This window comes from Streptomyces sp. NPDC058326 (assembly GCF_042879855.1).
Lineage (GTDB): Bacteria > Actinomycetota > Actinomycetes > Streptomycetales > Streptomycetaceae > Streptomyces.
The window spans coordinates 168,255-283,597 of sequence record NZ_JBHVZO010000009.1; the positions used below are offsets into that span (position 1 = coordinate 168,255).

The following is a 115,343-nucleotide window of genomic DNA, read 5'->3' on the forward strand; positions in this document are numbered from 1 at the left end:
GTCGACGCCCTCCTCGGCGTCGCCTTGTAGTACCGGTGGAACCCGTCGTGCGGGTGGTACTCGCACTCCCCGTCAGTTCCGGCCAAGTCCCCCGGGGTCAAGGCCGAGTCGTGATGAGCTGCGAGTGCCAGTAACCCTCGTACGAAAGGGCACTCCGTGGAGCACTTCCTCGCACGCAGAGGATTCCTGGGAGCCGCCGTCGCCCTCGGCGCGGCGGCTCTCACCGGCCCCCTCACCACGGGAACGGCGCAGGCGGCCGCACCCGCTGGACGGTGGCCCACCGCGTTAGCACTCGCCACCGGCTTCCAGCCGGAGGGCATCGCCATCGGCCACAGCCCGTACGCCTACCTGGGCTCGCTCCGGAACGGCGCCGTCTACCGGGCCTCGCTGGCCACAGGCGAGGGCCGGATCGTCCACCAGGGGCTCGGCGACGGTCACTCCACCGTCGGCCTCAAGATCGACCGGGCCGAACGGCGCCTCTTCCTCTCCGGCGGCTGGAGCCGGGAGATCCGCGTCGTCGACGCCCGATCCGGCGCGCTGCTGCGCCACTTCACCGGGCTGGGCGCCGCCACCACCATGGTCAACGACGTCGTCCTCACCCCCGGCGCCGCCTGGTTCACCGACTCCTTCCAGCCGCAGCTCTACCGCCTCCCCCTCGACCGCACGGGCGCGCCCGGCGACGAGGTGACCACCGTCCCCCTCCGCGGCGACTGGACGCAGGGCACCGACTTCACCGCCAACGGCATCGAGAGGACCCCCGACGGGCGGGCGCTGCTCGTGGTCAACTGCGCCCATGACGGCGGCTCCCTGATGCGGGTCGACCCGGGCACCGGTGTCGCCCGCACGGTCGACCTCGGGGACCTGCGGATCCCGGACGGGGACGGACTGCTCCTCCTCGGCCGAGAGTTGTACATCGTGCAGCAGTACACCAACCAGATCGACGTGGTCCGGCTCGACGCGACCGGATCGCGGGGCACCGCCATCGCCCGGATCACCGACCCCCAGCGGTTCCGCGTCCCGACCACCGCGGCGGCCTGGGGCGACCGGATCTACCTGCCCAACGCCCGGTTCCGCCTGGATCCGGACCCCACCGCCGTCCCCTACGACGTGGTGTCCGTGCCCCGGGTCTGATCTCGCCGGCCACGGGCTCGAAGGGCCCCGGAAAGCCGTACGGGAGGGGCGGCAGCGCCACCCCTCCCGTACCCCTCACTCCTCGGCGTCGCCGTCCGTGTCCCCGGCGGGCGGCTCGGGCTCCACGCCCGTCTCGGCGCCGGACTCCGGCCCCGCCTCCGCGGCCGGGCCCGGGGCCTCGCCCGCGTCCGCCCCGGGAGCCGGCGGGTCGGTGCCCGGTACCGCCTCCGGTCCCGGCTGCTCCGGCTTCGGCGGCCTGGTACGGCCGCTTCCCGCGTCCCGCAGGAACGGGGAGTCGCCGCCCTCCGTCGCCACGCCGGGACCGGGCCCGGTGCCCGGCTCACGCCGCCGCAGATACCGCTCGAACTCGCGGGCGATCGCCTCGCCCGAGGCCTCCGGCAGCTCCGCAGTGTCCCGGGCCTCCTCGAGCGTCTGCACGTACTCGGCCACCTCGCTGTCCTCGGCGGCCAGCTGGTCCACGCCCAGCTGCCAGGCACGCGCGTCCTCGGGCAGCTCGCCCAGCGGGATGCGCAGGCCGATCAGGTCCTCAAGACGGTTGAGGAGCGCGAGCGTCGCCTTCGGGTTGGGCGGCTGCGACACGTAGTGCGGCACCGCCGCCCACAGGCTCACCGCCGGTACCCCCGCGTGCGTGCACGCCTCCTGGAGGATGCCCACGATGCCCGTCGGTCCCTCGTACCGCGTCTCCTCCAGGTCCATCGTGCGCGCCAGATCCGGATCGGACGTCACCCCGCTGACGGGGACCGGCCGGGTGTGCGGGGTGTCCCCGAGCAGCGCGCCCAGGATCACGACCATCTCCACGCCCAGCTCGTGCGCGAAGGCGAGGATCTCGTTGCAGAAGGAGCGCCAGCGCATCGACGGCTCGATCCCGCGCACGAGCACCAGGTCACGGGGCTTCTCGCCGCCGACCCGGACCACGGAGAGCCGTGTCGTCGGCCAGGTGATCTTCCGTACGCCATTGTCCAGGAAGACCGTGGGCCTGTTGACCTGGAAGTCGTAGTAGTCCTCGGCGTCGAGCGCCGCGAACACCTCGCCCTTCCATTCCCGGTCCAGGTGGGCGACCGCGGTGGAGGCGGCGTCGCCGGCGTCGTTCCAGCCCTCGAACGCGGCCACCATGACCGGGTCGATCAGCTCGGGTACCCCCTCGAGCTCGATCACCCAGCGCCTCCTTTTCGAAGTTCCTGTCGTACGGACCAACCTTACGGCTTTCCCCAGGTCCGTCCGCAGCCCCCGGACATCCCCGAAAACCCGTGCGGCCTTGATCGACTACCCAGGAACCGGCCCCCGCACACGGCACGCGCGAGGGGCGGTCCCTCCAGGAGGAACCGCCCCTCGACCCGGGGGAGTTACTTCCCGAGCATCGACTCGACCCCGGCACGGATCTCGTCCGTCGCCAGACCGCGGATGGTCAGCGTCGTGCGGCGGCGCAGCACGTCGTCCGCCGTCTCGGCCCACTCGTGGTCACGGGCGTAGGCGACCTGCGCCCAGATCTCCGGCGCGTCCGGGTGGATGCGGCGGGCGAGCTCGGGGTTCTCGTTCGCCATCCGGGCGATGTCGAAGGAGAGCGAGCCGTAGTGCGTCGCCAGGTGCTTGGCGGTGTCGGCGGCCATCCGGGGCCCGGGCGCCGGACCGTCGACGAGCAGCCGGTGCGCGACCGCGTTCGGGTTGGCGATACCGGGCAGCGGCAGCCGCTTCGGCAGCGTCGACACCGACTCGTAGTCCTCGCCCAGCGGGTGCCCGGGGAGCTGCTCCAGCTTCCTCATCACCGTACGGCCGATGTGACGGAAGGTCGTCCACTTGCCGCCGGCCACCGACAGCATGCCGCCGCGGCCCTCGGTGACGACCGTCTCGCGCTTGGCCTTGGAGGTGTCGCCGGGACCGCCCGGGAGCACCCGGAGGCCCGCGAAGGAGTAGGTGATGAGGTCGCGCGACAGCTGCTGGTCGCGGATGGAGAAGGCGGCCTCGTCCAGGATCTGGGCGGTGTCCTTCTCGGTGACCTCGACCTGGCCGGGGTCGCCCTCGTACTCCTCGTCGGTGGTGCCGAGCAGCAGCATGTCCTCCCAGGGGAGGGCGAAGGTGATGCGGTACTTGTCGATCGGGGTGGCCAGGGCGGCCTTCCACGGCGAGGTCCGCTTGAGGACCAGGTGCGCGCCCTTGGAGAGGCGGATGGAGGGGGCCGCGTTCGGGTCCTCCATCTTCCGCAGGTGGTCGACCCACGGGCCGGTCGCGTTGAGCACGAGACGGGCGCTGACCCCGAACTCGTCGCCGCTGGTGCGGTCCTTGAGCTCGGCGCCGGTGACCCGGCCGCGGGTGAAGCGAAGCCCGGTGACCTCGGCGTGGTTGAGGACGGTGGCACCGGCGTCGACCGCCGCGCGGACCGTCATCAGGGCCATGCGGGCGTCGTTCATCTGGTCGTCGCCGTAGACGGCCACGGCCTTCAGGTTGTCCGTACGGAGCTCCGGCACGTCCTGCGCCGCCTTGGCGGGGGAGAGCAGGTGCCCGACGCCGTCGCCGAACGCCGACAGGGCGCTGTAGGCGAAGACACCGGCGCCCAGCTTGGCCGCGCCGTGCGGGCCGCCCTTGTAGACGGGCAGGTAGAAGGTGAGGGGGTTGGCGAGGTGCGGTGCCACCTGGCGGGAGACCGCACGCCGCTCGAAGTGGTTCTCCGCGACCAGCTTCACCGCGCCGGTCTGCAGGTAGCGCAGACCGCCGTGGAGCAGCTTCGAGGAGGCGGAGGAGGTGGCGCCGGCGAAGTCGCCGGCGTCCACCAGGGCCACCCGCAGGCCCGACTGCGCGGCGTGCCAGGCGGTGGAGATGCCCAGGATGCCGCCGCCGATCACCAGGAGGTCGTACGTCGCCTTGGAAAGCTGGTCCCGGGTCTCGGCGCGGCTCGGGAGGGAGCCGGACGCCGGGTGCGTCCCAAGGGCGGGGACGCTCTGCAGGGTGGTCATGTCTTACTCCTCGGATGCGTCATCGAGCCAGCTCATGGAGCGTTCCACGGCCTTGAGCCAGCTCTTGTACTCGCGGTCCCGCCTGTCGGCGTCCATGCGAGGGGTCCATTCCGCCGCCCGGCGCCAGTTGGCGCGCAGCGCGTCGGTGTCCGGCCAGAAGCCGACGGCCAGACCGGCGGCGTAGGCGGCGCCGAGGCAGGTGGTCTCGGCGACCATCGGCCGCACGACGGGTGCGTCCAGGAAGTCCGAGAGGGTCTGCATCAGCAGGTTGTTGGAGGTCATGCCGCCGTCGACCTTGAGCGCGGTCAGCTCGACGCCGGAGTCCTTGGTCATGGCGTCGGTGATCTCGCGGGTCTGCCAGGCGGTCGCCTCGAGGACGGCGCGGGCGATGTGCGCCTTGGTGACGTACCGGGTGAGGCCGGCGATGACACCGCGGGCGTCGGAGCGCCAGTAGGGGGCGAACAGGCCGGAGAAGGCCGGCACGAAGTAGGCGCCGCCGTTGTCCTCGACCGAGGACGCGAGGGTCTCGATCTCGGCGGCGGACTTGATCAGGCCCATCTGGTCGCGCATCCACTGCACCAGCGAACCGGTGACGGCGATCGAGCCCTCCAGGGCGTAGACCGGCTTCTGCTCGCCGATCTGGTAGCCGACCGTGGTCAGCAGGCCGCTGTAGGAGTTGATGATCTTGTCACCGGTGTTCATCAGCATGAAGGTGCCGGTGCCGTACGTGGACTTCGCCTCGCCCTCGGCGAAACAGGTCTGGCCGAAGAGGGCGGCCTGCTGGTCGCCGAGTGCCGAGGCGACCGGGACGCCGGCGAGGGCGCCTTCCTTGACGTGGCCGTAGACCTCGGCGGAGGACCGGATCTCGGGGAGGACGTTGAGGGGGACCCCCATCGACTCGGCGATCTTCTCGTCCCAGGCCAGCGTGTGCAGGTTCATCAGCATGGTGCGCGAGGCGTTGGTGACGTCGGTGACGTGCACGCCGCCGTCGGTGCCGCCCGTGAGGTTCCAGATGACCCACGAGTCCATCGTGCCGAAGAGGATGTCGCCGGCCTCGGCGCGCTCGCGCAGGCCCTCGACGTTGTCGAGCATCCAGCGGATCTTCGGGCCGGCGAAGTAGCTCGCAAGCGGCAGGCCGGTCTCGCGGCGGAAGCGGTCCTGGCCGACGTTGCGGCCGAGCTCCTTGCAGAGCGCGTCGGTGCGGGTGTCCTGCCAGACGAGGGCGTTGTGGACGGGCTCGCCGGTGTTCTTGTCCCAGAGGAGCGTGGTCTCGCGCTGGTTGGTGATGCCGATGGCCTTGACGTCGGCCGCGGCGATGCCGCCCTTCGTCAGGGCGCCGGCGACGACCTCCTGGACGTTGGTCCAGATCTCGGCGGCGTTGTGCTCGACCCAGCCCGGCTTCGGGAAGATCTGCTCGTGCTCCTTCTGGTCGACCGAGACGATCCGGCCGTCCTTGTCGAAGACGATGCAGCGGGAGGAGGTGGTGCCCTGGTCGATGGCCGCGATGAACGGGCCGGAGGTGTGTGCGTCGGTCACGGTGTGCTCCAAGGGAGGTCTGGGAGAAGGACGGCTCAGGCGAACGCGATGGTGTAGATACCCGCGGCGACGGCGCCGCCGATCAGCGGTCCCACGACCGGGATCCAGGCGTAGCTCCAGTCGGAGCCGCCCTTGTTCGGCAGCGGCAGCAGGGCGTGCACGATGCGCGGGCCGAGGTCACGGGCAGGGTTGATCGCGTAGCCCGTCGGGCCACCGAGCGAGAGGCCGATGGAGACGACCACGAACGCGGTGATCAGGGCGCCTATGACGCCGAGGCCCTTGCCGCTGTCGTTGAGGCCCTGGGTGAGCACGGCCAGGACGAGCACGACGGTGCCGATGATCTCGGTGGCCAGGTTCTGCCAGGTGTTCCGGATCTCGGGGCCGGTGGAGAAGATGCCGAGCACTGGGCCGGGGCCCTCGATCGGGTCCTTCGCGGCGGCCTCCGGATCGGTGAGGTGGGCCTGGAACTGGCCGTAGTAGGCCACCCAGACCAGTGCCGCACCGATCATCGCGCCGAGCATCTGTCCCGCGATGTAGACGGGGACGTCGCCCCACGTGCCGTCCTTGATCGCGATTCCGACCGTGACGGCGGGGTTCAGATGGGCGCCCGAGAGGGAAGCCGTCATGTAGACGGCCGTCATGACGGCGAAGCCCCACCCGAAGGTGATCGCGAGCCAGCCCGCGTTGCGGGCCTTGGAGCCCTTGAGCGTGACGGCGGCACAGACACCGCCGCCGAGCAGAATGAGAACGGCGGTACCGATGGTCTCGCCGAGGAAGATGTCGGAGCTGGACACCCGCGACTCCTTTGTCCTTCGTCCAGGGGAAGGCGAACCCCGGGTCCCTCCGTGGTCCGCACCCTCGTGTGAGGGCGTTACCGGCCCTTGGCACTGCCACACTCTAGCGTGTATTGCCGTTAAGTGTTCGGCAATGCCGACCGGTGAACGGAAGTTTTGCCCCCTGGTTAACAGCGCGTCAAGGGTTCGGGAAGTGAAAAACCCGCCGATAACGGGATCGTTACCGGCGGGTTCAGGCGAGACCGGGAAGGCTTCGGGCGGGGACGGGCGAGGCTCAGAAGCGCCCGGCCCCCAGATCCCTCGACACGGCCCGGGCGCAGTCCCGTACCGCCGCCACCAGCTCGGGCCGCAGCTCCCCCTCGGGACAGAGCCGCTCCACGGCGCCCGTGACCGCCACCGCGCCCACCGGCATCCGGCGCCGGTCGTGGATCGGTGCCCCCACCGAGGCCACGCCCTCCCAGGTCTCCTCCACGTCCGCCGCCCAGCCCCGCGCCCGGGTCATGTCGAGCAGCGACTCGAACGCGGTCAGCTCCGTGGTCGTGCGGGGCGTGAACGCCTCCCGCTCGACCTCGAGCACCTCGCTGTGCGCCACCGGGTCGTACGCCGAGAGGACCTTGCCGAGCGCGGTGGAGTGCAGCGGCTGCATGGCGCCCACCTCCAGGACCTGGCGGCTGTCGTCCGGCCGGAAGACGTGGTGGACGATCAGCACGCCCTGCTGGTGCAGCACCCCCAGGTGCACGCTCTCGCCGCTGGACCGCGCCAGGTCGTCCGTCCAGACCAGGGCCCGGGCCCGCAGCTCGTGCACGTCCAGATAGCTGTTGCCGAGCCGCAGGAGCTCCGCGCCGAGCTGGTAGCGCCCCGAGGCGGCCTCCTGCTCCACGAAGCCCTCCGCCTGGAGGGTGCGCAGGATGCCGTGGGCGGTGCCCTTGGCGAGCCCGAGTGAGGACGCGATGTCGGACAGGCCGAGCCGGCGCTCGCCGCCCGCGAGCAGTCGCAGCATGGCCGCCGCCCGTTCAAGCGACTGGATGTTCTTCGCCATCGCCCGGCCTTCTCCTCTCACGTTGTTCGACAATGCTGAACACTATCGGTCGATGCCGACCTCGTGTCACATAAGACAGTGTCGAACAAGAACGGGCCGGACCGGGAGTCCCCGCACACAGGATGCCGTCCGGCCCGTGGGACGCCGTGTCCACCCCGGCCCCCACGCGGTTACGCTGGCCCCGTGCACCCTCCACCGAGGTGCAAAGCCGACAGCCGTCGCATTCCAGGGAGCTCATCCATGGCCTCGTTGCCGACCCCTTCCGCAGACAGCCGGAACCGTGCCGCGTCCCTCCGCGAGGCGCTCGCGAGCCGCGTCGTCGTCGCCGACGGAGCCATGGGCACCATGCTCCAGGCCCAGGACCCCACACTCGAGGACTTCCAGAACCTCGAAGGCTGCAACGAGATCCTCAACATCACCCGGCCCGACATCGTCCGCTCGGTGCACAGGGAGTACTTCGAGGCCGGCGTCGACTGCGTCGAGACGAACACCTTCGGCTCCAACCACTCGGCCGCGGGGGAGTACGACATCGCGGACCGGATCTTCGAGCTCTCCGAGGCCGGAGCCCGGATCGCCCGCGAGGTCGCCGACGAGTTCGGTGCCCAGGACGGCCGCCAGCGCTGGGTGCTCGGCTCCATCGGCCCCGGCACCAAGCTGCCCTCGCTCGGCCACATCGCGTACGGCGTCCTGCGGGACGGCTACCAGCAGAACGCCGAGGGCCTCCTCGCCGGCGGCGCGGACGCCCTGATCGTGGAGACGACCCAGGACCTGCTCCAGACCAAGTCGAGCCTGATCGGCGCCCGCCGCGCCATGGACGCCCTGGGCATCGACGTCCCGCTGATCTGTTCGCTCGCCTTCGAGACCACCGGCGTCATGCTGCTCGGCTCCGAGATCGGCGCCGCGCTGACCGCCCTCGAACCGCTCGGCATCGACATGATCGGCCTGAACTGCTCGACCGGCCCGGCCGAGATGACCGAGCACCTGCGCTACCTCGCCCGCCACTCGCGGACGCCCCTCATGTGCATGCCCAACGCCGGCCTGCCCGTACTCACCAAGGACGGCGCGTACTTCCCCCTGACGCCGCCCGAGATGGCCGACGCGCAGGAGAACTTCGTCCGCGACTACGGCCTGTCCCTGGTCGGCGGCTGCTGCGGCTCGACGCCCGAGCACCTGCGCCAGGTCGTCGAGCGGGTCCACGGCCTCACGCCCCCCGAGCGCACCCCTCACCCCGAGCCCGGTGCCGCCTCCCTCTACCAGACCGTGCCGTTCCGGCAGGACACCGCCTACATGGCGATCGGGGAGCGGACGAACGCCAACGGTTCGAAGAAGTTCCGCGAGGCGATGCTGGAGGCGCGCTGGGACGACTGCGTCGAGATGGCCCGTGACCAGATCCGCGAGGGCGCGCACATGCTCGACCTGTGTGTCGACTATGTGGGGCGTGACGGTGTCGCGGACATGGAAGAGCTCGCCGGCCGCTTCGCGACGGCCTCCACCCTCCCGATCGTGCTCGACTCCACGGAGGTGGAGGTGCTGCGGGCGGGTCTGGAGAAGCTCGGCGGCCGGGCCGTCATCAACTCGGTCAACTACGAGGACGGCGACGGCCCCGAGTCCCGTTTCGCGAAGGTCACCCGCCTGGCGCAGGAGCACGGTGCGGCGCTCATCGCGCTGACCATCGACGAGGAGGGCCAGGCGCGGACCGCCGAGCACAAGGTGGCGATCGCCGAGCGGCTCATCGACGACCTGACCGGCAACTGGGGCATCCACGAGTCCGACATCCTCATCGACACGCTGACCTTCACGATCTGCACCGGTCAGGAGGAGTCGCGCAAGGACGGCATCGCCACGATCGAGGCGATCCGTGAGCTGAAGCGCCGCCGCCCGGACGTGCAGACCACCCTGGGGCTCTCCAACATCTCCTTCGGTCTGAACCCGGCCGCCCGGATCCTGCTCAACTCCGTCTTCCTCGACGAGTGCGTGAAGGCCGGACTGGACTCGGCGATCGTCCACGCCTCGAAGATCCTGCCGATCGCCCGCTTCGACGACGAGCAGGTCACCACCGCCCTCGATCTGATCTACGACCGGCGCGCGGAGGGCTATGACCCGCTGCAGAAGCTGATGGCTCTCTTCGAGGGCGTCAACACCAAGTCGATGAAGGCCGGCAAGACCGAGGAACTCCTCGCGCTGCCGCTGGACGAGCGGCTGAAGCGCCGGATCGTCGACGGCGAGAAGAACGGTCTGGAGGCCGACCTCGACGAGGCGCTGGGCGAACGCCCCGCCCTGGAGATCGTCAACGAGATCCTCCTCGACGGCATGAAGACCGTGGGTGAGCTGTTCGGCTCGGGCCAGATGCAGCTGCCGTTCGTGCTCCAGTCCGCCGAGGTCATGAAGACGGCCGTGGCGTACCTCGAACCGCACATGGAGAAGTCGGACGCGGAGGGCAAGGGCACGATCGTCCTGGCCACCGTCCGCGGCGACGTCCACGACATCGGCAAGAACCTCGTCGACATCATCCTGTCCAACAACGGCTACAACGTCGTCAACATCGGCATCAAGCAGCCCGTCTCCGCGATCCTGGAAGCCGCCGAGGAACACCGGGCCGACGTCATCGGCATGTCGGGCCTCCTCGTGAAGTCCACGGTCATCATGAAGGAGAACCTCCAGGAGCTGAACCAGCGCGAGCTGGCCGCCAAGTACCCCGTGATCCTCGGCGGCGCCGCCCTGACCAGGGCGTACGTCGAGCAGGACCTGTATGAGATCTACCAGGGCGAGGTGCGGTACGCCCGCGACGCCTTCGAGGGCCTGCGGCTCATGGACGCCCTCATCTCCGTCAAGCGCGGCGTCCCCGGGGCCGTCCTCCCCGAGCTCAAGCAGCGCCGGGTCGCCAAGCGCGACGCTCCGGTCGTCCAGGCGGAAGAGCCGGAGGTGCCCGGCGGCCGCTCCGACGTCGCCGTCGACAACCCGGTGCCCACCCCGCCGTTCTGGGGCACCCGCGTCGTCAAGGGCATCCCGCTCAAGGACTACGCCACCTGGCTCGACGAGGGCGCCCTGTTCAAGGGCCAGTGGGGCCTCAAGCAGGCCCGCGCGGGCGGGGCCACGTACGAGGAACTCGTCGAGACCGAGGGCCGGCCGCGCCTGCGGGGCCTCCTCGACAAGCTCCACACCGAGAACCTCCTGGAGGCGGCCGTCGTCCACGGCTACTTCCCCTGCGTGTCCAAGGGCGACGACCTGATCATCCTGGACGAGGCCGGCAACGAAAGGACCCGCTTCACCTTCCCGCGCCAGCGCCGGGGCCGCCGTCTGTGCCTCGCGGACTTCTTCCGCCCGGAGGAGTCCGGCGAGACCGACGTCGTCGGCCTCCAGGTCGTCACGGTCGGCTCCCGGATCGGCGAGGCCACCGCTGAACTCTTCGCCTCCGACTCCTACCGCGACTACCTGGAACTGCACGGCCTCTCCGTCCAGCTCGCCGAGGCCCTCGCCGAGTACTGGCACGCCCGCGTCCGCGCCGAGCTGGGCTTCGCCGGCGAGGACCCCGCGCACGTCCAGGACATGTTCGACCTCAAGTACCGCGGCGCGCGCTTCTCGCTCGGCTACGGCGCCTGCCCCGACCTGGAGGACCGCGCCAAGATCGCGGAGCTGCTCAGGCCGGAACGGATCGGTGTCCACCTGTCGGAGGAGTTCCAGCTCCACCCCGAGCAGTCCACCGACGCCATCGTGATCCATCACCCGGAGGCGAAGTACTTCAACGCCAGGTGACCGGCGAGGGGTAAATCCACGCGTCCGCGATGATCGGGACGTATACTTGTCGGTCCAGTGCAGGCCGGTCGCCCTCCCCGTACCGGGGAGGGAGGCCGGCCTTCTCGTCCCTCCATGGAGGTGTGCCGGATGACCAGTACGGTCCCCGCGTCCCTGATCCGTTCGAACGGAAGCTCCGCTCTGCAGGCGGTGTTCCTCGACATGGACGGGACCCTCGTCGACACGGAGGGCTTCTGGTGGGACGCGGAGGTGGAGGTCTTCGCCGACCTCGGTCACCGGCTGGACGAGGCCTGGCGGGACGTCGTCGTCGGCGGCCCGATGACCCGCAGCGCGGGCTACCTCATCGAGTCGACCGGCGCCGACATCACCCTCGCCGAGCTGACCGTCCTGCTCAACGAGAAGTTCGAGCAGCGCATCGACCGGGGCGTGCCACTCATGCCGGGCGCCGAGCGGCTCCTCGCCGAGCTGGCCCGGCACTCCATCCCGACCGCCCTGGTCTCCGCCTCGCACCGGCGGATCATCGAGCGGGTCCTCGACTCGCTCGGCCGTGACCGCTTCGCCCTCACCGTCGCGGGGGACGAGGTCACCAGGACCAAGCCGCACCCCGAGCCGTATCTGACGGCCGCCCACGGCGTCGGGGCGGACCCCTCGCTCTGTGCCGTCGTCGAGGACACGGCGACCGGTGTCGCGGCCGCGGAGGCGGCGGGCTGCCGGGTGGTCGCGGTGCCCTCCGTCGCGCCGATCGCGCCCTCTCCCGGCCGGGTCGTCGTACGGTCCCTCGAAGAGGTCGACGTGCCCTTTCTCCGCACGCTGATCACCAGAATCTGAGCTTGCCCTGAGCTTTCCGCGGGCCATGCCGGCGGAATGCCCTTTCGGCCGCGAAAACGATCAGGCCATTCACCGAAAGAGCCGCCGCGTGACCTTGGTCACCCAGCGTGCCTGCCGGTGGGTGGCCTTCGTCGTACCGGCGTCCGAAAAGATGCTGTTTCGGCGTCCCCATGTGTCCCGATTAGCTCGTTGCCGTCCGCATCATCCGCCGCATGACTATCGAGCGCCGCGCATTCATGATCACTGTGCGATTACCCCCACGCGGATCCGTGGTCCGGCAATAGGTGCGCCGCCCACTAATCTTTCGCGAGTACTTCGCCGCATATCCGCGTGCACCGGCGCACACCCAAGTCGCCGTGAACACAGGACCGATCGCAACACCCGGCCCGATCGCTCCCGCCCCGACCGGGCGGCCGGCGGCGGAGTTCCACTGACCGCTGTATCCCAGTGCCGGATGAGGAGATCGTCCCTGATGAACCGCAAGACCCTGGTGCTGCCGGCCGTGGCCGGACTGCTCGCCCCTCTGCTCGCCGCCTGCGGCGGCGCCGAGGACGGCGCAGCGATCGTCGTCGGCACCACGGACCAGTTCATCGCCACGGCGGACGCCCCCGCCCCGCTCGACCCGGCCTTCGCCTACGACACCGGCGCCTGGAACATCCTGCGGCAGACCGTCCAGACCCTGATGCACGTGCCCCGCGGCGGCGGCGAGCCCGTCCCCGAGGCCGCCCAGAGCTGCGGATTCTCCGACAAGGCCAGCGAGAGCTACCGCTGCAAGCTCCGCCCCGGCCTCACCTTCGCGGACGGCACCCCGATCACCGCCGAGGACGTCAAGTACTCCGTCGACCGCGTCCTGAAGATCAAGTCGGACAACGGCACGGCCGCCCTCCTCTCGAACATCGACACCGTCGAGACCAAGGGCACCGACGAGGTCGTCTTCCACCTGAAGACCCCCGACGCCACCTTCCCGTACAAGCTCTCCACCCCGGTCGCCGGCATCCTCAGCAAGGACAAGTACGCCGCCGACAAGCTCCGCGACGGCTTCGACGTCGACGGCTCCGGCCCGTACACCATGAAGGTCGAGCGCGCGGGCGAGCAGGCCACCCGCTTCGTCTTCACCAAGAACCCGGCCTACAAGGGCGACATCACCCTGCGCAACGACAAGGTCGAACTGCGGCCGTACAGCGACCCCGACGCCATGGGCCGCGCCCTGGAGAGCGACGACATCGACATGATGGCCCGCTCCCTGTCGCAGCAGCAGGTCAAGGACCTCACCGAGACGCCCAAGGACGGCATCGAGATCATCGAGGTCCCCGGCCTGGAGATCCGTTACCTCGGCTTCAACACCAAGGCTCCCGCCGTCCAGGAGAAGGCCGTACGCCAGGCCATGGCCGCCGTCGTCGACCGGGGCGCCCTCGTCAACCGGGTCTACGGCCCCACCGCCGAGCCGCTGTACTCGCTCATCCCCTCCAGCATCACGGGCCACGCCACCCCCTTCTTCGACGAGTACGGCGAGCCCGACCGCGACCGTGCCGCCAAGCTCCTGAAGGACGCCGGCGTCGAGACCCCGGTCAAGGTCACCCTGAACTACACCACCGACCACTACGGCGCCGAGACCGCCCAGGAGTTCGAGGCGCTGAAGAAGCAGCTCACCGCCACCGAGCTCTTCGACGCCACCGTCCAGGGCACCGAGTGGTCGAAGTTCCGCACGGCCCAGAAGCGCGGCGACTACGCCGTCTACGGCCTCGGCTGGTTCCCCGACTTCCCGGACCCGGACAACTACATCGCGCCCTTCCTGGACAGCGACAACTTCCTCAACACCCCGTATGTGAACAAGGTCGTCCGCGACCAGCTCATCCCGCGCTCGCGCCGCCAGGCCGACCGCACCGCCGCAGGTCCCGTCTTCAACCAGATCCAGAAGATCGTCGCCCGCGACGTGCCCGTCCTGCCGCTCTGGCAGGGCAAGCAGTACGTCGCCGCCCGAGACGACCTCAACGGAGTCGAGTACGCGCTCAACACGTCCTCCGACCTCCTGCTCTGGGAACTGGGCCGAGGCACCGCTTAACCCCGTCGACTGGATCGGTTACACCGGCCGCGCACCCGCGCGCGGCCGGCCTGACAAGAGATCACGAGGCACGTTCTGTGAAGACGCACAACAAGTGGCTGACGGCGCCCCTCGCCGCGGGCCTGGCCGCCGCCCTCCTCAGCGGCTGTGGCACCGAGCAGGGTGGCCCGGGAGACTCCGGCAACGGCGTACGCGTCGGCATGTCCGACGAGATCCTCAACGCCGACCCGGCGGCCGGTTACGACCCCGGCTCCTGGCTGCTGTTCAACAACGTCTTCCAGTCCCTCCTCGCCTTCCCCAAGGGCGGCTCCGAGCCCGAGCCCGACGCCGCCGACAGGTGCGGCTTCTCCGCCGGCAGCACCGTCTACACCTGCACCCTGCGGGACGGCCTCACCTTCTCCAACGGCAACAAGCTCACCTCGAAGGACGTCAAGTACTCCTTCGAGCGAGCCCTCAAGATCGCCGACCCCGCCGGCCCCGCGCCGCTGCTCTCCACCATCGACAAGATCGACACCCCCGACGAGCGGACCGTCGTCTTCCGCCTCAAGGTCCCCGACGCCACCTTCCCCAGCAAGATCGCCTCGGGCGCCGGCTCCATCGTCGACCACCGCGAATACCCGGCCGACGCGCTCCGCACCGACGGCAAGGCCACCGGCTCCGGCCCGTACAAGCTGAACACGCTCAGCGAGTCCGAGGCCACCTTCTCCGCCAACTCCGCCTACCGGGGCACCGCACAGCTCAAGAACGACGCCGTCACCCTCAAGCTCTACCGCGGCGACCGCTCCGCCCTCTCCAAGGCCCTCACCGCCGGAGAGATAGACGTCGCCTACCGAGGTCTCTCCGCCGACGACATCGCCGCCCTCGAGAACTCCGCCACGACCGGCGAACGGGGCATCGAGGTCACCCAGGGCAGCAGCGCCGAGGTCCAGCACCTGGTCTTCAACATGAAGGACCCGGTCGTCGGCAAGCTCGGCGTCCGCCAGGCCATCGCCCACCTCGTCGACCGCGAGGCCCTCGTCGAAGGCGTCTACAAGTCGACGGCCACCCCGCTCTACTCGATCGTCCCGGCCGGCATCGCCGGACACAACACCGCCTTCTACGACACCTACGGCGCCCCCGACAAGGCGAAGGCGAAGAAGGCCCTGCGCGCCGCCGGCATCACCGACAAGGTGAAGCTCACCCTCTGGTCCACCCCCAGCCGCTACGGCCCGGCCACCGACCAGGAGCTCAAGGCCATCGCGGGCCAGCTCAACGCCAGCGGGCTCTTCGACGCCGACGTCAGGTCCATCCCCTACGACCAGTACGAGAAGGACATCGCGGCCGGCAAGTACGGCGTCTACGTCAAGGGCTGGGTCCCCGACTACCCCGACGCCGACAACTTCACCGCTCCCTTCTTCGGCGAGGGCAACGTCCTCGGCAACCACTACGAGAACACCACCATCACCGGCAGCCTCCTCCCGAAGACCGCCGCCGTCCCGGACCGCGCCGCCACCGCCGACGAGTACGGACAGCTCCAGGACCTCGTCGCCGAGCAGCTCCCCCTGCTGCCGCTCTGGCAGGGCAAGCAGTACGCCGTCGCCCGCGACGACGTCACCGGCCTCGAATGGACCCTCGACGCCTCGACCGTCTTCCGCTTCTGGGAGATCCGCAAGGGCTGACCCCCCCCCGCACACGACAGGAGGGCCCGGCGCGCACCGCGCACCGGGCCCTCCCGCCGTCCCCGCTACTGGCCGCCGGCGCCCGGCCGCACCAGACCGCTCTCGTACGCGTACACCGCGGCCTGCACCCGGTCCCGCAGCCCCAGCTTCGTCAGCACATGACCCACATGCGTCTTCACCGTCGTCTCGCTGACGAACAGATCCGCCGCGATCTCCGCGTTCGACAGGCCCCGCGCCACCAGCTTCAGGACCTCGACCTCACGGTCCGTCAGCCGGGTCAGGTTGTCGGGCATCTGCTCCTCGCCCGTCGGGAGATGCGCCGAGTACTTGTCGAGCAGCCGCCGCGTGATCGACGGCGCCAGCATCGCCTCACCGGCCGCCACCACCCGGATCGCCTGCACCAGCTCGTTCGCCGGAGCGTCCTTCAGGAGGAAGCCGCTCGCTCCCGCCCTCAGCGCCTCCACCACGTACTCGTCGAGGTCGAAGGTCGTCAGCACCAGCACCTTCGCCGGACCGTCCCGGCCGGGACCCGTGATCTGCCGGGTCGCCTCCACCCCGTCCATCCGCGGCATCCGGATGTCCATCAGCACCACGTCCGGCTGCAGCGCCCGCACCTGATCCTGTGCCTGGAGGCCGTCCCCGGCCTCACCCACCACCGCGATGTCCTGCTCCGCCTCCAGAATCATCCGGAAGCCGGTGCGCAACAGCGGCTGATCGTCGACCAAGAGGACGCGGATCGTCACAAAGGCTCCTTCACGGGACTGAGCTCACGAGGTGCGCCGGCACTACGGTGCCGACGGGGCCGGGTCCATTCTGCCCTGCCCTGATTCGCCCGACTCCGGCGGGCGCGCGGAAACGATCTTCAGCGGATAGACCGGGGGAGTCCCCCCGAACTCCGGACACACCGCCTGATGATCACACCAGCCGCAGAGCTTCGTCGGACGCGGCCGCCAGTCACCCGACTCCGTCGCAAGCCGGATCGCCTCCCACAGCGCGAGGAGCTTCCGCTCCACCCGCAGCAGGTCCGCCTCCACCGGGTCGTACGTCAGCACCTCCCCGCTCCCGAGATAGACCAGCTGCAGCCGCCGCGGGATCACCTGCCTCAGCCGCCACACCACCAGTGCGTAGAACGTCATCTGGAACAGCGCGCCGTCCCGGTACTCCGGCCGCGGCGCCTTGCCCGTCTTGTAATCGACGATCCGCACCTCACCCGAGGGCGCCACATCGATCCGGTCGATCACCCCCCGCAGCCGCAGCCCCGAATCCAGCTCCGTCTCCACGAACAGCTCACGCTCCGCCGGCTCCAGACGCGTCGGATCCTCCAGCGTGAACCACCGCTCGACCAGCCGCTCCGCCTCACCCAGCCAGCCCGCGAGCCGCTCGCCGTCCGGATCCTCCGCGAACAGCTCACCGAGCTCCGGCTTCGACTCCAGGAGCCGGTCCCACTGCCCCGGAACCATCGCCCGCGCCCGCGGAGCCGTCCGCTCCACCGCCGGATCGTCGAAGAGCCGCTCGAGCACCGCGTGCACCAGCGTGCCCCGCGTCGCCGCCGCACTCGGCCGCTCCGGCAGCCGGTCGATCACCCGGAACCGGTACAGCAGCGGACACTGCATGAAATCGCTCGCCCGCGACGGCGACAACGACATGGGCGCCCGGGGCTCCGCCGGCACCTGCTCGCTCGTACTCATGACGAAGACCCTACGACCCGCCACCGACAGCGAGCGGAATACCATCGACCCGGGACCCTGTCGCACTGCATGATCGAACCGTGACACAGCGACGTGGGTCACACCTCGCGACGAAAGGAACCCGTGAACCAGGACGAGCCCAGGCCGCAGCGGACCGAGGAGCCCGGCGGCGGCATCCTCATGGGCCGCCCCTTCGGCGTGCCCGTCTACGTCGCCCCCAGCTGGTTCCTCGTCGCCGCCCTCATCACTTGGGTCTTCGGCGACCAGATCGAACGCGTCCTGCCCGAACTCGGCGCCGCCCGCTACCTCGTCTCCCTCTTCTTCGCCGTCGCCTTCTACGCCTCCGTACTCGTCCACGAACTGGCCCACACCATCGCCGCGCTCCGCTTCAAGCTCCCGGTGCGCCGCATCCAGCTCCAGTTCTTCGGCGGCGTCTCCGAGATCGAGAAGGAGACCGAGACCCCCGGCCGCGAATTCGTCCTCGCCTTCGTCGGCCCCCTCCTCTCCCTCGTCCTCGCCGGCGTGTTCTATCTCTCCCTGTACGCCGTCGAGCCCGGCACCGTCCCCGGCGTCCTCCTCGCCGGCCTGATGATCTCCAACCTGATCGTCGCCGCCTTCAACCTGCTCCCCGGCCTCCCCCTCGACGGCGGCCGCATGCTCCGCGCCGTCATCTGGAAGATCACCGGCAAGCCCATGAGCGGCACCGTCGCCGCCGCCTGGGTCGGCCGCGCCCTCGCCGTCCTCGTCCTCATCGGCCTCCCCCTGCTCACCCGCACCGGCGCCCTCGGCAACTCCACCGACGACATCAGCGGCCTCGACACCGTCACCGACGCCCTGCTCGCCGCCATCCTCGCCGCCATCATCTGGACCGGCGCCGGCAACAGCCTCCGCATGGCCCGACTGCGCGAACACCTCCCCGAGCTCACCGCCCGCAGCCTCACCCGCCGCGCCATCCCCGTCGAGCCCGTCACCCCCCTCTCCGAGGCCCTCCGCCGCGCCAACGAGGCCGGAGCCCGCGCCCTCGTCGTCGTCGACGGCCACGGCGACCCCACCGGCATCGTCCGCGAGGCCGCCATCGCCGCCGTCCCCCAGCACCGCCGCCCCTGGGTCGCCGTCAGCACCCTCGCCCAGGACCTCACCGACGGCATGCGCGTCCCCGCCGAACTCACCGGCCAGCCCCTCCTCGACCACCTCCGCGCCAGCCCCGCCACCGAGTACCTCGTCGTCGAGGACACCGGCGAGATCTACGGCGTCCTCGCCACCACCGACGTGGAACGCGCCTTCGTCAAGGCCATGGCACGACCCGGCTCGTAACCCCGGTATTCTGGTCACATGTCCGAACCGACCGGTGCCGCCCGCCGACGCGGGCCCTTCAAGGTCGGGGACCAGGTTCAGCTGACCGACCCCAAGGGCCGTCACTACACGTTCACGCTCGAAGAGGGAAAGAACTTCCACACCCACAAGGGTTCTTTCCCGCACGACGAACTGATCGGCGCCCCCGAGGGCAGCGTTGTCCGCACCACCGGAAACGTCGCCTACCTCGCGCTGCGCCCCCTGCTCCCCGACTACGTCCTGTCCATGCCCCGCGGCGCCGCCGTGGTCTACCCCAAGGACGCGGGGCAGATCCTGGCCTTCGCCGACATCTTCCCCGGCGCACGCGTCGTGGAGGCCGGGGTGGGCTCCGGATCGCTCAGCAGCTTCCTCCTGCGCGCCATCGGCGACAGCGGCATGCTGCACTCCTACGAGCGCCGCGAAGACTTCGCCGAGATCGCCAAGGGCAACGTCGAGCGCTACTTCGGCGGACCCCACCCCGCCTGGCAGCTCACCGTGGGCGACCTCCAGGACAACCTGTCCGACACCGACGTCGACCGCGTCATCCTGGACATGCTCGCCCCCTGGGAGTGCCTGGAGGCCGTCTCCAAGGCGCTCGTCCCCGGCGGCATCCTCTGCTGCTACGTGGCCACCACCACGCAGCTCGCCCGCACCGTGGAGTCCATCCGCGAGTTCGGCTGCTACGCCGAGCCGCAGCCCTGGGAATCCATGATCCGCAACTGGCACGTCGAGGGTCTCGCCGTCCGCCCCGATCACCGCATGATCGGCCACACCGGCTTCCTCGTCACCGCCCGCCGCCTCGCGGACGGGGTCGAGCCCCCGATGCGCCGCCGCCGCCCCGCCAAGGGCGCCTACGGCGAGGACTACGAAGGCCCCAACAAGGGCTGACGTCACGACATCCCCGGTACGCCGCCGTCCAGTTCCCCGCCCACGGGAGGGAACTCGACGGCGGCGTCCTCATGTTCACCCCACGACAGACGCCGGCCGGCCGGTACGACCCCGCCTGTTCCGTCCCCCTGTGACGTGTGGCACGATGCCCCGAAACCCACCGCACCACCCCCACAGGAGACGTCTCGCGTGCAGCCCTCCGCCGCCCCGGACCTCGCGGAGCTCGCCCACACCCACGCCCGGCCGGCCCACTGGCTCGCCACCGCCACCGCGACCGCCGCGGTCGTCGCCCTCGCGGGCCTGCTCCAGCCCGGCCCCGCCGGAGCCACCGCGGCCCCCGGCACCGCCCCGCGCCCCGCACCCGCCCCCGAGGCCACCGGAGCCGCCTACCCGCTGGACTGCGCGGGAGCACCCCGTACCGTCGCGAAGCGGGCGTCCGGAGACCTCGACGGCGACGGGAACCCCGAGACCGTTGCGGTCGTGCACTGCGAAGCCGGCTCCGGCACCCCGCCGAGCGGCGTCTACGTCCTCACCCGCGACAGGACCACCGGAGCCCCCGCGCGCGTGGTCGCCACCCTCGTCGAACCCGGGCTGCGCAAGAACGTCAGCGAGCTCGACGTACGCGACGGAACGGTCCTGGCCACCCTGCTCGGCTACTCGTCCCCCGACGTCCCCAGCTGCTGCCCCGACGAGAAGGAGCAGGTCAGCTGGCGCTGGCAGAACGGCGCCTTCGTGCGCTCCGGCGAGACAGACGCGCGGCGGGCCTGACCGTCACTCCGCGTCCGGGCCGTACACCTCCACCTTGTCCGCGGCGCGCCGCACATGGATGCAGTCGCCCGGGCACTCCTTCGCCGAGTCCACCACGTCCTGGAGCAGCGTCAGCGGAACCGGCGTCGTCGCCCCGACGTCCTGGAGAAGCTCGTCGTTGGCACTCTTCACATAAGCGAGCCCGTCGATGTCCAGCTCGAAGACCTCGGGAGCGTACTGCGCGCAGATCCCGTCCCCGGTGCACAGGTCCTGGTCGATCCAGACCTCCAGGGCCTCCTCGGTTCCCGCGGACGGGACCTCGTGCTGCACGGTCATATCTCCTGCCGTTCCTGCTTCTCGAATCGCATATCGCGGGTAAGTCGGGCCCCCTCCGAAGGGTGTTGGCCCATGACGACGATACAACCGCCCGCTTTCAAGCCGTGAAGGGTGGGTATTCCCTCTGGCGAGAGGGGAAGCGCAAGGGTGAAGATCGGACACACCTCGGAGTCTTTTTGATCTAGGGGTTTCAATCACCACCCACGCAGGTAGGGTCAGGAAGCGTCCAGCTCCCCTTGGAGGAGGTGAGGACCGTGGCAGCCCACGACGACGACATCAACCGCGGCATCCGGCCGGGGCGAGGGTCTGAGGACCCCGCCGGTCAGGTTGCCTATCTCGAGCAGGAAATCGCCGTCCTGCGCCGCAAGCTCGCCGACTCTCCGCGACACACGAGGATTCTCGAAGAGCGGATCGTCGAGCTGCAGACCAACCTGGCCGGCGTGTCCGCGCAGAACGAACGACTCGCGAACACGCTCCGTGAGGCCCGCGACCAGATCGTGGCCCTCAAGGAGGAGGTCGACCGGCTCGCGCAGCCGCCGGCCGGCTTCGGTGTCTTCCTGCAGGCCAACGAGGACGGCACATGCGACATCTTCACCGGGGGCCGCAAGCTCCGGGTGAACGTCAGCCCGAGCATCGAGCTCGCCGAGCTCAAGCGCGGCCAGGAAGTCATGCTCAACGAAGCGCTCAACGTGGTCGAGGCCATGGAGTTCGAGCGCGCCGGGGACATCGTCACCCTCAAGGAGATCCTCGAGGACGGCGAGCGCGCCCTGGTGGTCGGGCACACCGACGAGGAACGGGTGGTGAGGCTCGCCGAGCCTCTGCTGGACGTCACCATCCGCGCCGGTGACGCCCTGCTGCTCGACTCCAGGTCCGGCTACGTCTACGAGGTGGTCCCCAAGAGCGAGGTCGAGGAACTCGTCCTCGAAGAGGTCCCGGACGTCGACTACGACAAGATCGGCGGTCTGGGCGGCCAGATCGAGATGATCCGCGACGCGGTCGAGCTCCCCTACCTCTACCCGGACCTCTTCAAGGAGCACGAACTGCGGCCGCCCAAGGGCATCCTGCTCTACGGCCCGCCCGGCTGCGGAAAGACGCTGATCGCGAAGGCCGTGGCCAACTCCCTGGCCAAGAAGGTCGCCGAGGTGACCGGACAGCCCGCGGGGAAGTCCTACTTCCTCAACATCAAGGGCCCCGAGCTCCTCAACAAGTACGTCGGAGAGACCGAGCGGCACATCCGCCTCGTCTTCCAGCGCGCCCGGGAGAAGGCCAGCGAGGGCACCCCCGTCATCGTCTTCTTCGACGAGATGGAATCCCTCTTCCGCACCCGCGGCTCCGGTGTCAGCTCGGACGTGGAGAACACCATCGTCCCGCAGCTGCTCGCCGAGATCGACGGTGTGGAGGGCCTGGAGAACGTCATCGTCATCGGCGCCTCCAACCGCGAGGACATGATCGACCCCGCGATCCTGCGGCCCGGCCGGCTCGACGTCAAGATCAAGATCGAGCGTCCGGACGCGGAGGCCGCGAAGGACATCTTCGCGAAGTACCTCACGGCCACCCTGCCGCTGCACGCGGACGACCTCTCCGAGCACAGCGGCTCCAAGGCCGCCGCCGCCCACGCCATGATCCAGTCCGTCGTCGAGCAGATGTACGCCGAATCCGAGGAGAACCGCTTCCTCGAAGTCACGTACGCCAACGGCGACAAGGAAGTCCTCTACTTCAAGGACTTCAACTCCGGCGCGATGATCCAGAACATCGTCGACCGGGCCAAGAAGATGGCCATCAAGGCCTTCCTCGACCACAACCAGAAGGGCATCCGCGTCTCCCACCTCCTCCAGGCCTGCGTGGACGAGTTCAAGGAGAACGAGGACCTGCCCAACACCACCAACCCCGACGACTGGGCCCGGATCTCCGGAAAGAAGGGCGAGCGGATCGTGTTCATCCGCACCCTCGTCACCGGAAAGCAGGGCGCGGACACCGGACGCTCCATCGACACGGTGGCCAATACCGGTCAGTACCTGTAAAACGCCCACCGGCTGCGGATGTCCGGAAACCCGGCATCCGCAGCCGACGCATTCCATCCAGCATTTCCCCCGGCATCACAGGGAAAAACGCAACTGATCTCCCCACAAGCGCGGAGCCGCTCTAGGCTCATCGGTACCGCCGAGTCGCGCACAGTGAGCGCCGCCGGGCAAGGAGGGCCGCATGACCGTACGGCGAGTAATGGGCATCGAGACGGAGTACGGGATCTCCGTCCCAGGGCATCCGAACGCCAATGCCATGCTCACCTCGTCCCAGATCGTCAACGCCTACGCGGCGGCGATGCACCGGGCGCGCCGCGCCCGCTGGGACTTCGAGGAGGAGAATCCGCTGCGGGACGCCCGCGGCTTCGACCTCGCCCGCGAGGCCGCCGACTCCAGCCAGCTCACCGACGAGGACATCGGCCTCGCCAACGTCATCCTCACCAACGGGGCACGTCTCTACGTGGACCACGCCCACCCCGAGTACAGCTCGCCCGAGGTCACCAACCCGCTCGACGCCGTCCTCTGGGACAAGGCCGGCGAACGGATCATGGCCGAGGCCGCCGAGCGCGCCGCCCAGCTCCCCGGGGCCCAGCCCATCCATCTCTACAAGAACAACACCGACAACAAGGGCGCCTCCTACGGCACGCACGAGAACTACCTGATGAAGCGGGAGACCCCCTTCTCGGACATCGTGCGCCACCTCACGCCCTTCTTCGTCTCCCGCCAGGTCGTCACCGGCGCGGGACGGGTCGGCATCGGCCAGGACGGCCGGGAGGACGGCTTCCAGATCAGCCAGCGCGCCGACTACTTCGAGGTCGAGGTGGGCCTGGAGACCACCCTCAAGCGCCCCATCATCAACACCCGGGACGAGCCGCACGCCGACGCCGAGCGCTGGCGCCGGCTGCATGTGATCATCGGCGACGCGAACCTCTCGGAGATCTCGACCTACCTCAAGCTGGGCACCACCGCGCTGGTCCTGTCGATGATCGAGGACGGCTTCATCACCGTCGACCTCGCCGTCGACCAGCCCGTGCGCACCCTCCACCACGTCTCCCACGACCCGGACCTCCAGTACCTGGTCACGCTCCGCAGCGGCCGGACACTCACCGCCGTGCAGCTGCAGATGGAGTACTTCGAGCTGGCCAGGAAGTACGTGGAGGAGCGGTACGGGGCGGACGCCGACGAGCAGACCAAGGACGTCCTGATCCGCTGGGAGGACACCCTCAACCGGCTCGAGAACAACCCCATGAGCCTGGCCGGCGAGCTCGACTGGATCGCCAAGCGGGAGCTCATGGAGGGCTACCGGCGCCGGGACAACCTGGAGTGGGACGCCGCCCGCCTGCACCTGGTGGACCTCCAGTACGCGGACGTACGCCCCGAGAAGGGCCTCTACAACCGTCTGGCGGCCCGCGGGCGCATGAAGCGGCTCCTGGACGAGTCCGACGTGGAGCGGGCCGAGACGGCGCCTCCCGAGGACACCAGGGCCTACTTCCGGGGCCGGTGCCTCGAGCAGTACGCCGACGACGTCGCCGCGGCCTCCTGGGACTCGGTGATCTTCGACCTGCCCGGCCGTGACTCGCTCCAGCGCGTTCCCACCCTGGAGCCGCTGCGCGGCACCAAGGCGCATGTGAAGTCGCTCCTCGACCGCTGCCGGACGGCCGAGGAACTGGTCCGGGTACTCTCCGGCGGCTGATCGGAGGCCCGGCACGGGCCTGAAATACCCCGGCACTGGGAATCATGGAAACAGTGCCCGGGCGTTGTGGAAACCACGGGGCCGAAGTCAGACCCGACGTATAGGGTCTGATCTTGTACGGACTCAACCGAGCGGGCCGATTCGAGCGGGGTGAGGGATATGGCGACCAAGGACACCGGCGGCGGACAGCAGAAGGCGACGCGTTCCACGGAGGAGGTCGAGGAGACCACCACGGAGGCGAACTCCGACCTCCAGGAGCGCCAGGAGAAGCTGAGCGAGGACGTGGACTCCGTCCTGGACGAGATCGACGACGTACTCGAGGAGAACGCCGAGGACTTCGTGCGGTCGTTTGTGCAGAAGGGCGGCGAGTAGCCGCCTCACGCGCCTGTCGTCCTCCGTCCCCGGAGCCCCGGAGAAAGCCGTGGGTCCGGGGACGGATGACAAGCGGTGGCACGGGTAAGGTCCGTGCACAGCAACCAAGATCGGCCCGCGCGTCCCACGGCTGGCCGACTCTCCCACCCGGAAGGAATCGCGTGGAAGCCAACCCTCGTAGCACCGGGCGTCTGCCGGCGGCCTTCCTGACGCCGGGGTCGTCCTCGTTCTTCGACTTCCTGGCCAGCCACTCGCCGGAGATGCTCCCGGGCAACCGGACGCTCCCCGAGGGCATCGTCCAGGCGCCGCACGGGACGACCATCGTGGCGGCCACGTTCCCCGGCGGGGTCGTCCTCGCCGGTGACCGGCGGGCCACCATGGGGAACATGATCGCGCAGCGCGACATCGAGAAGGTCTTCCCGGCCGACGAGTACTCGGCCGTCGGCATCGCCGGCACCGCCGGTCTCGCCGTGGAGATGGTGAAGCTGTTCCAGCTGGAGCTGGAGCACTTCGAGAAGGTGGAGGGCGTCACGCTCTCCCTGGAGGGCAAGGCGAACCGTCTCTCCACCATGATCCGCGGCAACCTCGGCATGGCCATGCAGGGACTCGCCGTCGTGCCCCTCTTCGCCGGCTGGGACGAGGCCAAGGAGAAGGGCCGGATCTTCTCCTACGACGTGACCGGCGGCCGCTCCGAGGAGCACGGGTACGCCGCCACCGGCTCCGGTTCGATCTTCGCGCGCGGCTCCATGAAGAAGCTCTACCGCGCCGACCTGACCGAGCAGGAGGCCACCACCCTGGTCGTCCAGGCGCTCTACGACGCGGCGGACGACGACTCGGCGACCGGCGGTCCCGACATGGCGCGCCGGATCTTCCCGATCGTCTCGGTCATCACGGACGAGGGCTACCGCAGGCTCACCGAGCCCGAGTCCTCCGGGCTCGCCCGGTCGGTCACCGAGCGGCGCCTGGAGCAGCCCGACGGGCCGCGCGCCGCCCTGCTCTGACCACTCGTCGCCCTGTAGAAGCCCAGAAGAAAGGGACGGACCGCCGGTGTCCACTCCGTTCTACGTCTCACCCCAGCAGGCCATGGCCGACCGGGCGGAGTACGCCCGCAAGGGCATCGCCCGAGGCCGCAGCCTGGTCGTCCTCCAGTACACCGACGGCATCGTCTTCGTCGGTGAGAACCCGTCCCGCGCCCTGCACAAGTTCAGCGAGATCTACGACCGGATCGGCTTCGCCGCGGCCGGCAAGTACAACGAGTACGAGAACCTCCGCATCGGCGGAGTGCGCTACGCCGACCTGCGGGGCTACACCTACGACCGGGACGACGTCACCGCGCGCGGCCTGGCCAACGTCTACGCCCAGACGCTGGGCACGATCTTCTCGAGCGCGGGGGAGAAGCCGTACGAGGTGGAGCTGGTCGTCGCCGAGGTCGGCGACGACGCCTCGGGCGACCAGATCTACCGGCTGCCGCACGACGGTTCGATCGTGGACGAGCACGGCTCGGTCGCGGTCGGCGGCAACGCGGAGCAGATCGGCTCCTTCCTGGACCAGCGGCACCGGGACGGCATGTCCCTGGCCGAGGCCCTGAAGCTGGCCGTGCAGGCCCTCTCGCGGGACACCAACGGCAGCGAGCGGGAGATCCCCGCCGAGCGACTCGAGGTGGCGGTCCTGGACCGTACGCGTCCGCAGCAGCGGAAGTTCAAGCGGATCGTCGGCCGCCAGCTGTCCCGCCTCCTGCAGGCGGACAACGCGGCGGTGACGAAGACGGACGAGCCTTCGGACGAGGCTCCCGAGGAGTAGGCGCTTTTATCGAAGGGGCCCCGGCGCGCGTGAGCGGACCGGGGCCCCTTCGGTCTGTCCGCCCTCGGGCGGAGACGGCCTCTCAGGCGGCCGGTGCGGGGCCCGAGGAGCCCCGTGGGATCAGTTCCACGGGCAGGGAGTGCGGCCGGGGCGGTGCGCCGGCGAGGACGGCGAGGAGCGCCTCCATGCCGCGTCGGCCGAACTCCTCGGCGGGCAGTCGCACGGTGGTGAGCTCCGGTTCGACCACCGTCGCCAGAGCCATGTCGTCGAAGCCGGTGACCGACAGGTCCTCGGGGACGCGCAGCCCGAGCCGACGCGCGGCCTTGCAGACGCCGACGGCGAGGATGTCGTCGTCGCAGATCACCGCCGTGGGCCGGGGCCCGGCCGCGGCGAGGGCACGGCCGGCCGCCTCCCAGGCGTCCGCGACGTTCAGCGGTGACCGCACGGTGCGGACGTCCGTCCCGCTCAGCGCGTGGGCGAGGGTCGCGGCCCGTACGTCGAAGGTCCAGGACGGGGCGGCGGACGCCAGGTGCAGGAAGCGGCGGTGGCCGAGGCCGAGCAGGTGGTCGGTGACGCGGCGCATCCCGTCGGCGACGTCGAGGTTCACATGGGCGGCGGCGCCCGGGTCGGCCGGGTCGCTGTCGAGCATGACGAGCGGGAGGTCGGTGCCGCGGAAGGCCTCCAGGGCCCGGGTGGCCATCGAGGAGGCGATCACGCCGTCGAGGGCCGCCTGCGCCGAGGCGAAGGGGTCACGGGCGGGGCCGAGGCCGTCGGGGGAGGGGTAGAGGACGACGCCGAAGCCGTGTGCGGCCGCCGCGGTGGCGGCGCCGGTGTAGACGTGTGCGAAGAACTCGTTGGTGAGGGCCGGGACGACGAGGAGGGCGGTCCTGGTGCGGCCGAGCCGGAGGTTGCGGGCGGCGAGGTTGGGCCGGTAGCCGAGGCTCCGGGCGGCCTCCCGTACGGCGCCGGCGGTGCGTTCCGACACACGGCCGCGCCATTTGTCGCCGAGCACGAGGGAGACGGTGGCCTGCGAGACGCCCGCGACCCGGGCGACGTCCCGGCTGGTGGGGCGGGCGCCGCCGTGCGGTTCCGGGGTCTGCACTCACGCCTCCGCGTCGGACGGTTCGGGGTCACGGGCGGGGCCCGGGCCGGTCGCGGGGTGGACCCGCGTACAGGCGACATGGTACGTATGACCACGGAAGTTATACGTAAAACCTCGGGGTGATCCGAGGCGAGGGGAGACCACATGGCCACCGAGGCCCCGGCGCGAGGCGGCTATCTCGACATACTCCGGGCACCGCACGCCGCCCGGCTGCTCGCCGGCACCCTGGTCGGGCGACTGCCCAACGGCACCGGCCCCATCGCCCTCACCCTCTTCGTCCGCGACCAGGGCGGCAGCTACACCCTCGCCGGCGGCCTCATCGCCGCCTACGGCGTAGCCACCGCCGTCGGCCAGCCCCTCCTCGGCCGCGCCGTCGACCTCAAGGGCCAGCCCCGGGTCCAGCTGCCCGCCGCCGTCCTCTCCGCCCTCGGCATGGCCCTCCTCGCCCTCACCGGCATCGGTCACCTCGCCCTCGCGTACGCGGCCGTCGTCCTCGCCGGCCTCTTCACGCCGCCCCTGGAGGGCGGACTGCGCGCCCTGTGGCCGAGCGTCCTGGGCCGCGAGGACCGGGTCCATCGGGCATATGCCCTCGACGCGGTCGCCCAGGAGGTCATGTTCACCGCGGGCCCGCTGCTGCTGACCCTCCTCGTCTCCCTGTGGTCGCCCGCCGCAGCCCTCCTCGTCATCAACCTCCTCGGCGTCCTCGGCGCCCTCGCCGTCGTCCTCTCCGAGCCCTCCCGCGCCTGGCGCTCCGCACCCCGGGAGGCCCACTGGCTGGGCGCCCTGCGCTCGCCGGGGCTCCTCGCCCTCCTCGGCTCGTTCTTCTTCGTCGGCCTGGCGCTCGGCTCCATCACCGTCGCCGCCGTCGCCTACGCCGACGACCGGGGCACCCCGTCCGTCTACGGCTGGCTGATGGCCGCCCTCGGCCTCGGCGCGCTCCTCGGCGGTGTCGCCTACGGCGCCCGGCAGTGGACCGGAGAACCCGAGCGGCGCCTGCGCGTCCTCGTCCTGCTCCTCGCGGTCTGCTACCTGCCGCTCGCGCTCACGCCGGGGCCCGTGGCCATGACCGGTCTCTCGGTCCTCTCCGGCGTGTTCCTGGCGCCCGTCCTCGCCTGCGCCTTCATCGTCGTGGACCGGCACGCGCCGCGCGGCACCGTGACCGAGGCCTTCTCCTGGCTCGTCACCACCTTCGGCGTCGGCTCGGCCCTCGGCTCGGCCGTCGCCGGACCCGCCGTCGAACTCGCGGGGACCGCCACCGGATTCGCCGTCGCCGGGGCGGGCGGCCTGGTCGCCCTCCTCGTCCTCCTCGCCACCGGCCGTGTCCTCGGCGCGCCCACGGGCTCCGGCCCCGCCGCGGCCGACGCGCGACACGCCGTCGGTGCGGGCGCCCCCACCTCCGTACACAGCGAAAAGAACACGCACTGATCGGAAAATGATCGAAACGGGAACGTCCAACCCGGTTTCAGCACAGGCCGTCAGGCGTAATGTTCAGACATGGACCGCCGCATTTTCGGGCTGGAGAACGAGTACGGCGTCACGTGCACGTTCAGGGGACAGCGCCGACTGTCTCCTGACGAAGTGGCGCGCTACCTCTTCCGCCGTGTCGTGTCATGGGGCCGCAGCAGCAATGTCTTCCTGCGGAACGGCGCCCGCCTGTACCTGGACGTGGGATCGCATCCGGAATACGCCACACCGGAATGCGACGACGTGACCGAACTGGTCACCCATGACAAGGCAGGCGAGCGCATTCTCGAGGGCCTGCTCGTCGACGCCGAACGCCGCCTGCACGAGGAGGGAATCGCGGGCGACGTCTACCTCTTCAAGAACAACACCGACTCGGCCGGAAACTCGTACGGGTGCCACGAGAACTATCTCGTCGCCCGTCACGGAGAGTTCTCCCGCCTCGCGGACATCCTCATTCCGTTCCTCGTCACCCGGCAGCTCATCTGCGGCGCGGGAAAGGTCCTCCAGACCCCCCGGGGCGCGGTCTTCTGCGTCTCCCAGCGCGCCGAGCACATCTGGGAGGGCGTCAGCTCCGCGACCACCCGCTCGCGGCCCATCATCAACACCCGGGACGAGCCGCACGCCGACGCCGAGCGCTACCGCCGGCTGCACGTCATCGTCGGCGACTCGAACATGTCCGAGACGACCATGCTGCTCAAGGTCGGCGCCACCGACCTGGTGCTCCGCATGATCGAGGCGGGCACGGTGATGCGCGACCTGACCCTGGAGAACCCGATCCGGGCCATCCGCGAAGTCAGCCACGACATCACCGGCCAGCGCAAGGTCCGGCTCGCCAGCGGCCGCGAGGCCTCGGCGCTCGAGGTCCAGCGCGAGTACTACGAGAAGGCCGTCGACTTCGTCGACCGCCGCGGGATCCGGTCCGGGACGGTCGCGCAGGTCCTGGAACTGTGGGGTCGTACGCTCGACGCGATCGAGAGCGAGCGGCTCGACCGGATCGAGACCGAGATCGACTGGGTCATGAAGCACCGGCTCATCGAGCGCTACCGGGCCAAGCACAACATGACCATGTCGAACCCGAGGGTCGCGCAGATAGACCTCGCGTACCACGACATCCACCGCCGTCGCGGGCTCTACTACCTGCTCCAGAAGAACGGGCAGGCGGCGCGGATCTGCAACGACCTGAAGATCTTCGAGGGCAAGTCGGTGCCCCCGCAGACCACTCGGGCCAGGCTCCGCGGCGACTTCATCCGCCGAGCCCAGGAGCAGCGGCGGGACTTCACCGTCGACTGGGTCCACCTCAAGCTGAACGACCAGGCGCAGCGCACGGTGTTGTGCAAGGACCCGTTCCGCTCCGTCGACGACCGGGTCGAAAAGCTGATCGCCGGAATGTAGACAGGTCGTATCGGCCGCTGGGCCCCGCACATCAGACGTGCGGGGCCCTCGACGTGACAGGAGGGTCCCCTAGAGTGTCGGCACAACTACTTGTGCCGTCTGAGATCTGAGGAACACGTGCGCCGACTTGCCGGCCTTCTCGTCGTCCCGCTGCTGCTGCTCTCGACAGCGGCGTGCGGCAGCGACGACAAGGGCTCCGATTCCGCCTCGATGAAGAACGGACTGCCCGCCATCACGGCAGGTGCCAAGTTCGGGGAGAAGCCGACCCTCTCCAAGGGCGAGGGCGACCCGCCCAAGGAACTCAAGGTCAACGTCATCAGCGAGGGCAAAGGCGCGGTGACGAAGAAGGGTGACGCGCTCCAGGTGAACTACCTGGGTCAGGCCTGGGACTCCGCCACACCCTTCGACAACAGCTTCGACCGCGGTCAGCCGTTCGATCTGACCCTCGGGGCCGGCGGCGTCATCAAGGGCTGGGACCAGGGCCTCGAGGGGCAGAAGGTCGGCAGCCGCATCGAGATCGGCATCCCGCCGGAGCTCGGTTACGGCGCGCAGGGCCAGGGCGACATCAAGCCCAACGCCACCCTCGTGTTCGTCGTGGACATCCTGAAGTCCGTCACGATCCCGAAGTCCGCCACCGGCACCCCGGTCGCCCAGGAGAACAAGGACCTGCCGAAGGTCGGGACGAACACCGACGGCAAGGCACCCACGCTGACCGTTCCGAAGGTCGACGCGCCGACCAAGCTCGTCTCGAACTACGTGGTCGAGTCCAAGGGCGAGGCCGTGAAGGCGACCGACACGGTCGTCGTGAACTACGTCGCCGCCCTCTGGAAGGACGGCAAGGTCTTCGACTCGACGTACACCGCCGGCAAGCCCGCGAACTTCCCGCTCGCGAACCTCACGCTGAAGGGCCTGAAGGACGGTCTCGTCGGCAAGAAGGTCGGCAGCCGCGTCCTCATCGTCGCCCCGCCGTCGGAGGCCTTCGGAGACAAGGAACAGCAGGGCATTCCGAAGAACTCCACGCTGGTGTTCGCCGTGGACATCCTGACGAAGATGTAAGACTGTCCCGATCGCGCAGTTCATCAGTATGAGGAGCAGTTCAGTGAGCATCGAGAAGCCCGAGATCGACTTCCCGGGTGGCGAGCCGCCGAAGGACCTGGAGATCAAGGACATCTGGGAGGGCGACGGCGAGCTCGCCGAAGCCGGTGACTTCGTGAAGGTCCACTACGTCGGCGTGTCCTTCGACTCCGGCGAGGAGTTCGACGCCTCCTGGAACCGCGGCGCCCCGCTCGACTTCAACCTCGGCGCCGGCCAGGTCATCCAGGGCTGGGACCAGGGCGTCCAGGGCATGAAGGTCGGCGGCCGCCGTCAGCTGGTCATCCCCGCGCACCTCGCCTACGGCGACCGCGGGGCCGGCGGCAAGATCGCCCCGGGCGAGACGCTGATCTTCGTCTGCGACCTCGTGGGCGTGACGAAGCGCTGACCCGCGCACCCCGTGACCGGTCGGTCACGTTGAGGGCCCCCGCCGTCCACGGCGGGGGCCCTCGGCTTGGGCCCCGACACCCCGGGGCGGTACGGTCGGACGTCCGACAAGTGGATCCGGCAGAAGAGGTGCGGGGCGTCGATGGCGATTGCCAAGTCCGAGCGGCTGATGAATCTCGCGCTGTGCCTGCTCGGGACGCGCCGCCCGCTGAGCAAGCGGGAACTCCGCGGCTCCATCGAGGCCTACCTCGAAGCGAGCGGGGACGACGCGTTCAACCGCATGTTCGAGCGCGACAAGGACGATCTGCGCGAGCTCGGCCTGGTCATCGAGACCGTCGAGAACCTGGAGGGCGAGACCGGTTACCTCGCCCGCCGCGACTCCAACCGGCTGCCGCCCATCACCCTCGACGCCGAGGAGGCCGCGGCGCTCGGCCTCGCCGCGAAGGTCTGGCAGCAGGCCCGCCTCGCCGGGGCCGCCAGCGGCGCCCTCCAGAAGCTCCGCGCCGCCGGCATGCCGGAGGCGGAGGACTCGTACGACACCCAGCCCAGCGCCCTCGAACCGCGCATCCCGGTCCACGAGGCCGCCTTCGAGCCGCTGATGCTGGCCTGCCGCGACCGCAGGCCCGTCGTCTTCGACTACCGCAAGGCCAACGCCGCCCGCCCCGAGACCCGTCAGGTCGAGCCCTGGACCCTCGAATGCTGGCGCGGCCACTGGTACCTGGCCGGCTGGGACCGCGACCGGGGCGCCGAGCGCGTCTTCCGGCTCTCCCGGATCACCGGCAAGGTGCGCTCCCGGGCCGGAGCCTTCACCGCGCCCGTCCCCGACGTCGTCACCGTGCGGGAGACCGTGGAGAGCTGGGCGGGGGAGACCGCCACCCGATCCGCCCGGATCCGGCTGCGCACCGGCTGCGGCTACCCGCTGCGGGCCCGCGCCCAGTCCGTACAGGAGGGCGCCGACGGCTGGGACGATCTGGAGATCCCGTACGGGCACGGGCTCGACGCCTGGCTCGTCGAGTTCGGCCCCGATGTCGTCGTACTGGAACCGGCCGATCTGCGGGCCGACGTGGTGGACCGGCTGCGCGCCGTGGCCAAGGGCTGAGGGGGAGACGTACCGCATGGCTGCCAACGCGATCGACCAGACGAGGCGGATGCTCTCGCTCGTCACCTATCTCCGGGAGCGCCCCGGCGCTCACGTCGCTGACGTGGCGCGCGCCTTCGGGATCACCGAGGACGAGCTGATCTCCGACCTGGACGTGCTGCCCATGTGCGGCACCAGCTTCCGCGGCGGGGACCTTCTCGACATCGACACCGACGGCGACCGGATCTGGTGGCGCAACCCGAGCGCACTCAGCGCCGAGGCCGCCGCGCCGCTGCGGCTCGCCGCCGACGAGGCGACGGCCCTCCTGGTCGCCGCCCGTGCCGTCGCCACCCTGCCGGGACTCCGCGAGAGCGACCGCGAGGCGCTGCTCCGCGCCACCGCCAAGCTGGAGGCAGCGGCCGGCGAGGCCGCCGGGGCCAGCTCCCGGCTCTCCGTGACCTTCGAGTCCGAGGGTGGGGTCTTCGCCGAGGTCGACCGCGCGATCTCCGAGCGCCGGCGCCTCTGGGTGCGCTACTACTCGCCCGCGCGCGACGAGCTCACCGAGCGCGAGGTCGATCCGATCAGGCTCTTCGCGGTCGGCCACACGTACATGGAGGCGTGGTGCCGGCTCTCCGAGGCGCGCCGGACGTTCCGGCTCGACCGGGTCGTCGAGATCCGCATCCTCGACGAGCACGCGGCACCGCCGGAGCTGGAGCTCCGCGACCTCTCCGAGGGCCTCGTCCAGCCGTCCGCCGACGACCCGGAAGTCGTCGTCGAGGTCGGTCCCGGCGGGCGCTGGGTCGCCGAGTACTACCCGCACGACCGGGCCGACGAGCTGGCCGACGGCGGCCTGCGGATCACCCTGCGCACTCCGGACCCGGCGTCGCTGCGCCGGCTCGCGCTGCGGCTGGGCAGCGACGGGCGGATCGTCGCGCCGCAGGAGCTCGCCGACAGCGCGAGGACGGTGGCCGCCGCGGCGCTCGCCGCGTACGACGGCGAGTGACGTTCTCCGCCCGGGGGACGCTGATACGGACGTAGCCGCCGACGCGGTGCGGCCGTACGCGGGCGTGGTGCGGACGTAGGCCCGGGTGCGGAGGTACGCCGAGGCGGTGCGGCCGTACGCCGACGTGGTGCGGTCGTACGCGGGCGCGTGGGCGCGGGAGAGCTGGGGAGACGAGAGATGAGGGAAATGTCGGTGATGCACGGTTTTACCGCGACGGTGGCCCCGGTCCTCTTCAAGGCCGCCTGCCCCGACTGCCGTTCCCGCTTCGAACTCTCCGCGAGCGCCCTGCGCCTCGCCATCGGGGCGAGCCGCCGCACCACCTTCTACTCCTTCACCTGCCCCGAGTGCGGCAGCTCCGTCCGCAAGCCGGCCGGTGAGCGCATCGTCGAACTCCTCACCGGCGGCGGCGTCCGGACCCTGCGCCTCCACACCACCGTCTGACCCCGTCCGGCCCAGGCGGCCCGCACCGTCCGGGCCTCCCTGCCCGAACGTCTAGGCTCGTTCCATGTTCTGGCCCATGCTCGCCATCGCCCTCGGCTTCCTCGGCCTCGCCGTGCTCGGCGTCCTCGCCGTCAAGGTCTTCCTCGAGGTCCAGCGCCTCGGCCGTCAAGTGGCCCATACCACACAGCGGATCAATCAGGCGGCCGAAGAGCTCGAAACCGCCGCCGTCGGTCTGGCCCGAACCGGCGAGAACCTGCGCTGAGTCCGTGCCGTACGCTGCGGGAAGCGGCCCATGACCGGGAACGCGGGACGCAATCGGGAGTATGCACGGGCATTGCCCTGTGTTTACTCCTGCGGGTTACGATCGCAGGCAGCGCGGTGGCCGGACGTCTGTCCGACCCGCCGGGCACGCACTCCATGTCGCCTCGGTGAAGAAGGTACACAGCTATGGGTAGGCTCGGCCCCACCGAGATCATTCTGATTCTCGTCGTCATCATCCTGCTGTTCGGTGCCAAGAAGCTCCCGGACATGGCCCGCTCGCTCGGCAAGTCGGCCCGCATTCTCAAGAGCGAGGCCAAGGCGATGAAGTCGGACGACCAGCAGAGCGCCCCCGCTGACCCGCCGGTCGCCGGAACCGGCACCGGCACCACCGCCCCGGACCAGCCCGCCCCGCGCACCATCCAGGCCGCTCCCGGAGACGTGACCAGCTCGCGTCCCGTGACCGAGCCCTCGGACACCACCAAGCGCTGACCCCGGTCCGCCGCGGCCGCCGCACCGGGCGGCGGCCTGCCGCACGAGATGAGGACGTGGGTTGCCCAAGTCTGCCCGCAAGCAGGAGAAGGATCCCGAGGGCCGGATGCCCCTCGTGGAGCACCTGCGTGAACTCCGCAACCGACTGGCGAAAGGTCTCCTCGCCGTCGCAGCGGTGACGATCGTGGCCCTCGTGTACAGCGAGGAGCTGATGCAGTTCCTGACGAAGTCGGTGCCCACATGCGCGGAGGGCGTCACCAGTGACGGCGGCAACTGCGCGATCGTCTCCTTCAACACGCTCATGGCCCCGTTCAGCACGACGATCCAGCTGTCGCTGACCGCGGGCCTCGTTGTCGCGAGCCCGGTCTGGCTCTACCAGCTGTGGGCCTTCGTCGCGCCGGGACTGCACAAGAGCGAGAAGAAGTACACGTACGCCTTCGTCGGTGCGGCCGTGCCGCTGTTCTCCGCCGGCGCCTACCTCGCGTACCTCATCCTTCCGATCAGCGTGAAGGTCCTCATCAGCCTTACGCCCGCAGGCTCCGCGAACATTCTCTCGCTCGGCGACGTCCTCGACTTCACCCTGCGCATGGTGCTCGTCTTCGGCCTCGCCTTCGAGCTGCCGCTCGTCCTGGTGATGCTCAACCTCACCGGTGTCCTCACCGGCCGCCGCATGGCAGGCTGGTGGCGCGGCGTGATCATGGGCGTCTTCGTCTTCGGTGCCGTCATCACCCCGACCACCGACCCCGTCGGCATGATCGCCCTCGCCGGACCCATCACCGTCCTGTACTTCGGCGCTGTCGGTTTCTCCCTCCTCAACGACCGGCGACGCAGGCGCAACGACCCCGACGCCGAACTCGACGACGACGAGGCCTCCGTGCTCGACCTCGGCCCCGCGCCCGTCGCGGCCGTCGAACCGGTCGCCGCCTCCCGCGCCCTGCCCGAGCAGGCGAGCGGAGAGCCCGGAGCGATCAGCCCGCACCGGGCCAACGGTTACGACGACATCACCTGATCTTGTAAGGTCCCCCCAGACTCCGTCCGGGGGGACCCCCATGACCAGCGACATCACCCTCTTCGTCAACCCCGCCGCGGGCCGCGGCCGCGGCGCCCACGCCGCCCAGCCCGCCGCCCGCGCCCTCAGGGACGCAGGCTTCACCGTCCGCACCGTCCTCGGACACGACGCCGCCGACGCCCTGCGACGCGCCCGCGAGGCCGTCGCCGCGGGCACCGGAGCCCTGGTCGCCGTCGGAGGCGACGGCATGGTCTCCCTCGCGCTCCAGGCCGTCGCCGGTACCCGTACCCCCCTCGGGGTCGTCGCCGTCGGCACCGGCAACGACTTCGCCCGCACCCTCGGCCTGCCGGTCCGCGACCCCGGCGCCGCGGCACGGCTGGCCGCCCGGACCATCAAGGGCGCGGGGCCCCGCGCCATCGACCTCGGCCGCGTCACCGGCGGCACCCGCACCCGCTGGTACGGCACCGTCCTCGCCTCCGGCTTCGACTCCCGCGTCAACGACCGGGGCAACCGCATGCGCGTCCCCGCCGGCCGCTTCAAGTACGACCTCGCGATCCTGGCCGAGCTTGCCGGCTTCCGGCCTGTCCCGTACCGCCTCACCCTCGACGGCGACCAGGTCGTGGAGGTCGACGCGACTCTCGTCGCCGTCGGCAACGGCAGCTCCTACGGCGGCGGCATGCGCATCTGCGCCGAGGCCCGCACCGACGACGGACTGCTCGACGTCACCGTCGTCGGCGACTGCGACCGCATCACCCTGATCAAGGTCTTCCCCCGCGTCTACAAGGGCACGCACCTCAGCCACCCCAAGGTCACCACCTACCGGGCCCGCTCACTCACCCTCGAGGCCCCCGGTACCACCGGGTACGCCGACGGAGAACCCCTCGGTCCGCTGCCCCTCACCGTGGAATGCGTCCCCGGCGCCCTGCGCGTCCTCGCCCCCGGAACAAGCCCCTCCGCTTCCCCTCGATAAAGATCGCGTCGCTGTCACAGGGGGCGGGTAGGCTCGACAACAAGATGACAGAGGACCTCACACCAGCCCAGGCGTACGCGGCCGCCCTCGCCCGCAACGCCGAGCAGGCCACCGCGCTGGCCCCCTTCCGCGAGATGTACGAGTTCGGCCTCGACCCCTTCCAGATCGAGGCGTGCAAGGCACTCGAGGCGGGGAAGGGCGTGCTCGTGGCAGCGCCCACGGGCTCCGGCAAGACCATCGTCGGCGAGTTCGCCGTCCACCTCGCCCTCACCCAGGGCCGCAAGTGCTTCTACACGACACCCATCAAGGCGCTGTCGAACCAGAAGTACGCCGACCTCGTCAGACGGTACGGCGCCGACAAGGTCGGCCTCCTCACCGGTGACAACAGCGTCAACGGCGACGCGCCGATCGTGGTCATGACCACCGAAGTCCTCCGCAACATGCTGTACGCGGGATCCCAGGCCCTCTCCGGCCTCGGCTACGTGGTCATGGACGAGGTCCACTACCTCTCCGACCGCTTCCGCGGCGCCGTCTGGGAGGAAGTGATCATCCACCTCCCCGAATCGGTCACCCTCGTCTCGCTCTCCGCGACCGTGTCGAACGCCGAGGAGTTCGGCGACTGGCTCGACACCGTCCGCGGCGACACCGAGGTCATCGTCTCCGAGAGCCGCCCCGTCCCCCTGTGGCAGCACGTCCTCGCCGGACGCCGGATGTACGACCTCTTCGAGGAGGAGACCGACCACGGAGGCCGCGGCGCGTCCCGGCGCGAGGTCAACCCCGACCTCCTCCGCCTCGCCCGCACCGAGAACACGCGCACGTACAACCCGCGCGAGCGGCGGCGCGGCAAGATGGTCCGCGAGGCCGACCGCGAGCGCGAGCGCCGCCAGCGCACCCGCATCTGGACCCCCGGCCGCCCCGAGGTCATCGAGCGCCTCGACGCCGAGGGACTCCTGCCCGCCATCACCTTCATCTTCAGCCGCGCCGGCTGCGAGGCCGCCGTCCAGCAGTGCCTCTACGCCGGACTCCGCCTCAACGACGACGAGGGACGCCGACGCGTCCGCGAGATCGTCGAGGAGCGCACCGCCTCCATCCCGGGCGAAGACCTCCACGTCCTCGGCTACTACGAGTGGCTCGAAGCCCTGGAGCGGGGCATCGCCGCCCACCATGCCGGCATGCTCCCGACCTTCAAGGAAGTCGTCGAGGAACTCTTCGTCCGCGGCCTCGTCAAGGCGGTCTTCGCCACCGAGACCCTCGCGCTCGGCATCAACATGCCCGCGCGCACCGTCATCCTGGAAAAGCTCGTCAAGTGGAACGGCGAGCAGCACGCCGACATCACCCCCGGCGAGTACACGCAGCTCACCGGCCGCGCCGGACGCCGTGGCATCGACGTCGAGGGCCATGCCGTTGTCCTCTGGCAGCGCGGCCTCGACCCGGAGCACCTGGCCGGGCTCGCCGGCACCCGCACGTACCCCCTGCGCTCCAGCTTCAGACCCTCGTACAACATGGCGGTCAACCTCGTCGACCAGTTCGGCCGGCACCGCTCCCGCGAACTCCTCGAAACCTCCTTCGCCCAGTTCCAGGCCGACCGCTCCGTCGTCGGCATCTCCCGGCAGGTGCAGAGGAACGAGGAGGGGCTTGAGGGCTACCGCGAGGGCATGACCTGCCACCTCGGCGACTTCGAGGAGTACGCGCGGCTCCGCCGCGACCTCAAGGACCGCGAGACCGAACTGGCCAAGCAGGGAGCCGCCCAGCGCCGCGCCCAGGCCGCCGGCTCCCTGGAGAAGCTCAAGCCCGGCGACGTCATCCACGTCCCCACCGGCAAGTTCGCCGGACTCGCCCTGGTCCTCGACCCCGGCATCCCGGCGGGCCGCACCAACGGCCACCGCGGCTTCGAGCACCACGACGGACCACGCCCCCTCGTCCTCACCGCCGAACGGCAGGTCAAGAGGCTCGCCTCGATCGACTTCCCCGTTCCCGTCGAGGCGCTGGAGCGCATGAGGATCCCCAAGTCCTTCAACCCGCGCTCCCCGCAGTCCCGCCGCGACCTCGCCTCCGCGCTGCGCAGCAAGGCCGGACACATCAACCCCGAGCGCCACCAGAAGCAGCGCTCCGCCGCCGCCGACGACCGCGAGATCGCCCGGCTGCGCACCGAGATCCGCGCCCACCCCTGCCACGGCTGCGACGAGCGCGAGGACCACGCCCGCTGGGCCGAGCGCTACCACCGCCTCCAGCGCGACACCCAGCAGCTGGAGCGGCGCATCGAAGGCCGCACCAACACCATCGCCCGCACCTTCGACCGGATCGTCGCACTCCTCACCGAGCTCGACTACCTCCGCGGCGGAGAGGTCACCGACAACGGCAAGCGGCTCGCCCGGCTCTACGGCGAACTCGACCTGCTGGCCAGTGAATGCCTCCGCGACGGCGTGTGGGAAGGCCTCTCCCCGGCCGAACTGGCCGCGTGCGTCTCCGCGTTGGTGTTCGAGGCGCGCCAGTCCGACGATGCCGTCGCACCCAAGCTGCCCGCCGGCAACGCCAAGGCGGCGCTCGGCGAGATGGTCAGGATCTGGGGCCGGCTCGACGCGCTCGAAGAGGAGTTCAAGATCAACCAGGCGGAGGGGGTCGGCCAGCGCGAGCCCGACCTCGGATTCGCCTGGGCCGCCTACCAGTGGGCCTCCGACAAGAGCCTCGACGAGGTGCTGCGCGAGGCCGAGATGCCCGCCGGTGACTTCGTCCGCTGGTGCAAGCAGGTCATCGACGTCCTCGGACAGGTCGCGGCGGCGGCGCCCAGGGAGAACAGCACCGTCGCCAAGAACGCCCGCAAGGCCGTGGACGCGCTGCTGCGGGGTGTCGTCGCGTACAGCTCGGTGGGCTGACGGCGTTCCTTCCCCTCTTCTCCGGCGAGTGCCCGTGGCGATCAGGCCACGGGCACTCGGCGTTGCCAGGCATTCGATCGTCGTTGTCCACAGGTGGTTGTCCACAGGGGTGGCGCGGGTCGGTCCCCTTCCGCTTGCATGGACTCACAAGCAGGGCAGGCACGTTGGGGAGGGGACTCGCATGACCACGCAAGCCGGTCATCCGCACGCCGGAACACGCGGTGGCGCCGCACCGCCGTCACCGGCCGTCGCGGAAGGCCCCCGAGGAGTACCGCTCCTCGGCAGCCTGCCCGCCTTCGGCAAGGACCCGCTCGGCTTCTTCGAACAGCTCCGGGACCGCGGCGACATCGTCCGCTGGCGCTTCGGGCGGAAGCCCTCCCTCTTCATCGCCCACCCCGACACCGTCGGCGAACTCCTCACCGAGGTCGAGCGCAGCTTCGACCAGCCCGACCTCGGCATCGCCTTCCGCACCCTCCTCGGCAACGGCGTCATCGTCTCCAAAGGAGCCGACTGGCGACGCAAGCGCTCCCTGGTGCAGCCCTCCGTGCGCCCCAAGCAGGTCCGCTCCTACGCGGCGACCATGACCGAGTGCGCCGTCGCCCTCGCCGACCGGTGGGCCGACGGGCAGGAGATCGACATCAAGAAGGAGATGGCCGCCCTCACCCAACTCATCGCCGTCCGCACCATCTTCGGCGTCGACACCGCCGCGGACGCCGAAGCCATCGGGCAGGCCATGGACATCGCGCAGAAGGAGATCGGCGCCGAGTTCAGCGGCATCGGAGCCGTGCTGCCCGACTGGGTCCCGACCCCCGGCCGCGCCCGCATCAAGCGCGCGACCGCCGTCATCGACGCGGAGGTCTCCCGCGTCGTCTCCCGCCACAGGGAAGGGGAGACCGAGCGGCCCGACCTCCTCAGCCGGCTCCTCGCCGCCCGGGACGAGACCGGCGCACCCCTGTCCGACGAGGAGATCCGCGACGAGACCGTCACCCTCTACATCGGCGGCCACGAGACCACCAGCTCCACCCTCGTCTGGGCCTGGTATCTGCTCTCCCGCAACCCCCGGGTCCGCGACACCCTTGCCGAGGAACTCGACCGCGTCCTCGCCGGCCACGAACCGGGCTACGACGACTACGCCTCCCTGACGTACACCCAGGCCGTGATCAAGGAGACGCTGCGGCTCTATCCGACGGTCTGGCTCATCACCGGCCTGGCGAAGGAAGGCGCGACCCTCGGTGGTACGGCCGTCCCCGCCGGCACCCGCGTATGGTCCAGTCAGTGGGCCACCCACCGTGACCCCCGCTGGTACGGCGACGCGGAAGCCTTCCGCCCCGAGCGCTGGCTCACCCGGGAGGACGGCGAGCCCGCCGAGGAGATACCCGAATACGCCTGGTTCCCCTTCGGCGGCGGCCCGCGCGTCTGCCTCGGCACCCGCTTCGCCCTGGTCGAAGCGGTCCTGGTCCTCGCGGTGCTCGCCCGCCGCTACCACCTGGACCTCACCACGGGCGACATCCGCCCGGTCCCGAGCCTGACCCTCCAGCCGGACCGCGACGTCCTGGCCACGGTACGAGCGCGGGGCTGAGGAGGGCTCGTCCCCCTCTCACCAGACCTCACCGGCACAGACCCGGCCGGCAGCCCCGGTGCCCGGACCGGCGACCGCCGCCCTGGACGGCCCCCGCCTCAGTTCTCCTGTTCGCGCTCCACCTGGTCGTTCCAGTCGCGCTTGATCGCGCGCCATGCCTCGTCCGACTTCCCCAGGCGCCAGTAGCCCGAGATCGAGAGGCGCTCGCGCGGCACGCCCCGGTCGAGCCGCAGGTGCCGGCGGAGTTCCTTCACGAAGCCCGCTTCGCCGTGGACGAAGGCGTGCACGTCGCCCGCCGGGAAGTCCAGGGCCTGGACGGCCTCCACCAGGGCCTCGCCCGCCGGGCGGTCGCCGCGGTGGAGCCAGGTGACGTCGACGCCCGCCGCCGTCGCGAACTTCTGCTCCTCGGTCGCGTCCGGGACCTCCACGAACGCGTGCACCCGCGTGCCGGCGGGCAGCGCCTCAAGGGCCACCGCGATCGCCGGCAGCGCGCTCTCGTCGCCCGCCAGGAGATGCCAGTCCGCCGCCGGGTCCGGCGTGTAGCCGCCGCCCGGGCCCAGGAACCGCACCGTCTCGCCCGCCGTGGCCCGCGCCGCCCACGGGCCCGCGAGGCCCTCGTCGCCGTGGACCACGAAGTCGACGGTCAGCTCCCGGTGCACCGGGTCCCACGCCCGCACCGTGTACGTCCGCGTCGTCGGCCACTGGTCGCGGGGGAACTCCGCCCGGATCCGCTCCATGTCGAACGGTTCCGGGTAGGCGACACCCTCCGGGGCGAACAGGAGCTTCACGTAGTGGTCGGTGTAGGCGCCGACCTCGAAGGCATCGAGACCGGGTCCGCCGAGGACGACCCGCACCATGTGCGGAGTGATGCGCTCGGTGCGCACCACACGTGCTTCGGTGGCCTTCGGTGCCTTGCGGGCCGGCTGCTCTGCCACGAGGTGCTCTCCTGAGTCGATGTACTTAGGTATGCCTAAGCTAGCATCCCGGCGCGCGGTCGACCCAGTGCCGCCCGCCCCCAGTACCCCGGCCCGTCCCGTTCAGCGGTCCAGGACCGGCAGCAGCCGCCCGATCGCTCCGCCGAGGCCCCAGCGCTTCACCAGCGCGTCCAGGGCCGCCGGGTCACGCGGAGCCGTCGGCAGGGCAGCGTCGAACTCCGGCAGCGGTACGTCTCCGGCGACCCGCACCACCGTCGGGGCGACGTCCAGGTACGCGGCCGCCTCCACGATCCCGCGGCGCTTGGCCGGTGTCAGCTTCGACGTCCGGTCCTCCGCCGCCGCCCGTACTCCCGCCAGGTCCCCGTACTCCGTGATCAGCTGCGCCGCCGTCTTCTCGCCGATGCCCTTCACGCCGGGCAGGCCGTCGCTGGCGTCCCCGCGCAGCGCCGCGAAGTCCGCGTACTGGTCGGGGCGCACGCCGTACTTCGCGCGGATCAGTTCCGCGTCCACCAGGTCGCAGTCGCCGACGCCCTTGCGCGGGTACAGCACCCGTACGCCCCGCGCGTCGTCCACCAGCTGGAACAGGTCCCGGTCGCCGGTGACGATGTCCACCGGCCCTCCGGCGCGGCCCGCCAGTGTCCCGATCACGTCGTCCGCCTCGTACCCCGCCGCTCCGATCCGGGCGATGCCGAGGGCCGCGAGCACCTCCTCGATCACCGGCACCTGCGGGGACAGCGTGTCCGGGATCTCCTCCTCGTCCGGACCGGTCTCCGTCTCGACGGCGACCCGGTGGGCCTTGTACGAGGGGATCAGGTCCACCCGCCACCGCGGCCGCCAGTCGTCGTCCCAGCAGGCCACCAGGTCGTCGGGGCGGTGGTCCTGCACGAGCCGCGTGATGAAGTCGAGGAGCCCGCGCACGGCGTTCACCGGCGAGCCGTCGGGGGCCCGCACGGAGTCCGGGACGCCGAAGTAGGCGCGGAAGTAGAGGCTGGCGGTGTCGAGGAGCATCAGGCGTCGAGTCACCTCTGTGATTTTAGGGCTCGGCCCGCCTCGGGGCGCTGGAGCCCGGCCCGCCGGCCTCCGGGACGCGCGGGAGCCGGACCCGGCCGTCTCCGGTCCCTTGAGCCCGGTCCGCCGGCCTTTGGGACGCGCGGGAGCCGGACCTGCCCGCCCCCGGTCCCTTGAGCCCGGCCCGCCCGCCTCCGGGACGCGCGGGAGCCGAAGCCGCCCGCCCCGGTCCCTTGAGCCCGGCACGCCCCGGCATCCGGCTCCCTTGTATCCCGTACGTGACCCCCGTCACCTTCGCGTTTCCGTCCGGTGAAGCCGGGCAGGCGCGTGCCCGGAGCGGAACCCGGTACGGGATTCAACTAAGAAATCCCCTTACGCGACGGGCCCGCGGGCCGATCCCGCCCGCTCCACGGCCCGGCCGCGCGGGGGTGGCGGGGGCCGTTCTCGTTGCTACCCGTGAGGTATATGTGTCCAGGCTGCAGGCCGACCACCTGTTCAAGGTGTTCGGCAGACGACCCGACGAAGCCGTCCGCAGGCTCGCCGACGGTGCCGACCGCGAAGAGCTGCGCGCCGAGGGGACGACAGCGGCCGTCGTGGACGCCGGTTTCACCGTCGAGCCCGGTCAGATCTTCGTCGTGATGGGGCTCTCCGGGTCCGGCAAGTCCACTCTCCTGCGGATGCTCAACGGCCTGCTCGAACCCACGGCCGGCCGGGTCCTCTTCGACGGCCGTGACCTCACCGCGCTCTCCCCCCGCGAGCTGCGCACCGTCCGCTCCACCAAGATCAGCATGGTCTTCCAGCACTTCGCGCTCTTCCCGCACCGGAACGTCCTGGAGAACGCCGCCTACGGCCTGGAGGTCCAGGGCGTGCCGCGCGCCGAGCGGGAGACCCGGGCCACCGAGGCCCTCGAACTGTGCGGCCTCGCCGGCTGGGAGAAGTCCTGGCCCGACGAGCTCTCCGGCGGGATGCAGCAGCGGGTCGGTCTGGCCCGCGCCCTCGCCACCGACGCCGACCTGCTCCTCATGGACGAGTCCTTCAGCGCACTCGACCCGCTCATCCGCCGCGACATGCAGGACCAGCTCCTCGTCCTCCAGCAGCGGCTGAAGAAGACCATCGTCTTCATCACCCACGACCTCAACGAGGCCATGCGCCTCGGCGACCGGATCGCCGTCATGCGCGACGGCCGGATCGTGCAGCTCGGCACCGCCGAGGACATCCTCGTCCGGCCCGCCGACGACTACGTCGCCTCCTTCATCCAGGACGTCGACCGTTCCCGGGTACTCACCGCCTCCGCCGTGATGACCGGCGGCGCCGTCCCGGACGACTGCCCCGCCGACTGCCTCTGCCAGGCCGTCGGACCCGACACGCTCGTCGCCGACCTGTGCGCCGTCGCGGCCCGCGCCCCGCACCCCGTGACCGTGAAGGACTCCGACGGCACCGTCCTCGGAGTCGTACCGCGGGAACGGCTCCTCGCCGCCATGGGCGGTCTCACCGGTGAAGGGGTGACCGCCCGTGCCTAGGCTTCCGCTCGGCGAGTGGGTCGACGGTTCCGTCGACTGGCTCCAGGCCCAGTTCTCCTGGCTCTTCGACGCCGTCAGCACCGGTGTCACCGGCCTCTACGACGGTATCGACGCCGTCCTGTCGGCGCCCCAGCCGCTGCTCTTCGCGGGCATCCTCGCCGTCGTCGCCTGGTGGCTGCGCGGTCTCGCCGCAGGTGTCCTCGCCTTCGGCGGGTTCGCGCTCGTCGACTCCGTCCAGCTGTGGGACGAGGCGATGGCGACGCTCTCGCTCGTCCTCGTCGCCACCCTGGTCACCCTGGTGATCGCCGTACCGCTCGGCATCTGGGCGGCCCGTTCGGACACCGTCAGCGCCGTGCTGCGGCCGGTCCTCGACTTCATGCAGACCATGCCGGCGATGGTCTACCTCATTCCCGGCATCATCTTCTTCGGCGTCGGCGTGGTGCCCGGCATCATCGCCACCATCGTCTTCGCGCTGCCCCCGGGCGTCCGCATGACCGAGCTGGGCATCCGTCAGGTCGACGGCGAACTCGTCGAGGCCGCCGAGGCCTTCGGCACCACCCCGCGCAACACGCTGCTGCGCGTCCAGCTCCCGCTCGCCCTGCCGACGATCATGGCCGGCGTCAACCAGGTCATCATGCTGGGCCTCTCCATGGTCGTCATCGCCGGCATGGTCGGCGGCGGCGGGCTCGGCGGTGCGGTCTACCGGGCCATCGGCAACGTCGACATCGGCCTCGGCTTCGAGGCGGGCGTCTCCATCGTCGTCCTCGCCATGTACCTGGACCGGATGACCGGCGCCCTCGGCCGCCAGGTCTCCCCGCTGGGCCGCCGCGCCGCCGCCAAGGCCCGCGCCGCGCTGAGCGCGAAGCGGCCCGGCGCGAAGCTCTGGGCCCACCGCCCGCAGCCCGTCACCGCCCTCGTCGGGGTCGTCGTCCTCGCCCTCGTCGCCGCTGGTACCGGCTTCCTCGGCGGCTCCGGCGTCACCTCCACCACGGCGTCGGGGCCGAACAGCGGCCACGGCAAGAAGATCAGCATCGGCTACATCCCCTGGGACGAGGGCATCGCCTCCACATACCTCTGGAAGGAGCTCCTGGAGCGGCGGGGGTACGAGGTCGAGACCAAGCAGCTGGAGGCAGGCGCCCTCTACACGGGTCTGGCCGGCGGGCAGCTCGACTTCCAGACCGACGCCTGGCTCCCCGTCACCCACGCCCAGTACTGGGAGAAGTACAAGAACAAGCTGGAGGACCTCGGCTCCTGGTTCGGCCCCACCTCCCTGGAGCTCTCGGTCCCCTCGTACGTGAAGGGCGTCGACTCCCTCGACGACCTCAAGGGCAAGGCCGGACAGTTCAAGGGCCGGATCATCGGCATCGAACCCAGCGCCGGAATGATGGGCATCCTCAAGGACAAGGTGCTCAAGGAGTACGGCCTCGAGGGCGAGTACAAGGTCGTCGACGGCTCCACGCCCGGCATGCTCGCCGAGCTGAAGCGGGCGTACGAGCGCAAGGAACCCGTCGTCGTCACCCTCTGGTCGCCGCACTGGGCCTACTCCGCCCACGACCTGAAGAAGCTCGCCGACCCCAAGGGCTCCTGGGGCAAGGGCGACGGTGTCCACACGCTCGCCCGTAAGGGATTCACCGGGGACAACCCCGAGGTCGGCGCCTGGCTGAAGAACTTCTCGCTCACCGAGAAGCAGCTCACCGACCTGGAGGCCGTCATCCAGGAGACCGGCAAGGGCAAGGAGCAGCAGGCCGTCCGCGACTGGCTTGACCGGAACCCCGGTCTCGCCGAGAAGCTCGCTCCGCAGTAACAGCCGGGGGACGGCCGACTGCTGTCCGAAAAGGGGTGGTCGCCGAACGTGTTCGGCGACCACCCCTTTTCGTCACGACGCGAAACCCCGCCCCAAAGCTGCGTAAGGTTCAGGTAACCGCCCGGTACGGGTACGCACGAGACACGAGGGAGGGAGCCGGCATGGACGAGAAGGAATCAGCCCGTGTGGGCGCGGCCGTCAAGAGGCGACGCAGAGCGCTCCAGCTCACCCTGGCCGTCGTCTCCTCCCGCAGCGGTCTCTCCGTGCCCTTCCTCAGCCAGGTCGAGAACGACCGGGCCCGCCCCAGCCACCGCTCCCTCGAACTCGTCGCCGAGGCCCTGGAGACGACGGCGGGCGAGCTCCTCGCCGCCGCCGAGGCCTCCCGTACCGTCGACGTCGTACGGTCGGAGGACGCCTCCCCGGCCCTGCCCCCGGGCGTCCGGCAGCTCGTCCGCGGCCGCCACCAGCTGCACGCCCTGGAGTTCACCGGCGAGCAGGACGCGGGGCGCGAGTTCCAGCACCGGAACGACGAGCTGCTGTACGTGGCCGACGGCGCCGCCGAGGTCGAGGCCGAGGGCCGCGCGCACCGGCTGGGCCGCGGGGACACCCTCTACCTCTCCGGCGGGGTACGGCACCGCTGGCGGGCCACCGAACCCGGCACGCGCCTGCTCGTCGTCGCCGTCGCCGACCACGTCGAGGCCGAGGTGGAATGAGGCCTGCCGCCATGCGAGGACCCGCCACGACGTGGGCCACGCCTCGATGGGGCCGCGTCCCCAAGGACGGCCCCGCCGCGAGGAGGCCTCACCGCAGTGACGGCCCCGCCACGATGACGGCCCTGCCACGATGACGGCCTCGCCGCGATGAGGGTCGTCTCCCTCGTGCCGTCCCTCACCGAGGCCGTCGCCGTCACCGCGCCCGGTCTGCTGGTCGGCGCCACCGACTGGTGCAGCCACCCCGCCGACCTCGACGTCGTCCGGATCGGCGGCACCAAGAACCCGGACGTTCCCGCCATCGTCGCCCTCCGCCCCGACCTCGTCCTCGCCAACGAGGAGGAGAACCGCGCCCCCGACCTCGCCGCCCTGCGGGCCGCGGGACTCGACGTCCTCGTCACCGGGATCCGGACCCTCGACGAGGGCCTGCGGGAGCTGGAGCGGGTCCTCGACGCCTGCGGCGCGCCCCGCAGGCCCCGGTGGCTCGACGAGGCCGAGGCGGCATGGGAGGCGGTCACCCCGGACGCGACTCGCGGAGGACCGCCGACCGCCGTCGTCCCGATCTGGCGCCGCCCCTGGATGGTGCTCGGCCGTGACACCTTCGCCGGCGATCTGCTCGCCCGCCTCGGGGTGCGCAATCTGTACGCCGGCCACCCGGAGCGCTATCCGCGCATCCCGCTCGACGAGCTCCGCGCCGCCGCCCCCGACCTGGTCGTCCTGCCCGACGAGCCGTACCGCTTCACGCGGGACGACGGCCCCGAGGCCTTCCCCGGGACCGCCGCCGCCCTCGTCGACGGGCGTCTGCTCACCTGGTACGGACCGTCCCTGGCCGAGGCGCCGCAGGCACTGGCGCGGGCCCTGCGAGCAGCGCACCGCTGACCAGACCGCGCAGGGTGTGCCGCCCGGCCACCAGCCAGGCCGCGACGAGGAACACGTACAGGCCGACCGCCAGCCAGCGGAAGACGGCGAGTCCGGTGTGCTGGGCGAGGCCCTCGGCGCCGGTCACGCACGTCCCGACGGGGAAGGTGAACGCCCAGAAGGTCATCGCGAAGCCCATGCCCTGCAGGCGTGCCCGCAGCACCATCGCCCCGGCGAGTGCCAGCCACAGCAGGGCGAAGCCCATGACGGGCACCCCGTAGAGGACGGCGAAGGCGGCGAAGCCGTGCGCGTACGGGGCGGGCAGGACGCCCGGCGCCACGTCGGCGAAGTTGTTCGCGGCGGTCGTCGACTGGCCGAGCGGGCCGAGGACGAGGAAGAGGGTGGGGGTGAGCGCGAGCGGCAGCGGCCCGCCGGTCACGAGCCGGCCGAACACCAGCGGCAGCATGACCAGGGTCGCGAGCAGGCTCACCCCGAACATCGCCCAGCAGGCGATGAGGAGCGTCTCCTGGGCCTGCCCGGCGGGCAGATGGGGTACGAGCAGCGGGCCGAGGGCGGCGGACACCATGGGGGCGACGACCGGAAGCAGCCAGACCGGCGACGCGCTCTCGATCCGGTGGTGGACCACCATCAGGTACGGGACGGCCACCGCGGCCGCGAGGCCGACGACCGTGCCGGCGGTGAACAGGACGGTGTCGAGCGCCACGGCCACCGGAAGGCCTGTCCAGTCCCGGCCCACGATCATCGCCCCGCCGCCGACCGCGAGCAGGGCCATCGAGAGACAGCCGTAGAACGGTGCCACGGCGGGGTCCAGGAGGTGGGCGCGGGCCTGGTCGCGGTGGCGGAGCCAGTGCACCGCCCGGGCGCCGACCAGGACGAGCAGCATCGTGAACGACAGCGCCCAGACCGCCGCGCAGAACGTACGGAGGCCGGGGACGTGCGGGGAGAGCCCGGCACCGGCGTTGGCCACGATGGCCGTGCCCATCACGGACGCGTACCAGTTGGGTCCGAGGTGACGGACGGAACGGGCCGGGGAAGCGGCCGACCGGGTGCCGGGGGTGGTGGCGCCGAGGGCCGGACGAGAAGGTGCGAGGCTTGCCATGGCTCCACCGTCGCCCCGTCTTCCGGCCCCCACCAGGGATCATGCGGCTATGACGTCATAAGCTGGCTTTATGAGCGGACAGAAGCGGGGCGGTGACACGTACGGGGGTGACCCGCGCGACGCCGAGGCGTACGGCGGCGCGGTCAGGGCACAGCTCCACCACCGGGTCCCGGACCTCGGCGCGCTCGAACTGCTCCTCGCCGTCGCCCGGCACGGCAGCCTCGGTGCCGCCGCCCGCGAGGTCGGCATCACCCAGCCCGCCGCGAGCAGCCGCATCCGCTCGATGGAGCGGCAGCTCGGCGTGGCCCTGGTCGACCGCTCGCCGCGCGGCTCACGGCTCACCGACGCCGGTGCGCTCGTCACGGACTGGGCGCGGCGGATCGTGGAGGCGGCGGAGGCCTTCGACGCGGGCGCCCAGGCGCTGCGCGGGCGGCGGGACTCACGGCTGCGGGTGGCCGCGTCCATGACGATCGCCGAGTACCTGCTGCCGGGCTGGCTGATCGCACTGCGCGCCGACCGCCCCGACACGGCCGTGTCACTCCAGGCCGGCAACTCGGCGGTGGTCGCGGAACGGCTCCTGGCGAACGAGGCGGACATCGGTTTCGTGGAGGGGCTCGCCGTGCCCGACGGTCTCGACGGGGTGGTCGTCGCACACGACCGGCTCGCGGTCGTCGCCGCCCCCTCGCACCCATGGGCGCGCCGCCGGGGCCCACTGGACCCGGCGGAGCTGGCCGCGACCCCACTGGTCCTGCGGGAACGCGGCTCCGGCACCCGGCAGGTCCTGGACGCGGCGCTCTCCGCCCACGGCGGCCTCGCGCAGCCGCTCCTCGAACTAGCCTCCACGACGGCGGTGAAGGCGGCCGCGGTGAGCGGCGCCGGCCCCGCGGTCCTCAGCGAACTGGCCATCGCCGAGGAACTGGCCTCCCGCCGCCTGGTGGCCATTCCGGTGGCAGGAGTCCTCCTCCGCCGCGACCTCCGCGCGGTCTGGCCCACCGGCCACCGCCCCACGGGCCCGGCCCGCGACCTCCTGTCCCTGACACGCGGCTAGGGGGTGTCTGCCCCGCGCTCGGCCACCTCCGTCAGAGATCCGAGGCCCGGAACGTCACCCGGCCGTTGACCGCCGTCAGCCGGACCGGCACGTCCGACAGCTCCGTCGGCGCGGTCGTCAGAGGATCGGCGGCCAGTACCGTCAGGTCCGCCCGGAAGCCAAGCGCGAGACGCCCCGCCTCATGCTCCTCGCCCGCCGCGTACGCCGGCGCCGTCGTCATGCCCCGCAGCGCCTCCAGGGCCGACAGCGCCTGCTCGGGTCCGTGCGGTGCCTGGCCGAGATCACGGCTCGGACGCCGGTGCCTGGCCCCGGCCATCACACCGAGCGGCGGGAACGGCGCGATCGGCCAGTCCGAGCCGAGGACCACCGTGGCCCCGGCGTCCACCAGGTCCCGGCACCGCCACGCGCGCGAGGCACGCTCCTCGCCGAGCCTGCGCGACCAGTTGTCGGTGTGGTCGGCGCGGGTGAAGTCACAGCAGTGCGTGGGCTGCATCGACGCGAGGACACCCAGGTCGGCGAAGCGCCGCAGGGTGTCGTCCGGCACGGTCTCGATGTGCTCGACCCGGTGCCGCACCTCGGCCCCGCCGGTGGCCCGCGCCTTCTCGACGGAGTCGAGGACGTGCCGCACGGCCGCGTCGCCGATGGCGTGCGTCGCGGTCGGGACCCCCGCCCGGTGCAGCTCGCCGACGATGTGGGTGTACGCGGCCGGGTCCGGCCAGAACGCGTGCGTGGACTCGCCGTGGCAGTCGGGGCGCTCCAGCCACGCGGTGCCGTTGTCGATGGTCCCGTCCATGAAGAGCTTCACCCCCGCGACCCGCCACAGCGCCCCGCCCGTGCCCTGCTGCGCGATCAGGGCCCGTACGCCGTCCGCGTCGGTGCCGGGCTGGCACCAGGGCGCCACCCGGAGCCGCAGCGGCAGTTCACCGGCCGCGTCGAGCTCTCCGTACAGCGCGAGGCTCTCGCCGTTGGCGTCCATGGCATGACCGCCGGTGAGCCCTGCCGCCGCCATGGACCGCAGCGCCGCCGCGAGCCGCTCCCGACTCTCCTCGCGCGTCGGTCTCGGGGCGACCCGCTCGACCAGCTCGCAGGCGGCGTCCTCCTGGAGCAGCCCGGTCGGGCGCCCGTCCGCGTCGCAGACGACCTCGGCGGACGCCTGGTCGAAGGTGCGGGGCCCGTCGACCCCGGCGAGTTCGAGCGCGCGCCGGCTGGCGAGCGCCGAGTGGGCGTCGAAGAGCAGCAGGAACGCCGGGACTCCGTCGAGCACGGCGTCGAAGGGCGCGATCCCGACGGGCCGGTCGCCGAAGACGTTCGGGTCGAGGCCCCAGCCGAAGAGCCACGCGCCCCGGTCGAGGCTCCGTACCTCGAGGGCGAGGGCCTCCCGTACGTCGTCGAGGTCCGCGCAGTACGACAGGTCGAGGCCGTGGGTCAGTTCGGCGCCGGAGACCGGGTGCACGTGTCCGTCGACGAGACCGGGGGTGACCACGGCGCCCTTGAGGTCGACGACGGTCGTGCCGGGTCCCGCGAGCGCGCGGATCTCGCGGTCGTCGCCCAGGGCGCCGATCCGGCCGTCCTCGGAGACGGCGAGCGCGGTCTCGGGCAGGAACGCCCCCGTGCCGGGGTCGAGGAGACGGGCGGAGAGCAGGACGAGTGGGGTGCGCACGGTGGCTCCAGGGAGGGAACGGGGGAGAGGGCGGGGGCGGGGGTGTGGGTGGGGTCAGGCGGGGTCGGCGGGCGACGCGGGTACGTCGCCGGGTTCGGATGCCGGTACGTCGCCGGGCCCCAGCCGCGGCACGTCCGCGGGTTCCGGGTGTTCCACCGGTTCCGTGGCGTCCGCGGGCACCACCGGTTCCATGGCCTCCGTGGCGTCCGCGGGTTCCGCCGGTGTCGGTACCTCCGTCAACGTGCCGTGCGGCAGGCCGAGTACGCGTTCCGCCGTGGTGACGGCCATGCGGGTCACCGCCGCCGGGCGGTTGCTCCGGTCGGTGTTGGCGTGGGCGCCGAGGCCGTCGATCACCACCAGGATCTGGATGGCGGCGGCGCGCGGATCGTCCGTCCGGAACTCGCCCCGCTCGACGCCCTCCCGGATCAGCGTCTCCAGACGGTCGTCGGAGGCGAGTTCCTGTTCGGCGACCCGGTCGCGCAGGACGGGCCGGTATCGGCTGAGGTGCCGGGCGTTGATCCAGAGGCGGCTGATGTCGTCGTACGCCGCACCCGCCGAGAGGGCGAAATACCGCGCGAGGTACTGGATCGGGGTGCCGTGGGAGCGGTCGGCGGGCAGCAGGGCGTCGAGCTCGCCGGTGGCGGCCACGCTGAACGCCTCGCCCACCAGATCCTCCGCCGAGGGGAAGTAGTGGCTGATGAGACCGGGGCGGACGGCGAGCTCCTCGGCGATCCGCCGCAGGGTGACGCACTCGAGCCCCTCGGTCAGGGCGACGCGTGCCGCGGTCTCCACGATCTCCGCCCGCCGGGCTTCCGGGGATTTCCGAACTCGCTTGCGCTGGACGCTTGACGACATACCCCGGATGCTATTGAGTGTGCGACCAATAAGCAACCAGGTGGGCACGACACGCATCCGGAGGGCCGCATGGCTTCCACGATCCCCGACCCGCACCCAGGCTCCCCGGGCGCCCAGGTCACCGCGCCGACCGCCGACCGGCCCGGCCGCATCGAGGCCCACGGCATCGACCACATCCCCGAGACCGAGCGCCACGGACACCCCCGTGAGCTCTTCTCCGTCTGGGCCGCCGCCAACGTCAACTACCTCAGCCTCGTCATCGGCGGCGCCCTCGTCCTCATGGGCCTGAGCCTCGGGCAGGCCCTCGCCGTGATCGTCATCGGCAACCTCTTCTGGCTGCTCACCGGCCTCCTCGCCACCTCGGGACCGGCCGCGGGAGCGCCCAGCGAGGTGATCACCAGGGCCATGTACGGGGTCCTCGGCAACCGCGTGAACAACGCGGTCGGCGGCTGGCTCGTCTCCGTCTGCTACTTCGCCCTCAACCTGGCCGCCGCGGCGACCGCCGCCTTCGCGCTCGTCGAGAAGGCCGGCCTCACGGCGAACACCCCCGTCAAGGCGGCCGTCATCGTGGTCATCGCCGCCCTGACACTGGCCATCAGCGTCTACGGGCACGCCCTGATCATCAAGCTGTACCTGCCGATCACCCTGGCCCTCGCCGGGGCCTTCACGGTCGTCGCGTTCGCCGTCCTCCGGCACGCCGACTTCTCGTACGCCCCCGAGGCGTCGCTCACCGGCGTCGACCTCTGGGCGCTCCTCGTCGCGGGCACGGCGATGATCGCCTCGGGCCCCCTCTCGTACACCACGAGTGCCGACTTCTCCCGCTATCTGCCGCGTACGGCCTCCCGGAAGGCGGTCATCGGCTGGACCGCGCTCGGCGCCTTCGTGCCCAGCGTCGTCGTCTGCGCGCTCGGCGCCCTCGCGGCCACCGCCGTCGACATGACCGACCCGCAGACCGCGCTCCAGGAGATACTGCCCGGCTGGTTCGTCCCGGTCTTCCTGCTCGCCCTGGTGCTCGGCACCATCGCCATCAACGCCCTGACCGCGTACAGCGCCGGGCTCGCGCTCCAGGCCGTCGGCCTCCGCATCCGCCGTTCCGTCAGCGTCCTCTTCGACGGTGCCGCCGCCGTCGCCCTGACCCTCTACGGACTGCTCGTCTCCAACTTCCTGGACACCGTCAGCAACGCGCTCCAGGTGATCGTCGTCCTGACCGGACCTCTGATGGCGATCTACGCCACCGACGTCCTGCTGCGCCGGGGCCGCTACGACGGCCTCCAGCTCTCGGACGAAACGTCCGGCAGCCCGTTCTGGTACACGGGGGGCATCAACCCGGCCGGTGCCCTCGCCCTCGTCGTGGGCCTCACCTCCGCCGCCCTCTGCGTCAACACCCTCTACACGGGCCCGGTCGCCACGGCCCTCGGCGGCGTCGACCTCTCCCTTCCGGTCGGCATGATCGTCTCCGCCGCGCTCTACGCCCTGCTCATGCGGAACGACCGCACCCTGCTCGCCGCCCGGGCCGTCGCGTGAACAGCCGTACGACCCTCCGGATCACCGGGGACACGCCCCGGCGGCGCGGCGAGGACCGGGGCCGGCGGGCCCGCGCCGGCATCGCGCGCGCGTGGCGGGTGTACGAGGAACTGTTCGCGACGGTCGCCGCGGGCAACGCCCGGACGCTCGACGTGCCCGCGCTCGCCCTCCGCGCAGCCGACGCGACCCGCGCCTGGGCGCCGGAACTCGTCGAGGAGATGGAAGGGGTCGCCGACGGCGCCGGACTGCCCTTCTGGACGGTCGCCGCGCTCAACGCGCGCACCGAGATCCTCGCCGTGGCCGGGGCGCCCCGCACGGGCGAATGCTCCACCCTCGTCCACGGCGGCCCCCGGACCACCGGCGGCCAGTGCTGGGACTGGCACCAGGAACTCGCCGACGCCTGGCACCTCCAGACCGTCACCGGAGACGTCCAGGGCTTCGCCGGGATCACCGAACACGGCATCCTCGCGAAGATCGGCGTCAACGAGGCCGGTGTGGGCGTGCTCTTCAACATCCTCGGCCACGCGGACGACGCGGCCGGCGGAGTCCCCGTCCACCTGGTGGCCCGTCAGGTGCTCGGCACGGCCGGGTCGTTCGCCGAGGCGGTCGGGATGCTGACCGGCGCCCCCGTCTCGGCCTCCACGGTCATCACCGTGGTGACCGCCGACCGGGCCGCCTCCGTGGAACTCGCCCCGGCCGGCTCGGCCGTGGTCACCCCGGACGACCGGGGCTGGCTGGTGCGCACGAACCACTTCCTGGCCCCGGCCCTCGCGGCCGCGGAGCTGCGCGGCCGACGGGAGCCGGAGACGTACGACCGCCACCGACTGCTCACGGAACGCGTCCTCGGGCACACCGGTCCGCTCGGCCCCGACGCGCTCGTGCGCCTGCTCGCCGCCCACCGGGACGACGGGGCCGAGGTCTGCTGCCACGCCCCCGCCGGGGGGCACCTGGGCAGCCGCTGGGCGACGCTCGCCACGGTCGCGCTCGATCCGGCCGAGCGCCGCCTCATGGTCCACGACGGGGGACCCTGCACGGCGGGCCCGGAGACCTGGACCCGGATCGAGGCACCGGGCCGCTGAGACGCGGCCCGTCACTCCCGGCGGGTCACCGCCCTCCCGCCGCCTGGACGAGCCTCCGCGTCACGCGCGGGTCACCGCCCTCCCGCCACCTCGATGAGCCTCCGCGTCGCGAGCGGGTCACCGCCCTCCCGCCGCCTCCACGAGCCCCCGCATCACGCGCGGGTCCTCGCCCATCTCCGGGTGCCACTGGACGCCGAGGACCCACGCGGGGGCGGCCAGTTCCACCGCCTCCACCGTGCCGTCCTCCGCGTGGGCCGAGGCCGCGAGCCCCGCGCCCAGGCGGTCCACGGCCTGGTGGTGGTAGGTCGGGACCTCCATGAGCTCGGGCACAAGGGAGGCGTACCGGCTGCCGGGCACCGGCTTCACCGCGTGCCGGCCGATCACCCCGACCGCCTCCACGTGCCCGTCCAGGTGCTGGACGAGCGTCCCTCCGAGGGCCACGTTGAGGAGCTGCATGCCCCGGCAGATGCCGAGCAGCGGGGTCCCGGCGGCGAGGGCGGCGTCGATCAGGGCGAGCTCCCAGGAGTCCCGCTCCCTGGCCGGCGGGCCGGTACGGGGGTCGGGCTCGGCCCCGTACCGTACGGGCTCGACGTCCGCCCCGCCCGCGACGACAAGGCCGTCGAGCCGGGCCACGACCGCCGCGGCCGCCGCCGGCGCGTCCGGCGGCAGCATCACGGCGAGGCCGCCGCTCTCCCGCACGAGCCGCGGGTACGCGGCGGGGAGCAGCGCGGCCCGCATGTCCCACACCCCCCACCGGGCCTGGTCGAGGTAGGTGGTCACGCCGATGAGCGGCTGGGTCACGGAAGGTCCTCCAGTGGCGCGGAGCATCGGTGGGTCAGTCGCGTTCGAGTTCGGCCTCGGCCGCGGCGAGCGCCGCGAACTCCTCCTCGGGCGCACGGGCCACCAGATGCTTCCGACTGTAGAACGCGAAGTAGGCGAGGGCGATCACGTACACCCCGAGCGCCATGAACGCCGCCGTCCGGTCCACCAGGAACGTCGCGACCAGGGCCGACAGGGCGAGCACGAACGCCACGGACGAGGTCACGGTCCCGCCGGGCGTGCGGTACGGCCGGTGAAGGCCCGGCTCGCGGCGCCGCAGCACGATGTGGGAGAGCGCCATCAGGGCGTACGAGATGGTCGCGCCGAACACGGCGATGTTGAGCATCCGGGCCCCGTCCCCCGTCCCGGCCGCGAGCGCGAACCCGATCGCGCCCGGGATGAGCAGCCCCAGGTACGGAGACTTCCGGCGGCTCGTGAGAGAGAGGAAACGCGGGAGGTAGCCGGCCCGCGAGAGGGCGAAGAGCTGGCGCGATCCCGCGTAGATGAGGGAGAAGAAGGAGGCGACGAGACCGGCGAGGCCCGCGTAGTTCACGAACCGGCTGAGCGCCGTCGGCTCCCCGTCGCCCTGGAGCGCCACCACCAGCGGGTTGCCCGCCTCCTGGACGGCGGCCGCGCCGCGCGCCCCGGTCGCGGCGAAGAAGGTCATGACGGCGAGCAGCACCAGGATGCCCATGGAGATCGCGAGCGCCTTCGGCATCGACCGCACCGGGTCCTTCGCCTCCTCGGCGGCGAGCGGCACGCCCTCCACGCCGAGGAAGAACCACATGCCGAAGGGGAACGCGGCCCAGATCCCGAGGAGCCCGAAGGGCAGCCAGGAGTTGGCGCCGAAGGCCTCGCCGTCGACGGGGATGTCGTTCAGACCGTCCACGTGGAAGTCGGTGAACGCGCCGAGCGCGAAGACGACGAGGGCGGCGACGGCGATCGCCGTCACGACGAGACTGAAGCGCAGGGCCTCGCCCACGCCCCACAGGTGGATGCCGATGAAGAGCGCGAAACAGACGAGGTAGACCGGCCAGCCGGACTCCAGGCCGAAGAGGCCGAGGGACTCGACGTAGTCGCCGATGAAGATCGAGATGGCGGCGGGCGCCAGGATGTACTCGATGAGGATCGCGGTGCCGGTGAGGAAGCCGCCCCAGGTGCCGAGCGCCCGGCGGGCGAAGCCGTACCCGCCGCCGGCGGTGGGGAGGATGGCGGACAGTTCGGCGAGCGCGAAGACCAGACAGGCGTACATCGCGCCCATCAGGACGGTGGCGACGGCGAGCCCGCCGAAGCCGCCCTTCGAGAGGCCGATGTTCCATCCGGAGAAGTCCCCGGAGACGACGTAGGCGACGCCGAGCCCGGTGAGCAGCAGCCAGCCGGCGCTGCCGCGGCGCAGCGCGCGGCGCTCCAGATAGTCGTCCTTCGGCGGGGTGGTGCCCCCGGGTGTTCCGCCGGGTGTTCCCCCGGTGGTGTCTTCGAGCGTCATGGCAGCGGCTCCCCGCGACGGGACCAATGGATTGGTCCCATACCTTTGCGGTGCCGATACGGAGTGCGCAACCCCCGTGCGTTACTTTCGGGTTACGCGGCCGAAGCCGGCGTCCCGCCGAGAAACCCGGCGGCGGCGCGGTCGCTCACGTCAGGAACCCCCGCAGCGGCGCGTCAGCGGCGCCTGCGTCACGTCAGAAACCCGCGCAGCAGTGCCGCCGTGCCCGCGCAGTGCTCCCGCATCACCTCGCGCGCCGCGTCCGCGTCACCGTCGAGGACCGCCTCCATCACGGCCGTGTGCTGGTGCTGGGAGTGCTCCAGGTTGCGTACGAGCAGGGGGATGCAGTCCAGGAGATCGTTCACCGTGGCCCGGACCGCCGCGTACTGGGCCGTCAGCGTCGGCGATCCGGAGAGCTCGGCGAGCGTGAGGTGCAGCAGGGTGTCCTGGCGGCGGTAGTCGGCCAGCGGGGCGTCGTGCGTGGCCCCCACCGCGGCCCGCAGCCGCTCGGCGCCCGCCGCGTCGAGACCGTGGGCCGCGCAGAGCCCGGCGGCCCCCACCTCGAGGACCTCACGGAAGCGCAGGGTGTCCTCCATGTCGACCGAGGCGATCCGGCGGCGCAGCTCGTCCTCGTCGGCCGTCTGGACGCGGGGCAGCACGAACGTTCCGCCGTACCGGCCGCGCCGGCTCTCCACGAGGCCCTGTTCCTGGAGGACCTTGAGGACCTCGCGGAGGGTGACCCGGCTGATCCCCATCCGGTCGGCCAGCTCCCGCTCCGCGGGCAGCCGCTCGCCGCCCGGCACGAGCCCGAGCCGTACCACCTGGAGGATCTGCTCCAGGGCCTCCTCGAAGCCGTTGCCCGCCCGCACCGGCCGCAGCACGGGCGTCAGCCGGTCCGCCGATTCACTCGTACTGGCCACGTTCTCGTTTCCCCTTCTCCAGCACTTCCCAAGTAAAGGTCTTCCGCAATACCTTATGACTTCCGGCAGGCCGAAGGAGGAGTAATTCCGTGGCAGACCGCACACCCCCGCTCACCGTCGAGGAGCTCCGCGCCCTCGTCGCGAGCGGCGAGATCGACACCGTGGTCCTGGCCTTCCCCGACATGCAGGGGCGGCTCCAGGGCAAGCGGTTCGCCGCCCCGTTCTTCCTGGACGAGGTACTCGGCCACGGCACCGAGGGCTGCAACTACCTTCTCGCCGTCGACACCGAGATGAACACCGTCGACGGCTACGACATGTCCTCCTGGGACCGCGGCTACGGCGACTTCGCCATGCACCCCGACCTCACCACCCTCCGCCGCCTCCCCTGGAACGAGGCCACCGCCATGGTGACGGCGGACCTGGCCTGGGGCGACGGCACCCCCGTCGTCGCCGCGCCGCGCCAGATCCTCCGCCGCCAGCTGGAGCGCCTCGCGGAGCACGGCTTCACCGCCCACGTCGGCACCGAACTCGAGTTCATCGTCTTCAAGGACAGCTACGAGCAGGCCTGGGACGCCAACTACCGCGGCCTCACTCCCGTCAACCAGTACAACATCGACTACTCCGTCCTCGGTACCGGACGCATCGAACCCCTCCTGCGCCGCATCCGCAACGAGATGACCGGCGCGGGACTCACCGTGGAGTCCGCCAAGGGCGAGTGCAACCCCGGCCAGCACGAGATCGCCTTCAAGTACGACGAGGCCCTCGTCACCTGTGACCGGCATGCCGTCTACAAGACGGGCGCCAAGGAGATCGCCGCCCAGGAGGGCTACTCGCTCACCTTCATGGCGAAGTACAACGAGCGCGAGGGCAACTCCTGCCACATCCACCTCTCCCTGCAGTCCGTCGACGACGCGGGCGTGAACGTGATGGCGGGCGACGACGAGCACGGCATGTCCGAGATCATGCGGCACTTCCTCGCCGGGCAGCTCACCGCCCTCCGCGACTTCTCCCTCCTCTACGCCCCCAACATCAACTCCTACAAGCGGTTCCAGCCCGGCTCCTTCGCCCCCACCGCCGTCGCCTGGGGCCACGACAACCGCACCTGTTCGCTCCGGGTCGTCGGCCACGGCCGCTCCACCCGCTTCGAGAACCGCCTCCCCGGCGGAGACGTCAACCCGTACCTCGCCGTCGCCGCCATGGTCGCCGCAGGACTGCACGGCATCGAGCAGCGCCTCGAACTGCCCCCGCCCTGCGCCGGGAACGCCTACACCGCCGAGTACGCGCACGTCCCCACCACCCTGCGCGAGGCGGCCGAGCTCTGGGAGACCAGCGAGATCGCCAAGGCCGCCTTCGGACCCGAGGTCGTCGCCCACTACCGCAACATGGCCCGCGTCGAACTCGACGCCTTCGACGCCGCGGTGACCGACTGGGAGCTGCGCCGGTCCTTCGAACGCCTGTGATCCGCACCGCCCCGCGAACGCCTGTGATCCGGACCACCCCGCGAACGCCTCTGAGAGGACTGAGTTGCTCCAGGTACTGAACCCGGCGACCGAGGAGCCGGTCGCCACCGTCCCCGCCGCCACCCCCGCCGACATCGACGCCGCCGTCGCGCGGGCCACCGCCGCCCAGCGCGGCTGGGCCGCCGCCGCGCCCGCCGACCGGGCCCGGCTGCTCCGCCGCTTCGCCACGGTCGTCGACGGGCACATCGAGGAACTCGCCCGCCTGGAGGTGACCGAGGCCGGTCACACCATCGGCAACGCCCGCTGGGAGGCCGGCAACGTCCGCGACCTGCTCGACTTCGCCGCCGGGGGAGTGGAGCGCCTCAACGGACGCCAGATCCCGGTGGCCGGCGGCCTCGACATCACGATCCTCGAACCGCTCGGGGTCGTCGGTGTCATCGCCCCCTGGAACTTCCCCATGCCGATCGCCGCCTGGGCCACCGCACCCGCCCTCGCCGCCGGCAACGCCGTCCTCCTCAAGCCCGCCGAGACCACCCCGCTCACCGCGCTCCGCCTCGCCGAACTCGCCCTCGAAGCCGGTCTGCCCGAAGGCCTCTTCCAGGTCCTCCCCGGCACAGGACCGGTCGCCGGCAACGCCCTCGTCGAGCATCCCGGCATCCCCAAGATCGTCTTCACCGGCTCCACCAGGGTCGGAAAGTCGATCATGGCGAAGTGTGCCGACCAGGTGAAGCGGGTCACCCTCGAACTCGGCGGCAAGAGCCCCAACATCGTCTTCGCCGACGCCGACCTGGAAGCCGCGGCCGCGGCCGCCCCGATGGCCTTCCTCGACAACAGCGGCCAGGACTGCTGCGCCCGCACCCGCATCCTCGTCCAGCGGAGCGCGTACGACCGCTTCCTCGAACTCCTCACCCCCGCCATCGAGGAGATCGTCGTCGGCGACCCCGCCGACGAGCGCACCCAGATGGGTCCCCTCATCTCCCGCGCCCAGCTCGACCGCGTCCGCTCCTACGTCACCGACGACCTCACCGGCATCAGGGGCAAGGCCCCCGAAGGACCCGGCTTCTGGTTCCCGCCGACCGTCCTCACCGGCGTACCCGAGGACGCGCCCTGCGCCGTCGAGGAGGTCTTCGGCCCCGTCGCCGTCGTCCTCCCCTTCGAGGACGAGGCCGACGCGATCCGCCTCGCCAACGCCACCGAGTACGGCCTGTCCGGCTCCATCTGGACCCGCGACGTCGGCCGCGCCCTGCGCGCCTCCCGCGCCGTCCGGGCCGGCAACCTCTCCGTCAACTCCCACTCCAGCGTCCGCTACTGGACCCCGTTCGGCGGCTACCAGCAGTCCGGCCTCGGCCGTGAACTCGGCCCCGACGCCCTGACCGCCTTCACCGAAACCAAGAACGTCTTCATCAGCACGGAGGGCCCCGCACTGTGAGCAACGAGATCATCTGCCGCCGCCTGGTCGGCCGCACCGCCGTCATCACCGGAGCCGGCAGCGGCATCGGCCTCGCCACCGCCCGCCGGCTCGCCTCCGAGGGCGCGAACGTCGTCTGCGGCGACATCGACGAGGAGGCCGGAAAGGCCGCGGCCGAGGAGGTCGGCGGCACCTTCGTGAAGGTCGACGTCACCGACCCGGAGGAGGTCGAGACGCTGTTCCGCACCGCCTTCGAGACCTACGGCTCCGTCGACATCGCCTTCAACAACGCCGGCATCTCGCCGCCCGACGACGACTCCATCCTGGAGACCGGACTTGAGGCCTGGAAGCGCGTCCAGGACGTCAACCTCACCTCCGTCTACCTCTGCTGCAAGGCCGCCCTGCCCTACATGCGCCGCCAGGGCAAGGGCTCCATCATCAACACCGCGTCCTTCGTCGCGATCATGGGCGCGGCCACCAGCCAGATCTCCTACACCGCCTCCAAGGGCGGCGTCCTCGCCATGTCCCGCGAGCTCGGCGTCCAGTTCGCCCGCGAGGGCATCCGCGTCAACGCCCTGTGCCCCGGGCCGGTCAACACCCCGCTCCTCCAGGAGCTGTTCGCCAAGGACCCCGAGCGGGCCGCCCGCCGCCTCGTCCACATCCCGGTCGGCCGCTTCGCCGAGGCCGACGAGATCGCCGCGGCGGTCGCGTTCCTCGCCAGCGACGACTCCTCCTTCGTCAACGCGAGCGACTTCCTCGTCGACGGAGGCATCGCGGGCGCGTACGTGACGCCGCTCTAGCTCCCCTCGCTCCCCTCACCCCCCCCCGACAGCCGGGCGTCGCAAGGCGCCCGGCTGTTCCGCGTACCGACCTGGAGAGTGATCATGAACCGCCGACTCCGTACGTCCGCGGCCACCGCCGCGCTCGCCCTCGCCACGACCAGCCTCGTCTCCGGGACCCCGGCCGAGGCGCGACCGCGCGCCTGCCCGACCCTGAAGGTCTCCGAAGGCTGGCACGGCGACAACAAGGCCCGGCTCGACGCGCTGATCGCCGACCACTGCGCCGAGAAGGGGACCGCCCGGACGACGAAGCCCCTGGCGGTCTTCGACTGGGACAACACCGTCATCAAGAACGACGTCGGAGACGCCACCTTCTACTGGCTCCTCCGCAACGACCGCATACGCCCGCCCCGGAACGGCGACTGGGCCGCCACCAGCCGCCACCTCACCCCCGGAGCGGCCGCCGCCCTCGGCGCCGCCTGCCCCACCGGCGTACGCACCCTCCCCACCGCCACCGACACCCGCTGCGCGGACGAGATCCTCTCCGTCTACGGCACGGGAACCACCACCGGCGGCACGGCCGCCTTCGCCGGCTTCGACCACCGTCGCATGGAGCCGCAGTACGCCTGGCTCGCCCAGCTCCTGCGCGGTTGGACCACCCGCCAGGTCGAGTCCTTCGCCGCCGCCGCCCGCGCCGAGAACCTCGCCGCCCCCCAGGGCGCCACCCAACGCGTCGGCACGTCCCAGGTGACCGGCTGGGTCCGCCACTACCCCCAGCAGCGCGACCTGATCCGGACCCTCCAGGACGCCGGCTTCGACGTCTGGATCGTCTCCGCCTCGCCCGAACCCGTCGTCGACGTCTGGGCGAAGGGCATCGGAGTCCACCCCTCCCGTGCCATCGGCATCCGCAACACCACCGAGCACGGCCGCCTCACCGCCCACCTCAAGGGCTGCGGCACCGTACGCGACGGCGAGGACCGGATGATCACCTACATCGACGGCAAGCGCTGCTGGATCAACCAGGAGATCCTCGGCGTCCACGGCCCCGCCTCCGAGCGCGTACAGCCCGCGTCCCGGCGTCAGGTCCTCGCAGCGGGAGACTCCGACACCGACATCTCCTTCCTGCGGGACGCCACAGGGCTGCGCCTGGTCCTCAACCGCAACAAGAACGAACTCATGTGCCGGGCGTACGAGAACGGCGACGGCCGCTGGATCGTCAATCCCATGTTCATCGAACCGAAGAAGCGGAAGACGACTGCGTACCCCTGTGCCACCACGGGGTACACGGCGAGCGACGGCACGGCGGAACCGGTCCGCCGCCCCGACGGAAGCGTGATCCCGGACCAGACGGACGCGGTCCACTAGGGCCTGTCTTTCGGATCATGCCGGGCTCGCGGTCAGCGGCCGGCCGTCCGCCCCGGCCGTCCGCCGTCAGAGGAAGGTCTGTCCCTCACCCCGGTACGTCGGCACGGTCGCCGTGATCCGGTCGCCCTCGATCAGCTGAAGACTCTCGAACCGCTCGCACAGCTCGCCGGCCTTCGCGTGCCGGAACCACACCTTGTCGCCGATCCGCAGATCGTCGGCCGGCGAGCCCAGCAGCGGGGTCTGCACCTCCCCGGGCCCCTCCTGCGGGTCGTACCGCAGCCCCTCCGGCAGGTACGGCACGGGCAGCCGGTCCCGGCCCGGCGCCCCGGACGCCGGATAGCCGCCCCCGAGCACAGTCACCACCCCGACCCCCGGACGGCGGACGACGGGCTGCGCGAAGAGCGCGGCGGGCCGCCCGCTGAACGACGTGTAGTTGTCGAAGAGCCGCGGTACGAACAGACCCGAACCCGCGGCGATCTCCGTCACCGCCTCCTCGGCGGCCGTGTGCTGCACGCTGCCGGTACCGCCGCCGTTCACGAACTCCAGGTCCGGCGCCACCGCCCGCACGGCCCGCACCACGGCCGCCCGGCGCTCCGCCAGCTCCCGGCGCGCCGCCGCCTGCATCAGCCGGATCGCCCGCGACCGCAGGGGCCTGCCCGCGACCGCGTCGCCGACCCCCGCGACATGCCCCTCGTACGCCATGATCCCGACCAGCCGGAAACCAGGCCGCCGCTCCACCGACCGGGCCAGCTCGGCCAGCTGGGCGGGCTCCCTCAGCGGCGAGCGCAGCGCCCCCACCCGTACCCGCCCCCCGAGCAGAGACAGCGCCGTGTCCAGCTCCAGACAGACCCGGACCTCCTCCGTCCCGCCCGCGCGAGCCGCGTCGATCAGATCCAGCTGCGCCACGTCGTCGACCATCACGGTCACGGCGGCGGCGAGCTTCGGATCCCGCGCCAGCTCCGCGAACCCGGAGCGGTCCGCCGACGGATACGCGAGCAGGACGTCCTCGAACCCGGCACGGGCCAGCCACAGCGACTCGTCGAGCGTGAACGACATGATCCCCGCGAAACCCTCGCGCGCGAGCACCCGATCCAGGAGCGCCCGGCACCGCACGGACTTGCTCGCGACCCGCACCGGCTTGCCCCCGGCCCGGCGCACCAGGTCCGCCGCGTTGGCGTCGAAGGCCTCAAGATCGACGATCGCCACGGGCGCGTCGAGATGAGCGGTGGCCCGGTCGTAACGGGCCCGGTCGGCGGCACGGGGAGTCATGGCCCGAGCTTGCCAGACAGGTTTACGGGTGGGTAGCCCCTGGGTTCCCGTGCGGGGCGGAACAGCCCGTAGAGTGACGGGCATTGTCGACACGAGCGGGGGAACGGGGATGACCGGCGAGCAGCATCCCCGCACGCCCTCCCGCATCACGGACGCACTGCTCCCCACGGACGAACCGACCCCGACGGAGACCACGACCCGCCTCCGCGTGATCCGCCCGGACGACCCACGGGCCGCGGCGCGCGGCGGGAACGGGAACGAGAGCGGTGCGGGGACGACAGCGCTTCCGGCCGCACCGCCGGTTCCGCCCCGCACGTCGCCTCCGACCGCACCGCTGGTTCCACCCCGCACGTCGGCTGGCCCCGGAGCGCCGACTCCGGCGGTCCCGAACGTTCCGGCGCCCGCCCCCGGGACTCCGGCCCCCGCCGGGCCGGCACGCCCGGCGTCGGCTCCGGGCGCCCAGGCGTCGGACTCCGGGGCTCCGGGTTCAGCTTCTTCTTCCGGAACGCTGCCCCGGCAGGCATCCGCGTCCGCGCCCGCGGCGTCGGCTTCGGTGGACTCGCCGCGCCCGGGGACCGGTCCGGGGGCTCCGTCACCTGGTACGCCGCCTCGGCCGGCGTCCGCGCCTGCGACGTCGGCCTCTGCGGCTGTGCCGCGCCCGGCGACCGGTCCGGGGGCTCCGACACCCGGTGAGCCGCCTCGGCCGGCATCCGCGCCTGCGACTCCGCCCCGGCCGGCGTCCACGCCGCCGACTCCGCCCCGGCAGCTGTCCGCTTCCGCGACGCCGGCATCCGCGCCTCCGGCCCAGCCCCGGCCGGAGTCCGTTCCCGCGACTCCGCCCCGGCCGGTGGGCACTCCTGAGGCCTCGGCTCGGGCCGCCTCCGGTTCGTCGGCTCCCGCCCAGCCCGGGACCTCGGCGTCCACCGCCCCGCCCCGGCCCGGGACCCCTGCGCCCGTGGTTCCCGAGCGGCCGGAGGCCCCCGCGTCCACCGTTCCCGCCCGGCCGGAGGTCCCCGCGCCGACGTCCGGCCGCGCTTCCGTCTGGCATCCGCCGACCGCAGTCCCCTCCGCCCGGCCCCCCGTCATCCCCTACGGCCACACCTACGCCGCCCCCGGCGCCCTCCCGCCCGAGGCGTCCGTGGAGACGACCACGCGGCTCCGGCCCGTACGGGAGCGGCGGACCGGTCGGCGGGTCGCCGTCGCCGTCTGTGCCGTGCTCGGGGTCGGGCTCATCGGCGGTGCCCTCGCCGGAGTGTGGCTGGCCGCCGCCGAACCCGGCGCGCCCGCCGAACCCGCCGGGTACACCGAGGCGAAGGACCTCTGGCACAACGCCCCCGTCGACACCCTCTTCCCCCGGATCCTCGCGGGCCCCGGCGCGGGCCCCGGCGCCGCCGCACGCACCTGGACCCGGATCGTCGTCGCCCCGGACGCCGCCTGCACGCCCGCCGTCCTCGCCAAGGGCCTGCTCGCCACCCTCCGGCCGCTCGGCTGCGAACGCGTCCTGCGCGCCACCTACACCGACGCCACCGCCAGCAGCGTCATCACCGTCGGCCTCGTCTTCACCCGCGCCGACGTCACCGCGCAGCGCACCCTCGGCCAGGGCCTCACCGCCCGGCTCGGCGCCGACGTCCCGCCGGCGCTGTCCGGCCCCGGCACCGTCGCCTCCCGTTTCGGTGCCGGCCAGCGCGCGAGCTGGTGGCTGAACGCCCCCGCCGACCTCCCCGTCGTCGTCACCGCCGTCTCCGGCTTCGCCGACGGCCGGGCCGTCGAAAGCCCGCAGCCGGCCGACCGGGCCATGGCCGCCGGCCGTACCGACGCCACCGCGCAGTCCGGCCTCGGCCACGAGGCCAAGGGCATCACGGTGCGCTTCGAGCGGCTGCTCCGCACGACGGTCGCCGCCGCGGCGAAGGAGAGGAACGACCGGTGACCCGACCCACCCGCGCCACCGCGGCCGTCCTCCTCGCCGCCGCCTTCGCCGTCCTCCCGGCGACCACCGCGCCCGCGTACGCCGACACCATCCGGGCCCGCCAGTGGGGTCTCGAAGCGCTCCACACCACGGAGGCCTGGCGTACCACCAAGGGCGAGGGCATCACCGTCGCCGTCCTCGACACAGGTGTCGACGCCGAGCACCCGGACCTGGCGGGTTCGGTCCTCGCCGGACGCGACCTCATCGGCTTCGGCGCGTCCAGGGGCGACCGCGCCTGGGCCCGGCACGGCACCGCCATGGCCGGGATCATCGCTGGACACGGCCATGGGTACGACGGCGGGGACGGCGTCCTCGGCATCGCCCCGGGCGCGAAGATCCTGCCCGTACGGGTCATCCTCGAAGGCACCGACAAGGCCCGCGACAAGGCTCGCAAGACCCGCGGCACCGCCCTCGCCGAAGGCATCCGCTGGGCGGCCGACCACGGCGCCGACGTCATCAACCTCTCTCTCGGCGACGACTCCAAGTCCGCGCATCCCGACGCGGGCGAGGACGCCGCCGTCCAGTACGCGCTCGCCAAGGGCGTCTCCGTCGTCGCCTCCGCCGGCAACGGCGGCGAGAAGGGCGACCACGTCTCGTACCCCGCCGCGTACCCCGGCGTCATCGCCGTCACCGCCGTGGACCGCTACGGCACCCACGCCTCCTTCTCCACCCGACGCTGGTACGCCACCGTCAGCGCCCCCGGCGTCGACATCGCCATCGCCGACCCCGACCGCCGGTACTACGAGGGGTGGGGCACCAGCGCCGCCGCCGCGTTCGCCTCCGGAGCCGTCGCCCTCGTCCGCTCCGCCCACCCCGACCTCACCCCCGCCCAGATAAAACGGCTGCTCATCGACACCGCCCGCAACCGGCCGAAGGGCGGCCGCAGCGACGCCAAGGGATACGGGACGGTCGACCCGGCCGCCGCGATCGAGGCGGGCGCCAAGCTCACGGGCGGCGACCCCAAGAGCACCACCAGCGGATACCGGGGCCAGTACTTCGGCCCCGGCCCGCTCCCCGCCGTCGAGGAGAGCCGCCCCATCGGCCTGCTCGCCCCCCTCGCGGGCGGGCTCGGTGCCCTGCTGCTCCTGACCGCCGTCGTCCTCCGGCGCGCCCACCGGAACTCGTAGGGCATGTGACCCCTCCCGTCGCGCCCGGCCGCCCGACCCGCACCCTCCGGCCTGATACGCCGCCCATGGCCGGACAGGACCGTAGCCCCCGGGACCCGCCGGGCCGGGCGTCCGGCCGAGCCGGTTAGGCTCGGTGCGTGGCGCTCAAGAACATCCCGGACCCCGGTTTCTCCGACGACGACGGCACCGCCGACCCGCGGCTCGCCGCGGCCCTCGCGGCGTGGGCGGAGGACAGAACCGCCCACGGTCCTGTCCTCGACGCGCTGCGCGACGCCCGGCTGCTCGTCCCCGTGGTCGCCGTCCTCGGCGAGGTCGAGACCGACGAGAACGGCCTGCGCCGCGAGAAGACCAGCGACATGGCGGTCCCCACCCTCACCGCGGGCGACCGGCGGGCCCTGCCCGCCTTCACCTCGATCGCCTCGCTCGCCCTGTGGGACCCGGAGGCGCGGCCCGTGGCCGTCCCGCTCCACCAGGCCCTCCAGGCCGCCGCGCACGAGAAGGCGGACACGGTGGTCCTGGACCTCGCGGGCCCCGTGCCCTACCAGCTGACCGGTCCGGCCCTGCTCGCCCTCGCCGAGGGCCGTACCAGCGCCGACCCGCTCGACGACCCCGCCGTACGGGAAGCGGTCCGGGCCGCCGTGGCCGCCGAGCCCGCGGTGCTCCGTGCCCACCTCGGTCCCGGCGCGGCCGACGGCACCCTCGCCCTGGTCCTCGCCGGGGACGCCTCCCCGGCGGAGGCGGCCCAGCGCGTGGCCCGCGCCCTGGCGGCCGACGAAACACTGAGGGCCCGCCTGGTGCGGGGCCTCGACCTGGCACTCCTGCCGGCCTCGGCCACCCCTCCGGGCGAGCCCTTCTACGTAAAGCGGTAAAGCGGTAGGGCGGGTCCTAGCCGTACACCGGCCCGGTGTACTTCTCGCCCGGGCCCTGGCCCGGCTCGTCCGGGATCAGGGAGGCCTCGCGGAAGGCGAGCTGGAGGGACTTCAGGCCGTCCCGCAGGGGAGCGGCGTGGAAGGAGGAGACCTCCGTCGCGCCGGCGTCGAGCAGACCGGCGAGCGCGTGCACCAGCTTGCGGGCCTCGTCGAGGTCCTTGTACTTGTCACCCTCCTCGGTGAGCCCGAGCTTCACCGCGGCGGCGCTCATCAGGTTGACGGCGACGGTCACGATCACCTCGACCGCGGGGACCTCCGCGATGTCACGGGTCATGGCGTCGAAGTCGGGGGACTCGATGGAGTCCGGGGAGTCCGTGGAGTCCGCGGACTCGTTCTGGGGCGTCTCGCTCATGCCTCATACGATATGCCGGTCCTCGGTTCGCGGAGACCGCCGGGTCCTGCTAACCTTGTGTAACGACCGGCCGGACACGTGTGTGCCCGGCCCACAAGTGGAGGCTCCGATCTCCCACCTGACCACCCTCACGGGTGGCGGGTCACCGGTCAGGTGGCGCCCATCGTTCCGTACGGACGATGGAGCCGCCCGATGTGCGCCCCGCGGTTGACCGCGGCGGTGCTCCGGTATTCCCATGGAGCCCCGCCTGTGTCCCGTCCGGGGCGTTTTTCATGTGCCGGCTCGGTTGGTCTCAGAAACAGACGTTGCGTGTCCGTCCGCCAGGCGGTCGCGTGGTGCTACCGAGGAGGATCCATCAGCGCCGAGCCCCGCATCAACGACAGGATTCGCGTTCCCGAGGTGCGACTTGTCGGACCCAGCGGCGAGCAGGTCGGGATTGTTCCGCTTGCCAAGGCCCTGGAGCTCGCACAGGAGTACGACCTCGACCTGGTCGAGGTCGCGGCGAACGCCCGTCCGCCCGTGTGCAAGCTCATGGACTACGGGAAGTTCAAGTACGAGTCGGCCATGAAGGCCCGTGAGGCGCGCAAGAACCAGGCGCACACGGTCATCAAGGAGATGAAGCTCCGGCCGAAGATCGACCCGCACGACTATGACACCAAGAAGGGTCACGTCGTCCGGTTCCTCAAGCAGGGTGACAAGGTCAAGATCACGATCATGTTCCGTGGTCGTGAGCAGTCCCGTCCCGAGCTTGGTTTCCGGCTGCTGCAGCGGCTGGCGTCGGACGTCGAGGAGCTTGGCTTCATCGAGTCCAACCCGAAGCAGGACGGCCGGAACATGATCATGGTTCTCGGCCCGCACAAGAAGAAGACCGAGGCCATGGCCGAGGCGCGTGAGGCTCAGGCCGCACGCAAGGCCGAGCGCCAGGGCGTCACCGCAGAGGAGACGTCCGAGGCTCCGGCCGAGACCGAGGCTCCGGTCGCCGAGGCCGAGGTCGACGCTCCGGCCGAGAACCCCGAGGCGTGAGCCAAGGGGCTGCCCTCCAGGCAGCCCCGGGCCCCGCCCGGAACCACCAGACGAAGAATTGACGCTCCCGGATGTCCGGTGCCCGCACCGGGGGGAGCGCCACTGACGAGGAGATACGGCGCGATGCCGAAGAACAAGACGCACTCCGGTGCCAAGAAGCGCTTCAAGGTCACCGGCTCCGGCAAGATCATGCGCGAGCGCGCCGGCAAGCGCCACCTGCTCGAGCACAAGTCGTCCAAGCTGACGCGTCGCCTCACCGGCAACGCCGAGATGGCCCCGGGCGACGCGGCCAAGATCAAGAAGATGCTGGGCATCTGATCTGATCACCCGCCCTCGGCGACGAGGGCTACCGGCCAGGTCCGGGACCCATTCGTTTTTCGGGTCGTGTGAGTCCAACCACGACCCCGCTACAAGGAGTTAACAAGTGGCACGCGTCAAGCGGGCAGTCAACGCCCACAAGAAGCGCCGGGCGATCCTCGAGGCGGCCTCCGGCTACCGCGGTCAGCGCTCGCGCCTGTACCGCAAGGCCAAGGAGCAGGTCACCCACTCGCTGGTCTACAACTACAACGACCGGAAGAAGCGCAAGGGCGACTTCCGTCAGCTGTGGATCCAGCGCATCAACGCCGCTGCCCGCCAGAACGGCATGACGTACAACCGCCTCATCCAGGGTCTGAAGGCCGCCAACATCGAGGTGGACCGCAAGATCCTCGCCGAGCTGGCCGTCAACGACGCCAACGCGTTCGCCGCGCTGGTCGAGGTCGCGCAGAAGGCTCTGCCGGCCGACGTCAACGCCCCGAAGGCCGCCGCCTGATCTTCCAGGCCGCAGTACCTCTGCCCGGACCCGCAAGCGCGCTCGTGCTTGCGGGTCCGGGTGCGTCGGCCCCTGAAGTCGCCGTCCCCCTCGATAGAGAGAACCGCCGCACCTCATGGTCACCCCCGAGCTGATCTCCCCGCGTTCCCCGCGCGTCGTCGCCGCCCGGCGGCTCGCCAAGCGCAACTTCCGGGGCAAGGACCGCCTCTTCATCGCCGAGGGCCCGCAGGCCGTCCGCGAGGCCGTCGACCACCGCGGCTCCACCGGAGAGCCGACGCTCGTCGAACTCTTCACCACCGTCGAGGCCGCCGAGCGGTACGCCCCGATCATCGAGGCCGCCCTCGCCGCCGGCGCCCGCGTCCACCACGCCTCCGACGCCGTCCTCGCCGAGGTCTCCCAGACCGTGACCCCGCAGGGGCTCGTCGGCGTCTGCCGGTTCCTCGACTCACCGTTCGAGGAGATCGTCGCGGCCAGGCCCAAGCTGGTCGCCGTCCTCGCCCACGTGCGCGACCCCGGGAACGCCGGCACCGTGCTGCGCTGCGCCGACGCGGCCGGCGCCGACGCCGTCGTCCTCACCGACGCCTCCGTCGACCTCTACAACCCGAAGTCGGTACGCGCCTCCGTGGGGTCCCTGTTCCACCTGCCGGTCGCCGTCGGCGTCCCCGTCGAGCAGGCGGTCGCCGGACTGAAGAGCGCGGGCGTACGGATCCTCGCCGCCGACGGCGCGGGCCGGGACGACCTCGACGCCGAGCTGGACGCCGGCACCATGGGCGGACCCACCGCCTGGATCTTCGGCAACGAGGCCTGGGGGCTGCCCGAGGAGACCCGGGCCCTCGCCGACGCCGTCGTCCGCGTCCCGATCCACGGCAAGGCCGAGAGCCTCAACCTCGCCACGGCCGCCGCGGTCTGCCTGTACGCCTCCGCTCGCGCCCAGCGCCCCCGAACCTCCGCCTGAAGAGCCCATTCCGCCCTTCCCGCCCAGTAGAGTGACGCACTCGGGGGCCCACTGCGCTACACGGAGAGGTGGGATACGCGGATGACGGCCGGCACGGACAGTCCCACACAGGCACGGAGCACCGCCCCGCACGCCCCGGAACCACCGGAGCCCGCCGGCCCGCCAGGGACCGCCGCCGCTGCTTCCGCCGGCCCGCCGGTCACCGCCGCCCCGGCACCACCCGGGCCCGCAGCTCCCGCCGGCTTCGCCGGGGTCCGGCCCGACGACCTTCCCGACGGTCTCGTCGTCGCCGACGAGACCGGCCGGGTCGTCTGCTTCAACACCGCCGCCAGCCGCATCACCGCCGTACCCGGTGACCGCGCGCTCGGCCTCCCCCTCGACCAGGCGCTGCCCCTCGAAGACCTCAAGGGCCGCCGCTGGTGGACCCTGACCGACCCGTACGGCGGCCTCGCCACCCGCCGCGGCCAGCCCGAGCGCAATCTGCTGCTGCCCGGCGGCCGCGAGGTCCTCGTCTCCGCCCAGTACGTCCGCGAGCACCCCACGGGCCCGGTCCGCCGGGTCGTGGTCTCGCTGCGCGGCACCGAGGCACGCCGCCGCACCGAGCGCAGCCACGCCGAGCTCATCGCCACCGTCGCCCATGAGCTGCGTTCCCCGCTCACCTCCGTGAAGGGCTTCACCGCCACCCTCCTCGGCAAGTGGGAGCGGTTCAACGACGAGCAGAAGCGGCTCATGCTGGAGACCGTCGACGCCGACGCCGGCCGCATCAAGCGGCTCATCGCCGAACTCCTCGACATCTCCCGGATCGACTCGGGACGCCTGGAAGTCCGCCGCCAGCCCGTCGACATCGCCGCCGCCGTCGGCCGTCACGTCCAGGTGCACACCACCGCGGGCCAGTCGCCGGACCGCTTCTTCGTACGGATCAGGCCGGAGCTGCCGCCCCTGTGGGCCGACCCCGACAAGATCGACCAGATCCTCGGCAACCTCCTCGAAAATGCGGTGCGTCACGGCGAGGGAACCGTCACCATCGAGGTGGCACCCGCCAGGACGGGCGACGACGGAGAAGAGGGGACGGAGGTCACCGTGAGCGACGAGGGCCCCGGCATCCCCGAAGAGTCCATGAGCCGTGTCTTCACCCGCTTCTGGCGGGGCAGCAAGCGCGGCGGCACCGGCCTCGGCCTGTACATCGTCAAGGGCGTCGTCGAGGCCCACGGCGGCACCATCACCGTCGGAAGGGGCCCCCGGGGCGGGGCCGAGTTCCGATTTATCCTGCCCGTCGGCACCCCGGCCCATCTCATCTGACGAGACCAGACGAGATCAGGAGCCGCCCGGCCTGCCCACGGGCTCATTCGCGTCCCCCCACCCCGTTAGACTCGTCCTTTGGCACGTTTGCGCCCTTGACGTCGAGCGGGGCCGCCCAGCCAGCCAACGGAAGCACGGGAAGAGATGTCCGCACCCAATAAGTCGTACGACCCGGTTGAGGTCGAGGCACTGAAACCGGAAGAGATCGAGCGCATGCGGGACGAGGCGCTCGCCGCCTTCGCCGCCGCGGGCGACCTCGACGCGCTCGCGCATGCGAAGACCGCGCACACCGGTGGCGCCTCGCCGCTGGCGCTCGCCAACCGGGAGATCGGTGCCCTGCCTCCGCAGGCCAAGGCCGCCGCCGGAAAGCTCGTGGGCCAGGCCCGCGGCGTCGTCTCCAAGGCGCTCGCCGCCCGCCAGACCGAGCTGGAGGCCGAGCGTGACGCCCGCGTCCTCGTCGAGGAGGCCGTCGACGTCACCCTGCCGTACGACCGCGTCCCGGCCGGCGCCCGCCACCCGCTGACCACGCTGATGGAACGCGTCTCCGACGTGTTCGTCTCCATGGGCTACGAGGTCGCCGAGGGTCCCGAGGTCGAGGCGGAGTGGTTCAACTTCGACGCCCTCAACTTCGTCCCGGACCACCCGGCCCGGCAGATGCAGGACACCTTCTTCGTCCAGGGAACCTCCGCCGAGGGAACCGCGACGACCGGCGACGAGTCCGGTGTCGTGCTCCGCACCCACACCTCGCCGGTCCAGGCCCGCACCCTCATCGACCGGGAGCCCCCGGTCTACGTGGTGTGCCCCGGCCGCGTCTACCGCACCGACGAGCTCGACGCCACGCACACCCCGGTCTTCCACCAGATCGAGCTGCTCGCCGTCGACGAGGGCCTCACCATGGCCGACCTCAAGGGCACCCTGGACCACATGGTCCAGGCGCTCTTCGGCCCGGACATGAAGACCAGGCTCCGGCCGAACTTCTTCCCCTTCACCGAGCCGTCCGCCGAGATGGACATGCTCTGCTACGTCTGCCGCGGCGAGTCCGTCGGCAACCCGGACCGCCCCTGCCGCACCTGCGGCAGCGAGGGCTGGATCGAGCTGGGCGGCTGCGGCATGGTCAACCCGAAGGTGCTCGTCGCCTGCGGTGTGGACCCCGAGAAGTACAGCGGATTCGCCTTCGGGTTCGGCATCGAGCGGATGCTGATGTTCCGCCACAACGTCGACGACATGCGAGACATGGTCGAGGGTGACGTCCGGTTCACCCGGCCGTTCGGGATGGAGATCTGATGCGGGTCCCGCTTTCTTGGCTGCGGGAGTACGTCGACCTGCCGGCGACGGAGACCGGCCGCGACGTCCAGGCCAAGCTCATTTCGGCAGGCCTCGAGGTCGAGGCCGTCGAGCGGCTCGGCGCCGGCCTGACCGGCCCGCTGGTGGTCGGCAAGGTCCTCACCATCGAGGAGCTGACGGAGTTCAAGAAGCCCATCCGCTTCTGCACCGTCGACGTCGGCCAGGCCAACGGCACCGGCGAGCCCCAGGAGATCATTTGCGGCGCCCGGAACTTCGCCGCGGGCGACAAGGTCGTCGTGGCCCTGCCCGGCGCCGTGCTCCCCGGTGACTTCCGGATCGCCGAGCGCAAGACGTACGGCCGGGTCTCCCGGGGCATGATCTGCTCCGGCGACGAGCTCGGCATGGGCGACGACGGTACGCACGGCATCATCGTGCTGCCGCCCGAGCACGAGGTCGGCACCGACGCCACGGTCCTCCTGGAGCTGTTCGACGAGGTCCTCGACATCGCCGTCACCCCGGACCGCGGCTACTGCCTCTCCATGCGCGGTGTCGCCCGCGAGGCGGCCACCGCCTACGGCCTGCCGCTGCGCGACCCGGCGCTGCTCGACGTCCCCGCGCCGAACTCGTACGGCTACCCGGTCCAGATCACCGACCCGATCGGCTGTGACCGCTTCACCGCGCGCACCGTGGTCGGCCTGGCGCCCGAGGCCCGGTCCCCGATCTGGCTCCAGCGGCGCCTGCAGAAGGCGGGCATGCGCCCGATCTCGCTGGCCGTGGACGTCACCAACTACGTGATGCTGGAGCTCGGCCAGCCGCTGCACGCCTACGACCGCAGCCGGCTCGACGGCCCCATCGGCGTCCGCCGCGCCGAGGCCGGCGAGAAGATCACCACCCTCGACGGCACCGTGCGCGTCCTGGACGCCGCGGACCTCGTCATCACCGACAACCGCGGCCCCATCGGCATCGCGGGCGTCATGGGCGGTGCCCACACGGAGATCGCCGACCCGGAGACCGACCCGGAGACCGGTTACGTCACCGGCACCGCCGAGGTCGTCATCGAGGCCGCGCACTTCGACCCGATCTCGATCGCCCGCACGGCCCGCCGTCACAAGCTGTCCTCCGAGGCGTCCAAGCGCTTCGAGCGGGGCGTCGACCCGCAGGCCGCCGCCGCTGCCGCGCAGCGCACCGTCGACCTGCTCGTGCTGCTCGCGGGCGGCACGGCCGAGGCCGGTGTCACCGAGATCAGCGCCCCGTCCGCGCCGCGCACGATCACGATGCCGGCGAACCACCCGGACAAGGTCGCCGGCGTCGACTACGGCCGTGAGACCGTCGTCCGCCGCCTCCAGGAGGTCGGCTGCGACGTCTACGGCCAGGACGAGCTCGTCGTCACCGTGCCGTCGTGGCGCCCCGACCTCGCCGCGCCGAACGACCTCGCCGAAGAGGTCATCCGCCTGGAGGGCTACGAGAACCTGCCCTCCACACTGCCCAAGCCCCCGGCCGGCCGCGGGCTCACCGAGCGCCAGCGCGTCCACCGCCGGGTGGGCCGCGCCCTGGCCGGCGCCGGCTACGTCGAGGCGCTGAACTACCCGTTCATCGGCGAGCAGGTCTTCGACCAGTTCGGCCTGGACGCGGACGACACCTGCCGCCGGGTCGTGAAGCTGGTCAACCCGCTCTCCGACGAGGAGCCCGTGCTCCGCACGGCGCTGCTGCCGGGTCTGCTCGGGGCGCTCCGCCGCAACGACAGCCGTGGCAGCCACGATCTGGCGCTCTTCGAGACCGGTCTGGTCTTCCTGGCCGGCGAGCGGAGCGGCGTCGCCGTCCGGCTGCCCGTCGACCGTCGTCCCACGGACGAGGAGATCGCCGGGGTCAACGCGGCCCTGCCCGCGCAGCCCCGGCACGCCGCCGTCGTCCTGGCCGGTGCGCGCGAGCAGGCCGGCTGGTGGGGCAAGGGCCGTCCGTCCGACTGGGCGGACGCGGTCGAGGCGGCCCGCACGGTGGCCCGTGAGACGGGCACCGAACTGATCGTGCGCCAGGGCCAGTACGGCCCGTGGCACCCGGGCCGCTGCGCCGAACTGCTCGTCCTCGTCGACGGCGAGGAGCGGACGGTCGGCTACGCGGGCGAGCTGCACCCGCGCGTGGTGAAGTCCTTCGGCCTGCCGGCCCGGACCAGCGCGATGGAGCTCGACCTCGACCTGGTCGAGGCGGCGAACGAGGGACCGCTCAAGGCCCCCCGTATCTCCTCCTTCCCGGTCGCCACCCAGGACGTCGCCCTGGTCGTCGCCCAGGACGTGCCGGCCGCCGAGGTACAGGCCGCTCTCAGCGAGGGCGCGGGTGAACTCCTGGAGTCCGTCCGGCTGTTCGACGTCTACACCGGCGACCAGCTCGGCGAGGGCACCAAGTCCCTGGCGTACGCCCTGAAGTTCCGCGCCCCGGACCGCACCCTCACGGTAGACGAGGCCACCGCGGCCCGCGACGCGGCCGTGGCCCTGGCTTCGGAGCGCACGGGCGCCGTCCTGCGCGGCGCCTGAGCGGAGCAGCACCAGAGGTGGGCCGCCCCGGGGATTCCCGGGGCGGCCCACCGCCGTTTCCGGGCCGCGGCAGACGCGTACGGGCTCACGGATCCCGACCACGCGTGCGCGTGGCGGAGCCCTGGCGAAGGGCGGCGCGCCCGGGGTGCTCACTCCTTCGGGTGAGATCGCCGGGGGCTGTTCCCCGGTGGCCCGCACGGTCGGCAGAATCGACGCGGCCGCAGGCGCGGACCTGTGTGCCGCAGGGCCTTCGGGCGCTGTCGGGGCTCGGGAAGGGCCGTGCATGATCCGTACGAGGTCGTTGGTCTCCGATGGCTCCCGGCGCCGCCGGCTGGCCCCGCTCGCTCTTCCCACCGCCTGGGGCGCGGTGGCCGTGGCCTGGAAGTTCGGCTGTCCGCTGGCCCGGCAGCCCGGGCTGCCGATGAGGATCGCCACCAGCGTCGTCTTCCTCACCGTCGGCATCGGGCTGGTGCTAGGCCTCCGGCGCGGGCTCGTGCGCGAGCTGGCGCGGGTGCGGGCCGTCGCGGTCGCCACCCAGCGGGTGCTGCTGCGTCCGCCGCCCGCGCGGCTCGACGGCCTCGCGCTGGCGGCCGGGCAGTTGTCCGCCTCGCGGGGCGCGTCCGTCGGCGGGGACCTGTACGAGGCGGTGGCCACCCCGTACGGGGTGCGGATCCTCATCGGGGACGTCCGGGGCCACGGGCTCGCCGCGCTAGGCGCGGTGGTGGCGGTGCTCGGCAGCTTCCGCGAGGCCGCCCACGACGAACCCGAACTCGGCGGTGTGCTGCGGCGGCTCGAACGGGCCCTGGAGCGGCACCTCCGGGAGCGGGCGCGGGACGAGCATCCGGCGCGGTCCGGGACGGATCCCGAACACCCGGCGGCCGAGGAGTTCGTGACCCTGCTGCTCATCGAGGTCGGTGCCGACGGGCGGCTCTCGGTGTTCGACTGCGGTCACCCCGGACCGTACCGGCTGGGTCCGGTGGCGGAGCGGCTGCCGGTCGGCGACCCGCTTCCGCCGCTCGGGGTGCTGCCGCTGCCCGCCGTGCTCGTGCCGTACACGGCGGCCCGGCTGCTGCCCGGTGAGACGCTGGTCCTGCACACCGACGGCGCCGAGGATGCCCGGGACCACCGGGGGCGGTTCTTCGCGCTCGACACCGCGCTCGCCGGGAAGCCGGGTGAGGCGCCCGCCGCGCTCGTCCGCCGCGTCCAGACGGCCCTGCTGCGCCACACGGGCGGCCGGCTCACCGATGACGTCGCGCTGCTCGTCGTACGCAACGATCGTGTTCGGGTCCCGGCGCAGCCCGCCGAACCCGGGCTGCGCCGCTCCCGGCCCGCCCCCTCCTCCCACTGGTGAGCGGAGGAGGCCGGCGCCGGCGCCGCCCGCCCCGCCACGGAGTGTCGGGCAGATCAGCGGGGCGGGCGACGCGGACCGGGCGGCCGCACTGTTGAGGGGGGAGCCGGCGGCCCGGTCGTCGCCTTACGGCGAGAAGCACAGTCAACCGGTACGGGGACGAGCGCGGCAGAGTACGCGGACCGGAAGAACGAGCACTTCGTTCACACCCCGTGCGAAATCGTCCCGCACGAAATCGGCCACCGCTACGCTGAGTTCACCGAGCGACCGGAGCGGCCATGCAGCCCAACACCTTGCTCGATGCCCTGCTCGACGAAGCGGGCATCTCCCACGCCGGCCTGGCCGCCCATGTGAACCGGGCGGGCAGGGCCAGGGGTCTCGCCCTGCGATACGAACACACCGCCGTGGCCCGCTGGTTGAAGGGCCAGCGGCCGCGCGGCCAGGTGCCCGACCTGATCTGCGAGGTGCTCGCCGCCCGGCTGCTCCGGCAGGTGACCCTGGACGACATCGGTTACGGGATGCCGGACGGGCCGCTGCGGGCGACCGGCTCGCCGCTCTCCGGGTTCGTGGAGCGGGCGGCCGCGCTGTGGCGCTCCGACGAGCAGCAGCGGCCGCACATAGTGGGTGCGCCGACGGTGACCGGTACCCCGGCGGTGATGCCCGTGTGGGAGTGGGAGAACCCGCCGGAGGACGTCGACGTCTCCCGGGCCGGCCGGACCACGGTCTCGGCCGCCGACATCGCGGTGCTGAGCGCCGCCCGGTCCCACTACGAGCAGATGTACCGCAAGGCCGGGGGCATCGCGACCCGGGCCCGGATCGTCGGCTTCCTCACCGCGGAGACCGCGCCGCTGCTGCGCGGCTCGTACAGCGACGCCCTCGGACGGCGACTGCACCGCGCCACGGGCGGACTCGTGGCGGTGGCGGGCATCTGCGCGTACGACGCGGACGCGCACGGTCTCGCCCAGCGCTACTTCCATCAGGCACTGCGGCTCGCCAAGGCGAGTGGGGACCGGGGCCTCGGTGCCTATGTGATCGCGCTCCTGGTCAACCAGTCGCTGTTCATGGGGGAGTACCGGCAGGCGGTCGCGTTCGCCGAGGCGGCGCTGCGGGCGGCGGGGCGGCAGATCACCCCGGCGCTCGCGGCCGATCTGACGGCGATGCAGGCGAAGGCGTACGCGCATCTGGGCGACGGGTCGGCCGCGCTGGCCTGCATCCGGCGGGCCGAGGCGGCGGCGGAGCGGATCACTCCGGGGGAGGAGCCGGCCGAGACGGGCTACGTCCAGCCGGGTCTCGTCAACGTCCAGGTCGCGGAGGCCCTGCTCGGTCTGGGTGATCTCGCCGCCGCTCACGAGCACGCGTCGATGGCGGTGGGGACGCCCTCCCACGACCGCGGCCGGGTGCACCGGCTCGCCATGCTGTGCCAGATCGAGCTGCGGCAGGGGGAGGCCGACGGGGCGGCGCGTACGGCCGTGGAGATGACCGAGCGGGCGTGGGGGATGGAGTCGCGGCGGCTGCGGGACCGGCTGCGGGAGGTGCGGGAGCGTCTCCTCGCGAGCGGAGGCGGGGACGCCCGGGAGGCGGCGGCTCTGATCGACGGTGCTCTGCGCGTTCCCCTGTGAGCGTCGAACTGCTGCGATATTGCCACCAAACAAGCACCGTCCAGTCGGAAGGTGGCAAGAACGTGCAGTGGACGAAACTGAGCGAACGCTCTGTCTATGAGAACCGCTGGTTCCGGGTGAACCTCGCGGACGTCGAACTCCCGGACGGCCGCCACCTCGACCACTATCTGATCCGGCTCCGCCCGGTCGCCGTCGCGACCGCCGTCAACGAGGCCGACGAAGTACTGATGCTCTGGCGCCATCGCTTCATCACCGACAGCTGGGGCTGGGAGCTGGCCGCCGGTGTCGTCGAGGACGGCGAGGACATCGAGGCGGCCGCCGCCCGCGAGATGGAGGAGGAGACCGGCTGGCGGCCGGGCCCGCTGCGCCATCTCCTCACCGTCGAACCGTCCAACGGCCTGACCGACGCGCGGCACCACCTCTACTGGGCAGAGCGGGCCACGTACACGGGCCCGCCCGAGGACGCCTTCGAGTCCTCCCGGCGGGCCTGGGTGCCGCTGAAACAGGTCCCCGACATGATCGCCCGGGGCGAGATCCCGGCCGCCAACATGGCCGCCGGGCTGCTGATGCTCCACCATCTGCGCCTCGGCTGAGGCGAGCGGACATGCCGGACGGCCCGTACCTGTGCGTGTGTACGGGCCGTCCGGGGTCTGTGGGGTCAGGCGTACGGGTAGAAGCCCGAGCCCGTCTTCCGGCCGAGCCGGCCCGCGTCCACCATGCGCTGGAGCAGCGGGGGAGCGGCGTACAGCGGCTCCTTGTACTCCGCGTACATCGAGTCGGCGATCGAGGCGATCGTGTCCAGACCGATCAGGTCGGAGAGCTTGAGCGGGCCCATCGGGTGGGCGCAGCCGAACTCCATGCCGTTGTCGATGTCGTCGCGGCTGGCGATGCCCGACTCGAACATCCGGATGGCCGAGAGCAGGTACGGCACGAGCAGCGCGTTGACGATGAAGCCGGAACGGTCCTGCGCGCGGATCGCGTGCTTGCCGAGCGTCTTCTCGGCGAAGGCCTGCGCCCGGCTGATCGTGCCCTCGGAGGTGGTGAGGGCCGGGATCAGCTCGACGAGCTTCTGCACCGGGGCCGGGTTGAAGAAGTGGATGCCGATGACCTGGTCGGGGCGGGAGGTCGCCACGGCCAGCTTCACCAGCGGGATGGAGGAGGTGTTCGAGGCCAGGATGGCGTCCGGCCGGGTCATCACCTGGTCGAGGACCTGGAAGATCTCGGTCTTGACCTGCTCGTTCTCCACGACCGCCTCGATGACGAGGTCGCGGTCGGCGAATTCGCCCAGGTCGGTGGTGAAGCTGAGGCGAGCGAGGGTCGCGTCCCGCTCCTCCTCGCTGATCTTGCCGCGTTCGGCGGCCTTGGCCAGCGAGTTGTAGAGCCGTGTGCGGCCGATCTCCAGCGCCTCGCCGGTGGTCTCGGCGACCCTCACGTCAAGGCCGCTCCGGGCACACACCTCTGCGATGCCCGCGCCCATCTGGCCGCAGCCCACCACTCCGACGCGCTCAATGTCGGCCATGGAGTCCGTCACCTCGTGCCTTTCGCTCTTCTCTGACGGCGGGGCCCGTGTGATTCCGATGCGTCCGCCTCGACCCCACGACGTTACCGCTCATTAACCGATGATCGATCGTCCGGGGTGGGCATGCTGTCCGGGTGGGTGTGAGGTATCCGACAGAGGAGGGGTACAAGTGCGGCCTATCGGCAGAAGAGGGTTCGTGGCCGGAGCGGCCGGAACGGTGCTCGCCGTGACGGGGGCGACAGGGCCCGCGGTGGCCGCGTCGCCGGCGGCAGGGAGACCGCGCCGCCCCGAGTTCCGTGGTGTGTGGATCGCCACGGTCGCCAACCGTGACTGGCCCTCCCGCGCGGGCCTGACCGCCGGGGAGCAGCGCGCCGAACTCCTCGCCCACCTGGACACGGCGGTCGAGCGCCGGCTCAACGCGGTGGTCCTCCAGGTCCGGCCGACCGCCGACGCGCTGTGGCCCTCGCCGTACGAGCCGTGGGCGCAGTGCCTCACCGGGACGCAGGGCCGCGACCCCGGCTGGGACCCCCTTGGCACGGCCGTCGAGGAAGCCCACGCGCGGGGGCTCGAACTGCACGCCTGGTTCAACCCGTATCGGGTGGCGAATCACACGGACCCGTCCCGGCTCGTCGCCGGCCATCCGGCCCGGGTCCACCCGGAGTGGGTGCTGCCCTACGGCGGGAAGCTCTACTACAACCCCGGTCTGCCCGAGGTCCGGAGCTTCGTCCAGGACGCGATGCTGGACGCACTGCGGCACTACGACATCGACGCCGTGCACTGGGACGACTACTTCTACCCGTACCCGGTGGCCGGTGAGGTCTTCGCCGACGACGAGGCGTACGCGCGGTACGGCGGGGACTTCCCGGACAAGGCGTCCTGGCGGCGGCACAACACCGACCTGCTGGTCTCCGGTACGGCCGCCCGGATCAAGGAGATCAAGCGGCACGTGGCCTTCGGGATCAGCCCCTTCGGGGTCTGGCGGAACGCCGCCACCGACCCGGAGGGCTCGGACACCCAGGCCGGGGTGCAGACCTACGACGACCTGTACGCCGACACCCGGAAGTGGGTCCGGGAGGGCTGGATCGACTATGTCGTGCCCCAGCTCTACTGGAACATCGGCCTGCCCGTCGCCGACTACGCCAAGCTGCTGCCCTGGTGGGACGCCGTGGTCAGGGACACCGGAGTCGGCCTCTACATCGGCGAGGCGCTCTACAAGGCGGGCGACCCCGCCCAGCCCGCGGCCTGGCAGGACCCGAAGGAACTGTCACGCCACCTGGAACTCGCCGCCGGTTACCCGTCGGTCGGCGGCCACTGCTTCTTCGCGGCGAAGGAGGTCATGACGGACCGGATCGGGGCGATGGCGGCCGTGGTGGCCGATCACTACCCGACCAGGGCCCGTCCGCCGCGGACGGGGGGTCAGCGGGACTCCGCCTCCGGGTGATGGCGTACGACGGTGTCGGGGCCCGGCGACATCAGGGCCTCGTGACCGTCGTCGTCGAACTTCACGCGGTACGGGGGTGTGCCGTTCTCCCCCAGTACCTGAAGGACCTCGGCCGTACGGTCGTGGTGACCGACGGTCCGGCCGTGCACCAGCAGTTTGTCGCCCACGTTCGCCTGCATCGGGGTGGCCTCCTCGCGACCGGGCTTGTGCTGTTCGCAGCCTACGTCTGTCATTGTGACCCGGGTCACCCCCATCCGTCGCGTCAGCTCTTCGCCCGCTGGGTGACGGCGATGCAGACCAGGACGGCCACGGCCGCGAGCGGCGCGGCGAGCGGCAGGCTCTCACCGAGCAGGGACACCGACCAGACCAGGGTCAGGAGCGGCTGCGCGAGCTGGAGCTGGCTCGCCTTCGGGATGCCGATCGACGCCATGCCCCGATACCAGACGTACAGGCCGAAGAACGTGGAGCCGGCCGCCACCCAGACCAGGCCGATCACGCCGTGGGCGTTCAGGTGCACCGGCTCCAGGGACAGCGCCACGGCGGAGCCGGCCGCCATCAGGGGCAGGCACAGGACGAGGGCCCAGCCGATGACCTGCCACCCCGGCATGAGCCGGGCCAGCCGCCCGCCTTCCGTGTAACCGGCCGCGCACACGAGGAGCGCGCCGAAGAGGTACAGATCGCCCTGCGACACGGCCCCGCCACTCTGCTGGAGCGTGAAGGCGATCACCACGACCGCGCCCGACACGGCGGCGAACCAGAAGGTACGGGACGGGCGGCGTCCGGTCCGCACGGCGGCGAATGTCGCCGTGGTGAGCGGTAGCAGGCCGACGACGACGGCGGCGTGGGAGGTGGTGGAGGTCTGCAGGGCCAGGGTCGTCAGGAGCGGGAAGCCGATGACGACACCGCCGGCCACGACGGCGAGGCCCGCCCAGTGGCGGCGCTCCGGCAGCGGCACCCGGCCGGCGAGGAGGAAGGCGCCCGCGATGAGGGCGGCGAGAGTGGAGCGCACGGCGACCAGGGACCAGGGGCCGAAGCTCTCCAGGCCCCAGACGGTCGAGGGGAACGTGAGCGAGAAGGACACCACGCCCAGAGCGGCGAGCAGGGTGCCGCGGGGGAGCGGGTCGGTGGCGCCGCGCGGGGCGCCTCCCGAGGAGGCGCTCATCTCGGCCCCGGTGGCGGGGACCGCTATCGTCGTGGAAGCAGTAGCGCTATTCTGTGCTCTCATGAATGAGCGTAGCAGTGTCGCGGAACTGGCGCATTCCTTGAGGGCGGATCTGAACCGCTACTCACCTGGTGGAAAGCTGCCATCGAGCCGAGCGCTCGTCGAGCGCTATCGGGTCTCCCCCGTGACGGTCACCCGCGCTCTCGCCCAGCTCGCCGCCGAAGGGCTCGTGGTCACCCGCCCGGGCGCCGGCGCCTACCGCGCCGAGCCCCGTGCCGCCACCCCCGTCACCGGCGACACCTCCTGGCAGGAGGTCGCCCTCAGTGCCGACACCGCCACTGAGCTCGTCCCCCGTGCCGTCGACGCCTCCGGTGTCCTCGTCACCCTCTCCGCACCGCCGCCGGGCGTGATCGAGTTCAACGGCGGTTACCTCCACCCCTCGCTCCAGCCCGAGCGGGCCCTCGCCGCCGCTCTCGCCCGCGCCGGACGCCGCCCCGGCGCCTGGGGCAGACCGCCCACGGACGGCCTGCCCGAGCTGCGCGAGTGGTTCGCCCGCGAGATCGGCGGCAGTGTCACCGCCGCCGACCTCCTCGTCACCGCCGGCGGTCAGTCCGCCATCACCACCGCCCTCCGCGCTCTCGCCCCGCCCGGCACCCCCGTCCTCGTCGAGTCGCCCACCTACCCGGGCATGCTCGCGGTCGCCCGCGCCGCCGGACTGCGCCCCGTGCCCGTACCCGCCGACGCCGAAGGAGTCAGGCCGGAGCTCCTCGAAGCGGCGTTCCGCGCCACCGGAGCCCGTGTCCTCGTCTGCCAGCCGCTCTTCCAGAACCCGACCGGCGCTGTGCTCGCCCCCGAGCGGCGCCGCGAGGTCGTCCGTATCGCCCGTGCCGCCGGAGGCTTCGTCGTCGAGGACGACTTCGCCCGCCGTCTCGTCCACGAGGACGCGCCGCCGCTGCCCGCCCCGCTCGCCGCCGACGACCCCGACGGCGTCGTCGTCCATGTCTGCTCGCTGACCAAGGCCACCTCACCCAGCCTCCGGGTCGGCGCCCTCGCCGCCCGTGGCCCCGTCCTGGAACGCCTGCGCGCCATTCAGGTCGTCGACAGCTTCTTCGTCCCCAGGCCGCTCCAGGAAGCCGCGCTCGAACTCGTCGGATCGCCCGCCTGGCACCGGCATCTGCGGGCCGTCGGCCAGGAGCTCAGGAGCCGCCGGGACGTGCTGACCCGTGCGGTCGCCCAGCAGCTCCCCGGCTTCGCCCTGCCCCACGTGCCCCACGGCGGCTATCACCTCTGGCTCCGCCTCCCCGACACCGTCCCCGAGTCCGCCCTTGTCGCCGCCGCCCTGCGGACCGGTGTCGCCGCCGCTCCCGGCCGCCCCTACTTCTGCGCCGAACCCCCCGCCGGTCACATCCGGCTGAGTTTCGCGGGTGTCGCCGGCCCCACCGAGATCGCGGAGGGCGTGCGCCGCCTGCGAGCGGCGGTCGACGAGCTCACCGCCTGAACGCGGGGGACCGGACGGGCCCGCCCCTCGTCCGGCCCCGCCCCGGTGCGCGGCAGGCAAATTCACCTGACAAGCCCCGCAGTCACTGGAAGTCTGCGGGCATGAGCGACAGCACGACCCCGGACGTCCCCGTCATGCACGGGGCGTACGAGATCTCAGCCGACCCCGCGCGGATCGACGCCGCCCGCGTCCACCACTGGCTGTCCACCGACGCCTACTGGGCCCTCGGCCGACCTCGGGAGAAGCAGGACGCCGCCATCGCGGGATCGCTCAACCTCGGCGCCTATCACCGTGCGACCGGCGAGATGGCCGCCTACGCGCGCGTCGTCACCGACTACGCCACCTTCGCCTGGCTCTGCGACGTCTACGTCGAGCGCCCGGCCCGCGGCACCGGCCTCGGCACCGCGCTCGTCACCGCCGTACGTGAGCACCTCGCGCCGTACGGACTGCGCCGCATCATGCTCGCCACCGCCGACGCGCACAGCCTGTACGAGAAGGCCGGTTTCACGCCACTGCGAAATCCGGACAAGTGGATGGCTCTCGGGCAGCAGTGAGCCGGAGCCCCGCAGGCCCGGTGGATCGACCCCTTGACCTGCGGAGCCCCCGGCCTCACGATCGCGGCCATGAGTCTTCGGGTGACGCTCGTCACGGCGGCACGCAGCTCCTCCCTGCTCGCCGAACGGTTCGACGACGACCGGCCGCTGGACGAGGCCGGCTGGTACGAGGTCCAGCTCGCCGCACCGGCCCTGATCCCGCTCGGCGCGGCAGAGCTGCGCTACTGCTCCCCGACCCCGCGCAGCCGCGCCACCGGCACCGCCCTGGGCTACGCGCCGCTCGCCCAGCCCGCGCTGCGCGACTGCGACATGGGCCGCTGGCGGGGCCACACCCTTGCCGAGGTCGCCGCCCTCGAACCGGCCGCCGTCGACGCCTGGCTCACCGACGCCCGCACCGCCCCACACGGCGGCGAACCGCTCCTCGCCTTCATCAGCCGGATAGGGAACTGGCTCGACACCCGCCCCGCCGAGGAGGGCGCCATCGTCGCCGTCGCCGAACCCTCCGTCGTACGGGCCGCCCTCGTGTACGCCCTGAAGGCACCGCCCGCCACCTATTGGAACGTCGAGGTCCGCCCCCTCTCCACCGTCACCCTCACCGGCCGTCCCGGCCTCTGGCACCTCCAGCTCACCGCCCTGCGCTGAACCCCGCCCCACCCGCACCCGGCCGCCGGGCCCGCACGCGCCCCGGCTTCCGCTCAGCCTCCGCACGGGTGCCGCGAGCCGAGCGGGGCTCTCCGGACACCCGTCGGCATGTGGCGGGAAGAGCCGGCGGCCGCGACCGGCTAGCCTGAGAGCACGATGAACCGTTTGACCACGTCATGGGGCGCCTTCACGCTGACCCGCTTCCCCGAGGACCCGCGCGACCAGCTGCGCGCCTGGGACGCGGCCGACGAATACCTCCTGGGCCACCTGGCCGAGAGCGGTACCGACCTGTCCGGCACCGTCGCCGTCCTCGGCGACCGCTGGGGAGCCCTCGTCACCGCCCTGCGGGCCGCCGGAGCCGGCGAGCTCGTCCAGATCACCGACTCGTATCTCGCCGGGCAGGCCACACGGGCCAACCTCGCCCGCGCCGGAGCCGCCCCGGACGACGTCCGGCTGCTCACCACCCAGGACCCGCCGCCCGAGCGGATCGACGTCCTCCTCGTCCGCGTCCCCAAGAGCCTCGCGCTCCTGGAGGACCAGCTCCACCGGCTCGCCCCCGCCGTGCACGAGGGCACCGTGATCGTCGGCGCCGGCATGGTCAAGGAGATCCACACCTCCACGCTCCGGCTCTTCGAGCGGATCCTCGGCCCCACCCGCACCTCGCTCGCGGTGAAGAAGGCCCGGCTGATCCACACCACCCCCGACCCCGCGACCGCTCCGCGCCCCAACCCCTGGCCGCACCGGTACGACCTCCCGTCGGACACCCCCGCGCCCGGGCTCCCCGGGCTGACCGTCACCAACCACGCCGGCGTCTTCTGCGCCGACCGCCTCGACATCGGTACCCGCTTCTTCCTCGCGAACCTCCCCGGCGGCCTCGGCCGGGCCCGCGTCGCCGACCTCGGCTGCGGCAACGGCGTGGTCGGTCTCGCCATCGCCCTCTCCGAACCCGACGCGGAACTCGTCTTCACCGACGAGTCGTACCAGGCGGTCGCCTCCGCCGAGGAGAACTTCCGGGCTCACGTGGGCCCCGGCCGCAAGGCCGAGTTCCTCGTCGGCGACGGGCTCACCGACCTGCCCGCAGGCTCGGTGGACCTCGTCCTCAACAACCCCCCGTTCCACAGCCACCAGGCCACCACCGACCGCACGGCCCGCCGCATGTTCGCGGACGCGCGGCGCGCGCTGCGGCCGGGCGGCGAGCTGTGGATCATCGGCAACCGGCACCTCGGCTACCACGTCACCCTCCGCCGGATCTTCGGCAACAGCGAACTGGTCGCGAGCGACGCCAAGTTCGTGGTCCTGCGGGCAGTGCGGACGGCCCAGGAGGCGTAAGCCGGGGGCCCCGGGGGCGTCGTCGGCGTACCGAAGGTTCGGGCGAGGCCCCTGCGGCCGTGCCCGAACCCGAGTCATCTCTCCCAGCTCCGGGAGCACAGGACGAGCCGGTACCCGTCGGGATCGGCGATGGTGACGCCGAACTCGTCCCAGTACGGGTTGTGCGCGGTCACCCGCGTCCCGCCGGCGGCCAGAAGCCGCTCCACCTGCTCCTCTTCGACCGGCGCCCCGAGGTAGACGACGAACAGATCGTCGACGGTCGGGGCCGGCTCCAGCGGATGCTCGGGATCTCGGGTCAGCTCGACGTGCCAGCTCCCGCCAGGCGGCCCGACCATGAGCAGGTCGTGCTCGCCCGGCACCCGCGCGGTGCTTCGCCAGAGCACATCGAGTCCGAGACCTTCGACATAGAACCGCTCCGCGGCGGTCAGATCCCGCGAGGGGCGGGCCACCCGTACCCTGGTCTGCGCATTGATGATCATGCCTCGAGGCTAGGCGGCACCACCGCCGGCCGTCCTCCGGGATCTCCCTTCCCTTCCACGGAGTCGACCCTGACGCGCGGCTCAGGGTCGACGTCCGGGCGGCCCGACCTTCCCCGTGTCCGCGCCGGTGAGGGTCCTCCCGGGGCGCCCCGGGAGGACCCTCACCCACGGCCGTCCGTCACGCCAGGCCGACCAACCCCCGGTACTCCTCGCTCCACAGGTCCTCGTCCGCGTCCGGCAGCAGCAGGACCCGCTCGGGGCGCAGCGCGTCGATGGCCTCCTCGTCGTGCGTGACCATCACGATCGCGCCCGGATACGTGCCCACGGCCGCGAGTACCTCCGCACGGGAGGCGGGATCCAGATTGTTCGTGGGCTCGTCCAGGAGCAGCACGTTCGCGCCCGAGTGGACGAGGGCGGCCAGCGCGAGCCGCGTCTTCTCGCCACCGGAGAGCACCCCGGCCGGCTTGTCCACGTCGTCGCCCCGGAACAGGAACGCGCCAAGGACCGTCCGTACCTCACCGTCCGTCAGATGCGGAGCCGCGTCGGCGAGGTTCTCCCTGACCGTGCGGTCCGCCACCAGCGTGTCGTGCTCCTGGGCGAAGTAGCCGAGCCGCAGGCCGTGCCCGCGTACCACCCGGCCCGCGTCAGGGGCCTCCTCTCCGGCGAGGAGCCGCAGCAGCGTCGTCTTGCCCGCGCCGTTGAGGCCCAGCACCACAAGGCGGCTGCCCCGGTCCACGGCGAGGCCCACCCCGTCGAGCACGGGCCGCTCCCCGTACGCCTTGGTGAGCGAGACCGCACCGAGCGGCATCCGGCCGCAGGGCGCGGGCTCGGGCAGCCGGATGCGGGCGACGCGTTCGGCCTGCCGCTCCGGGTCGAGCCCGGCGAGCATCCGGTCGGCTCGGCGCGCCATGCTGCGGGCCGTCGTCGCCGTCGCGGCCCGGGACTTCATCCGGTCCGCCTGCGCGTGCAGCGAGGCGGCCTTGCGTTCGGCGTTGGCGCGCTCGCGCACCCGGCGCCGCTCGTCGGTCTTCCGCTGGGCGAGGTACACGTCCCAGCCGGTGTTGTGGATGTCGAGCGCGGCACGGTGCGGGTCGAGGTGGAAGACCCGGTTGACGGTGTCGGCGAGGAGCCGCACGTCATGGCTGATCAGCACGAGGCCGCCCCGGTGGGCGGCGAGGTGACCGCGCAGCCAGGCGACCGAGTCGGCGTCCAGGTGGTTGGTCGGCTCGTCGAGCAGCAGGGTGTCGTCCCGGCCGTGTCCGGCGAAGAGGATCCTGGCCAGCTCGACCCGGCGCTTCTGGCCGCCGGACAGCCGGCCGACGGGCCGGTCCATGACCTCGGCGGGCAGACCGAGGCCCGCGGCGACGCGTGCGGCCTCCGCCTCGGCCGCGTAGCCGCCGCCCGCCTGGAACGCGGCCTCGGCCCGGTCGTACGCGGCGAGCGCCCGCGCGTCGGGTGCCGCACCGAGCCGCCCCGCGGCCTCGGCCAGCCGCCGTACCGCCAGGTCGAGACCGCGCGCGGAGAGGATCCGGTCGGTGACGGTCACGGTGGGGTCGGCGGCCCGCGAATCCTGGGCGAGATGACCGATGGAGCCGGTACGGGTGAGGGTGCCGGCGGCGGGGGCGCGCAGTCCGGCGAGGGTGTCGAGAAGGGTGGTTTTTCCGGCGCCGTTGCGGCCGACGAGGCCGATCCGGTCGCCGGGGGCGACGTGGAAGGAGACGCCGGACAGCAGGAGCCGGGCGCCGACGCGCACGTCGGCACCGCGAACGGTGATCATGGGGTAACGCTCCGAAAGGGCTTGAGGACACACGGGTGGCGTGAGTGCGGGTCCTCAGCTAGGAGATTCGGGGCGTTGACATGGCTCCAAGCTAACCGCCGTGGGGGCCGGGCCGCATCCGACTTTCGGCCCCCGCCTGTTCCACCGTGTCCGTCAGCAGTCGGGAAAGGCCAGGTCGAGCGCCCGTACCCGCTCCTCGCCTGTCGTGATGGCGAGGGCGATGATCCGGTCCTGGCGGAGGGTGAACGCCACCGCGGCGACCGGCCGGCCGGCGACGAGGGCGACCGCCCCGAGGGACCCGCCGACGAGCGCGGGCCGGGTCGCGTCCGCGAACCGAGCGAAGGCGGCCGCCCCTTCGGCGACGGCCGGGGCGCCGTGCACCGGGCCGCGCTCGGACCGGGCGACCACGTCCGGGTCGAGGACGGCGGCGAGCGTGCGGGCGTCACGCGCGCGTGCGGCCGTCAGGAACCGGTCCACCACCGTCCGCTGCCGCTCCGCTTCGCCCTCGGTACGGGCCGTCCCGGCGCCCTGGATCCGCTCCCGGGCCCGTCGGGCGAGCCGCGTGACCTCCTCGGGGGAGCCGCCGGTGATCCGCGCCGTCTCGTGGGGCGGCACCCCGAAGACGTCGTGCAGGACGTGGACGAGCCGCTCGTCCGCTTCGAGGGACTCCAGCGCGACGGAGAGCGCGAGCCAGAGGGACGCGACTCCCGCCGCGCCCGGCCCACTGGCCGCAGGGGCCACACCGCCCCCACGGGGCTCCCCGTCCTGACCCGGCCTCGGCCGGCGCCCCCGAAGCCCCCGCACGCACTCCCGTCCCACCAGCGCCGTCAGCCACGCCGCCACCGCCGTGGCCCCGTCGTCCCGCCCCAGGTCGGCCCGTACAGAGGCGAGCGCCTTCTCCGCTTCGGCCGGCGAGCCCGTCATCCACAGGGCGACGCCTCGCAGTCGCTCCTCGTGGGCGCCGAAGCGCCCGGTCAGGAAGGTGTCGTCCGGCATGGCGCCTCACTCCTCGTCGGTTCCGTCATCACGTTGACGTGAGGACCCGCCTGGATGTGACAGGCACGGGAGAGGCCGGTCCGTCTGGATGTGACAGGCATGGGAAAGGCCGGTCCGTCTGGACGTGACAGGCACGGAAAAGGCCGGTCCGTCTGGACGTGACGACAGACACGGAAAAGGCCGGTCCGACGCGCGCGGCGTCGAACCGGCCTTACGAGGCGTCGAGCGGCAGGCTCGGCCCGGGGGTGCCGGGCCTGCCGCTCGACGGGGGGCGTCGAACCGGCCCCTCGGCGGATGGTCAGTCCGTGCCGAACTCCATCGCGGCGCGGTCCAGCATCTCGTCGTCGCCGGAGACCTCGCCGCGGGAGGCGATGGCCTCCGCGCCGCCCTCGGGCAGCTCCGTCATGGTGCCGATCAGGCCGGTCGCGGCCGCCTGGGCGGCACCGATGGCCGGGTTGGAGGTGCCGATCAGGCCGAGGCCCGCGTACTGCTCCAGCTTGGCGCGGGAGTCGGCGATGTCGAGGTTGCGCATGGTGAGCTGGCCGATCCGGTCCGCCGGGCCGAAGGCCGAGTCCTCGGTGCGCTCCATGGACAGCTTGTCCGGGTGGTAGCTGAACGCCGGACCCGTGGTGTCGAGGATCGAGTAGTCCTCGCCGCGGCGCAGCCGCAGCGTCACCTCGCCGGTGACGGCCGCGCCGACCCAGCGCTGCAGGGACTCGCGGACCATCAGGGCCTGCGGGTCCAGCCACCGGCCCTCGTACATCAGCCGGCCGAGGCGCCGTCCCTCATTGTGGTACTGCGCGAGGGTGTCCTCGTTGTGGATCGCGTTGACGAGGCGCTCGTACGCCGCGTGCAGCAGGGCCATGCCGGGCGCCTCGTAGATGCCGCGGCTCTTGGCCTCGATGATCCGGTTCTCGATCTGGTCCGACATGCCCATGCCGTGGCGGCCGCCGATGGCGTTGGCCTCCATGACGAGGTCGACGGGGGAGGAGAACTCCTTCCCGTTGATGGTCACCGGGCGGCCCTGGTCGAAGCCGATGGTGACGTCCTCGGTGGCGATCTCGACCGAGGGGTCCCAGAAGCGGACGCCCATGATCGGCTCGACGGTCTCCACGCCGGTGTCGAGGTGCTCCAGGGTCTTCGCCTCGTGGGTCGCGCCCCAGATGTTGGCGTCGGTGGAGTACGCCTTCTCGGTGCTGTCGCGGTAGGGCAGCTCGTGGGCGAGCAGCCACTCCGACATCTCCTTGCGGCCGCCGAGCTCGGTCACGAAGTCCGTGTCGAGCCAGGGCTTGTAGATCCGCAGGTGCGGGTTGGCGAGCAGGCCGTAGCGGTAGAACCGCTCGATGTCGTTGCCCTTGAAGGTCGAGCCGTCGCCCCAGATCTGGACGTTGTCCTCGAGCATCGCCCGGACGAGGAGGGTGCCGGTGACGGCGCGGCCGAGCGGCGTGGTGTTGAAGTAGGCGCGGCCGCCGGAGCGGATGTGGAACGCCCCGCAGGTGAGTGCGGCAAGACCCTCCTCGACCAGCGCGGCGCGGCAGTCGACCAGGCGCGCGATCTCGGCACCGTAGGTCTTGGCGCGGCCGGGCACCGAGGCGATGTCGGGCTCGTCGTACTGGCCGATGTCGGCGGTGTAGGTGCACGGGATGGCGCCCTTGTCGCGCATCCATGCGACCGCGACGGAGGTGTCGAGGCCGCCGGAGAAGGCGATGCCGACGCGCTCGCCGGCGGGCAGGGAGGTGAGGACCTTGGACATAGGAAGAGTATGCATCATCTCGCATGGTCATGCAAAGGGGTCCCCGTGGGGCTGCGGTAATCGCCGTGTCAGGTGGTGCGGAAACGCACGCGACGTCACGCAGGGGCGCCGAGCGGCGGGTGCTCGAGCACGCGGGGCCTGTACTCGACCAGCTGGATGCGGCCGTCGAAGGTGCGGTGTTCGATCATTTCGAGGGCGACGTCCGGATAGCCGTCGTAGATGCGTTCCTCGCCCGTGGCCCCGGTGATCACCGGGAACATCACGACCCGGAAGCGGTCGACGAGTCCGGCGCGCAGCAGGGACCGGCACAGGCTGAGGCTGCCGATCGTGCTGAGGAGCCCCGAGCCGCTCGACTTCATGGCGCGGACCGCCTCGACGGCGTCGTCGCGGACGAGCGTGGAGTTGGCCCACGTCAGTGGCTCATCGAGTGAGGAGGAGAACACCACCTTGGACGCCTGCGTGAGCTCGTCGACGGACGCCTCTTCCTCGGGCCTGAACTCGTCCTGGCCATTCGGGACCTCGCCTGCGGCGAAGCCCGACATCAGGCGGTACGTGTTCGCCCCCATGAGATAGGTGGCCTCGGGCTGCTCGCCGAGCCACGTGAGGTACTCCGGGCCCTCAAGGCCCCAGAATCCGGGCCATCCCTCTCCCGATGCGTAGCCGTCGAGGGAAGTGATGAAGTCGACAAGAAGCTCCGACATGGCAGGTGTCCTTTCCGGGGAGTCACGAGTGTGGACCGACCGGGAGCGGCAAACTCATCGGGCGCGCTGTGGAGCGACGAGAAAACGGCCTGGGCCGACTGTCACGCCCGGCCGGGCCGCGTGCGGCGCTCAGGGGTCAAGGGGAACGTCCGGTCACACCGGTGTGACCGAGACTTATAGTTGGCACATCTCAGCCTGAGCCGTGCAGGTCAGGCCATCTTGGAGAATTCTTGTTGGCACATCCTGAGCGGGATAGTTGGCACCTCAAGGGCAGGGATGCTCACTGTGCGTGATTGCCGGGGGTGTTCATGTTGATGATCTGTCCAGCGCCTGAGTCGATGTCCCGGGCGAGTCGCTGCGCGTAGTTGGCGAGAACTCCGCGCAGGTCCGCGTAATGACGCAGCGGATCGGGGCGGGAGAACTGGAACCACGCGGTGTTCCGCCGCGCGGCCCACTGTCGCTGGATCTCGGTCGGTTGCGCGGCTTCGAGTGGGCGAGGAGCGAAGAGGTGCTCGCCTCGCGTGACCAGCGTCCAGACGAACACCGAGGCGTTCTGGCGCTTGCGATCATCGGTCAGGGTGCGGAACTGGACAAGCGTAGGCGGAAGTTCCCTGACCAGCGCATTCCACGCGTCGACGCTGAGTACCCACTCCTGGAGTGCTTGGCGCCTGCGCCGGTAGTCAACGAGTGGTTGACGTGATGTTCGGAGATCGGAAGCAAGAGCGCGGAGAGCTCTGTCGAATTCAAGAGGGTTGCAGCCAGTCCATGCCGAGCGCCGGGTCTCGCGTGCAGAGAGTAGATGTGACTGGACGGGTGCGATCCCGAGGAACTGCGCGGCGTCGTCGTAGGTTCCGCCCATGACCCACTGGACGAGCCGGACGGCGGCGGCCCTGCGCACGGACTTGACTTCCGAGCCCGCGCAGCTGGCCAGGTAGCGCTCATGCCAATCGGGCTCCAGGAACGCCGGGATGTGCTCCGGCTGGTAGCCGCTTCGGAGTGGTCCTCGTGTGCCTCTGCGACCGCTGACCCGGGGGAATGTCCGAGTGACGGGTTCAGCAACCTGGCGGAGTCGCTCAGAGCATTCGCCCTTGTGCCTGTCGTAGAGAACGGCCCATGGTGTTCGGCTCGAAGGGCTGCCGAAGGCAGCGCGCGTGAGATCCGAGATGAGGTCAGGCAGGTCGTCTCTCAAGAGCAGGCGGTCTGCGGCCATGAGCAGAGCTCCGCAGGCAATGGGGTCGCGCGGTGGCATGTCGTGGACTTGTTGGTTGCGCCTCCTGCCCGGACCGACATGCAGTTTCTGCGCGTTGGAATCGATTCGCTCAGCGGTGTCGTCGTCGAGGAGGTCCCGGCTGTGAGGCCATGTCGCGTTGATCAGCGCGGTGGCCAGCCGGAGATCGGTGAAGTACTCGGATGAGTCTGTGGTTCGAGTGGGCGATTTCAGGCGGCCTCGGAGGGATTTCTGGAAGCGGAGGACGTCCGTAGTCGGTTGTGGCCGGTCACGCGCAGGGGCGGTGTGGTGGTCGAGTCTGCCGGCGCAGGCGAAGGACTTCCTCCTTGCTGCCTGCGCGTTGACCGTCCACCGGCATTGCGCTGGATGCAGCGTGTGGTCGTTGGCTCGTTGGATCAGAGGTCCTTGCGTGTCGTGCGGCTGACCGCAGTGCGGGCATTCGGCTTCCAGGTAGATCCGGTGCTCGGTGCAGGCAAAGACGATGGGCAGATGCCAGAGCTTGAGCCAGGGCCCGCCGTGCAGTTGCTGGACCCTGGTGCCGTCGCCCGCGAGGCAGGAGGGACAGAAGCGGGGCGAGCCGATGTAGAGCCATGGATCTGGTCTCATCAAGCGTCCTGGGCCGGGCAGGGACCGGGCGATCGGCGGGTAGCGGTCCCGCCACTGCGCCAGCGTCAGAGCGGAGACTTCCCTGGCCGTCTGTCCCGTGAGCCGGGCGAATGCTTCGGTCTGAGGCTCGGGTAGGTCCAGCAGCAGACTGCCGGGGAAGTGATTGGGGTTGCCTTCCTTGATCCAGCCCGCCGCGCGGATCAGGTGCAGAGGTGAGAGGTCGAGACGGTGCCCGAGCCGAAGCAGATAGCTGACCAGGGACTCTCCGGACAGAGGTTCGAGACTCCGGGGCAGTGGATGCATCGTGGCTTCACCCGTCAGGCGCCTGCGCGGGCAGCCGGACCAGCGTCATCGAAGACGGTGTTCCGGGGGCGCTTCGCCTGCGTGGTCTTCTTGTCAGCGGTCGGCGGGTCGGCCGGGATCACGGGCTCGTCCGGTGCCTGTTCGGGCGCGTCCCGCCGGAGCACGATCTCGTCCAGCAGGCTCTCGTCGATCAGTTCCTTCCCGGACTCCATGGCCTCCTGGGCGCCGTCTTCGAGCAGGCGTCCCAGCAGACCGATGACGCCGCCGGTGCGACGCATCAAGTACTCCGGCATGGTGCCGCCAGTGAGCATGCCCGCCTTCGCGTTGAAAAGCCGCAGGTGCTGCTCGATTCCCTCCAGGTGATCGACGAAGGCCTGGATCTGCTCCGGGGTGGTGTAGCGGAAGCGGTCGATCTCGATGAGCTCGAAGCGGTGCTCGGTCTGGGTGATCTCCAAGCCGTGGATGCGGGTCGACTCCAGCGGCGGCATTTCCCACTGCCGGGTCTTCTTGTTCCACGTGGCCTCGCGAAGCAGGCCGGTTCCGGGGATGTTGACGCCGGTCAGGATCAGGGTGACGTCCAGGCTCATGAAGGCCCGCATCAGGTCGAGGACGTCCTGGTCGTCGGCCCTGTGCATCCGCAGTCGGCTGATGTCGTCCAGGATGAGCGCTTTGACGCCGTGGTCGTGGAGGGAGTCGGCGACTTGCCGTACCAGTTCCGGCAGCGTGGCCGACTTGCGTGTCTGGGCCCGGAAGAAGGCCAGGATCGATGCGCAAAGGCTCTTCGGGGTCGCGGTCACCGGGGTCGAGACATAGACGACGGGCGCGTGCAGGTCCCGAGTGCCCGGAATGGCCCCGGGGTTGAGGTGGCTGTGCAGTTCCAGCCACTGGTCTTCGAAGACGGACGCGGCTGAGCAGACAGACGCGGTCTTGCCGTAGTTGCCCCAGCCGCTGATCATGACGCCGGCGCGTGTCGGGTCGTTCTTCTTCCTCGTGTTGCCGCTCAACCGGCGCCGGATCAGCCTGCCGACCTTGGCGTGCATGGGGGTGTCCTGCAGCGGGAGGTTCGCGTTCGTCAGCTCTCGGTAGAGGTCGTAGTCGTACTGGCGGCTCCCGGGAAGCATTGACCACTGCTTCGGCGAGATGACGGAGGCAGGGACGAGCAGGCCGCAGTGAGTGCGGTAGTGCTGCCAGCCGGCGTAGGTGTCCAGGGATGGGCGGCTACTGAGGATCAACTCGGCGATCCTGGCTCGTGAAGGCAGGCCCTCCACCGAATCGTCGTGGGAGAGAGCTCGGGTCACGTGTCGTCCTCCCGGACAGTTGTGTCGGCTTCCGCGCCGTCGGGAGGCGGGAGCCGGAACATGCGGCGCCGGTTCAGGGCTGCGTGCAGCGTTGCTGGAGCGGCGGGCCTGGTGCCGGCGAGTGCTTCTTCGCGTCGCCGGCGCCGGTCGGCGTCGACCGCGTGGTCGATCGTGCGAGCGTGCTCGGCCCAGGCCGCGGGCATCTCGGCCGGAACCTGCTCGTCTGCGGCGGCCGGTGTGGCGGGGCGGTCGGCCGCCGCGGCCTGTGCTCGGGTGATCTCGCGGGCCTGAGCGACGCGCTGCTTCTTCCCCGCTTTCTTCTTGGCCTGGCTTGGCCACTGGTCGACGGGGGTGACCGAGCCGAGGATCCCGAGCAGATGCTCCAGGAGCTCGCTCTCGGAGTGGATCCTGATGTTGTTCGCCTTCACGTGTGCCAGGAGGGCGTCAGCGGTCTTGTCCGAAAAGGCGGGGACCTCGCCTTCGGGCGGCAGTCCTCGCCAGCGCAGGATGTGCCAGGTCTCGTGGTCGGCAGGATCCTGGAAGAACACCTGCCGGCGGTCCCTTCGGTCGCTGCGGACCACCCATTGGCCCGAGTGCTTGCCGCCCCGGGCGGAGGGCTGCAGGAAGCGCGGCTCGTCGAGGACCGGGTGGTGATACCAAAGCCCGAGGATCTTCACGCCTCGGCGCGGATGGATCTTCACGTGGTGCTTGCGCAGGACCTTGTAGTAGAAGCTCGGTTCGGGGAAGTCCAGGTCGAAGCCGCCCTGCTCCATCGCCGCGGCGAACAGGGTGTTGGGGCTGTGGTCCTCACCTGGCGCCCAACTCGGGGCGTATGCACCGAGTTTGCGGTTCTGCCAGATCTGGACGATCCAGGTCGCGATGATGTGCTCGGCTTGCGCGAGCGTGAGGCTCGCGTCGCGTTCGGGGTCGGCCCCGCGGTCCGCGACGTCGCCGCCGGTGAAGCCCAGCAGGTGCTCGAAGAGCATGGTCTGGATGGTGAGGAACTGGCGCTCGACCGCGAACTTGTCGGTTTGGCGCAGGACACGGGCAGGCAGGATCCGGCAGCCGATCTCCCGTTCGGCCTCTACCAGGTCGTGGTTCTTGTAGGGGCCGCCGTGGTCGGTGGTGACCGTCTCCGGGGCGAAGAACGGCAAGGCGGCGACCTTGTGCCCGGTGAACTCGGCGATCACGTCGGCCGGGACCCCGGCGTAGGGCCATTCCATGTCCTCGCCCCAGCCGTCCCGCATCGGTAGCGGCAGCATCACGTCCCGCAGCAGCATCGCGATGTCGACCGAGGTGTCGGACTGCAGCGTGAGCCGGAAGGCCGGCAGCCCGTGCGTGTAGAGATCGAGCGCGAGGGTCAGTGTCGCGGTGACCGCGTCGCCGAAGACGGTTTCGCGCAGCTTCACCGGCATAGGGGTCGAGTCCAGCACCAGAACCTGGCCCGGCCGGTGGACCACCATCCGGCCGGAGACTCCGGCCTCCGCAGCGGCTTCGGCCGTTCGACCGTAACGCGGCCGGGCTCCGCCGGGCCCGAACCACTCCTCCCAGACGGCGGCGAACGTCCAGCGGGAAGGGATCTTCTCGGTTGGGAACGTCGGGAACCGCTCGCGCATGTACTGGTGCATCAGCCGGTGCCTGGCAGCCAGACTCACGCGGGCGCGTTCGCCGCATTCGGCCTTGACCGCGAAGATCGCCTCATGGACCTCCTTCGTGACGCTGCGGTGCCCGCTTCGTCGCCGTGTCCAGCGCCCGTCCGCGCAGGCCAGCAGGAGACTGTCGCCCGCCAGGCCCGACAGACGCATCAGCGTCCGGTAGCTGAGGTGCTGCAGACCGAGCCGGACCGCCTCTGGACGGGGCATCGCCTCCATCTCCGCTGCCTTCGAGCGGCGGCGCTGGGTCAGCGTCGTGCGGTCCGGGTCGTAGGCAGGCCGGGGCTCACCCGGCAGGGCCCGAGCCGGGTGTCCCTCCCGGAACCCCGTCTCGGCTTCCAGCACGTGCGCAGCCCGCAGCCGGGCCCGCTCCAACTGGTCCTCGGTCAGGTCGGCCAGCGTCCTCGGCTGCCGGGCGACCGGCGGCGGGTGCCCCGACGCTTCGACCTTCGGCAGGAGCCGCAGGTCGGGATGGTTGATGAGCCAGCGAAACGAGCGGGTCTCCGTGCGGCCGTCGTCGTCCACGAGGACGAGCCGGCCGTACTGACCGTGGACGGCTTCGATGGTCCACTCGACGCCGTTGAGCGCGACCCCTCTGCCCGGCGCGATCTGCAAGAACCCCCTCGCCGCCATCACGCCGCCCAGATCAGCGAGCTGTCGCGCAAGGGACTGCCCAGGTCAACGCCGAGCTCGCGCTGCCAGAGCAGCCGGACGATGGTCGCCCGGCCAACAGACGGCACGCTGGTCGAGTCCGCCAGCTCGCAGAACGTCATCGCCCGCCCCTGCTGCCCGCCGATAGTGGTGAGCAGCTGGTCGCGCATGCCGAGCAGGTCCCTCGCCGGCCGCCGACGAGAGGACAGGTGATCAAGGACGCTCCAGACATGCGGGCGCCAGCCCGCGACCACCGAGTATCGCCACCCGCAGGCGGCCGCCACTTCCCTGGCCGCCGCGAACTTCAGCGCGTCCTCGTCCTTGATCAGCTTCATCGGCCGGACGTCCAGCAGCCACATCCCGCCGCCGATCACGGCCAGGAAATCCGGGATGTGCCAGGCCTGCCCGCCCGCATGCTCGAAGTCCAGCCGGAACGGCTGCGACAGCACCTCCGATGCCCTCAAGAAGTCCAGCGCGACCAGCAGGCGCATCTCCTCCAACGACTCGAAGCCGTGTTGCCTGCCTGTTGAGGCCATCACCTCCAGGCCGGGGCGATGCCGCTGCTTCGCCCGCCATGTGAACCCCCGCATCGGACGTGACGACAGCACCGGCACGTGCGCCATGTCTCGGATCGGCCAACAGACTTCGCCAGCACCCACCCGCCATGACGAACTCCACCGACGAGGCCAGCCGTCATCGAGCCGTAGCCGATCCCGCTCGGTGACATCCCCGTCATACTCAATGGCCAACTGGTCAAGGTGACTTGACTCCGATGGGATCACTGCCCTCGTTGCGCCGCCCATCTATCCACGGCAGCACCCTCTGCCCAGCGATGGCGACCATTCTTCGAAATTGACCACAATTTGGCTTGGAGTGTCGAATGTTTGCGAACCAATGTGCTCATTTTCTTCGCTTGTCTGATCGCGAAGTGACATGGAGCGGAGCCAGAGACTGCCCTGCAGCCATCGCAAAGGGCCTTGATCCAGGTGCCGTGTTGGTCGCCGTGGAAGCGGGCGCGTCCGGGCTCACCACAGCTTCGCAGGTCTTCTCCGCTTCGAGTTCCGCGGCTTCGGCGAGGCGGCCGGCGGTGTCGGCCCAGGTGTCGCCGAACTCGCCGTCGCACCGGTCCGTGACGTTCTCTTCGCCAGTGCCTTGTTCGAAAACTCGGCCCCCTCAGCCCCTTCGACCCCTCGCGGGTCTCAGGCGGCAGGCCTGTGACCAGGTAGTTTCCCGGTCCGGTCCTGCCGCGTAAGCGGTGTAGCCCGGTGGTGCTGGAGACCATCGCCCACCGGGCTACGCCCGAAGGATCAGCTTTCGTCGTCGTCCGAGATCGTCACCAGGGAGTGCGGCGCGGTCTTAAGTGCGCAGTCCCGGATGTGTTCGGGCAGGGCGCTGAAGGCCTGCGGGTCGTCGGGATAGTTGTTGTACAGCACGGCGAGGAAGGCTTCCAGGGTGTCCTCGCGGTCCGGCTCTGCCCATCCGGTGCGCTCTGCGATGCGGCGCCCGACCTGATGGCTGATGCCGGAGTGCTGCCTGCCGTCGGCCGTCTCGTTCCTGCCGATCAGGCCGTCTAGGTGTTCCTTGGCCTTCGGGGTGACGAACGCCTCGACGTCTCTATAGGTGCGGGCCTGGACGTAGGTGCGGATCCGGTCGGGGGAGATGTGGTTGTCCTGCAGGTGCGCCACGGTCGTGCCGATCATCAGATGGAAGTGCTCCAGAGCGTCGGTCAGCCGGTACAGCGCGATCCGTGCCCATTCCGCGTAAGTGTCGGCGTGATAGGCGTGCATCAGCACGTCGCAGAAATAGCGGTTGATCTCGCTGATGTGGTGGCGCACGAGCAGCGGGAGTTCCGCGGGCATCGGATCGTCCGCCTTGAGCTTGTCGGGCACGAACTCCTCGTGCTCGACGCGGCCGAGGTGCTCCAGACGTTCACGCCGGACGTCGGCGAGATGCGCAGCATACGGGCGGCCGTCCGCCTCGCGGCGGGCCTTCGCCGCCTGCTTGTCACGGTGGTTGGGGTTCATAACGCTCGTGTCCCTTCGTGGCGCGCACATCGTCCCGTGACCTGGTGCGCGTCAAGGTACGAGCCAGCACCGGTGATCTGCGTTGCTGCCCTGCCACTTTCGGCGTTTGATCGTGTGTCCCGCTCACGGGGCAGGACGCACTGGAGCCGGGGCCGACGCAGACGGCGGCCCACGCTGAGCAACGAGCCAGAGTTCCTGGTGTCACGCCCGTGCAGCAAGAGAGAGCCCTGCCGGCGACATGACGGCACGTCCAATCGGGTACGGGCGGCGCGGTTCCGAATGTCGGACACCGATCCGCGCCGTAAGGCGGCGTAGCGTCCCGCTCGACGCAGCCGCGGAGACCGGCTGCCGGTCGAAGGGCCCGCCCCGGACGGGCCCGCCACGGGCCAAAGGGTGCGATACCCGGTCTCCTCGCGACAACGCCACATCTATGACGGCTTCCCCCTTGTGCCACTACTGGACCCCCGCCGCCTGCACACCCCTGCGCAGCGCCCTGCTGACGCGGGCGTACCTGATGTGGAGCTGCTGGGGCCATGAAGGGGCCACCACCCCGGCTCACCGGCCTGATGGCCGGTACTGCGTGCGCTGGGCGAAAGGCCGCACCACCGACGAGATCGGCGAGCTTCTCACGGACTCACCCATCGCCATCACCGGCTCCACCTACACCCCACCGGCTGCCCGGGGCGACCGGGGGGTACTGCGCCTGAATGACGGCCTGGTCGAGCTCGACGGCCCGGGCACACATCAAGACGGCGTGTAAGACCGCCGACACCGCACTTCCCTCTCGTCTGCTCGCGGCCCAACAGAAGTGGCGAGCATCAAGGTGAGGCGGCGTGTACCGTCGGCTAAGAAGTGCCGTCGACCTGCTGCGTCCGGGCCTGCTCGAGCACGGCCCTCGGGAGTTCGGTGCCGTACCGGCGGGTTTCGTTGAGGAGCTTCGTCAGGCCGGCGGGGGCGTGGTGCCAGTGGTCGGCCAAGCTCACTCGCGTACTGATGTCGTCCATGAGCTGGGAGATGACCCAGGCGGCTTCCGTGGGTCGGTCCCCTCCGCCAGGGCCCCACCACAGGTGGTCGCCTGGCGTACACGGCCCGGGATGGATCCGGCCGTCCGTGGTCTGCACCCACACCGTGTCTTCCAGGATCACGGACTCGAGCCGGGCACCTTGGTCCTCTAGCTGCAGTGGGGCCAGGAAGACCCAGGTGCCGTCGCGGGAGGATCCCTTGCGGACGATGGGAATGCCGGTGGTGCGGTCGGTGTAGAAGGTCACGTCGTGGGCGTCACCGGCGAGGACGGCGTGCACGGCGGTAGGTGTGCACGCCGTGAGGTGCTGCCCCCATCGGCGGGCGGCGGGGCCTCGCAGGCGCACTTTGGTGCGCGGGCCGTACGGCAGGAGATCGGCGGCGTAGTGCATGCCGATCTCCATGGGTTCGTAGGCTTCGAAGAGCTGGCTGGAAGCGATTGTGTGCCAGCCTGCAGCGAGCAGATCACGGTCATCGGTGCGGGGCAGAGGGTAGCCGTCGGTGCGGTGTCGGGCCGCAATGAGGAGCGGGTCGCCGTGGGGGTGCCCACCGTGTTCGGCGAAGATGCGAATCTCGCTGTCGAGGCTGTCGATGTCGTGATTGCGCAGGGAGTTGGCCAGGTCCACAAGTGCCGTCTTGGCGGCGTCATCAGGCCATCGGACGGTGGCTGCCTGCCGCAGGGTGGTCTCCTTCTCGTCGGGCAGGACTTCGGCGAGGGTGACGGGTGCGCCCGGCGACCACTGGCTGATCACGTCGGAGCGTCGCAGCGCACGGGGCCACCAGGGCAGCGGCTGGCCGACGAGCCGGGTCACAAGGCCCCACTGGGTCTCGTACTCCAGGAACGGCTGCGCGGTGTCGGCCGCGATCAAGGCCGGTCCCGAGAATCCGATATCACCGAACAGGGCGCATACGGTGATCACGCCCTGGGCTCCGAAGTCCTCGGCCAGTTCTTCGGCCATAGCGCAGGCTGCGCCTTGGCGAGTGGTGTGGACGATGCGCACGATGCCGAGGTCGGTGTCCCAGTCCATGGCCGGGCCCTGCGAGGTGGGCTGGAATCCGAGCCACTTGCCGGGCGCGACGGACCGTGTGTCCAGGGCAGGATCAAGCAGCACGGCTCCTCGCTCACGAAACCGGCTTGAGCGGGCGGCCCAGATGTAGACCGAGCTGCCGTCCCACGTCACGGGGAGCTCCTTGCCGAGTGCCTGGTCGAGCAGGTTGTGATGATCTCGGGACCCATCAGGGAAGTCTTCGTCTTCCTCCAGCAGTCGGTCCAGCTCGCCTTTGTCCAGGTGGAGGAGCTTCTCCACCTCGTGCCTGCGCAGGTACGCCATGTTCCGCCCGGCCAAGTCGCCCTCTCCTTAGTGCAGTTGCTCCTCGCTGGCACGCGTGCGCCGGCCGTGTCCGCCGCCGGACCTCGATGGGCCGCATCCATGAAATGCCGCGACCGCCAGCTGCTAACAGCGACATTGCGTCAACTTTCTTCCCGCCGAGCCCTGTTGAGCATGTTGGCTCCTACGATGCTGCCCTGGTCCAGGGGTTCCGCACGGGGCGTAAGGTGTCAGCCCCTTACGGTTTCCCGTTGCTGTCGGGCCGCGGGATGCATTCGCTGCTCAGAGGAAGGCATGGATGCCGAGCGGAATCTGGCACCTGGAGCCCCGGCGGATCCGGCCCTGGTACGAGCGTGCCGTGACGGCGTCAACCGAGCACCCAGAGATCCGGGCGTATCTGGACCTGGACCGGCCCCAGATCACGGACGAGCACTTGCGGCAGTCCTTCGACCAGCCCCGGATCATCGCCGAAGTGCTGCGGGCGGATCCCTCCTACTTCGATCTGCGCCGCAGAGCGGCTCGCGTCGACTCCTTGCGTCAAAGCCTCATCGAGTCCCGAGAGCGATGCCGCGCCACGCCCTTCCTGTCGCTCATGTTCTTGGTGGCGCTCGCCTACTGGCTGGCGGATGCAATGGTCGGGATGCCCTGGTGGGTGGGTATCACGGTCCTTATCTGGCCTCTGGGCTACTGCGGCGTCAAAGAGTTCAGAAACGCGGATAACCGGAACAACTTTGTCAACCAAATACAGACCGCCCTATACGGCGTGCTGTGGGCCGCATGCGCGGCCGACGCCGAGGTGCGCCTGGGCTGGTGGGCGCTCGTCAGGCTGAAGAAGACAATGGACCCGATCATGCGGCGTGAGATGACGGCGCTGCTCGGACCTGATCACGAGTCACTGCTGGTGGCCCGCAGCCATGACGGTCTCATCGACGCCGGCAACTCCCGGTACTGGATATCGACGCAGGTCGAGGCCACGCTGCAGCGCAAGCTCGATCAGATGAGCGGTGGGGCGATCGCGATCTGCGGGCCACGGGGCGTCGGCAAGAGCACCCTGCTGAAGAAGGCCTGCCAGGGCCGGCTCGGTCCTTTTCCCGAACCGCATTTCCACACCATCATCCAGACGCCGGCCAACTACCGCCCCGAGGAGTTCCTGCTCTCCCTGTTCCAGTCGGTGTGCCGGGACTACCTCGCACTGTACGGCCGCCGTCCGCGTACCCCGTTTCTGTTCCGCTCGCGGGCCCGCGCAGCACACCGCCCCCGGCGCCTGTACTACTCGGCCCGCCGGTGGGCCCAGCTCCTGGCCGGGCTCGGCCTGGTCGTCCTGGCGATCCAGAGGGAAGTCCGCGATCTCGTCGATGCCGTCTACCAGTCCGCTCGCCCCGCCGCCGCGGGATGGGCGGTGGGTCTGTGGGAGTGGACGTTGACCGCATGGCAGGAGCATCCCGTGATCTCCCGTCTGGTGCTGCTCGTGGTGGGGGCGCTGTTGCTGTGGTGGGCCGATCCGAGGAGCTGGCTCACCGGGCGGCCGGTGCGGCGCCTGGTGCACGACTGCCACAACTACCTGAATCTGCTGCAGCACATCCAGTCTGTCGGCACGTCAACCTCGCTCGGCGCGTCGGCCCGCGCGCTCACCCTGGGATTCGGCCGTACCAGCGGCAGCAGTTCCCGCACCTTCACCTACCCGGAGCTGGTGTGGGAGTTCCGGAGTCTGCTGTCCCGCATCAGCGCCATCGAGCGCCAGGACAACTGGAAGGTCTTCGTCGGCATTGACGAGCTCGACCGGCTGGGCTCCAGTGAGCAGGCACGCGCGTTCCTCGCCGAGATCAAGGCCATCTTCGACGTACCGCGCGTGTACTTCGTGCTGTCGGTGTCGGAGGACATCGGGTCGGCCTTCATCCGCCGCGGACTGCCCACCCGCGACGTCACCGACAGTTCCCTGGAGGACGTCCTGGTCATCGAGGCGCGCACCCTGGAAGAGTCCAGAGCGCTGCTGCAGATACGGGTCCCGGGATTCACCGACCCCTTCGTCGCACTCGTCCACGCGCTGTCCGGCGGGCTCCCACGCGACCTCATCCGCTACACCCGCAAGGTGACAGAGACCCACCGGCGCACCCGGCAGCCCGGACTGGCGGTCCTGGCCCGTGAAGTGCTGTGGGAGGAGGCCGCCCAAGCCCTCGTCGGATTTCGCGCGCTACTGGCCCGCCACGACGATTCCGCCGCCACCGCGCAGACCGTGCACGACCTGCATACCCTGATCACCCTGATCCGCGAGGCCGACTCCAGTCGGGCCAACCCCGAACTTGAGCAGCGCGTCCTGCACCTGGCACACGCCGTACACCCTCCCCACGCCGAAGGCACCGACCCCGTCGGCGAATCTGCCCAGCGGTGGGAGGAGTTCTCCTGCTACCTCTACTTCATCGGCACCCTGCTCGAAGTGTTTGCGCGACCCAACTTCGCGGCCCGCAAAGCGGCCTACACCGGCCCCGACAAGACACCCGGCGACCTGCAGCAACTGGCTGAGGCGCGCCTGGAGATGACCGTGTCCCCGCACAGCGCCCGAAAGATCCTGGAACAGTTCCGCGTGCACTGGGCCCTGCGTCCCGCCGCCCTGCCGCGGATCGTGCCACAGCCCGGACCGGACGCGGAGCAAAGGCGAGCCGTCGTACGCGACCGTTCCTGACATGTGCCGCCCGGTGCCTCACCACTGGCACCCGGTGGTCCCGAAGGCTCCAAGGCAAGTGCGGGCCTCGGGGGCATGGGGCGAACGAGTCGTTTCCGTGGTGACAATCGCGGCCCATTCGTCAATCGCGATGACGTCGGGGAATGCGTGATCAGTAGGCGCGGCGCGCGCCGGTGCTGCGTCATCGTGGGCGATCTGCCGGGTGAGGCCGCGGCGTGTGCCGGGGAGTTCGGGTTCAGGCCGGGTTGTCGGGGTGCTGGCTGATCCAGGCCAGGCCGATGGGGTCCAGGTGGTGGCGGGCCCGGGTGACGGCGACGTACGCCAGGCGGGCTTCTGCCTCATCGACGGGCTGGGGAACGGGCTGGCCCTGGGCGTCGACCTCGTCGGTGTCGGCGGGCGGCGTGAAGTCGGCTGCGATGCGGACCCGGGCCCATTCCCGGCCCTTGGCCTTGTGGGCGGTGGAGACGGTGACCTCGGCCGCGTCTTCAGGAACGAGTCGGTCGACAGCCTGCAGGATGGCCTCGGGGCCGTGTTCGTCGACGAGGTTAGCGAAGGGCTGCAGGTCGCTGCCGGCGGGGTCGTGCTCGGCGTAGTCGCGCAGCGCCGTCCAGGTGGTGAACAGCACAAGTTCGGGGTGGTGGGCGCGGCGTCCTTGGATGAGGTCGCGGGCGGCCCATGCCAGGGCGCGCAGGGAGTCACCCCCGCCGACCAGCGCCGTGGCGATGCCGGCGGCGATGAGTGCGAGGACCTCGGTCATCGCGCCGATGTTGGTCCGGCACAGGACCGCATCCGGGCGCCCGGCTCGGGATCCGATTGTGGTCGGAATGTCGGGTGTCCCGGTCAGTCGGATGGGAGCGTTGCTGAGGGTGAGCCACCGGTTGGCCTCGTTGGCGAGCGCGGGGCCGAAGCGGAAGGAGCGGGTGAGCGTGAGGTGCTGGCCGGTGAACCGCGTCATCACATCCCGGGCGCCGCGCCATCCGTAGATGGCCTGTGCCGAGTCACCGACCATGACGATCTGAGTGCGCTCCTGCTGGGCCAGGACGATCTGCTCGAGGACAGGGTTGGTGTCCTGGGCCTCGTCCAGCAGGAGGAAGTCGCCGTGAAGGACCGGCTCGGTCAGGGCCCACATCTTCAGGTAGTGGTCGTGCTCGAAACGGACCGCGCCGCCGTAGGGGTCCTGCAGATCGGCCCATGCCTTCTCCGCGTAGGGCAGGATCAGGTCGGCCAGTTCCGCATGGTCCTCGTTGTCCAGGCCCCGAAGGTGCGGAACGTGATGGTGGGCCAGTTGCATGTCGGCCGACTGACAAAAGCGGGTCACTGTCCGCAGCGTGGCGTTGGACAGCGTCGCTGGCATCAGCCCCGCCCGGCCGATGTCGGCCGGGGCGTTAAGGCCCAGGTCCTGCCCGATCCGCCACCCGGGCCGCCGAGGAGCGTTCAGGCGGCCGCGGAAGCGGTGGCCGAGCGCGGCGTAGGCCAGCGAGTGGGCCGTCTTGCACTGGACCACAGAGGGAAAGCGGGCGGCGGCATCCAGGGCGATGGCCCGGTTGAAAGCGAGGTAGCGCCCACGCCGCAGCGGCATCTGTTCCGTGAGGAAGACGAGCGTGGATGTCTTGCCTGTGCCTGCGCCGGCCTGGATGGCGAGATGGCCGCCGCTGCGGAACGCCTCCAGGACGGCGGTCTGTTCGTCGGTCGGGGAAAAGGGCATGGAACAGATCTCTCCGGAAGCTCGAAGCCCACGCCACAGACATGTGGGCGCAGGGAAAGGGCGCACCCTCGGCAGGTGCCGGAGTCAAAAAGTGCCAACGCATCCGCGCGTGTCTTACGTACGCGCCGTCCGGTCCGCCCGATGCAGTGACAAGACGGCGACGGGAATCCGAATTCAGAACTTATGTACGAGAGCGCCATCACGTTCGGGTGGCCGACGTGCGACTGTGCTCAGGCGTCGGACATTGGAGGTTCGTGCCCCGCGCACAGCGGATTCAGGAGCTCACCCAGCGGGATGGAGAAGGCGTGGGCGAGAGCGTGCCACGTGGCCAGCGTGCAGATCGTTCGGCCCTGCTCGATCTCGATCAGAGTCCGGCGGGACAGACCGCTGTGCGCGGCGAGCTCGTCGTAGCTCCACCTGCGCTGCGCACGCAGCCGAGCGAGGCAGAGCCTGAGTGCCGTCGGGTCGGGCTCCGGCGGCGGGATGATCGTCACGGATCCATCCGACGGTGCAGACCCCTGCCCTGGCAGTGCAGACCTCTGCCCTATTTGTGTCGATGCGGACCGGCTCCGGCAGGGCAGAGGTCTGCACTACGGTGTCCGCGCCCGAAGCCGCCCGGACGCAGGGGTCGGCGGCTGACTCCTCACGGCTTGGAGGGACCGATGTCCATGGCTCTGTCCGCACGCGCCTGGACCGTCACGATCAACAGTTCGGCGGGGCGGCCCATGCTGACGTGCAGTGCCTGCCCGCAGCCGTTCGTGGCCATGGGCGCTGATGGGGTCGTGCAGGTCCGTCGGCACCTTGCGGGCCACCTCGTCGAGTCCCGGCTGCCGACGTACCTGCGTACGTGCCAGTGCCGGGAAAGGGTCTGTGTGTGGCACGGGCGCCGGGGCCCCTGTTCCGGCCCGCTGCGGCTCTTGCTGATCCGGGCGGACCGTGGCCTCACCTGGCACCTTGCGGATGCCTGCGCTGCGTGCGCCGCCGCGATCCCCTACGCCGCCACCGTCCCCGAACCCCCGCAGGACGCTGCCGTCCGCCATGTGCGGGCGCCCGAAGGCGAGGCGGTTGTTGACCTCACGTGTGAGCCCGTCGAGTGGGTGGAGGCGCTGTGAGACGGATATCTCGCCGAGGTACCGGATCTGAGATGGGCCCGCTTCAGCCAATGACGGAGAACGCTTCGCCTGCCGAGGAATCTGTCTGTCGTGCCTCTGCGGGGGCAGGGCGACTATTCGGAGGGCTCCAGGACCTGGTCCATCACCCGCAGGAGGGCCTGCGTGAGCAGGAGCGGGGCAGGATGAACTCGCTTCGATAGGTGTCGTGCGAGGCGTGATGGCAGCTGAGGTGCCGGTTGAAGGTCAGGTTACGTTGCCCCATGCCGTGATGAATAGGCTGAAGACAGCGATGAACGCCGGGCCAGCGACGAGCACGGCCGAGAGCGTGGTCATCCCGCTGAGACGAGCCAGGATCCCGGCGACAATGGCGGCGTTTAGTGAGACCGAGGCGCCGAGAAGCAGAAACATGATCAGTGTCTGAGTGTTCACTCACTTCTTTGCTCTGGTTGTTGAGGACAACCGGCTGACCGGCCGCCGCTGTTCTCAACAACCAGAGCAAAAAATGCGAGGAAGTGAATCTACTCCAGAACTGTACCGGCGTGGGGATTGTGGAACAGTGCCGCGAGACTCCGCCGGGATTGACCGTGCCCGTCCCGTTGGCCCGGCAGACTGCCGCTGGACGCGTTGACGGCCGAGCTCCTCTCACGGAGGCCCGGCCCTCGATGTCTTCGCGGAGTTCTGAAGGGATGCTGAAGAGTCAGCCCCTTCAGCCCCTGAGCTCCTTCAGCTCCCTCACTCGCTCGCAGTCGGCCAAGGACCGATGAGCGGGAGCTGGCCGCTCGACGCGGCGTTGCTGTCGGCATCGAGCAGGGCTGTAGCGATGCGCCCCTTGAGCTTCGGGTCGATGATCTCGTCGAGGTTGCGCCAGGCAGCGCCGGAGACTTATTCGGTCTGGAGTTCGCCGATGTCGGCGGTGGTGTGGAAGAGGAAGCGGAAGTCGAAGTGCTGGTGGGCGGGTTCGTCCTCGGCGAAGTTGGCGTCGATGGGGTGGATGTCGATGTGAAGCGGGGTCTCGACGTGCGGGCTGACGACGTGGGGCGGGATGCCGGGACAGCCTGATCACGGCGGCCCACTACACTATCTGGGCGTGGTGGTCGAGGCGGCGTTCGTGGTCGCGGTAGCGGCGGCGTGAGCGGGCCAGCCAGCTCAGCGTGCGCTCCACCACCCACCTGCGGGCCAGTACGACACACGCCAGCCTTGGTCCAGTCCCGCAGCCGGCGCCAGGCCGTGACTCCGGAGCAGCCCACGGTCTCGGCCGGAACGTCGCGCCAGGCAACGCCGGTCCGCAGGACGTACACGATGCCCGCGAGAGCCGCTCGGTCCGGAACGCGAAGCCGCCCGGGATACGAATCTTTAGGACGGACGCCAAGGGTTCAAGGAACTTGTCACGACGTGTCCGGCAACCTTGAACCGTCTGGCGCGGCCGGTCGCGCCGCCGCCCTGCCCGTAAGGCTCGCCAACTGGTCTAGGGTCGGCCCGTGTCACAGACCGACGATCAGAACGAGATACCAGGGTTTCTCTACCAGTGGGACCGCGACCAGGCGCTCACCCAGGACCGATGCTTCCTGTGCGGGGCCGACCTTGCCAGAGGCCGGACCGACGAGCACGTCTTTCCCCAGTGGCTGCTGCGGCGGTGCGACCTGTGGAACGAGAAGATCACACTGCTCAACGGCACCCTGATGCCGTACAAGCAGATGAAAATTCCCTGCTGCAGCACCTGCAACAACGAACACTTGTCCCGCATCGAACAAGCCGTGGGCGACGCCTTCGCCGAGGGCCCCGAAGCGGTTGCGGCCCTGGACGCCACCACCCTGTTCTTGTGGATGGGCAAGATCTACTACGGCCTCATGTTCCGGGAACTGTCGCTCCTCGCTGACCGGCGTGACCCGCAGGGAGGCTCCATCGTCTCGCCCGAATTCCTGACCACCTTCCGCATGCACCACCTGCTGCTGCAGGCGGCTCGCGGCGCCGTACGCTGGCAAAAAGATCAGCATCCGGCCTCCGTGTTCGTTTTCCAGGCGCAGGAGCCCACCGACCCGCGCCACCGCTTCGACTACGTGGACATCATCAACTTCCCCTTCTTCGCCATCAGAGTCGGAGCGACCGCCGTCGTCGCCGTGCTCCAGGACTGGGGCGCCCTCGCCCAGGCCGTGACCCTTCCAGCTTTCGAGGCGGCCCGACAACTCGTCCTCCACCCGCAGCAGTTCCGTGAGGTAGCTGCCCTGGCCGCCTACATGACTACCCTGTTCAACCGCGTCCCCAAGCACCTTCTGCATGCAGGTGAGAACCACGTCGATGTCATGACGCTGCCCCTCCAGGGCATGTCCACCAAGTTCGTCTTCGATCCCTTCGACGTGGGCGACTACGCACAGGTTCTCTCCCATGTCACGGGTCAGCCGTCCGAGGAGCTGTACGACGGACGCAACATCGTCACCCTCCTGCGGGACGGGGACAACCAGCCGTGGGCCGTTCCATGGCCTGCCGACGAACACCATTACCCCGACATCCGGCTAATGCAGCGCTGACCCGCACAGCAAATCCCGCAGGCCGACAGGAGCAGCTCACGGCATGCGGCCTGCACCCGAGCCCCAAGCCGCGTTCTGCCTCGGGAGCGTCGACGTCGTGCCGGCGGGGCCGGCGCAGGCAAGGGAACGGATCTGGCCAGCGGCGCGGAGGTGGTCTGCCCGGCGGCGGAGCGAGGAGGGCACGGTGGGTCCTTCGGCGCTGTCCGGTCGGCTGGAGCACCACATGATGCGGATCAAGAACGATCATGAAGGGCGAAGCGGGTGCGCCGCACCCTCTGCCGGCGCCACTGAGCATCCGGGATGTCTCCTGCACCCGGTCCAGTCCTCCACGGACCGGTACACCGACGCTACAACTGCGCGGCGCACCCCTCGTCTGCGATACGCACCGTCATCCCTGCCCGGCTGCGAGAAAGGGGCGTTACCGGCATGCTCTTCATGCTTGCAGGCAGCAGCAGGCACGGGAGTCGGGTGGAGCGGTCGGGCAGCTTGTCGGGGTGGCGTCGTGCGCCGAGGATGGCGGGGTGATCGAACGTGACCATGCGCCGAACGCCGGGACGGGACTGCTCGGAGCGAACTTCAGCCGTCGCAGCCGTCTGGAACCGACCGACGACCGGGCCGGGGCCGGGCGGTGGATCGCCATCGACGAGTCCGGCTACCACGGCGATCAGCTGCACGGCGGCGACCGCTACATGATCCTGGGCTCGGTGGCCATTGATGACGCCGATGCTGCCGCCATCGTGGACACCCTGCGTGTCGAGGCGGGGATCCAGAAGTCCGCGACAGAGCTGAAGTTCCAGAAGATGTTCGCCGGCCCGGCTGCGGGCCGGCGCCGTCACCTCCTGGGCGACATGCTGGCACCCGGTGGTCCGCTCCATGACCGCGCCTCTGTATACGTGATCGACAAGCACTACTTCGTCGCGGCCAAACTTGTCGACCTCCTGCTGGAGGAGCGGTTCAACGCCATGGGCATCGACATCGTCATGAACGGCGTCGCCCGCCAGTTCGCCCTGGACCTGGCCACCGAAGGCCCCCGGGCGATGGGCCGCGACGGCTTCGACCGACTCATCGCCACCGCCGTGGGCTTCTTCTCCAAGAAGAACCGTACGGGCGACCATGTCACCGTCGACGAGCTCTTCACCGTCATCCAGCAGTGCCACGCCTACGCCCGCCGCCGTAAAGCCCCGCAGGCGAAGAAGGCGGCACAGGTCCTGGGGATGTTGCGCACAACCCGCCCGGAAGCCGAAGCCTTCGCCCGTGAGCGGCCGTCCGAAGCCACACCGACCGGAGAGCACGGGCTGCTCGACGATTCCACCGATCCGCTCGTCACCGCCGTGCCGGCAGTCATCCTCCACGCCTCGATCCGACACGGCGGCAAGCTCCAGGTCCTCGCGGACGACCAACGGCTGCTGACCGACGACAAACTCGACGTCCTGGAACGCGGGGCGACAGCCGTGGGTCTGGTGCAAGGCCTGATCAAGCAGAGCCACCTTCAGAGCCTGGTCCGCGGCCGTTCGGTGGACCATCCCTCCCTCCAGCTTGCCGACCTGGTGGCAGGCGCCGGCCGGGCGGTTGCACGATGGCACGACGGCCAGGACGACCCTGCCGGGCAGGACCTTCACCTAGTAGTGGCGCCACTCGTGGACCCCAACGGCCTGCTCATGAATGAGAAGCCCGACGATTTCGCGCGAGTCGACACCGCCCGCGCGAAGCGCCGCTGAACGCCGTGCGCTGCCGCTGCCCCTGCCGCCGCGCAGAGAGCTGATGCCCCGTGCCCGGACAGCAGTCGGCGAGCCCTTCCGCACGGCAAGTGGAATATGCGCGTGTCGCATGCGAGGGAGGTGGATGCTGGTGTAAGCAGGCGTGAGACCCCGCAGCCATAGACGTCCGGCGGGGGCAGGGATCGGGGTGGGGCTCGTGACAGAAGGCGCGTACGAGGAGCTGCAGACCGGCCGGTTGGGGCCAGCCACGTTCGAACTGCTGCGGAGGCTGGTTCACCAGGTCCGCCGTGGCACCGGTTTTCCGCCCCCGGAGGGGCACACGGTGTGGAGCGATGACGCGGCTTACGACGTGATTAGCGCGATGTTGTCCCAGGAAGGAGCGGGACAACGGTTCGTGACCGTCTGCTTCACCCAGGCCGCCGACGAAGCCTCTCTGGAACGACTGTTTCTCACGTCGATCAAGAACTTCCTCATCGACGAGGCGAAGAAGACACCGCGAGGCAAGCTTCGGCGCCGTATCGCCCGGCTGATGGGCGAGGACGCGGCCTACCGCAAGCTCAAGGGTTCCCCGCCGCGCTGGGCACTGGCTGACCACGCCGAAGGAGCCGTATGGCAGGGAGATCTCGACGATCTCATCGCCCAGGCCGCACAGGTGAAAGGCGTCGGTATCACCCGCTGGAACCACTCCGGCCCCACACCCCAGCAGACCGTGCACGCCCTGATGGCCATTCTGCTGTCCGTACTGCAGTACGCACAGGGAGCGGTACGGGAGGAAGAGCTCGCCAAGGTCCTCGAGGCCCGGTTCGAGCTTCTGGCACCGGCCCGCATGACCCCTCTGTTCGCCGACGAAGGGACCGTCGCCGCCATCGTCGAGCAGCATGCAGCCATCACCGCACCGGACCCGACCGGGGTCGAAGGGGTTGCCGAGGACATCTGGCAGCGTTTCTCACCCAACGAGCGTCTGCTGCTTCCCTACCTCGACAAGGACGC

At 71.0% G+C, this 115,343-nt stretch carries 98 protein-coding genes and 2 pseudogenes (2 of these 100 cut by a window edge); 62 read left to right on the top strand and 38 right to left on the bottom strand.

Annotated elements, in window-relative coordinates:
• Both mshC and ACFVYX_RS18880 read left to right on the top strand, forming a co-directional pair.
• Window positions 1–30, top strand: the end of a protein-coding gene (gene mshC / locus ACFVYX_RS18875) for a cysteine--1-D-myo-inosityl 2-amino-2-deoxy-alpha-D-glucopyranoside ligase (RefSeq protein ID WP_389682505.1). It extends 1,200 nt beyond the left edge of the window; 30 of the gene's 1,230 nt are visible here — the last part of the coding sequence; its start codon lies beyond the left edge, outside the window; it ends in the stop codon at window positions 28–30.
• Between the two features lie 126 nt (window positions 31–156).
• The gene (locus tag ACFVYX_RS18880) at window positions 157–1,131 is read left to right on the top strand and encodes an SMP-30/gluconolactonase/LRE family protein (RefSeq protein WP_389682506.1); all 975 of its coding nucleotides are present in this window, start codon (window positions 157–159) and stop codon (window positions 1,129–1,131) included.
• A 75-nt stretch (window positions 1,132–1,206) separates the two neighbouring features.
• On the opposite strand, the gene ACFVYX_RS18885 is transcribed toward ACFVYX_RS18880, so the two are convergent.
• The 5 genes from ACFVYX_RS18885 to ACFVYX_RS18905 form a co-directional block, all read right to left on the bottom strand.
• Window positions 1,207–2,307 (bottom strand): PAC2 family protein, encoded by a 1,101-nt coding sequence (locus ACFVYX_RS18885; protein WP_389682507.1) that lies wholly within the window; start codon window positions 2,305–2,307, stop codon window positions 1,207–1,209.
• A gap of 188 nt (window positions 2,308–2,495) precedes the next feature.
• Window positions 2,496–4,100: an FAD-dependent oxidoreductase gene (locus ACFVYX_RS18890; RefSeq protein WP_389682508.1), complete on the bottom strand. Its 1,605-nt coding sequence runs from the start codon at window positions 4,098–4,100 to the stop codon at window positions 2,496–2,498.
• A gap of 3 nt (window positions 4,101–4,103) precedes the next feature.
• Window positions 4,104–5,636, bottom strand: coding sequence for a glycerol kinase GlpK (gene glpK / locus ACFVYX_RS18895; protein WP_389682509.1), 1,533 nt, complete (start codon window positions 5,634–5,636; stop codon window positions 4,104–4,106).
• A gap of 35 nt (window positions 5,637–5,671) precedes the next feature.
• A complete protein-coding gene (locus tag ACFVYX_RS18900; RefSeq protein WP_389682510.1) occupies window positions 5,672–6,430 on the bottom strand; it encodes an MIP/aquaporin family protein in 759 nt (252 codons plus the stop codon).
• 274 nt (window positions 6,431–6,704) lie between these two features.
• A complete protein-coding gene (locus ACFVYX_RS18905) occupies window positions 6,705–7,469 on the bottom strand; it encodes an IclR family transcriptional regulator (RefSeq protein ID WP_389682511.1) in 765 nt (254 codons plus the stop codon).
• Window positions 7,470–7,709: 240 nt separating this feature from the next.
• Here ACFVYX_RS18905 and metH point away from each other — a divergent pair, with 240 nt between their 5' ends.
• From metH to ACFVYX_RS18925, 4 genes are all read left to right on the top strand, one after another.
• Window positions 7,710–11,222, top strand: a complete 3,513-nt coding sequence (gene metH / locus ACFVYX_RS18910; protein WP_389682512.1) for a methionine synthase — start codon at window positions 7,710–7,712, stop codon at window positions 11,220–11,222.
• Between the two features lie 129 nt (window positions 11,223–11,351).
• On the top strand, window positions 11,352–12,050 hold the full coding sequence (locus ACFVYX_RS18915; protein WP_389682513.1) for an HAD family hydrolase: 699 nt from the start codon (window positions 11,352–11,354) through the stop codon (window positions 12,048–12,050).
• 472 nt (window positions 12,051–12,522) lie between these two features.
• Window positions 12,523–14,112 carry an ABC transporter substrate-binding protein gene (locus tag ACFVYX_RS18920; protein ID WP_389682514.1) on the top strand — a complete coding sequence of 530 codons (1,590 nt, stop codon included), beginning with the start codon at window positions 12,523–12,525 and terminating at the stop codon, window positions 14,110–14,112.
• A 77-nt stretch (window positions 14,113–14,189) separates the two neighbouring features.
• Complete coding sequence (locus ACFVYX_RS18925; RefSeq protein ID WP_389682515.1) at window positions 14,190–15,770, top strand: ABC transporter substrate-binding protein; 1,581 nt, start codon at window positions 14,190–14,192, stop codon at window positions 15,768–15,770.
• Between the two features lie 65 nt (window positions 15,771–15,835).
• On the opposite strand, the gene ACFVYX_RS18930 is transcribed toward ACFVYX_RS18925, so the two are convergent.
• Entirely contained in the window at window positions 15,836–16,513 is a 678-nt protein-coding gene (locus tag ACFVYX_RS18930; protein WP_389682516.1) for a response regulator, read from the bottom strand.
• Between the two features lie 42 nt (window positions 16,514–16,555).
• On the bottom strand, window positions 16,556–17,458 hold the full coding sequence (locus tag ACFVYX_RS18935) for a RecB family exonuclease (protein WP_389682517.1): 903 nt from the start codon (window positions 17,456–17,458) through the stop codon (window positions 16,556–16,558).
• A 180-nt stretch (window positions 17,459–17,638) separates the two neighbouring features.
• Here ACFVYX_RS18935 and ACFVYX_RS18940 point away from each other — a divergent pair, with 180 nt between their 5' ends.
• The 3 genes from ACFVYX_RS18940 (at window position 17,639) to ACFVYX_RS18950 (ending at window position 20,446) form a co-directional block, all read left to right on the top strand.
• Entirely contained in the window at window positions 17,639–18,772 is a 1,134-nt protein-coding gene (locus tag ACFVYX_RS18940; protein ID WP_389682605.1) for a site-2 protease family protein, read from the top strand.
• 18 nt (window positions 18,773–18,790) lie between these two features.
• Window positions 18,791–19,678: a tRNA (adenine-N1)-methyltransferase gene (locus ACFVYX_RS18945; RefSeq protein ID WP_015032448.1), complete on the top strand. Its 888-nt coding sequence runs from the start codon at window positions 18,791–18,793 to the stop codon at window positions 19,676–19,678.
• Between the two features lie 189 nt (window positions 19,679–19,867).
• Entirely contained in the window at window positions 19,868–20,446 is a 579-nt protein-coding gene (locus tag ACFVYX_RS18950; RefSeq protein ID WP_389682518.1) for a hypothetical protein, read from the top strand.
• 3 nt (window positions 20,447–20,449) lie between these two features.
• On the opposite strand, the gene ACFVYX_RS18955 is transcribed toward ACFVYX_RS18950, so the two are convergent.
• Window positions 20,450–20,761 (bottom strand): ferredoxin, encoded by a 312-nt coding sequence (locus ACFVYX_RS18955; RefSeq protein WP_389682519.1) that lies wholly within the window; start codon window positions 20,759–20,761, stop codon window positions 20,450–20,452.
• 254 nt (window positions 20,762–21,015) lie between these two features.
• Here ACFVYX_RS18955 and arc point away from each other — a divergent pair, with 254 nt between their 5' ends.
• The 5 genes from arc (at window position 21,016) to prcA (ending at window position 26,647) form a co-directional block, all read left to right on the top strand.
• Window positions 21,016–22,782 (top strand): proteasome ATPase, encoded by a 1,767-nt coding sequence (gene arc, locus ACFVYX_RS18960; protein WP_389682520.1) that lies wholly within the window; start codon window positions 21,016–21,018, stop codon window positions 22,780–22,782.
• Window positions 22,783–22,963: 181 nt separating this feature from the next.
• Window positions 22,964–24,475: a depupylase/deamidase Dop gene (gene dop / locus ACFVYX_RS18965; protein ID WP_389682521.1), complete on the top strand. Its 1,512-nt coding sequence runs from the start codon at window positions 22,964–22,966 to the stop codon at window positions 24,473–24,475.
• A 159-nt stretch (window positions 24,476–24,634) separates the two neighbouring features.
• The gene (locus ACFVYX_RS18970) at window positions 24,635–24,847 is read left to right on the top strand and encodes a ubiquitin-like protein Pup (protein WP_073818441.1); all 213 of its coding nucleotides are present in this window, start codon (window positions 24,635–24,637) and stop codon (window positions 24,845–24,847) included.
• 161 nt (window positions 24,848–25,008) lie between these two features.
• Window positions 25,009–25,848, top strand: a complete 840-nt coding sequence (prcB, locus tag ACFVYX_RS18975) for a proteasome subunit beta (protein ID WP_389682522.1) — start codon at window positions 25,009–25,011, stop codon at window positions 25,846–25,848.
• Window positions 25,849–25,894: 46 nt separating this feature from the next.
• Complete coding sequence (gene prcA / locus ACFVYX_RS18980) at window positions 25,895–26,647, top strand: proteasome subunit alpha (RefSeq protein ID WP_389682523.1); 753 nt, start codon at window positions 25,895–25,897, stop codon at window positions 26,645–26,647.
• An 82-nt stretch (window positions 26,648–26,729) separates the two neighbouring features.
• Here prcA and ACFVYX_RS18985 read toward each other — a convergent pair whose 3' ends face one another.
• Window positions 26,730–27,749, bottom strand: coding sequence for a LacI family DNA-binding transcriptional regulator (locus ACFVYX_RS18985; RefSeq protein ID WP_389682524.1), 1,020 nt, complete (start codon window positions 27,747–27,749; stop codon window positions 26,730–26,732).
• 144 nt (window positions 27,750–27,893) lie between these two features.
• Between ACFVYX_RS18985 and ACFVYX_RS18990 the strand changes: the two genes are divergently transcribed.
• The 13 genes from ACFVYX_RS18990 to ACFVYX_RS19050 all read left to right on the top strand — a co-directional run bounded on the left by ACFVYX_RS18990 (window position 27,894) and on the right by ACFVYX_RS19050 (window position 41,787).
• Window positions 27,894–29,174 (top strand): MFS transporter, encoded by a 1,281-nt coding sequence (locus tag ACFVYX_RS18990; protein WP_389682525.1) that lies wholly within the window; start codon window positions 27,894–27,896, stop codon window positions 29,172–29,174.
• A 69-nt stretch (window positions 29,175–29,243) separates the two neighbouring features.
• Window positions 29,244–30,605: a Pup--protein ligase gene (gene pafA / locus ACFVYX_RS18995; RefSeq protein ID WP_384897356.1), complete on the top strand. Its 1,362-nt coding sequence runs from the start codon at window positions 29,244–29,246 to the stop codon at window positions 30,603–30,605.
• A gap of 117 nt (window positions 30,606–30,722) precedes the next feature.
• Window positions 30,723–31,661 (top strand): FKBP-type peptidyl-prolyl cis-trans isomerase, encoded by a 939-nt coding sequence (locus ACFVYX_RS19000; RefSeq protein ID WP_389682526.1) that lies wholly within the window; start codon window positions 30,723–30,725, stop codon window positions 31,659–31,661.
• Between the two features lie 43 nt (window positions 31,662–31,704).
• Complete coding sequence (locus tag ACFVYX_RS19005; RefSeq protein ID WP_073818451.1) at window positions 31,705–32,085, top strand: FKBP-type peptidyl-prolyl cis-trans isomerase; 381 nt, start codon at window positions 31,705–31,707, stop codon at window positions 32,083–32,085.
• 141 nt (window positions 32,086–32,226) lie between these two features.
• The gene (locus ACFVYX_RS19010) at window positions 32,227–33,183 is read left to right on the top strand and encodes a helix-turn-helix transcriptional regulator (RefSeq protein ID WP_389682527.1); all 957 of its coding nucleotides are present in this window, start codon (window positions 32,227–32,229) and stop codon (window positions 33,181–33,183) included.
• A 16-nt stretch (window positions 33,184–33,199) separates the two neighbouring features.
• Window positions 33,200–34,165, top strand: coding sequence for a helix-turn-helix transcriptional regulator (locus tag ACFVYX_RS19015; protein ID WP_389682528.1), 966 nt, complete (start codon window positions 33,200–33,202; stop codon window positions 34,163–34,165).
• 177 nt (window positions 34,166–34,342) lie between these two features.
• A complete protein-coding gene (locus ACFVYX_RS19020) occupies window positions 34,343–34,606 on the top strand; it encodes a hypothetical protein (RefSeq protein ID WP_055598400.1) in 264 nt (87 codons plus the stop codon).
• A 64-nt stretch (window positions 34,607–34,670) separates the two neighbouring features.
• Window positions 34,671–34,868 carry a hypothetical protein gene (locus tag ACFVYX_RS19025; protein ID WP_389682529.1) on the top strand — a complete coding sequence of 66 codons (198 nt, stop codon included), beginning with the start codon at window positions 34,671–34,673 and terminating at the stop codon, window positions 34,866–34,868.
• A gap of 185 nt (window positions 34,869–35,053) precedes the next feature.
• The gene (gene tatA / locus ACFVYX_RS19030) at window positions 35,054–35,356 is read left to right on the top strand and encodes a Sec-independent protein translocase subunit TatA (protein WP_389682530.1); all 303 of its coding nucleotides are present in this window, start codon (window positions 35,054–35,056) and stop codon (window positions 35,354–35,356) included.
• 106 nt (window positions 35,357–35,462) lie between these two features.
• Window positions 35,463–36,365, top strand: coding sequence for a twin-arginine translocase subunit TatC (gene tatC, locus ACFVYX_RS19035; protein WP_389682606.1), 903 nt, complete (start codon window positions 35,463–35,465; stop codon window positions 36,363–36,365).
• 40 nt (window positions 36,366–36,405) lie between these two features.
• Entirely contained in the window at window positions 36,406–37,335 is a 930-nt protein-coding gene (locus ACFVYX_RS19040) for a diacylglycerol kinase (protein WP_389682531.1), read from the top strand.
• A gap of 44 nt (window positions 37,336–37,379) precedes the next feature.
• Window positions 37,380–40,208, top strand: a complete 2,829-nt coding sequence (locus ACFVYX_RS19045) for a DEAD/DEAH box helicase (protein ID WP_389682532.1) — start codon at window positions 37,380–37,382, stop codon at window positions 40,206–40,208.
• 181 nt (window positions 40,209–40,389) lie between these two features.
• Complete coding sequence (locus ACFVYX_RS19050; RefSeq protein ID WP_389682533.1) at window positions 40,390–41,787, top strand: cytochrome P450; 1,398 nt, start codon at window positions 40,390–40,392, stop codon at window positions 41,785–41,787.
• Between the two features lie 98 nt (window positions 41,788–41,885).
• Here ACFVYX_RS19050 and ACFVYX_RS19055 read toward each other — a convergent pair whose 3' ends face one another.
• Together ACFVYX_RS19055 and ACFVYX_RS19060 are read right to left on the bottom strand one after the other, a co-directional pair.
• Window positions 41,886–42,722 (bottom strand): siderophore-interacting protein, encoded by an 837-nt coding sequence (locus ACFVYX_RS19055; protein ID WP_389682534.1) that lies wholly within the window; start codon window positions 42,720–42,722, stop codon window positions 41,886–41,888.
• A 102-nt stretch (window positions 42,723–42,824) separates the two neighbouring features.
• A complete protein-coding gene (locus ACFVYX_RS19060) occupies window positions 42,825–43,730 on the bottom strand; it encodes a 5'-3' exonuclease H3TH domain-containing protein (protein ID WP_389682607.1) in 906 nt (301 codons plus the stop codon).
• A gap of 467 nt (window positions 43,731–44,197) precedes the next feature.
• On the opposite strand from ACFVYX_RS19060, the gene ACFVYX_RS19065 reads away from it, so the two are divergent.
• The 4 genes from ACFVYX_RS19065 (at window position 44,198) to ACFVYX_RS19080 (ending at window position 48,643) form a co-directional block, all read left to right on the top strand.
• On the top strand, window positions 44,198–45,250 hold the full coding sequence (locus ACFVYX_RS19065) for a glycine betaine/L-proline ABC transporter ATP-binding protein (protein WP_389682535.1): 1,053 nt from the start codon (window positions 44,198–44,200) through the stop codon (window positions 45,248–45,250).
• Window positions 45,243–47,054 (top strand): ABC transporter permease/substrate binding protein, encoded by a 1,812-nt coding sequence (locus ACFVYX_RS19070; RefSeq protein WP_389682536.1) that lies wholly within the window; start codon window positions 45,243–45,245, stop codon window positions 47,052–47,054. The genes ACFVYX_RS19065 and ACFVYX_RS19070 overlap by 8 nt, the downstream gene beginning before the upstream one ends.
• Before the next feature lie 161 nt (window positions 47,055–47,215).
• A complete protein-coding gene (locus ACFVYX_RS19075; RefSeq protein WP_389682537.1) occupies window positions 47,216–47,767 on the top strand; it encodes a helix-turn-helix domain-containing protein in 552 nt (183 codons plus the stop codon).
• A gap of 147 nt (window positions 47,768–47,914) precedes the next feature.
• Window positions 47,915–48,643 (top strand): helical backbone metal receptor, encoded by a 729-nt coding sequence (locus tag ACFVYX_RS19080; protein WP_389682538.1) that lies wholly within the window; start codon window positions 47,915–47,917, stop codon window positions 48,641–48,643.
• Here the strand turns inward: ACFVYX_RS19080 and ACFVYX_RS19085 are convergent.
• Window positions 48,570–49,742, bottom strand: coding sequence for a TDT family transporter (locus ACFVYX_RS19085; RefSeq protein WP_389682539.1), 1,173 nt, complete (start codon window positions 49,740–49,742; stop codon window positions 48,570–48,572). The genes ACFVYX_RS19080 and ACFVYX_RS19085 overlap by 74 nt on opposite strands.
• 70 nt (window positions 49,743–49,812) lie before the next feature.
• Between ACFVYX_RS19085 and ACFVYX_RS19090 the strand changes: the two genes are divergently transcribed.
• Window positions 49,813–50,790, top strand: a complete 978-nt coding sequence (locus ACFVYX_RS19090; RefSeq protein ID WP_389682540.1) for a LysR family transcriptional regulator — start codon at window positions 49,813–49,815, stop codon at window positions 50,788–50,790.
• A 31-nt stretch (window positions 50,791–50,821) separates the two neighbouring features.
• On the opposite strand, the gene ACFVYX_RS19095 is transcribed toward ACFVYX_RS19090, so the two are convergent.
• Window positions 50,822–52,450 (bottom strand): amidohydrolase, encoded by a 1,629-nt coding sequence (locus tag ACFVYX_RS19095; RefSeq protein WP_389682541.1) that lies wholly within the window; start codon window positions 52,448–52,450, stop codon window positions 50,822–50,824.
• 234 nt (window positions 52,451–52,684) lie between these two features.
• Window positions 52,685–53,305, bottom strand: a pseudogene (locus ACFVYX_RS19100) (TetR/AcrR family transcriptional regulator); the annotation flags it as partial.
• A gap of 69 nt (window positions 53,306–53,374) precedes the next feature.
• Here ACFVYX_RS19100 and ACFVYX_RS19105 point away from each other — a divergent pair.
• Both ACFVYX_RS19105 and ACFVYX_RS19110 read left to right on the top strand, forming a co-directional pair.
• Window positions 53,375–54,829 (top strand): purine-cytosine permease family protein, encoded by a 1,455-nt coding sequence (locus tag ACFVYX_RS19105; protein ID WP_389682542.1) that lies wholly within the window; start codon window positions 53,375–53,377, stop codon window positions 54,827–54,829.
• Complete coding sequence (locus ACFVYX_RS19110; RefSeq protein WP_389682543.1) at window positions 54,826–55,908, top strand: C45 family autoproteolytic acyltransferase/hydolase; 1,083 nt, start codon at window positions 54,826–54,828, stop codon at window positions 55,906–55,908. Before ACFVYX_RS19105 ends, ACFVYX_RS19110 begins: the two co-directional genes overlap by 4 nt.
• Before the next feature lie 117 nt (window positions 55,909–56,025).
• On the opposite strand, the gene ACFVYX_RS19115 is transcribed toward ACFVYX_RS19110, so the two are convergent.
• The 3 genes from ACFVYX_RS19115 to ACFVYX_RS19125 form a co-directional block, all read right to left on the bottom strand.
• The gene (locus ACFVYX_RS19115) at window positions 56,026–56,736 is read right to left on the bottom strand and encodes a gamma-glutamyl-gamma-aminobutyrate hydrolase family protein (RefSeq protein ID WP_389682544.1); all 711 of its coding nucleotides are present in this window, start codon (window positions 56,734–56,736) and stop codon (window positions 56,026–56,028) included.
• 7 nt (window positions 56,737–56,743) lie between these two features.
• The gene (gene eat / locus ACFVYX_RS19120) at window positions 56,744–58,213 is read right to left on the bottom strand and encodes an ethanolamine permease (protein WP_389682545.1); all 1,470 of its coding nucleotides are present in this window, start codon (window positions 58,211–58,213) and stop codon (window positions 56,744–56,746) included.
• Window positions 58,214–58,401: 188 nt separating this feature from the next.
• The gene (locus ACFVYX_RS19125) at window positions 58,402–59,130 is read right to left on the bottom strand and encodes a FadR/GntR family transcriptional regulator (RefSeq protein WP_389682546.1); all 729 of its coding nucleotides are present in this window, start codon (window positions 59,128–59,130) and stop codon (window positions 58,402–58,404) included.
• An 89-nt stretch (window positions 59,131–59,219) separates the two neighbouring features.
• Between ACFVYX_RS19125 and ACFVYX_RS19130 the strand changes: the two genes are divergently transcribed.
• The 4 genes from ACFVYX_RS19130 (at window position 59,220) to ACFVYX_RS19145 (ending at window position 64,142) form a co-directional block, all read left to right on the top strand.
• Window positions 59,220–60,590, top strand: coding sequence for a glutamine synthetase family protein (locus ACFVYX_RS19130; protein WP_389682547.1), 1,371 nt, complete (start codon window positions 59,220–59,222; stop codon window positions 60,588–60,590).
• Window positions 60,591–60,654: 64 nt separating this feature from the next.
• A complete protein-coding gene (locus tag ACFVYX_RS19135) occupies window positions 60,655–62,019 on the top strand; it encodes an aldehyde dehydrogenase family protein (RefSeq protein WP_389682548.1) in 1,365 nt (454 codons plus the stop codon).
• A complete protein-coding gene (locus ACFVYX_RS19140) occupies window positions 62,016–62,798 on the top strand; it encodes a 3-oxoacyl-ACP reductase (protein ID WP_389682550.1) in 783 nt (260 codons plus the stop codon). The genes ACFVYX_RS19135 and ACFVYX_RS19140 overlap by 4 nt, the downstream gene beginning before the upstream one ends.
• 84 nt (window positions 62,799–62,882) lie before the next feature.
• Window positions 62,883–64,142, top strand: a complete 1,260-nt coding sequence (locus ACFVYX_RS19145; RefSeq protein WP_389682551.1) for a haloacid dehalogenase-like hydrolase — start codon at window positions 62,883–62,885, stop codon at window positions 64,140–64,142.
• A 66-nt stretch (window positions 64,143–64,208) separates the two neighbouring features.
• Here ACFVYX_RS19145 and ACFVYX_RS19150 read toward each other — a convergent pair whose 3' ends face one another.
• Window positions 64,209–65,411: an amino acid deaminase/aldolase gene (locus ACFVYX_RS19150; RefSeq protein ID WP_389682552.1), complete on the bottom strand. Its 1,203-nt coding sequence runs from the start codon at window positions 65,409–65,411 to the stop codon at window positions 64,209–64,211.
• Window positions 65,412–66,366: 955 nt separating this feature from the next.
• Between ACFVYX_RS19150 and ACFVYX_RS19155 the strand changes: the two genes are divergently transcribed.
• From ACFVYX_RS19155 to ACFVYX_RS19165, 3 genes are all read left to right on the top strand, one after another.
• Window positions 66,367–67,338 (top strand): hypothetical protein, encoded by a 972-nt coding sequence (locus ACFVYX_RS19155; protein WP_389682553.1) that lies wholly within the window; start codon window positions 66,367–66,369, stop codon window positions 67,336–67,338.
• Window positions 67,335–68,504, top strand: coding sequence for a type VII secretion-associated serine protease mycosin (gene mycP / locus ACFVYX_RS19160; protein ID WP_389682554.1), 1,170 nt, complete (start codon window positions 67,335–67,337; stop codon window positions 68,502–68,504). Before ACFVYX_RS19155 ends, mycP begins: the two co-directional genes overlap by 4 nt.
• Before the next feature lie 137 nt (window positions 68,505–68,641).
• Window positions 68,642–69,373 carry an SseB family protein gene (locus ACFVYX_RS19165; protein ID WP_389682555.1) on the top strand — a complete coding sequence of 244 codons (732 nt, stop codon included), beginning with the start codon at window positions 68,642–68,644 and terminating at the stop codon, window positions 69,371–69,373.
• A gap of 16 nt (window positions 69,374–69,389) precedes the next feature.
• Here the strand turns inward: ACFVYX_RS19165 and ACFVYX_RS19170 are convergent, their stop codons facing one another.
• Window positions 69,390–69,785, bottom strand: a complete 396-nt coding sequence (locus ACFVYX_RS19170) for a DUF1844 domain-containing protein (protein ID WP_389682556.1) — start codon at window positions 69,783–69,785, stop codon at window positions 69,390–69,392.
• A gap of 309 nt (window positions 69,786–70,094) precedes the next feature.
• On the opposite strand from ACFVYX_RS19170, the gene infC reads away from it, so the two are divergent.
• The 10 genes from infC (at window position 70,095) to ACFVYX_RS19220 (ending at window position 81,245) form a co-directional block, all read left to right on the top strand.
• Window positions 70,095–70,808, top strand: coding sequence for a translation initiation factor IF-3 (gene infC, locus ACFVYX_RS19175; RefSeq protein ID WP_389682557.1), 714 nt, complete (start codon window positions 70,095–70,097; stop codon window positions 70,806–70,808).
• Between the two features lie 123 nt (window positions 70,809–70,931).
• Window positions 70,932–71,126 (top strand): 50S ribosomal protein L35, encoded by a 195-nt coding sequence (gene rpmI / locus ACFVYX_RS19180; RefSeq protein ID WP_030204697.1) that lies wholly within the window; start codon window positions 70,932–70,934, stop codon window positions 71,124–71,126.
• Between the two features lie 106 nt (window positions 71,127–71,232).
• Window positions 71,233–71,619 (top strand): 50S ribosomal protein L20, encoded by a 387-nt coding sequence (gene rplT, locus ACFVYX_RS19185; RefSeq protein WP_125652405.1) that lies wholly within the window; start codon window positions 71,233–71,235, stop codon window positions 71,617–71,619.
• 115 nt (window positions 71,620–71,734) lie between these two features.
• Entirely contained in the window at window positions 71,735–72,574 is an 840-nt protein-coding gene (locus tag ACFVYX_RS19190) for a TrmH family RNA methyltransferase (RefSeq protein ID WP_389682558.1), read from the top strand.
• An 81-nt stretch (window positions 72,575–72,655) separates the two neighbouring features.
• The gene (locus ACFVYX_RS19195; protein WP_389682559.1) at window positions 72,656–73,873 is read left to right on the top strand and encodes an ATP-binding protein; all 1,218 of its coding nucleotides are present in this window, start codon (window positions 72,656–72,658) and stop codon (window positions 73,871–73,873) included.
• Window positions 73,874–74,017: 144 nt separating this feature from the next.
• Entirely contained in the window at window positions 74,018–75,157 is a 1,140-nt protein-coding gene (gene pheS / locus ACFVYX_RS19200; RefSeq protein WP_389682560.1) for a phenylalanine--tRNA ligase subunit alpha, read from the top strand.
• Complete coding sequence (gene pheT / locus ACFVYX_RS19205; protein WP_389682561.1) at window positions 75,157–77,685, top strand: phenylalanine--tRNA ligase subunit beta; 2,529 nt, start codon at window positions 75,157–75,159, stop codon at window positions 77,683–77,685. The genes pheS and pheT overlap by 1 nt, the downstream gene beginning before the upstream one ends.
• Window positions 77,686–77,968: 283 nt before the next feature.
• Window positions 77,969–79,036 carry a PP2C family protein-serine/threonine phosphatase gene (locus ACFVYX_RS19210; protein WP_389682562.1) on the top strand — a complete coding sequence of 356 codons (1,068 nt, stop codon included), beginning with the start codon at window positions 77,969–77,971 and terminating at the stop codon, window positions 79,034–79,036.
• A gap of 275 nt (window positions 79,037–79,311) precedes the next feature.
• Window positions 79,312–80,652 carry a transcriptional regulator gene (locus ACFVYX_RS19215; RefSeq protein WP_389682563.1) on the top strand — a complete coding sequence of 447 codons (1,341 nt, stop codon included), beginning with the start codon at window positions 79,312–79,314 and terminating at the stop codon, window positions 80,650–80,652.
• Window positions 80,653–80,714: 62 nt separating this feature from the next.
• Entirely contained in the window at window positions 80,715–81,245 is a 531-nt protein-coding gene (locus ACFVYX_RS19220) for an NUDIX hydrolase (RefSeq protein ID WP_389682564.1), read from the top strand.
• Between the two features lie 65 nt (window positions 81,246–81,310).
• Here the strand turns inward: ACFVYX_RS19220 and ACFVYX_RS19225 are convergent, their stop codons facing one another.
• On the bottom strand, window positions 81,311–82,171 hold the full coding sequence (locus ACFVYX_RS19225; RefSeq protein WP_384107300.1) for a 3-hydroxybutyryl-CoA dehydrogenase: 861 nt from the start codon (window positions 82,169–82,171) through the stop codon (window positions 81,311–81,313).
• A 196-nt stretch (window positions 82,172–82,367) separates the two neighbouring features.
• Here ACFVYX_RS19225 and ACFVYX_RS19230 point away from each other — a divergent pair, with 196 nt between their 5' ends.
• On the top strand, window positions 82,368–83,612 hold the full coding sequence (locus ACFVYX_RS19230; protein WP_389682565.1) for a glycoside hydrolase family 10 protein: 1,245 nt from the start codon (window positions 82,368–82,370) through the stop codon (window positions 83,610–83,612).
• On the opposite strand, the gene ACFVYX_RS19235 is transcribed toward ACFVYX_RS19230, so the two are convergent.
• Both ACFVYX_RS19235 and ACFVYX_RS19240 read right to left on the bottom strand, forming a co-directional pair.
• A complete protein-coding gene (locus ACFVYX_RS19235; protein WP_389682566.1) occupies window positions 83,588–83,791 on the bottom strand; it encodes a DUF1918 domain-containing protein in 204 nt (67 codons plus the stop codon). The genes ACFVYX_RS19230 and ACFVYX_RS19235 overlap by 25 nt on opposite strands.
• An 83-nt stretch (window positions 83,792–83,874) precedes the next feature.
• Window positions 83,875–84,837 carry a DMT family transporter gene (locus tag ACFVYX_RS19240; RefSeq protein ID WP_389682567.1) on the bottom strand — a complete coding sequence of 321 codons (963 nt, stop codon included), beginning with the start codon at window positions 84,835–84,837 and terminating at the stop codon, window positions 83,875–83,877.
• On the opposite strand from ACFVYX_RS19240, the gene ACFVYX_RS19245 reads away from it, so the two are divergent.
• The 4 genes from ACFVYX_RS19245 (at window position 84,836) to ACFVYX_RS19260 (ending at window position 88,797) form a co-directional block, all read left to right on the top strand.
• Complete coding sequence (locus tag ACFVYX_RS19245; protein WP_389682568.1) at window positions 84,836–86,272, top strand: PLP-dependent aminotransferase family protein; 1,437 nt, start codon at window positions 84,836–84,838, stop codon at window positions 86,270–86,272. The genes ACFVYX_RS19240 and ACFVYX_RS19245 overlap by 2 nt on opposite strands.
• Window positions 86,273–86,373: 101 nt before the next feature.
• A complete protein-coding gene (locus tag ACFVYX_RS19250; RefSeq protein ID WP_389682569.1) occupies window positions 86,374–86,826 on the top strand; it encodes a GNAT family N-acetyltransferase in 453 nt (150 codons plus the stop codon).
• 69 nt (window positions 86,827–86,895) lie between these two features.
• Window positions 86,896–87,468, top strand: a complete 573-nt coding sequence (locus ACFVYX_RS19255; protein WP_389682570.1) for a histidine phosphatase family protein — start codon at window positions 86,896–86,898, stop codon at window positions 87,466–87,468.
• Between the two features lie 156 nt (window positions 87,469–87,624).
• A complete protein-coding gene (locus ACFVYX_RS19260) occupies window positions 87,625–88,797 on the top strand; it encodes a methyltransferase (protein WP_389682571.1) in 1,173 nt (390 codons plus the stop codon).
• Between the two features lie 74 nt (window positions 88,798–88,871).
• On the opposite strand, the gene ACFVYX_RS19265 is transcribed toward ACFVYX_RS19260, so the two are convergent.
• The 10 genes from ACFVYX_RS19265 to ACFVYX_RS19310 all read right to left on the bottom strand — a co-directional run bounded on the left by ACFVYX_RS19265 (window position 88,872) and on the right by ACFVYX_RS19310 (window position 102,265).
• Window positions 88,872–89,276 carry a VOC family protein gene (locus ACFVYX_RS19265; RefSeq protein ID WP_389682572.1) on the bottom strand — a complete coding sequence of 135 codons (405 nt, stop codon included), beginning with the start codon at window positions 89,274–89,276 and terminating at the stop codon, window positions 88,872–88,874.
• Between the two features lie 178 nt (window positions 89,277–89,454).
• Window positions 89,455–91,053, bottom strand: coding sequence for an ABC-F family ATP-binding cassette domain-containing protein (locus tag ACFVYX_RS19270; RefSeq protein ID WP_389682573.1), 1,599 nt, complete (start codon window positions 91,051–91,053; stop codon window positions 89,455–89,457).
• A gap of 153 nt (window positions 91,054–91,206) precedes the next feature.
• A complete protein-coding gene (locus tag ACFVYX_RS19275) occupies window positions 91,207–92,049 on the bottom strand; it encodes an RNA polymerase subunit sigma-70 (RefSeq protein WP_389682574.1) in 843 nt (280 codons plus the stop codon).
• 298 nt (window positions 92,050–92,347) lie between these two features.
• Complete coding sequence (gene argG / locus ACFVYX_RS19280) at window positions 92,348–93,802, bottom strand: argininosuccinate synthase (RefSeq protein WP_389682575.1); 1,455 nt, start codon at window positions 93,800–93,802, stop codon at window positions 92,348–92,350.
• A gap of 95 nt (window positions 93,803–93,897) precedes the next feature.
• On the bottom strand, window positions 93,898–94,503 hold the full coding sequence (locus ACFVYX_RS19285) for a dihydrofolate reductase family protein (RefSeq protein ID WP_389682576.1): 606 nt from the start codon (window positions 94,501–94,503) through the stop codon (window positions 93,898–93,900).
• A 280-nt stretch (window positions 94,504–94,783) separates the two neighbouring features.
• A complete protein-coding gene (locus ACFVYX_RS19290; protein WP_389682577.1) occupies window positions 94,784–96,640 on the bottom strand; it encodes a TniQ family protein in 1,857 nt (618 codons plus the stop codon).
• Window positions 96,641–96,654: 14 nt separating this feature from the next.
• The gene (locus tag ACFVYX_RS19295) at window positions 96,655–97,872 is read right to left on the bottom strand and encodes a TniB family NTP-binding protein (RefSeq protein ID WP_389682578.1); all 1,218 of its coding nucleotides are present in this window, start codon (window positions 97,870–97,872) and stop codon (window positions 96,655–96,657) included.
• A gap of 62 nt (window positions 97,873–97,934) precedes the next feature.
• Window positions 97,935–100,223, bottom strand: coding sequence for a transposase (locus ACFVYX_RS19300; protein WP_389682608.1), 2,289 nt, complete (start codon window positions 100,221–100,223; stop codon window positions 97,935–97,937).
• Window positions 100,223–100,864 carry a TnsA-like heteromeric transposase endonuclease subunit gene (locus ACFVYX_RS19305; RefSeq protein WP_389682579.1) on the bottom strand — a complete coding sequence of 214 codons (642 nt, stop codon included), beginning with the start codon at window positions 100,862–100,864 and terminating at the stop codon, window positions 100,223–100,225. The genes ACFVYX_RS19300 and ACFVYX_RS19305 overlap by 1 nt, the downstream gene beginning before the upstream one ends.
• A 684-nt stretch (window positions 100,865–101,548) precedes the next feature.
• Window positions 101,549–102,265, bottom strand: coding sequence for a hypothetical protein (locus ACFVYX_RS19310; RefSeq protein ID WP_389682580.1), 717 nt, complete (start codon window positions 102,263–102,265; stop codon window positions 101,549–101,551).
• Window positions 102,266–102,695: 430 nt separating this feature from the next.
• Between ACFVYX_RS19310 and ACFVYX_RS19315 the strand changes: the two genes are divergently transcribed.
• Entirely contained in the window at window positions 102,696–103,025 is a 330-nt protein-coding gene (locus ACFVYX_RS19315) for a hypothetical protein (RefSeq protein ID WP_389682581.1), read from the top strand.
• Between the two features lie 85 nt (window positions 103,026–103,110).
• Here the strand turns inward: ACFVYX_RS19315 and ACFVYX_RS19320 are convergent, their stop codons facing one another.
• Complete coding sequence (locus tag ACFVYX_RS19320) at window positions 103,111–104,631, bottom strand: hypothetical protein (RefSeq protein ID WP_389682582.1); 1,521 nt, start codon at window positions 104,629–104,631, stop codon at window positions 103,111–103,113.
• Between the two features lie 280 nt (window positions 104,632–104,911).
• Between ACFVYX_RS19320 and ACFVYX_RS19325 the strand changes: the two genes are divergently transcribed.
• Window positions 104,912–107,293, top strand: coding sequence for a hypothetical protein (locus ACFVYX_RS19325; RefSeq protein WP_389682583.1), 2,382 nt, complete (start codon window positions 104,912–104,914; stop codon window positions 107,291–107,293).
• A 235-nt stretch (window positions 107,294–107,528) separates the two neighbouring features.
• On the opposite strand, the gene ACFVYX_RS19330 is transcribed toward ACFVYX_RS19325, so the two are convergent.
• From ACFVYX_RS19330 to ACFVYX_RS19345, 4 genes are all read right to left on the bottom strand, one after another.
• Window positions 107,529–108,998, bottom strand: coding sequence for a UvrD-helicase domain-containing protein (locus ACFVYX_RS19330; RefSeq protein WP_389682584.1), 1,470 nt, complete (start codon window positions 108,996–108,998; stop codon window positions 107,529–107,531).
• A 230-nt stretch (window positions 108,999–109,228) separates the two neighbouring features.
• Window positions 109,229–109,492 (bottom strand): helix-turn-helix transcriptional regulator, encoded by a 264-nt coding sequence (locus tag ACFVYX_RS19335; protein WP_389682585.1) that lies wholly within the window; start codon window positions 109,490–109,492, stop codon window positions 109,229–109,231.
• 149 nt (window positions 109,493–109,641) lie between these two features.
• Entirely contained in the window at window positions 109,642–109,764 is a 123-nt protein-coding gene (locus ACFVYX_RS19340; RefSeq protein WP_359623987.1) for a hypothetical protein, read from the bottom strand.
• Window positions 109,765–110,353: 589 nt separating this feature from the next.
• Window positions 110,354–110,518 carry a hypothetical protein gene (locus ACFVYX_RS19345; protein ID WP_389682586.1) on the bottom strand — a complete coding sequence of 55 codons (165 nt, stop codon included), beginning with the start codon at window positions 110,516–110,518 and terminating at the stop codon, window positions 110,354–110,356.
• Window positions 110,519–111,028: 510 nt separating this feature from the next.
• Between ACFVYX_RS19345 and ACFVYX_RS19350 the strand changes: the two genes are divergently transcribed.
• Window positions 111,029–111,169, top strand: coding sequence for a hypothetical protein (locus ACFVYX_RS19350; protein WP_389682587.1), 141 nt, complete (start codon window positions 111,029–111,031; stop codon window positions 111,167–111,169).
• A gap of 128 nt (window positions 111,170–111,297) precedes the next feature.
• Here ACFVYX_RS19350 and ACFVYX_RS19355 read toward each other — a convergent pair.
• Window positions 111,298–111,456, bottom strand: a pseudogene (locus ACFVYX_RS19355) (transposase); the annotation flags it as partial.
• 132 nt (window positions 111,457–111,588) lie between these two features.
• Between ACFVYX_RS19355 and ACFVYX_RS19360 the strand changes: the two are divergent.
• From ACFVYX_RS19360 to ACFVYX_RS19370, 3 genes are all read left to right on the top strand, one after another.
• On the top strand, window positions 111,589–112,635 hold the full coding sequence (locus ACFVYX_RS19360; protein ID WP_389682588.1) for a hypothetical protein: 1,047 nt from the start codon (window positions 111,589–111,591) through the stop codon (window positions 112,633–112,635).
• Window positions 112,636–113,156: 521 nt separating this feature from the next.
• The gene (locus tag ACFVYX_RS19365; protein WP_389682589.1) at window positions 113,157–114,353 is read left to right on the top strand and encodes a DUF3800 domain-containing protein; all 1,197 of its coding nucleotides are present in this window, start codon (window positions 113,157–113,159) and stop codon (window positions 114,351–114,353) included.
• Between the two features lie 196 nt (window positions 114,354–114,549).
• A protein-coding gene (locus tag ACFVYX_RS19370; protein ID WP_389682590.1) for a hypothetical protein crosses the window boundary here: on the top strand, window positions 114,550–115,343 show its 5' portion. It continues 157 nt past the right edge of the window; the window shows 794 of its 951 coding nt (coding positions 1–794); it begins with the start codon at window positions 114,550–114,552; its stop codon lies beyond the right edge, outside the window.

Coding starts and splice junctions, on each gene's coding strand:
- ACFVYX_RS18890 (WP_389682508.1), bottom strand. CDS start 4,100: ATGACCACCCTGCAGAGCGTCCCCGCCCTTGGGACGCACCCGGCGTCC.
- ACFVYX_RS18905 (WP_389682511.1), bottom strand. CDS start 7,469: ATGGCGAAGAACATCCAGTCGCTTGAACGGGCGGCGGCCATGCTGCGA.
- metH (WP_389682512.1), top strand. CDS start 7,710: ATGGCCTCGTTGCCGACCCCTTCCGCAGACAGCCGGAACCGTGCCGCG.
- ACFVYX_RS18915 (WP_389682513.1), top strand. CDS start 11,352: ATGACCAGTACGGTCCCCGCGTCCCTGATCCGTTCGAACGGAAGCTCC.
- ACFVYX_RS18920 (WP_389682514.1), top strand. CDS start 12,523: ATGAACCGCAAGACCCTGGTGCTGCCGGCCGTGGCCGGACTGCTCGCC.
- ACFVYX_RS18935 (WP_389682517.1), bottom strand. CDS start 17,458: ATGAGTACGAGCGAGCAGGTGCCGGCGGAGCCCCGGGCGCCCATGTCG.
- ACFVYX_RS18940 (WP_389682605.1), top strand. CDS start 17,639: ATGGGCCGCCCCTTCGGCGTGCCCGTCTACGTCGCCCCCAGCTGGTTC.
- ACFVYX_RS18945 (WP_015032448.1), top strand. CDS start 18,791: ATGTCCGAACCGACCGGTGCCGCCCGCCGACGCGGGCCCTTCAAGGTC.
- ACFVYX_RS18955 (WP_389682519.1), bottom strand. CDS start 20,761: ATGACCGTGCAGCACGAGGTCCCGTCCGCGGGAACCGAGGAGGCCCTG.
- dop (WP_389682521.1), top strand. CDS start 22,964: ATGACCGTACGGCGAGTAATGGGCATCGAGACGGAGTACGGGATCTCC.
- ACFVYX_RS18970 (WP_073818441.1), top strand. CDS start 24,635: ATGGCGACCAAGGACACCGGCGGCGGACAGCAGAAGGCGACGCGTTCC.
- ACFVYX_RS18990 (WP_389682525.1), top strand. CDS start 27,894: ATGGCCACCGAGGCCCCGGCGCGAGGCGGCTATCTCGACATACTCCGG.
- pafA (WP_384897356.1), top strand. CDS start 29,244: ATGGACCGCCGCATTTTCGGGCTGGAGAACGAGTACGGCGTCACGTGC.
- ACFVYX_RS19010 (WP_389682527.1), top strand. CDS start 32,227: ATGGCGATTGCCAAGTCCGAGCGGCTGATGAATCTCGCGCTGTGCCTG.
- ACFVYX_RS19015 (WP_389682528.1), top strand. CDS start 33,200: ATGGCTGCCAACGCGATCGACCAGACGAGGCGGATGCTCTCGCTCGTC.
- ACFVYX_RS19020 (WP_055598400.1), top strand. CDS start 34,343: ATGAGGGAAATGTCGGTGATGCACGGTTTTACCGCGACGGTGGCCCCG.
- ACFVYX_RS19025 (WP_389682529.1), top strand. CDS start 34,671: ATGTTCTGGCCCATGCTCGCCATCGCCCTCGGCTTCCTCGGCCTCGCC.
- tatA (WP_389682530.1), top strand. CDS start 35,054: ATGGGTAGGCTCGGCCCCACCGAGATCATTCTGATTCTCGTCGTCATC.
- tatC (WP_389682606.1), top strand. CDS start 35,463: ATGCCCCTCGTGGAGCACCTGCGTGAACTCCGCAACCGACTGGCGAAA.
- ACFVYX_RS19040 (WP_389682531.1), top strand. CDS start 36,406: ATGACCAGCGACATCACCCTCTTCGTCAACCCCGCCGCGGGCCGCGGC.
- ACFVYX_RS19045 (WP_389682532.1), top strand. CDS start 37,380: ATGACAGAGGACCTCACACCAGCCCAGGCGTACGCGGCCGCCCTCGCC.
- ACFVYX_RS19050 (WP_389682533.1), top strand. CDS start 40,390: ATGACCACGCAAGCCGGTCATCCGCACGCCGGAACACGCGGTGGCGCC.
- ACFVYX_RS19060 (WP_389682607.1), bottom strand. CDS start 43,730: ATGCTCCTCGACACCGCCAGCCTCTACTTCCGCGCCTACTTCGGCGTC.
- ACFVYX_RS19075 (WP_389682537.1), top strand. CDS start 47,216: ATGGACGAGAAGGAATCAGCCCGTGTGGGCGCGGCCGTCAAGAGGCGA.
- ACFVYX_RS19080 (WP_389682538.1), top strand. CDS start 47,915: ATGAGGGTCGTCTCCCTCGTGCCGTCCCTCACCGAGGCCGTCGCCGTC.
- ACFVYX_RS19085 (WP_389682539.1), bottom strand. CDS start 49,742: ATGGCAAGCCTCGCACCTTCTCGTCCGGCCCTCGGCGCCACCACCCCC.
- ACFVYX_RS19090 (WP_389682540.1), top strand. CDS start 49,813: ATGAGCGGACAGAAGCGGGGCGGTGACACGTACGGGGGTGACCCGCGC.
- ACFVYX_RS19105 (WP_389682542.1), top strand. CDS start 53,375: ATGGCTTCCACGATCCCCGACCCGCACCCAGGCTCCCCGGGCGCCCAG.
- ACFVYX_RS19115 (WP_389682544.1), bottom strand. CDS start 56,736: ATGCTCCGCGCCACTGGAGGACCTTCCGTGACCCAGCCGCTCATCGGC.
- eat (WP_389682545.1), bottom strand. CDS start 58,213: ATGACGCTCGAAGACACCACCGGGGGAACACCCGGCGGAACACCCGGG.
- ACFVYX_RS19145 (WP_389682551.1), top strand. CDS start 62,883: ATGAACCGCCGACTCCGTACGTCCGCGGCCACCGCCGCGCTCGCCCTC.
- ACFVYX_RS19150 (WP_389682552.1), bottom strand. CDS start 65,411: ATGACTCCCCGTGCCGCCGACCGGGCCCGTTACGACCGGGCCACCGCT.
- ACFVYX_RS19170 (WP_389682556.1), bottom strand. CDS start 69,785: ATGAGCGAGACGCCCCAGAACGAGTCCGCGGACTCCACGGACTCCCCG.
- rpmI (WP_030204697.1), top strand. CDS start 70,932: ATGCCGAAGAACAAGACGCACTCCGGTGCCAAGAAGCGCTTCAAGGTC.
- ACFVYX_RS19190 (WP_389682558.1), top strand. CDS start 71,735: ATGGTCACCCCCGAGCTGATCTCCCCGCGTTCCCCGCGCGTCGTCGCC.
- ACFVYX_RS19195 (WP_389682559.1), top strand. CDS start 72,656: ATGACGGCCGGCACGGACAGTCCCACACAGGCACGGAGCACCGCCCCG.
- pheS (WP_389682560.1), top strand. CDS start 74,018: ATGTCCGCACCCAATAAGTCGTACGACCCGGTTGAGGTCGAGGCACTG.
- pheT (WP_389682561.1), top strand. CDS start 75,157: ATGCGGGTCCCGCTTTCTTGGCTGCGGGAGTACGTCGACCTGCCGGCG.
- ACFVYX_RS19210 (WP_389682562.1), top strand. CDS start 77,969: ATGATCCGTACGAGGTCGTTGGTCTCCGATGGCTCCCGGCGCCGCCGG.
- ACFVYX_RS19215 (WP_389682563.1), top strand. CDS start 79,312: ATGCAGCCCAACACCTTGCTCGATGCCCTGCTCGACGAAGCGGGCATC.
- ACFVYX_RS19225 (WP_384107300.1), bottom strand. CDS start 82,171: ATGGCCGACATTGAGCGCGTCGGAGTGGTGGGCTGCGGCCAGATGGGC.
- ACFVYX_RS19235 (WP_389682566.1), bottom strand. CDS start 83,791: ATGCAGGCGAACGTGGGCGACAAACTGCTGGTGCACGGCCGGACCGTC.
- ACFVYX_RS19245 (WP_389682568.1), top strand. CDS start 84,836: ATGAATGAGCGTAGCAGTGTCGCGGAACTGGCGCATTCCTTGAGGGCG.
- ACFVYX_RS19240 (WP_389682567.1), bottom strand. CDS start 84,837: ATGAGAGCACAGAATAGCGCTACTGCTTCCACGACGATAGCGGTCCCC.
- ACFVYX_RS19250 (WP_389682569.1), top strand. CDS start 86,374: ATGAGCGACAGCACGACCCCGGACGTCCCCGTCATGCACGGGGCGTAC.
- ACFVYX_RS19255 (WP_389682570.1), top strand. CDS start 86,896: ATGAGTCTTCGGGTGACGCTCGTCACGGCGGCACGCAGCTCCTCCCTG.
- ACFVYX_RS19260 (WP_389682571.1), top strand. CDS start 87,625: ATGAACCGTTTGACCACGTCATGGGGCGCCTTCACGCTGACCCGCTTC.
- ACFVYX_RS19265 (WP_389682572.1), bottom strand. CDS start 89,276: ATGATCATCAATGCGCAGACCAGGGTACGGGTGGCCCGCCCCTCGCGG.
- ACFVYX_RS19270 (WP_389682573.1), bottom strand. CDS start 91,053: ATGATCACCGTTCGCGGTGCCGACGTGCGCGTCGGCGCCCGGCTCCTG.
- ACFVYX_RS19275 (WP_389682574.1), bottom strand. CDS start 92,049: ATGCCGGACGACACCTTCCTGACCGGGCGCTTCGGCGCCCACGAGGAG.
- argG (WP_389682575.1), bottom strand. CDS start 93,802: ATGTCCAAGGTCCTCACCTCCCTGCCCGCCGGCGAGCGCGTCGGCATC.
- ACFVYX_RS19285 (WP_389682576.1), bottom strand. CDS start 94,503: ATGTCGGAGCTTCTTGTCGACTTCATCACTTCCCTCGACGGCTACGCA.
- ACFVYX_RS19290 (WP_389682577.1), bottom strand. CDS start 96,640: ATGCATCCACTGCCCCGGAGTCTCGAACCTCTGTCCGGAGAGTCCCTG.
- ACFVYX_RS19300 (WP_389682608.1), bottom strand. CDS start 100,223: ATGGCGGCGAGGGGGTTCTTGCAGATCGCGCCGGGCAGAGGGGTCGCG.
- ACFVYX_RS19305 (WP_389682579.1), bottom strand. CDS start 100,864: ATGGCGCACGTGCCGGTGCTGTCGTCACGTCCGATGCGGGGGTTCACA.
- ACFVYX_RS19310 (WP_389682580.1), bottom strand. CDS start 102,265: ATGAACCCCAACCACCGTGACAAGCAGGCGGCGAAGGCCCGCCGCGAG.
- ACFVYX_RS19315 (WP_389682581.1), top strand. CDS start 102,696: ATGACGGCTTCCCCCTTGTGCCACTACTGGACCCCCGCCGCCTGCACA.
- ACFVYX_RS19325 (WP_389682583.1), top strand. CDS start 104,912: ATGCCGAGCGGAATCTGGCACCTGGAGCCCCGGCGGATCCGGCCCTGG.
- ACFVYX_RS19330 (WP_389682584.1), bottom strand. CDS start 108,998: ATGCCCTTTTCCCCGACCGACGAACAGACCGCCGTCCTGGAGGCGTTC.
- ACFVYX_RS19340 (WP_359623987.1), bottom strand. CDS start 109,764: ATGGCCACGAACGGCTGCGGGCAGGCACTGCACGTCAGCATGGGCCGC.
- ACFVYX_RS19345 (WP_389682586.1), bottom strand. CDS start 110,518: ATGTTTCTGCTTCTCGGCGCCTCGGTCTCACTAAACGCCGCCATTGTC.